This is a genomic window from Marinobacter sp. M1C, from assembly GCF_023314135.1.
Taxonomy (GTDB): Bacteria; Pseudomonadota; Gammaproteobacteria; order Pseudomonadales; family Oleiphilaceae; genus Marinobacter.
Map to the genome: position 1 here is coordinate 3,967,449 of NZ_CP092289.1, position 115,343 is coordinate 4,082,791.

Consider the following 115,343-nt stretch of genomic DNA (forward strand, 5'->3'; position numbering starts at 1 on the left):
TAGACAGGTGCCAGATTTTCTGGCTCTGCTCCTGCAGCGCGCTCAGCAGGCCAGGGTGCGAATGGCCCAGGCAGTTAACCGCAATACCACCTTGCAGGTCGATGAATTCGCGACCTTCCTGATCCCATATTCGCGACCCTTTTCCGCGCACCGGCACAATCGTTCCGGGGGCGTAATTAGGCACCATAACGTCGTCAAACAGCTCGCGGGATACAGGGTCTTTGTTCATGGGTTCTCTCAGTTATAGTCTCGATTGCGCTCTCAACATTTTCCGCAATTAATCAACGCATAAGTTAGCACGAATATACGGTTGAAATAATACTACGCCGGTTACGGCATCAGCACATCAGGCTGCGCTAAAGCCGGCAGCGGTTCTATACGGAATTGCCCGCTGTCTTTACCCAACAGAGCTTTGGCCAGAAGTTTGTAGGAATCCAGATCAAAATTGACCGCCTGACCGCCCAACGACAGCGAGTCCAGCTCATGGTCATCGTGAACCGTAGCAACATGCACCCAGTTGTACACCACCAGCACGTCGGTTTTATGGCTGGTTTCGTTGCGTTCGATAATCGCCACCGGCCCTTTCCAGGGCCAGGTTTGCAGGCGCAGGCTGTGAAACGCAATTTGCATGCGCAAATTATAACGCAGAGGGTCCTCAAAGCCTTCGCAGGCACCCTGGCAGCGGCCAAGTGCACGCTGGAAACAAGGGCCACTGTGCTCGGGCTCCAGGCCTAACAGGCGACTGCACAGTTCGTTTTTCGCCGCAATGCCTGCCAACGCCCGTTCGGCGTCACGCTTGCTGCGAAACAAGCCGTAATAGTTACCTAACCGGCCAGGGTCTACTTCCCGTATCAGCCGCGCCTGCAGATAGCCTTGGGCGTTTGTGGTCAGCTCTATGCTCACCAGATTCTTGGCCGCCCGCGAGCGTCGGTTGAACAGCGGCTTTAGACCTTTGATCTGTTTCAACTCCAGCAACAACGCCCCCAGCTCGCCGGCGGTTTCGGTCCAGTCAACACGGCGCAAGCTTTCGGAAATTCGCACGCCGCGGGTGGAATTGTGGTCGCCGGAAAAGTGCGAAGCCACTCGCTGCGCGATGTTGGTGCTTTTACCCACGTACAAGAGCGCATCGTTCTCGCCGTAAAACCGATAAACACCCGGCCCGCGAGGCAGTTCCTGCAAGGTGTCTAAAGGCAGGTGAGAGGGAATGCTCGGCCGCTGCAGCAACTCGCCTATGGCGGTTTCCAACGTGTCTTTGCCTTGCTGCGCCAAAGCATGTTCAAAAAATTGGAGCATGGCGGCAACGTCTCCCATTGCCCTGTGGCGCTGCACCTGTTGCAACCCATGACGCTCAATTAGCGCGTCCATATTATGGCGTTGAAACTCCGGGTATAGCCGGCGTGACAGTTTCACCGTACACAGTACTTTAGCCAAAAACATTCGCCCCAGCCGGCGAAATTCGCCTTTCACGAAACCGTAATCAAAGCGCGCGTTATGGGCCACAAACACTACGCCGTCCAGACGTTGTTCCAGCTCGTCCGCAATATCCGCAAACAGAGGGGCATTCGCCACCATAGCATTGGAAATGCCGGTCAACTGTTCAATGAACGGTGAGATGCGGGTTTGCGGATTCACCAGGGTTTGCCACTGGTCCACACATTCACCGGCTCGCCAGAACTGGATACCGATTTCGGTAATACGATCAGTTGCCGCACTACCGCCGGTGGTTTCAAGATCCAGGAAGGCGAACGTGGTGGTTTTCAGGTGTTGAATAGCTTGAGACATTTTACAACTTTAATCCCTAACGCCGCAGCGTGCTAATCAGAGTTCGGACGCCCTTATCCAATACAAGAAACACTCCCCGATCAAAGGTTAAATTTCTTTATTTTACGGTATAGCGTCGCTCGCGTTATGGCTAACTCGCGGGCAGCAGTGCTAACGTTGCCTCCGTGCTTTTTGAGAGCCTCAATCACAGCCTCGCGTTCTGCATCCGCTAACACACCCATTTTTGCAGCGGGCCCTTGTACAGACGGTTGACCGACTTTGATATCGTCGGGTAAATGAACAACTTCAATAACACCCTTAGCCCCGTTTCTGGGGCCAATCTTCGTCTCGTAGGTATCAACCAGCAGATCGATAGCAGCAGGGTCAATAATGTCTTTTTCGATCAGGATCGATTCCAACGCCTTTACCCGCAGCTCTGTATCCGGCAGTGGATCGTAATGGTGATCATGTGGCCTCTTCTATAACTCCCTGTTTTCATTTATCTATTCAAGCTGATGCAAAAGCATCAGCAACCTGATAAATTGTTTTCTCGTCCCAGTGCTTGCCAACCAGCATCGCACCAATGGGCAAACCGTCACTCATCCCACAAGGAATGGACATACTCGGGTGACCCGTCGCGTTGAACGGAGCGGTATTGCCGATCATCTCGAACGCGCGCTGCAAGTATAGACCCAATGGCGCATCCGCAGGCGGAATTGGCGTAGCCTTCATCGGTGTCGTGGGCAGTAGCAACACATCAAATTCGGCCAGTGCCACATCATAAGCAGCGGTCAGACGGCGCAGTATGTTTTGCGACTTGGCATAGTAACGCCCGCGATGTTCGCGAATACCGTATTCACCCACAAACATCGAAATCTTCAGCGAATCTGACAATTCATCCGCCCGGTCACGCCAATTGGCATGCGCATCCAACAGGCTAATGGCATATTGCCCCTTCCAGTTCATGCCCATGCCGTTGCCGTGCATCATCTGCCATTGCAGGCCTTCCAATGCAATCGGCGTCCAAAGGGCGGGACCCATCAGGTGCATCGGCACAGAAATCTCGGACACTTCAGCGCCCAAGCCTTTCAGCTTGGCGCCCATATCGCGCACGGATTTATCGACATCCGCCTCGCTGTTGGCATGGCCAAAACCTTCCTTGAGAATTCCGACCTTTAACCCCTTAACGCCTTTACCCAGCGCCTCAGTATAGTTCGACGTTTTCACGCTGTACTGACGTGGGTCCAAACCGTCTTCACCGGCCAACACTTCAAGGAACAGCGCATTGTCGGCGACGTTTTGGGTGATGGGGCCAAGGTGGTCGATTGTCGCCTCAATCGGCATCGCACCAGTGTAGGGAACTAAGCCATGCGTCGGTTTCATCCCATAAGTGCCACTGAACGATGACGGCATGCGAACCGATCCGCCTTGGTCGCCACCAATCGCCATGTCAACCTCGTTCAACGCGGTGACAACTGCGCTGCCTGATGATGAACCTCCCGAGCTGAAGCCCATTTTATGCGGATTGTGAACCGGACCGGTTGCATTGGTGTGTGAACCGCCTGACAAGCAGAAAAATTCGCAATGGGTTTTACCGGCGATGGTGCCACCCGCGTCCAGAACGCGCGTGATCACTGTCGCGTCAAAGTCGGGCATAAACCCTTCAAGTGTGGACGACCCGTTCATCATCGGCACGCCAGCTACGCAAATATTGTCTTTCACCGCGATGGTTTTACCAGCCAGCTTGCCTGTTGCGGCACCTTTGATCTCTGTCTTTACATACCACGCGTTGTGCGGGTTATCCTCGGGCGTGGGGCGATAGCCGGGCGTTCTGGGATATTTCACTTCGGGTATTTCGTCAGGCAGGCTTTCGATCAGGTCATAGGCTTGGAAATTTGGCTCCATCGCCTCCAGAAACTCTCCGACCCGTTCGGCTGACATGTTCATGCCAAGGTCTGATACGATTTCCTGAAGTTGCTTCAACGTCGGACGTTTGATTGTCATTTGCTGCCTGTCTCCCGAACAGATGCATCGTTTGGAGAATCCAACACATGATGCAATTTTGAGTCTTACTAAAGGCACTGCGCAACTTTAGCTTGAAACCTATATCGAATAAGATACTCAAAAGGTCATTTATTTTATTTTCCTATTCAAGTGAATTTTTTTTAACTATTCAGCTGGTTTAATTTAAAATGTTCTGATCATTATCTGCTGCCACCTCCATGAACAGTGGCACACGTCCCTCGAACAGGTGCATCAAGGCTTCGGAGGCACACAGGCTCTGCTTACGCGCCGTCGACAGATAGCTGCGCACGCGGCAGAAGATCTCGGCCCCTTCAACGGAGCGGAAGCGACCCGATATTTTTTGCTGCACTTTGAACATGCGGATGTCCCGCTCACCTTGATTGTTGGTAAACGGTACCTCTGGACTGTCGAGGAAGCGCAGCACATTCGCTTCGTAGGCGATCAGCCGCTCCAGCAGGTTGCGGGCCCGCGTGCGTTTGAGCCGCCCGCGCTTGCTCTGGCGTTGGCTTTCATCCAGTGGCGGACACGCTTTTTCCGCTTTCGCCAGACCGTGTGCCGGTACGCCTTGCGCCACCGCTGCGCCTTGTCCGGTGGCAGGCAGCCGTCGGCGTCAACGACGCTGTCGGCCATGGCGCACAGCAGGGTTTGCATCCGTTGCGCCCAGGCCTGCTTATCCTGCTCCCAGGCGCGCTGGAGCTCTCGCAGGTGGTGCGCATTACAGAGGGCATGCAAGCATGAATAGCGGTAGTACGGCTTCCAGTGATCGCGACAGAGCACACCGTTGAAGCGAGGCAGGATGCCGATCGCATCCATCGCCTGCTGGCCTCGCTGCGCATGGCGCGCCAGCCAGGTCAAGCGGTCATTCGACGCGCCATGCAGCCAGTGACGTTTGCCGCCGATGTTGATGCCTGTTTCATCGGCGCCTCGGCCATACGGTCCTTGACCCACGGATCGAATCCGGCGGCCTTGTTGAAAGCGTCCTGATTGAAGTTGAACATCGAATCTGCACTCAGCGGGATGCCGGCCTGGTCTTCGAAGTACTCGCGGATGTGCCCATAGGGCAGGAGCTGGTATTGCGACAGATAGACCGCGTGGGCCTTCAACCGCGGGCCGTACTGAACCGAGCGTTCAACGCCGACCGGAAAGGGCGCCACGATACGTTGCCCCCGGGCGTTTTCCAGGATCTCGGCCTGGTACTTCGTGACAAAACGGCTGGTATCCAGGTCAATGACATGACGTTTCTCGCAGCCCACGACCCGTAACCGGCTGCCTTTGGGTAAGGTGCGCCAGTCCAGCTTAACCCTCTGGATTGCATCCGGATCCGCCACCGGTTGCAGCGTCTTGCTAATGCGGCCGGACTGCCCTCCCGGCTTGCGCCCGCTTTTAGTCCGGTTCTGTCTGGGGCGGTTCGGATCCTGGGACGGCGGCGTGCTGCTGTTGGCACTGTTGATGTTGAGCCGCCCGCTCAGTATCTGGATCAGCACCACCAGCAACTCGATGGCCGGCTGCAGTGAAGGCGAGACTGTTGTGTCCTCATGGAGTTGCTGTCTGACGTTCGCCAGCGTGGCGTCGACATCGATGTTGCTGATCTTCATGAGCCTGAGTACCGTCGAGTGATGGGCTATCATCGCACGACTTTTTTAGGCCGAATTTTTCCTCCTGAGCGCGGATCTGAGCGACTTTTTCAAGGCCACTGCGCTTGGGGATGAGCGACAGCACAAGACTGCACTGAGAGGATGGTGGAGGTTCTGCGCGCGACTTTATGGCCTCGCGCTGAGTGCGGCCAAAGTTCTCGAAATTGGAGCCAAAACCCTGTCAAGAACTTTTTGAGAAAAATCGAGGTGAATAGTTACAAATAAATAAGAGGTGAGCCCCAGGCTACAAGGCTGAGGGCTCACTATTTAATGGCACCTAACAAAGACAAGAGCGATGAAAAACTCTAAATCTCAACGTCTCTTTTTAAGAGGTCTATTGGCGTTACCGGTCACAATGACGGCACATGGCCAATCCTCAGCCGATATTGTCGTCACGGCACCGGTTATGGAGCGTGAACTCTACAAAACCCCGGCTGCCATATCGGTCGTCAGGCGAGAGTCCATTCAGCAGGGGCAACCCAGATCGAAATTGAACGAAACTCTGAGCCAGGTTCCCGGCGTTTTTCTGCAGAATCAGGAGAACTTTGCCCAGGGCGAGCGCATCGCTATACGCGGCTTTGGAGCGAGGGCACCTTTCGGGGTGCGCGGCGTTACGGTCATGGTTGACGGCATTCCTTACACGCTGCCAGATGGTCAGGCGCAACTGGACGCGATTGACCTGGACAGCGCCGAACGCATAGAAGTCATTCGGGGCTCCGCCTCGGTTCTTTACGGTAACGCGGCGGGCGGGGTCATCAGCGTAACCACGTCAGATGGGCATCGTAAGCCCGATAAAACATCCGTTCGCACCACTGGCGGAAGCGATAACTTTGGCAAGGTGGTCATAAGCAACAACCAGAACAGCGGGCCCTGGTCGCACAGCGTAAGCGCGTCGGCGCTTAACTATGAAGGCTACCGCGACCACGCTAGGGTAGAGAAGTACCTTCTTAACACCAAATTACGCCGGGAGCTCGATAAAGACCGCTCACTAACGGCCATCATAAATCTGTTGGAGAACCCCCGTTCCGAGGACCCGGGCGCCCTAACCGCTGATCAGGTTGAGGCGGACCGGTCTCAGGCAGGACGCTTTACCGAGCAATACGACACCGGGCAAACCGTTGATCAGCAAGTGCTTGGCCTGCAGTATCAGGATCTTTCCGCCGGCCCCGGTGAATTGCGCGCCAAAACCTTTTACATCCGTAGAAACTTTGAGCAACAACTCCCCTACCCCGGCGATAGCCGTATCGACTATAACCGTGACTATTTCGGGGCCAGTGCCGATTATCGTCAGTCTTTCGCGCTTGCGGGGCTGCCATTTCGTTATGTCGCCGGGCTGGAAGCTCGCAGGCAAAAAGATGAACGCATCCGGCGAGAAATGAGTTTTAGCGGTAATTTGCAAGGGCTAACCGCCGAAGAGCTGCAAACGGCAACCACGCTCGGCGCTTTTGTTCGAAGCGACCTGGACCTTACAGACCAACTGACCTTATCCATTGGTGGTCGTTTCGACAGGATTCGCCTTAAGGTCGATGATGATTTTGCCGCAGATGGAAACCAGAGCGGGAATCGCACCTTCCGTGAATGGAGCGGTTCTACAGGCCTGAGCTATCGATATCTGCCCTCACATCAGGCATACGCCAACATCAGTACCGCCTTCGAAACGCCCACCTTTTCGGAGTTTGCGAACCCATCTGGAGTAGGCGGACTCAATCCGGAAACCGATCCTCAAAAATCTCTTAATCATGAGCTTGGTTTGCGCGGTGACCTGAGTAACGGCATCGATTATGACCTCACCCTGTTTTGGGTTGATGTTCGGGATGAATTGATTCCCTATGAATTAACCGGCCCTGATGATCGAACCTTCTACCGCAACGCCGGAGATACCACCCGCAAAGGTTTCGAGGCTGCCGCCGGTTGGCTTTTCTCACCGAGCTGGCGCGCAGAAACCGCACTCACTTTGGCCAGCTACACGTTTGAGAACTACCGTTCAGAGGGCAATAATTACGACGACAATCGATTACCGGGCCTGCCCGAAAAAGTCTGGTCTAACCGGTTAAAATGGGAAGGATTGGGCGGCACTTTTGTCACATTGGAAGCTCGTTATATCGGCGATATGGTCGCTGACAGCGCCAATGAGGTAAAAATTGATGACTACTGGTTGGCTAATCTGCGTGGCGGAAACACCTTGTACGCCGACAGAAACCTTCTTTTGAAAGGCTTCGCCGGCGTTCGCAATCTGGGTGGCAAGGATTACTTCGCAAACGTGCGCATTAATGCCAGCAATGGTCGTTATTTTGAGCCCGCCGCAGGGCGTGTCTGGTACCTGGGACTTGAGACGGTCTTTTAAAGCTCGAACTCTTTCTCACCGATCTTTCAAGTTGTGCGCACCCACTCTCAGCTGAGGCCGGTTTTCATCAATTTCAGTCAGCGGTGCGCATTCTTTGATGGTTTCAAGACAGCGCTCAGTTAACGCCTGATACTCGCGGGTGCCGCTTTGCTTCCAGCCCACTTCTTTATCACTCAACTGTCGCAGCACTTTGGCCGGCGACCCTACAATCAATGAGGCTGGCTCACACTCGAAACCGGCTTTTACAAAAGCGCAGGCACCTACAATCGAGCGCGCTGCAATAACGGCCTCGTCCATTATAACGCTGTTCATACCCACCATTGCGTCTTCTTCAATGGTGCAGCCGTGCAATATTGCGCCGTGTCCCACGTGGCCATTGCGGCGAACAATCGCGTCCCGGCCCGGAAACGCGTGAACAACGCAGCTGTCCTGCAGGTTCGAGCCTGCCTCCATAACAATACGACCGAAGTCGCCACGTAAAGATGCACCGGGGCCAACGTAACAACTGGCACCCACATGCACGTCGCCTATCAGCACCGCTGTTGGATGAACGTATGCGGATGGATGCACTACTGGCGTAACCCCGTCAATTTGGTAACACGGCATAAGATCCCCCTAACTGGACACTAACGTTTATTTCACGAGTTCTAGGCGCTCAAGGTTAAACACAAGATACACATAAAAATCAGAAATCTGCGGACACTACGACACCGAAAAACCGAACGTGATACAAAAATTCATTATTTTGACCCTTGACCGGTATCAATTAAAACCTATACTCTTTCGTTAAAACAAACAAGGCAAAACACCGCTGTAAAGAACCGCCCGACAGCTGCGGGCTCAGGTTCTGGAAAATTAAAAATAATGAAATACCGAGACTATAATGATGCCGCAGATACTGCTATCAGAAGGGCCAACTAACGGCGTTCGCCTTCTAACGCTTAATCGTCCCGAAGCTCTCAATGCACTCAATACCGCACTGCTCGAGGCGCTGAGCGAACAACTCGATATTGCAGAAACCGACCCTGAAACCAAAGCCGTCGTTATTACCGGGAGCGAGCGCGCGTTTGCCGCCGGTGCCGATATCAACGAGATGGCCTCCCGCGATGTTGTTGGAATGCTGGAAGACCCCCGTGTCCAGCACTGGGCGCGCATCGACCGCTTTGTTAAACCGCTGATTATCGCCGTGAACGGTTTTTGCCTGGGCGGCGGCTGTGAGCTCGCCATGCGGGGCGACATTCTTATTGCCGGCACCAACGCCCAGTTTGGTCAACCTGAAATCAACCTCGGCATTATGCCCGGCGCCGGCGGCACCCAGCGGCTGGTGCGAGCGGTGGGGCAATCATTGGCGATGCAGATGGTTCTCACCGGTGAAGCTATCGGTGCTCAAAGAGCCCTAGCAGCCGGTTTGATCACCGAAATCTGCCAACCAGAGCTTACCGTGGAGCGCGCCATGGCGATCGCCACCACTATTGCATCCAAAGGCCCTATTGCGGTGCAGCTGGCTCGCGAGTCAGTGCGCCGCGCTGGGGACATGAACCTTGCTGACGGCCTGCGATTTGAGCGTCACGCGTTTACCATTCTGGCTGCCACGGACGACCGCCGAGAAGGTTTGGATGCGTTCCGCAACAAGCGAAAACCCGAATTCCACGGACGCTGATCCCTCCTAGACAACGACCAACTGCCCGATGACAGACGGGTACCAAAACTGAAAAAAGGACTATTTCATGACCGAGCAGAGCGTGCTTCTCGATATTGACCAGGGGATTGCCAAAGTTACCCTGAACCGCCCAGACAGCCTTAATAGCTTCAACGTTGAAATGCACAAACAGATGCGCGCCGCGCTCAAGCGTATTCGCAACGATGCCTCTGTGCGGGTAATGCTGTTGACCGGTAACGGCCGGGGTTTCTGCGCCGGCCAAGACCTGTCTGACCGCGCCGTCAAGCCGGGCGCGCAAACGCCGGACTTGGGTATCTCCATCGAACAGCACTACAACCCGTTACTGCAAGCCCTACGGGACCTGCCGATGCCGGTTATCTGTGCCGTTAATGGCGTAGCGGCGGGCGCAGGCGCAAATATCGCGCTGGCCTGCGACATCACACTTGCGGCTCGTTCCGCCAACTTTGTTCAGGCCTTTTGCAAAATAGGACTTATTCCCGACTGCGGCGGTACCTGGACCCTGCCGCGCGCGGTCGGAATGGCTCGTGCAAAAGGCCTGGCCTTACTGGGCGACAAATTGAGTGCCGAAAAGGCGGAACAGTGGGGCATGATCTGGCAGTGCGTAGAAGACGACGCCCTGCAGGATGAAGCCATGAAGCTGGCCCGTCATTTCGCCACTCAGCCCACCAAAGGCCTGGCAATGATCAAGCGTGCCCTGCACGCAAGCGCCAATAATACGTTTGAAGAACAGGCACTGGTCGAGCGTGATCTGCAGCGCCTGGCTGGCCGCAGCGATAACTACCGTGAAGGTGTTTCAGCCTTCATGGAAAAACGCACACCCAAATTCACAGGTAAATAAACCATGCAGCCACTCGCCATAGACACCCCTGTTGCCGTTATCGGCGCCGGTGCCATGGGCTCCGGTATTGCTCAGGTCGCCGCGCAAGCGGGTCATCAAGTGTTTTTACTTGACCAGCGCGAAGGGGCCGCCGAAGCAGGCCGTCAGAGCATCGTTAAGCAACTGCAGCGTCGGGTAGATAACGGAAAGATGGAGCAGTCCGCGCTGGACGCCCTCATCAACCGCATTACGCCGGTTAACGAGCTCGACGATCTTTCCAGCGCCGGCCTCGTCATCGAAGCCATCATTGAAGACCTGGATATCAAGCGCAGCTTACTGACCAGCCTTGAGCTCGTCTGCGGCGACGACACCATTCTGGCCACCAATACGTCGTCCATCTCGGTAACGGCACTGGGCGCAAAAATGAAGCACCCCTCGCGCCTGGTGGGCATGCACTTTTTTAATCCGGCGCCTTTGATGGCACTGGTGGAAGTGGTCAAAGGCCTGGCCACCAGCGATGACGTTGCCCAACGCGTTTACGCTACGGCGGCCCAATGGGGCAAGAAACCCGTAACCGCAACCTCTACCCCCGGCTTTATTGTGAACAGAGTCGCACGGCCGTTTTACGCAGAAAGCCTGCGACTGCTGCAAGAACAGACAACAGACAGCGCCACCCTGGACGCCATCATGCGCGAGGCCGGCGGTTTTCGGATGGGCGCGTTCGAGCTGACAGACCTGATCGGGCACGACGTAAATTACGCAGTGACCTCCTCGGTGTTCAACTCCTATTATCAGGACACCCGCTTTTTACCTTCGCTGGTACAGAAAGATCTGGTTGACGCCGGCCGTTTAGGCCGCAAGACCGGCCAGGGCTTTTACAACTACGCCGAGAGCGCGCAAAAACCCCTGCCCGCCACCGCCGAAAAAGCCAACTCCGCTGCCGATACCTTGGTTGTCGAAGGCGACCCCGGCCCGCTGGCACCGTTGGTAAAACGGCTGGCTGCCAGCGGCTTGAACATCATCGAACGCGATGGTCCCGGCCGCCTGCGATTTGGCGATGCCGTGCTGGCATTGACCGATGGCCGTATGGCCACCGAACGAGCGGCGAACGAAGCCTGCAATAATCTGGTACTGCTCGACCTGGCGTTTGATTACGCCAACACCACTCGCCTTGCCATCGCGGTTGCTGCGCAGGCGTCTGAGCAAGCCAGAACCGATGCCTGCGCCCTGTTGCAAAAGGCCAGCTTGGCAGTCAGCCAGATTGCCGACCGGCCAGGCCTGGTTGTTATGCGCACCGTTGCTACTCTGACAAATGAGGCCGCAGATGCGGCTCTGCACGGAGTGGCGTCTATTGGCGATATAGACCTTGCCATGAAAGCCGGCCTGAACTACCCGGAAGGTCCTTTGCGCTGGAGTGACAACCTTGGGTTCAGCCTGGTGCATACCGTACTGACACACATCCAGCAGAGCTACGGCGAAGAGCGCTACCGGCCTGCCTTGCTGCTGCGGCAAAATCGTTTCGCCGAAAAGGGGTTCTATGCATGAGCAACCAACCGAACACACAAACCCCGCAGCAGCTGGCACAAAACTGTGCTGACGCCATGTACCAGCGGGACGAAGCCAGTCGCAATCTGGGTATGGAAATCACCCAGGTTTCCCCCGGCAAAGCCACCGTTACAATGCCCGTGAGCAGCATCATGATTCAGGGCCACGGCTCCTGCCATGGCGGCTACCTGTTCACTCTGGCGGACTCGGCCTTTGCGTTTGCCTGCAACAGCTACAATAAAGCGACCGTGGCGTCTGGCTGCTCTATCGATTACATGCTCGGCGCCCGCGAGGGTGACCTTTTGACCGCCAGCGCGGTTGAGCAATCACGCGGCAATCGTACCGGCGTGTACGACATAACCATCACCAATCAGGACGGCCATGTGGTGGCCCTGTTTCGCGGCAAGTCCTACCAGGTGCGCGGCGAAGTCATCCAGTCGGAGAATAATCAATGAGCTATAACAAACCCCTGCAAGACGCCTACATTGTTGACGCTGTTCGCACACCGGTGGGCCGCTACGGTGGTGCTCTGTCTGCCGTGCGCGCCGACGACCTGGGCGCCATACCCATCAAAGCTCTGAAAGACCGCTATCCGAACCTGGATTGGGCCGCCATAGACGACGTGCTTTATGGCTGCGCCAACCAGGCCGGTGAAGACAACCGCGATGTGGCGCGCATGGCGCTGCTGCTGGCAGGTTTGCCGGTAGACGTACCGGGCACCACCATTAACCGCCTGTGCGGATCAGGCATGGATGCTATCGGCAGTGCCGCCCGCGCCCTGCGCACTGGCGAAGCCCAGCTGATGCTGGCTGGCGGGGTGGAATCCATGTCGCGCGCACCGTTTGTGATGGGCAAAGCCGACTCTGCATTCAGCCGTGCAGCCGAAATATTCGATACCACCATCGGCTGGCGCTTTGTGAATCCTCTGTTGAAAAAACAGTACGGCGTTGACTCAATGCCAGAAACCGCCGAGAACGTGGCCGCCGACTTCAAGATTTCACGGGCAGACCAGGATGCCTTCGCTCTGCGCAGCCAGCAGCGCACCGCTGCGGCTCAAAAAGCAGGGCGTTTTAGTTGTGAAATCGTGCCGGTCAGCATTCCCCGCCGCAAGCAAGACCCACTGGTGGTGGATACCGATGAACACCCGCGCGCAACCACGTTGGAAAAACTCGCCAGCCTGGCCACGCCGTTCCGCGAAGGCGGCAGCGTGACGGCCGGTAACGCCTCTGGCGTAAACGATGGCGCCTGCGCCTTGCTGCTCGCCAGCGGCAATGCCCTGAAGAAATACAATCTAAAACCCCGCGCCCGCGTTATAGCTATGGCCACCGCCGGCGTTGAGCCGCGCATTATGGGCATGGGACCGGCGCCCGCCACCCGCAAGGTGCTGAAAATCGCAGGCCTGGAATTGGCCGATATAGACGTGATTGAGCTGAACGAAGCCTTTGCCGCCCAGGCTCTCGCAGTACTGCGCGATTTAGGACTGCCAGACGACGCCGAACACGTTAACCCTAACGGCGGCGCCATTGCCCTGGGCCACCCGCTGGGTATGAGCGGCGCACGCCTTGTTACCACCGCGATGAATGAGCTGGAACTCCGCCACCGGCAGGGCCAGAAAGCCCGCTACGCTCTGTGCACTATGTGCATCGGTGTGGGCCAGGGCATTGCCATCGTTATTGAACGCGTAGACCACGCCGACTGATGTATTCGACGCGCAAACGCGCGTGCCGGGCACAAAAACTGAAGCTAATCCGGTAGCAAACCGGGGCAACAAGAACAACGCAGGAAAAGATGATGGACCTACCCATGCAAAAAGTCGGAAAACTGGACCGGATGGAAACCGCCAGCGTGGACGAACTTCGCCACGAACAGCTGCAGCGTCTGCGATGGAGCGTCTGGCACGCTTACACTAACGTGCCTCATTACCGCAATGCGTTTGACGCCATTGGCCTGAAGCCGATGGACATCAACCGTTTGGAAGACATCGTCAGGATTCCGTTCACCGGAAAAGAAGACCTGCGGAATAACTATCCGTTCAAGATGTTTGCTGTGCCCATGAAAAAAGTCGTCCGGGTACATGCATCCAGCGGCACCACCGGCAAACCGACCGTTGTGGGCTACACCCAAAGCGACATTGAAACCTGGGCCGACATAGTGGCACGCTCCATTCGCGCCGGTGGCGGCCATGCCGGCGACAAAATCCATATTGCCTACGGCTACGGCCTGTTCACAGGCGGCCTTGGCGCCCACTACGGCGCCGAGCGCCTGGGCTGCACGGTTATTCCCATGTCGGGCGGGCAAACCGAGAAACAAGTTCAGCTGATCAAAGACTTTGAACCTGACATCATCATGGTCACGCCTTCTTATATGCTGAACATTGCCGACGAAATTGACCGCCAGGGCATTGACCCCAAAAAGCTGCCATTGCGATTGGGCATTTTCGGTGCCGAACCCTGGACTAACGAAATGCGCACAGAGCTGGAGGACCGCCTGGGCATTCAAGCGTTGGATATCTACGGCCTGTCTGAAGTGATGGGGCCAGGCGTGGGTATGGAATGCCTGGAAACCAAAGACGGCCCCACCATTTGGGAAGACCACTTCTACCCGGAAATTGTTAACCCGGAAACCGGCGACGTGTTGCCAGACGGCGAATACGGCGAACTGGTATTCACCTCGCTCACCAAAGTGGCCATGCCGGTACTGCGCTACCGCACCCGCGATCTTACCCGCTTGTTACCTGGCACGGCGCGCCCCATGCGCCGCATCGATAAAATCACCGGCCGCAGCGACGACATGCTGATTATTCGCGGGGTTAACGTATTCCCCAGCCAGATTGAAGAGCAGGTATTGAAATGCCGCGCTCTGTCGCCTCATTACGAAATCGAGGTGTACAAAAAAGGCAACCTGGACTGCGTGGATGTTCGGGTAGAACTGAAAGTTGGCGCAGAAGGCGAGAACGTCAAAGAACACACAGCCAAAGAACTGGCGCATCACATCAAATCGTATATTGGTATCAGCACCAAGATAGACGTGCAGGATGCAGGAAGCATCAACCGCTCGGAAGGCAAAGCAAAACGCGTATTCGACCGGCGCAAAGACTGACACGGACGTTTCAGCGATGCATCGCACTCGTCATTTAAATTTTATTGTTTAAATAATGATCTAAAAGTCACAACGTATCGTCTGACACTTTAGCTAACAGATTCAGATACTTAGAACCTTAACGCCCTAACATGATACAGAATAATCTAGCTTGAAATTTATCCAGTATCATATAGTATAAATGCATAGCCCGTGATTCGTCGCGGAGCATTGCTGTCCAACTACAACAGACCAACAAGACAGATTCGGAGAGAGTTATGTACGCACAGCTCGTTGACACCGGTACCAAGCGCCTCAAAACCCGTGAAGAGATGTCCCCCGAAGAGCGGGACTTTCAGGACAAAATAGACGCCGAAACCAAAATCGAAGCCAAAAACTGGATGCCAGACGGCTACCGGAAAACCCTGATTCGCCAGATTTCCCAGCACGCCCACTCAGAAATTGTCGGCATGCTACCGGAAGGCAACTGGGTTACCCGCGCGCCCACGCTAAAGCGCAAGCTTCAATTGATGGCCAAAATTCAGGACGAAGCAGGCCACGGCCTGTACCTTTACAGCGCCATGGAAACCCTGGGTGCTGATCGCGATGAAGAAATTCAGAAGCTGCACGATGGCAAAGCCAAGTACTCGAGCATATTCAACTACCCAACCCTGAACTGGGCCGATATGGGCGCCGTGGGTTGGCTTGTAGATGGCGCAGCCATCGTTAACCAGGTGGTTCTGCAGCGCACATCCTACGGCCCCTATTCCCGTGCGATGGTGCGAGTCTGTAAAGAAGAGAGCTTCCACCAGCGTCAGGGCTTCCAGATTCTGCTGGACATGATGCGTGAAGGCACTCCGGCCCAGAAAGACATGGTGCAGGATTCCATCAATCGCCTGTGGTGGCCGGCGTTGATGATGTTTGGCCCGCACGACGACGAATCCCCCAACTCGCAGCAGTCCATGGTTTGGAAAATCAAGCGCAAGAGTAACGACGAACTGCGCCAGATGTTTATTGACCAAACCATTCCACAGCTGGAATTCCTCGGCTGCACCGCACCCGATCCAGACCTTAAGTGGAACGAAGAATCCGGTCACTACGACTTCGGCACCATTGACTGGAAAGAATTCTACGACGTGCTCAAAGGCGATGGCCCGTGTAACCGTGAACGCATTTCTACTCGCCGCAAAGCGATAGACGAAGGCGCCTGGGTACGCGAATCCGCCGTGGCCTACGCCGCAAAACAAAAACAACGCGCCGCCGCTTAAATAGGCGCGCGAATAGGAGAGCACTTATGTCTGAATGGCGCCTTTACGAAGTTTTCGTGCGCAGCAAGCATGGCCTTAACCACAAACATGTGGGCAGCGTGCACGCTGCTGACAATGAAATGGCCATGGAAAACGCCCGTGACCTGTACACCCGTCGCAGCGAAGGCGTGAGCATCTGGGTGGTTCCTTCTGACACCATCACGGCCTCTGCTTCAGACGAGAAAGAAGTCCTGTTCGATCCGGCAGAAGACAAAGTGTATCGGCACGCGTCTTTCTACAAACTGCCAGACGAAGTCGGGCACATGTGAGGAGCGACCCATGACTGAACAAAAAGCTCTACAGGATTACCTGCTCCGCCTGGCGGATTCCGACATGATTCTAAGCCAGCGCCTTTGCGAACTGTGTGGCAAAGCGCCGGCCATAGAAGAAGAAATGGCCATAATGAACGTCGGGCTAGACCTGGTCGGCCAGGCGCGCAACTGGTACGAATACGCCGCCGAACTGATTGACGACGGCCGTGATGCAGACAAGTTGTGCTTCCTGCGGGACGCTCTGGACTATCGCAACCTGCTATTGGTCGAGCAGCCGAATGAAGACTACGCAGTCACTATGGCGCGCCAGTTTTTCTTCGACGTATGGCACTACTTCACTCTGAAAAGTCTGGTAAATGCCAGCGATGAGCGCATTGCCAACATCGCCGCGAAGGCCGTCAAAGAAGCCACCTATCACTTGCGCCGCTCGTCAGAGTGGGTCAAACGCATGGGCGACGGTACCGAAGAAAGCCACCGCCGCATTCAGGAAGCGTTTGATCTGCTGTGGCGCTTCACCGGCGAACTGGTAACGCCGGACGATACCGATCATGCCATGTTTAAGGCCGGCATTGGCCCGGATCCAGAGAAACTGAAGCAAGACTGGTTCGGCATGGTGCGTGAGGTGGCGGCCCAAGCCACCCTGAAAACCGGTGCGGAAGACGCCTGGATGTACATGGGCGGTAAAAGCGGCGTTCACACCGAACACCTGGGAATCATCCTGGCCGAGATGCAGTTTCTGCCTCGCGCCTACCCGGATGCGACTACTTGGTAAGTCTGTTTATGAAAGGGAGCTCATCCGGTGAATGAACGTGAACCATCGTCTGTAGACCTACTGATTGCCAGCGACCGGGTGCCGGCCAACGCCCACCCCGAACTGCTGACGGAAGACGCAATCTGGGCGCTGCTGGATAACGTCAAAGATCCGGAAGTGCCTGCCGTCAGCGTGTTAGAGCTAGGCATCGTGCGGAGGCTGAGTTGGGACGGCAAACATCTGAGTATTGATGTCACGCCCACCTACTCAGGTTGCCCCGCCACCGAGCTGATTGAAGAACTGATTGCCGAAGCCCTGCGCACCGTTGGCGTTCGCGACCCGAAAATTAATCGCGTGCTGACCCCGGCCTGGAGCACAGACTGGATAACCGACGTAGGCCGGGAAAAACTCCGGGTATATGGCATAGCACCGCCCCAGGGCAGTGCCAGCAAAATGAGCCTGCTGGGCGCCGATGAAATCATCACCTGCCCGTTTTGTGACAGTAAGCACACCGAACGAGTCAGCGAATTCGGTTCTACTGCCTGCAAGGCACTTTACCGCTGCCGCGACTGCCTTGAACCCTTCGACTATTTCAAATGCATATAGAGCCGATACGCCATGAATAAATTCTACTCACTGGCCCTCAAAGAGGTCAGGCCGGAAACAAGAAACGCCGTATCCCTGTGCTTTGATCTGCCCACCGATGTGGCAGAAAAATTCAAGTACAAGCAGGGCCAGCACCTGGTGGTGCGTACCACAGTTGACGGCGAAGAAGTGCGCCGCACCTACTCCATTTGTTCCAGTGTGAATGATCAAGAACTGCGTATTGCCATCAAACGTGTACCCGGTGGCGTATTTTCCAGTTTTGCTAACGACCTGCTAAAGCCCGGATCTGTTCTGGACGTTATGCCGCCCCAGGGCCATTTCTCCGTTGAGCTGGATCCGGAACGTGACGGGAATTACCTGGCGGTTGCAGCCGGCAGTGGCATTACGCCCATCCTGTCCATCATAAAGACCACCCTGGAAACCGAGCCCAAGAGTCAGTTCACTCTGTTTTACGGTAACAAGGGCACCAGCAGCACCATGTTCCGCGACCTGCTGCAAGATCTTAAAAACGAATACATGACCCGCTTCAATCTGGTGTACATTTTCACCCGCGAAGAACAGGACATAGACCTGTACAACGGTCGCATTGACTCAGACAAGTGCGACCGATTGTTTGACCACTGGATTGACGCCAAGAACCTGACCGCTGCTTTCCTCTGCGGCCCCCAGATGATGACCGAAACCGTGCGCGATTCACTGACGCGTCATGGCATGAACAAATCGAACGTTCATTTTGAACTCTTTACGCCTGTTGGTGGCGTGCCCAAGGCACGCAAAGATCGTGCGGAAACCAAAGTCGACCTGCAAGCCGTCAGCGTGGTTACGGTAAAAGCGGACGGTCGTTCCCTGACCTTTAATCTGGTGCGTGACACCAAGAGCATTCTGGAGGCAGGCAACGCCGAAGGCGCCGACTTGCCCTACTCCTGCAAAGCGGGCGTGTGCTCCACGTGCCGAGCCAAGGTCATCGAAGGCGAAGTCGAGATGGATCAGAACTTCGCTCTGGAAGACTACGAAGTGGCGGCAGGCTATGTGTTGTCCTGCCAGTGCTACCCCGTCAGCGACAAGGTCGTTCTTGACTACGACGAAATGTGATTTTGGAGTTTTACTAAATGTCAGTTCTTAAAAGCTTTATTGCCGGTGAATGGATTGGCGAGCGGCGGGCCAAAGCCCTGCCCAGCGCCATCAACGGCGAGATTGTGGCGCACACGCATGGCGACACTCTAGACTTCAAAAAAGCCGCCGAATACGGCCGCAAAGTCGGTGGCAAAAACTTGCTGGCCATGGATTTTCAAGAGCGCGCACTGGCGCTTAAAACCATGGCGATGTATCTGCAGGAGCACAAGAAAGAACTGTACGCGCTGTCTATGCACACCGGTTCCAGCAAAGCGGATAACGGCATCGACATCGACGGCGGCTTCGGCACCATGTTTTCCTACGCCAGTATGGGCCGCCGCGAACTGCCGTCTGGCAATGTGGTACACGAAGGCCCGGTAACGCAGTTGGGCAAGAACAACCACTTTGCCGGCACCCATATTCTGGTGCCACGTGGGGGTGTTGCGCTGCACATCGACGCTTACAACTTCCCGGTGTGGGGCATGCTGGAAAAGTTTGCGCCAACCTTTCTGGCGGGCATGCCCTCCATTGTTAAACCGGCCACCTCCACCTGCTACGTCACCGAACTGGCCGTGCGCCTGATGCACGCATCCGGTGCTTTGCCTGAGGGCAGTCTGCAGCTCATTATTGGCAGCACCGGCGACCTGTTCGAGCATCTGCAAGAGCAGGACGTCGTCTCTTTTACTGGCTCAGCAAAAACCGCGCGCATGCTGCGTAACCACCCAAATATTGTCCAGCGCTCGATACCGTTCAACGCCGAGGCTGACTCGCTGAACAGCGCGGTTCTAGCCCCGGACGTTACCCCGGAACACGAAGAATTCGATCTGTTTGTGCGTGAAATCAGCCGTGAAATGACCGCTAAAGCCGGTCAAAAGTGCACCGCGATCCGCCGGGTTATGGTTCCACAAAACCAAGTGCAAGCCGTGTGCGACAAACTTAAAGAACGGCTGTCGAAGATTACCGTTGGCGACCCTTCCGTTGAAGGCGTACGCATGGGTGCTTTGGCGTCTATTGACCAACTGGAAGACGTGAAAGCCAACATCCAGGAACTGCTAAAAACCAGCGAACTGGTGATGGGCGGAGACGGCAGTTTCAAGCCCACCGGCGAGGGCACAGACAAAGGCGCGTTCATAGAACCGCATCTGCTGCTGTGCCGTAACCCGGAAAACGGTTGTGGTGCTCACGACATCGAAGCCTTCGGCCCGGTTGTCACCATTATTCCTTACCACACCCTGGACGACATGGTGGAACTGGTTGCCAAAGGCCGCGGCTCACTGGTGACCACCGTCACCACCCGTGATCCTGCGATCATTGCCAAACTGGCACCAGCGCTGGCTGCCTATCACGGTCGCCTGCACCTGCTGGATGCGGAAGCGGCAAAAGAGTCCACCGGTCACGGCTCTCCCCTGCCCATGCTGAAACATGGCGGCCCGGGCCGAGCGGGTGGTGGTGAAGAACTCGGTGGCATTCGCGCGGTACATCACTACCTGCAGCGCACGGCTATTCAAGGCTCGCCTACCATGCTGGCTGCTGTCACCGGCGAATACGTTCGCGGCGCCAAACTGATTGAAAACGACGTGCATCCGTTCCGCCGTCATTTCGAAGACCTGCAGATTTGTGAATCGCTGCTAACACACCGCCGTACCGTCACCGAAGCAGATCTGGTGAACTTTGGCTGTTTGTCCGGCGACCATTTCTATATGCACTTCGATGAAATCGCCGCCCGCGAAAGCCAGTTCGGCAAGCGCATTGCACACGGCTATTTTGTGCTATCTGCTGCCGCAGGCCTGTTCGTGTATCCAGGCGAAGGCCCGGTATTGGCGAACTACGGTCTCGACACCCTGCGCTTTATCGAACCGGTAGCACCGGGCGATACCATTCGCGCCCGCCTGACCTGCAAACGCAAGATTGATCAGGGCCGCACGTCACCCGATGGCCATCCGCAAGGCGTGGTGGTGTGGGATGTTCAGGTCACCAATCAGGAAAACGTACTGGTTGCGAGCTACGATATTCTGACTTTAGTGGCCAAAAACAGCGCCAAAAAGCCGGAGTAAGTATCCGGCCATAAAAAAACCGCCAGCGGCGTTCGGTTCTGGCGGTTTCTTTGTATCTGGCGTTCCGCCAAATTCGACGCTTATGATGGCCCTCAGGCAACGCCCAGCGGCACAATAAGAACCGGACGCTTGGAGTGGGTCAGTGTTTTAGTCGCGGTAGACCCCATCAGCGCTTGCCCTACCGAGCTGTGCTTGCGGGCTCCCATAACGATCACATCAACGTTCATCTCATCGCCAACTTCAAGGATTTTACGCCAGGGCGTACCTTCCTCGATGCGCGCCTGAATGTTTTTCAGACTTAACACTTCGTGCTCTTCCAGCTCTTCCGCGCAGAAGCGCTCAATACGCGCGCGGATCTTATGGCTCAACGCCTCAACACCCTTGTGCAGCATGTCGTCGAGTTCTTCTTTCTCCATCATGTTACTCAGCACACTGCGCGCCGTTCCCGACAGCGACTCGATCACATACAGATAGGTGATCTCAGCCTCGGGGTAGTGGCCACACAAACTGACCGCTGCACGGAATGCCGGGCGCGATCCCTTATCAAGATCTGAAACGTATAAAATCTTTTTAACATCGTAAAACATTTGTGTTTTCCTCTACCCACTGGGGACAGGTAAAGCTGAACCGCCTAGCGGTACAGCAGCTCGGGCAAAAATAGTGCAATTTGGGCAATAAAAACAATCATCATCAAACGCACAATATCGGCGCACCAGAATGGCGTAACGCCTTTGAAGATAGTGCCCGTTTTGACATCTTTCAATACTGCGCTGAGCACAAAAACGTTCATACCCACGGGCGGCGTGATCAGACTGATCTCAGTCACGACAACGACAACTATGCCGAACCACACCAGATCGAAGCCCATACTCGCCACAAGCGGATAGAATACCGGCACTGTCAACAGGATCATCGACAGGCTTTCAAACACCATCCCAAGCACAATGTAGATACCCAAAATTGCCAAAATCACGACAATCGGGGCCACATCCAGCGCAGTCACGAACTCCAGCAACATGCCCGGCAGCCCGGCCCGGTTAATAAAGTCCGAGAAAATCAGCGCCCCGATCACCACGGCAAACAGCATCGCAGAAGTACGCGCTGTATCCGCCAGTGTTTCGAAGAGTGTCGACAAAGTGAGGCTGCGCCGGGCGAGGGCAATCAGAAAAGCGCCACCGGCACCGATGCCCGCCGCTTCCGTCGGCGTGAAGACACCCAGATAGATACCGCCCATGACGACGGTGAACAACAGCAATACACCCCAAACTCCTTTCAGCGCGCGCAAACGTTCCGGCCATTCGGCTTTCTCACCCGCGGGGCCAGCGCTGGGATCACGCCAAACCACATAACGGACCGCGCCCATATACATTAGAATGCCGAGGATGCCCGGAATAAAACCGGCGGCGAACAGTTCACGGATAGAGGACTCGGTCAGCAGACCGTAAATGATCAGAATCACGCTCGGCGGAATCAGGATGCCCAGAGTGCCGCCAGCAGCGATAGAGGCGGTGGCCAAAGAGTCGGCATAACCGTATTTGCGCATCGGTGGCATGGCCACCTTGCCCATGGTCGCAGAGGTTGCCAGACTGGAGCCACAGATCGCCGAGAAACCACCACAGGCTACTACCGTTGCCATTGACAATCCGCCCTTGCGATGACCAAGAAAGGCATTGGAAACATGGTAAAGCTCCTGGGCCAGGCCCGAACGGGTCACCAGGTTACCCATCAGCACGAACAACGGAATTACCGACAGGCCATAATTCTGGACCGTATCGATCACCCGGTTCGACGCCATCGACAGGGCGCCCCGCCAGCGGAAATCCATGAAGTTGTTCAGGTCCAGCCCCATCAGAAAGGCGAAACCAAAGAAACCGACCAGACCCATGGCAAAGGCTATCGGCACCCTCAGAACCAAGATCATGAAAAGGAGAACTGCAAAGCCGGTCAGCACGACGGTCATAGAATTTTCCGTACCTGATTGGTTTATTTGTGAGGATTGGACAGCATGCGATAAACGCCGAGCGTTATCATTCCGGCGGCGGTCAGCCAACTCATAATGGCGATGTACTCGGAAATATAACCACTGGGCATGCCGAGAAATTCCGTCACAACACCACGCCGGATCGATCTCTCGCCAAGCTCAAAGATCCGTACCCCAAGGAAATACATCGAAGAGGAAATAATCACGGCCGAAACCAGTCCGAGAACCTTTAACACCGTTTGCCCCAGCACATTATCGAGCAGATCCACCACGATATGCCCACCCCGATAAGTGATAACCGGCATCGCCGTGAATACCATCAGGGCAAGGCCGAGTCGGATGAGCTCAGTGGCCCCGGGAACGGGGCTGTTGAAGAGATAGCGACCGGCCACGTCCAGGCAGGTAGTCAACATAAGCAGGAAGAGAACTGACGCTGCTACAACCTCCAGAAGGAAGACCAGCCACTTGGCTGGTCCCTTCTCGCTGTAATGCCTGTTAACCCATGTAGCGAGAGTAGCGAGAGACATGTGGTTACTCCTGGTGCTCACGCTCATACTCTCGAGCAACGGTCCGCAGCTCTTTGAGCGCCTGTTGGGCATTCGGAGCACGATCAGACACGTTCTGGATCCACTGTTCGTCCATGCCCTGAATCAGCTTCTGGAAGTCCTGCGCCATCTGATCCCCTTCCTTAACCCGGATGATGTTGACGCCGGCTTCCTGCGCGGCCTTCAGGCCCTCGTCATCAATACTATCCCAAGCGCGTCCGGCCAGGGCGGAGAGTTTTTCACCCGATACGCTCATGATCGCATCGCGATCCTTGGGGTCCAGCTTTTCTAGGAAGTATGGATCGATGAACATGGAAAAACTACCGAGATACATGCCTCCAGGGAGCATGGTGACGTTGGGCGCCACTTCTTTGAGACGCAGGGTCTTCTGCTCACCCATGGGGAGGAAGGCACCATCAATCATTCCCTGCTGCATCATTTGATAGACTTCTGGGGCTGGCGCTGAAACCGGGGTCACGTCCATTCGCTTGCCAAGATCGGTCTGGACGCCACCACCAATACGAATCTTCTTGCCCTTTATCTGATCGAAGGAGGTGATTGGATCAATGGAATGGATATGGCCCGGACCATGGGTAAACATGCCAATGAGGGTCAGGCCTACAAACTCGCCGGAGTCCATGAAGTACTTGTTATACACCCGCCAGAGTGCCACGGAAGCCGCCTCGGCTCCTACACCCAGGCCCGGCAATTCCACAATCTGGGGCAACTCGAAACGGCCCGGAACGTAACCGTGGTAACTGAATCCGGCGTTGACGACACCGTCCTCTACCAGCTGGAACATGGTTTTCGGGTGGCCCAAATCGTGTTCGATTTCAACCTTAACCCGTCCTTCCGTTGCCTCTTCGACCCATTTGGCCCAAGTCGGCCAGACCACGGCATTCTGTGGGTTGGTCGGCGGCAGCCAGGTCCCGACGTGCAACGTCGTGGCGGCGAAAGCGCTGCCGGATATCGCCAGCCCCAATGAAAGGATGGCGGCTTTGGTAAAGAGTTTTGTTTTTGTCATAACGGCCTATCTCCTGATAGTTTTGTAATTATTACTTGCTCGGCCGCGGCCCGGGAAGACCCGCAAACCTTCCTGGCGCTGCCACTACAGGTCTTGCAGCGCCCAACCGTACACACTCCCGTCAGTTATTTGAGAACAGGGCATGAATGTTGTTTTTGTTGAACTTCAACACCGGATCTAGCTCCGTCATCTCGAAAGAGATTTGTACATAACCTTCATCAGTGATCGGTTGCATCCAGTCACACAGAATCTTGAATACCTGCTTAGCGACTTCCTGTTTAAGAGTCATATCGCGACCGTGTCCGATCTTAAGGTTCAGATTCAGGAACGCGAAATTATCACGACCATCAGCCACCCGAAAATCGTTGCAGCGGATTGCACGGCTGCGCACACCGCCAAGCGGGAAAGCACCGGTTGACACCACATATTCATGCAATCCTCTGAATAACGGCTGAAAATCCAGACGGTCATGCAGGTTACCCGAGTATTCAACTATAAAATGCGGCATCGTCAGCACTCTCCTGAGCGATTGATTTGAGTCCTTGCCCCGGAACAATCCGGCGAATATGGGCAAGGTGTTAATAGCGAGAAATATACTTAACATGTTAAGTGTTGTCAATACGTATAGCCATTGCAACACTTTCCTGTGCAATGCCCACACACGATCGTAACTCTAGTTCAGATGTCTGCTCTTGACTTACTTAATATGTTAACTAAAATGGATCTTATTCAATCTGCGCCAACCGATATGGCCGCGCACGATTCCACGCACAGCCAGTGAACCGCAACGGACTATCAAAGGTGCCATCAAGCATGTTGACAAATGAGCAGATCAAGATTGCCGCCGATCGCTTGTACGAAGCAGAAGTGAATCGCAGGCAGATCCCGGCGCTGACCCTGGAGTATCCCGAAATGGACATGGCAGACGCCTACTCCGTGCAGAAAGCCTGGGTAGACCGCAAAATAGAAGATGGCCGCAAAGTGATCGGTTATAAAATTGGTTTGACGTCGCGTGCAATGCAGGTGTCGTCCAACATTGACCAACCCGATTACGGTGTGCTGCTCGATGACATGCTGTTCGAAGACGGTGCCACCTTAAAAGCGTCCGATTTTCTTGATCCCCGCATCGAAGTAGAACTAGCGTTTGTAATGAAAAAGCCATTGTTCGGTGCAAATGTCACCATCTTTGATGTTATCAACGCGACCGACTATGTCATTCCTTCGCTGGAACTGATCGCCGCGCGCTGCCTGCGTACCGATCCAAAGACAGGCTACACTCGCAAGGTGTACGACACCATTTCCGACAACGCAGCTAATGCCGGTATCGTCATGGGTGGCCGACCAGTCAAACCGATGGATATCGACCTGCGCTGGGCCGGCTGCATGCTGTATCTGAACGGTCAAATTGAGGAGACTGGTCTGGCCGGTGGCGTGCTGGGCAACCCGTTAAAAGGGATAACCTGGGTCTGCAAGCGTTTTGCTCCACACAATATTGGTCTTGAGCCAGGCCAGGTGATCCTGTCTGGCTCTTTCATCCGCCCGGTTCCGGTCAAAGCGGGCGATACCGTCCACGCTGACTTCGGTTCGCTGGGTGGCGTAACCCTGAACTTCGAATAAGCCCAAGCGTACAGGAGACTATCATGGAGCTGCCAAAAAACCGCTTCAAGCAGGGATTGGCCACCGGCAACACCCAGTACGGCCTCTGGCTTGGCCTGCCGGATAACAGCGCCGCTGAAATTGCCGCCCTGGCCGGTTTCGACTGGCTGTTGATCGACGGTGAACACGCCCCGTTTGACCTGCGTACCATCATGTCTCACCTGCAGGCAATTGCCCCTTACGACACCGCACCCATTGTGCGCTGCGTCGAGGGCAACACCGCCCTGCTCAAGCAGCTGCTGGATATTGGTGTGCAAACCTTGCTGGTGCCCATGGTCGAGACCGCCGAACAGGCAGCCCAACTGGTACAAGCCGTGCGTTACCCGCCGCAAGGCATCCGCGGTCTGGGCACCTCATTAGCCCGCGCCGCGCGCTGGAATCAGGTATCGGATTATCTGACAAAAGCCAATAGCGAGATCTGCCTGATTGTTCAGGTAGAGACCGTCAGCGCGATGGAAAATCTGGACGCCATACTGCAAGTGGACGGCGTAGACGGCGTATTTATCGGCCCGTCCGATTTGTCTGCGTCTATGGGCTACGTTGGCGACGCGGGCAACCCGGTGGTAGTCAAAACGATCAACGCCGGCCTGAACAAGATTCGCGACGCCGGTAAATATGCCGGCCTGCTCTGCCTCGATCCGTCGCTGGCGGAGAGCTATGTGCAACAGGGTGCTCACTTCGTTGGTGTCGGCGTAGACACCATGATTCTGGCTAATGAAACCCGCAAGCTGGCGCAGCGCTTCAAACACGGCGCCCCGGTTGAAGATGAAAAACCTCAGGCCGGTTACTGATCGCCTGCCATCAACACGAGAAGGTTAACAATGACTGCGAAGACTTTAGTTAATAGCAAGCTGGTCTGCGTCGCACTGAACGACAAAGCTCAGCTGGCTGCTCTGGAAGGGGCATTCAACGAAGCCCCTTATAATAAGCCGCCGACTCAGCCGGTGCTTTATTACAAGCCCCATAACACCTGGAGCACCGAAGGTGCCGTGGTTGAGTGGGCAAAAGATTTTGACGGCAACGACGTTGCTGAAATGGCCGTAGGTGCCAGCCTGGGCGTAGTGATTAGCAAAGAAACCTGCCGTGTGTCTGCAACAGAAGCACTGGATTACGTTGGCGGTTACACCATCGTCGCTGACTACTCCCTGCCGGAGCAGAACTACTACCGCCCCGATATCAAAGGCAAGTGCCTCGACACGTCCGCACCGGTTGGCCCTGACGTTGTTGCCACCGGCAAAGTTGCCAACCCGGATGCCCTGACGGTAACTGTCAGCGTCAACGGCGAGCGCAAGAGCACTTTTGACATGGTCAACATGGAGCGCAGCGTTGCCGGGCTTATCAGCATTATCTCGCGCATTATGACTCTGCAGGCCGGCGAAATCATCGCCGTCGGATTCGCCGGTGATCGTGTTGCGGTCAATAAAGGCGACAAAGTTGAAGCAAGCATCGAGGGTGTCGGCACCCTGAACAATACATTGGGAGGGGCCTGAGCCATGAGACACGCACGCATTATTTTGGACGGTCGTGAACTAGACATCAGCATCGATGCAAACGACAAGATCACCACCACCGGAGGTGAAGCACTGGACGTGGCACTGAATTCCGACAAATTCACCTGGCTGCCGCCGGTAAAGCAGCCGGGCACTATCTTTGCACTTGGCCTGAACTACGCCGACCACGCTACGGAACTGGCGTTTGAACCACCAAAAGAACCGCTGGTATTCATCAAGCACGCCAACACACTGACCGGTCACAAGCAGATCAGCTACCGCCCAGACGGCATTGATTACCAGCACTACGAGTGTGAACTGGTTGCGGTGATCGGCAAAACCGGCAAGAACATCAAGCGTGAAGACGCTCTGGACTACGTGGCCGGCTACACGGTGTGTAATGACTTCGCCATCCGCGACTATCTGGAAAACTACTATCGCCCGAATTTACGCGTGAAGAGCCGCGATTCGTTGCTGCCGATGGGCCCCTGGATTGTCGATACCGCCGACGTCCCTGACGCCAACAATCTGCGCCTGTTAACCGAAGTGAATGGCAGGATCACGCAGGACGGCTCGACCAAAGATATGATCTTTGACATACCGTTTCTAATCGAATATCTCAGCAAGATCATGACCTTAAATCCGGGCGATATGATTGCAACCGGCACACCCCACGGTGTAGCTGACATGCAGCCGGGCGACACCGTGGCTTGCAGCATTGAGAACATCTGCTCACTCGAAACGAAGATCGTTTCCGAGCAGGAATATTACGGCGACAATTACTAAGAGCTTCAGGAGAAGACTATGAGCGATACACTGGCAACCAACCTGGAGCGCGCGCAGCAGTATCTGGAGCGCTTCAAAAATACCACCACCGGGCACTACATCAACGGTGAATTTACTCTGGGTAACGGCGGTCGTGAATACGATAACCTTACTCCTACCGACAACAGCAGCATTGGCAAGATAATGGCAGGCTCCGTGGCCGACATGGATGCAGCCTGTGAAGCGGCTGAAAACGCCTTTGAAGCGTGGACCAACTTACCCGGTGCCGAACGTAAAAGGATGCTGCACGAATTTGCTGACCGCCTCGTTGAGCGCGCTGACGAAATCGCACTGGTCGAATCTATGGACTGCGGTCAGGCGATCCGCTTTATGAAGCAGGCCGCCCTGCGTGGCGCGGCTAACTTCCGCTTCTTCGCCGACAAGGCCACCGAAGCGCAGAACGGACTGGCTCTGCATCAGGATGAGCACACCAACTTCACCATCCGCAGAGCCATTGGCCCGGTTGGCATCATTACTCCGTGGAACACGCCGTTCATGTTGTCCACCTGGAAAATCGCTCCGGCACTGGCGGCAGGCTGTACGGTGGTGCACAAACCAGCAGAACTGACCCCGTTGAGCGCTTATATTCTGGCCGAGATCGCAAATGAAGTCCTGCCTAAAGGCGTGTGGAATATGGTCAACGGCTTCGGTGAAGACGCCGGCAAACGTCTCACCGAACATCCGGCCATCAAAGCGGTCGCTCTGGTAGGCGAAACCGCTACCGGATCGCACATTATGCGTCAGGGTGCAGAAACCCTGAAACGCATGCACTTTGAGTTGGGCGGAAAGAATCCGGTTATCGTTTTTGACGACGCTGATTTTGAACGTGCACTGGATGCCGTTGTGTTCATGATTTACAGCCTGAATGGGCAGCGCTGCACATCATCAAGTCGCCTCATAATTCAAAGCGGCATTCGTGACAAGTTCGTCGCCGCGCTGGAACAACGCGTGCGTAATCTGCGCGTGGGCCATTCGCTGGATCCGGAAACCGAAGTGGGACCATTAGTGGCCACCGAACACTTCAACAAGGTTCTGAGCTACTTCGACATTGCCAAACAAGACGGCGCCAGGATCGCCGTCGGTGGCCGGCGCGTTACCGAAGCAACGCCAGAACTGAACCCGAAAGGGAACTACGTTGAGCCAACCCTGTTTACCGGTGCCAGCAATCAGATGCGCATCGCCCAGGAAGAAATCTTTGGCCCGGTACTGACGACCATTACCTTCGACACCGAAGAAGAGGCTGTTAAGATTGCCAATGACACCCAGTACGGCCTGTCTGGCTACATCTGGACGGAAAATACCGGCCGCGCCATGCGCATGGCCAGGCACGTTCAGGCCGGCATGTTATGGGTGAATTCTGAAAATAACCGTAATTTGCCGTCTCCGTTCGGCGGTATCAAGATGTCCGGCATAGGCCGTGACGGCGGTGATTGGAGCTTCGATTTCTACATGGAAACCAAGAACATCTGCATCGCGCATGGTACTCACCGTGTTCCGACTCTTGGCAAACGCTAAGCGTTGCTGCTACAGGCCATGCCAGCACCTTTTGGTGCTGGCATGGCCGCCTGCCCTGTCTGTTACAATCGTGCTATGAGCGCCTCCAATCACAGCGAATGGATTCCCAACATAGTCCTGGGGCAGGATTACGACCGACGCTATATCGACGCGCCCATTCACTACGATGCTCTGGAAAATCTGGCAGTTTTTTTTGGTCGTGATATGCCTGTGCACCGTCACGCCCAATACCTTCAGATTCATTACATTGACCGCGGCGAGATCAGCTTCCATATTGATGACAAGGTCTACCATGTTCCTGGCCCCAGCCTGATTTTGACGCCGCCTTCTGTACCCCACTCTTTTCTGACCAGATCCGATGCCTGCGGCCACGTCTTAACCATTCACCAGTCCATTGTGTGGCAGCTCCTGAAAGATGGCCTGCAGCAAGAGATGGACACAGAGTTGAATCACGGCATCTGCATTGTGCAAGCCGATCTGGAACTTGAGCAACGGGCGCAGTGGCCACCGATTACTCAGACCTTTAACAATCTAAAGATCGAGTGGTTGCGGAAGCACCCAGCCCAACGACTAGCCCTGCACGCACTGGTACGCCTGCTCTTAATTCAGATTAGCCGTCTGTCTAAAAAGGAGGCAGAGAGTACAACTGTCAACAACGATGACCTGCAGATTTTTCGTCGCTTCTCCGATTTGATCGAAGAGCACTACCGCCAACACTGGCACCTGCCGGAATACACCTGCCGGCTAGGTATCTCTGAGAGCCGGTTGCACCAGATATGCCAGCACGTATCCAATCGCTCGCCGAAGAAACTGATCCACGACCGTATTATTCAGGAAACCAAACGGCTGCTAATCTTCAGCACCCTTTCCAGTAACGATATCTGTTACCAGCTTGGTTTCTCTGACCCGGCCTACTTTTCTCGCTTTTTCAAACGCCACACAAACTCCACTGCACAGCGCTACCGCCGCCAACAGCAATAGGCGCGGCACGTCCGGTTGCTGCTAACAAGCCTGATCAGTATAATTTCGCTCGCTTCGCAGAACGGACTACAGCGACCGACACGAACACCAAAAAGTGAACCATTGATGCGTAAATATGATGACTCCTTACCTCTGAAGTTGCTCAAGGCGCGTGAAGTAACTATGAGCTTCTTCCGACCGCTGCTGCAATCGATTCCGCTTACTGAGCAGCAATGGCGTGTCATTCGCGCACTGGTCGAGCATGGTGAACTGGAATCAAAGCAGCTCGCTGAATTGTGCTGCATCCTCAGCCCTAGCCTGACCGGCATTATCAGCCGACTCGAACAGCAGGACTATATTTATCGTCGCCGCTCACCAGAGGACCAGCGCCGCGTGCTGATTAGTCTGACCGACAAGGCCAGGCAAATGTTTGACAGTGTTAGTCCGGCACTGGAAGCCCGTTACGCAAAAGTCACCGAGCAGTTCTCCCAGAAGAATATGCGGCAGCTGGCAGATCTGCTAGATCAGCTCTGCCAAATAAAACCCTGACTCCCTCTGATAATCCGATCTATCGTTAGGAGGCAACTGCTCTGGCAGCCGTTGACTTTAATTAATATGTTAACTACTATTAGTTAATATATTAACTTAATTTTGAGCTCGGCTGTTAATCAGAACGGATGACATATTTTACAAACATTCTACGCCGTTCTGAGCGCAGACAAGACGCAAAACGATAATCCAACATTCAAGTAGGCGGAGACCCATCTCATGCTGCAAACATCCTACCCCTACTATTTGGCTAACGAAGCCTTGACACCGAACCAGGATCTGGTGGTGTATGACAAGTTCACTGGTGAAGTTGCAACCCGTGTCGCCATAGCAGATGCCGAAGCGATCGACCGGGCAATCGCAGCGGCTGACGCCGCAGCTGAGCCGATGCGCAAGCTCCCAGCCTACAAGCGCCAAGCGATCCTGAACCACTGTGTCAGGCGATTCGAAGAGCGTGCCGAAGAGCTTGCAGTTGCGCTTTGCGTTGAAGCCGGCAAGCCTATCAAGGATTCACGCGGTGAAGTCACGCGCCTGATCGACACTTTCCGTATTGCGGCCGAAGAATCTGTCCGCATCGGCGGTGAAGTTATTCCCATGGACATCAACCCCCGTGCCGAGGGTTACACCGGTATGTGGAAGCGCGTGCCAATCGGTGTCTGTTCTTTTATTTCACCGTTCAATTTCCCGCTGAACTTGGCCGCACACAAAGTTGCACCAGCCATCGCAGCAGGCTGTCCTTTCATTCTGAAACCGGCAAGCCTGACCCCAATTGGTGCAATCATTATCGGTGAAGTACTGGCTGAAACAGATCTGCCCAAGGGAGCATTCTCCATCTTGCCTTGCCATCGCGACGGCGCCGATCTGTTCACAACCGATGAGCGCTTGAAACTCCTGAGCTTCACCGGCTCTCCCGATGTGGGTTGGAAATTGAAGGCCAAAGCCGGCAAGAAGCCTGTGGTCCTGGAGTTGGGCGGCAACGCTGCCTGCGTTATAGATGAAGGTACGGATATCGACGATGCCGTCTCGCGCATCGTGTTCGGCGCGTACTACCAGTCAGGTCAGAGCTGCATTAGCGTGCAACGTATTATGGTGCACGAGAAGCACTACGATGAAGTGCGCGAAAAGCTTACCGTTGCGGTAAAAGCTCTGATACACGGCGACCCGAAAAACGAAAGCACTTTCATCGGCCCAATGATCTCCGAAAAAGAAGCAACCCGACTGCATGACTGGGTACTCGAAGCCAAAGAATCTGGCGCCAGTGTTCTGGCGGGCGGCGACCGTAACGGCGCCATGTTGCAGGCAACATTGATGGAGAACGTGGGTTCAAGGCAAAACCTGAACACCCGGGAAGCCTTCGGCCCAGTCGCCATTTTGTCCAGGTTCAGCGACTTCGACGCCGCGTTAAAGGAAGTGAACAATTCTGACTTTGGTCTTCAGGCCGGTATCTTTACCCGTGATATTTATAAAATCCAGAAGGCGTGGGACGAATTGGAAGTTGGCGGTGTGGTAATTGGCGACGTTCCGTCCTGGCGCGTAGACCACATGCCATACGGCGGCGTGAAAGACAGCGGTCTGGGTCGTGAAGGCATTCGCTACGCGATTGAAGACATGACTGAACTGCGCCTTTTGGTTATCCGCAACCCCAACTAAACGCTATCCGGTTTAACTTTAATGCCCCAACAAGGCTCCAGGGCTACACCGATTGCATGACCGGGCCGAAACACGTTGAAAGCAACACCGTCAATTGCTCTGCTGGCACTGATTGCTATGGCCAGCCCGCTGGCCCTGAACGCTTTCGTGCCAGCAATGCCAGATGCAGCGGCTGCGCTGAATGTGGATGTCGCCACTATTCAACTGACTTTTACCTTCTATCTTCTGACACTGGCCATCGGCCAATTAGTTGCCGGGCCGTTGGCAGACTATTTCGGTCGCCGGCCTGTGCTGCTGACCGGCCTTGGCCTGCACACAGTTGGCAGCCTGTTTGCCGCATCGGCTGACGGCGTCGATATGCTGATTGCGGGTCGCGTTCTACAGGCGCTCGGTGGCAGCGCCTGCATGGCACTGGTTCGAGCCATTATTCTTGATGTGCATGGTCGGCAGGGCGCAGCTGGCCGGTTGGGTTATGTGGTCATGGCCATCGCCATTGCTCAGGCGATCGCACCTGCCATTGGCGGCTATTTAAACCTTTGGAGCGGATGGAACTCTATATTTTATCTATCTGTTTTCGCGGGTGCCCTGATCTGGCTGGTGGCTTTGCGTAAGTTGCCTGAAACCATCCATATCCGCAGTGACAGCCTTCGCCTTGGCAACATTCTTAAGCGGTATCGTACCGTACTAAACTCTAAGCAATATCTGGGGTATGTGCTGTCTACCACAGCAGTGGCCGCGGCTTTCTATTTGTTTGTTAGCAGCAGCCCTTACATTGTGACAGGGCAATTGGGAGGCAATTCGGCCCAATTCGGAAGCTGGTTTCTAATTGTATCTCTAGCCTTCGTGGTAGGAAGTTTTCTGTCAACGCGCCTGACACACTTGCTTAGCGTCGACCAGATGATACTCAGCGGCAACCTGCTTTCACTGCTCGGAGCGGCTTTGCTGGCAGGCGTTTCTGTTGTCAATCAACTCAGTTTTGCCGGCTTATTTCTGCCAATGGCGTTACTGATATTTGGTCGCGGCCTGAGCCAGCCCAACGCTCAGTCGGCAGCCATTAATAGCAGCGACAGCTCAGCCGGAACTGCATCAGGGTTGATGGGCTTTATTCAGCTGATAACCGGCGCCGCCATCGCCCAATTGGTGCCTGTTATGCTGGAATATAACATTACATTGATATTCGGTTGCATATTGTTAGCGCCTATCATTGCCCTTATGGCGCATTGCAGCGTCTGGCAACGAAGACACGACAAAAGAGGAAAACCAAATGATTAAGCTCCCACACCGGATGAAATACAGAAAAGTGCAACAATAAAGCAGAATTTTACATTTCTTGCACACACTTAACTGAGCACAATAGAAATGATGGTTCATATATCATCATTTCTATTGTGGTTTGAAAAAATTCAAAACCTGATTATGACCTGAGCCAGCACTACAAAGGCCATCATGTACGAACAAAAGAAGCGGATTCATATAATAAACGGCGCAAACCGGTATCGATATCGTCCAGCCGCGCTCAGACAACAATAAAGGAGAAGCAACGATGCAGTTTCACCATCATGGCTACGTATCCAGTGACCCGAGAATCGAAGAAGCTTCCGGTACAGGAATTAATCGCCCCGGGACGCTACCGGACGTTGTCGACGTTCTTATCGTCGGCGGCGGTCCTGCCGGCGTCATTACCGCCGCTCAGTTGGCGAAGTTCCCAGATATTACCACCCGACTGATCGAAAGACGCCCCGGGCGACTTGAAATCGGCCAAGCCGATGGCATCCAGGCACGCAGCGTGGAAACATTCCAGGCGTTTGGTTTTGCCGGAAGAATCACCGCAGAGGCCTACCGCATTTCCGAGATGGCCTTTTGGGCCCCAGACGCAGATAATCCCGCGAACATTACCCGCTCCTCGGTAGTGCTGGATGATGCCAACGGTGAAATCAGCGAGTTTCCCCATTTAATCGTCAACCAGGCCAGGGTTCTCGATTACTTCGCCGAATTCGCTAAAAACGCCCCCGCCCGACTAATCGCCGATCAGGGTCTTGAATTCATTGAGCTGACGATTCACAACGGCGACGACTATCCCGTCAAGGCAACACTACGCCATACCGCGGGCGATAAAGACGGCGAGGAATTTACGGTAAAAGCGAAATACGTTGTCGGTTGCGATGGCGCGCGCAGCCGCGTTCGTGAATCGATTGGCCGCAAGCATATAGGCGCGGCAGCGAATCATGCCTGGGGTGTTATGGATGTGCTGGTCGACACCGACTTCCCGGACATTCGCACCAAGTGCGCTATTCAGTCATCAGCCGGTGGCAGTATTTTGCTCATTCCTCGCGAAGGAGGTCACCTGGTTCGGCTGTATGTCGATCTCGGCGAAGTCGCTAAGGATGACAACCGTCAGGTACGCCAGACTACTCTGGAATCCACGATCGCCAAGGCAAACCAGATCCTGCATCCCTACACTGTAGATGTAAAGGATTGCGCCTGGCACACGGTCTACGAAGTTGGCCACCGGGTGACCGACAAATTCGATGACGTGCCGCCCGGCGAGGAAGGCTCGCGGGCTCCACGGGTCTTCATCACCGGTGACGCCTGCCACACACATAGTGCCAAAGCAGGTCAGGGGATGAACGTGTCCATGCAAGACGGTTGGAACATCGCCTGGAAGCTGGGCCATGTGCTTTCAGGCATTGCGCCCGAATCGCTGCTCGACACCTATTCAAGTGAACGCCAGGTTGTTGCGCAGAATCTGATTGATTTTGACCGCGAATGGTCGTCTTTGATGGCCAAGCCCGCCGAGGAGTTCGAAACCCCCCAAGAACTCGCGGATTTTTATCTCAGAACCGCAGAATTTCCAGCCGGCTTCATGACCGAGTATCAGGCGTCGATGATCACGGGCACTACAAAACAGCAGAGTCTGGCCACCGGCTTCCCAGTTGGCAAACGCTTTAAATCGGCCTTTGTAATGCGAGTTTGCGACGGTAATAAGGTTCATCTGGGACACCATGCGACGGCCGATGGACGCTGGCGGATCTACGCCTTCGCCGACAGTGCGCGCCCCGGTACAGATTCCCGCGTAGCTGCCTGGGCGGAGTGGATGCTTAACTCACCTGACTCGCCGGTGGTGAAATATACCCCCGAGGGTTCTGACCCTGACAGCCTGTTCGACATCAAGGTCATTTATCAACAGCCCTATGGTGAAGTCGAATTCGGCCCATCGGTGCCGGCCATTTTTGCTCCGAAAGTCGGCCCATTCCACCTGACCGACTATGAGAAAGTGTATGCCGTTGACCCAGCCGTCAACATTTTTGAAGAGCGCGGCATCGACAAAGAAGGGGCCGTGGTGGTGGTGCGACCCGACCATTATGTTTCACAAGTGCTTTCTCTTGCGGACATTGACGAACTTGCCACTTTCTTTGACGGAGCCCTAAGCCGCCGCGACCGATGATGCCCTCGCCTAACGATGGTAAGCATCAGCTGGGATAGGGATTCGAAACAGAAACAGAAACAATAAAAGAGGAAAACCTAATGGGTAAGCTCGCATTAGCAGCAAAAATTACGCACGTACCATCCATGTACTTGTCGGAACTGGACGGCCCGCGAAAGGGCTTTCGGCAGGCGGCCATTGACGGACATATCGAGATCGGCCGCCGCTGCCGCGAGCTGGGCGTTGATACCATTGTGGTATTCGATACCCACTGGCTGGTGAATGCTAACTACCACATTAACTGCGGCGCCCACTTCAAGGGCAACTACACCAGCGGGGAACTCCCCCATTTCATCTCCAACATGGAGTTTGAATACGACGGCAACCCGGAACTGGGCAAGCTGCTGGCGGCAGAATGTAATGCTCAGGGAGTTGAAACACTGGCCCATGACAAAACTACTCTCGACCCTGAGTACGGCACCCTGGTACCGATGCGCTACATGAACGAAGACCGTCATTTCAAAGTGATCGCGGTTTCTGCCATGTGTACCGTGCACTACCTGAATGACAGTGCGCGATTGGGTTGGGCGATGCGCAAGGCAATTGAAGAGCATTACGATGGCACGGTAGCCATTTTGGCCAGCGGCTCTCTGTCTCACCGCTTTGCCCAAAACGGTCAGGCACCCGAATTTGCAACCAAAACCTGGTCTCCGTTCCTGGAACGTCTGGATCACGATGTGGTGCGGATGTGGGAAAACGGCGAGTGGGAAGACTTCTGTGAGATGCTGCCCGAATACGCCGCAAAAGGTCACGGTGAAGGTTTTATGCACGACACCGCTATGTTGTTGGGCGCAATGGGCTGGTCCGAATACGACCAGAAAGCAGAAGTATTAACACCCTATTTTGGCAGTTCAGGTACCGGCCAGATCAACGCCGTATTCCCGATCTCCAAGGTCAGCGGCGACAAAGTTCCGTCGGCTCAGGCCTCGGTTACCAAATCTTTTGTACCGGGTTCAAGCCGCCTCTGAGGCTGAACTCCAGATTTTACGACGGCCTGCACCTGCAGGCCGTTTTTATTTGGGTCCGTTCAATACCCGACACCTAACCAGGAAGTTCACCAATGTCATCGGTAGCCAATCCTAAACGATTAATCGTACTGCTGGCCGCACTGGTCGCCTTCGGGCCGCTGTCGATCGACATGTATCTGCCCGGCCTGCCGCTGATAGCCCAAGACCTGCAGGCACCCGAATCTAGCATTCAGCTCACTATCAGCGTTTTTCTGGCCGGCTTGTTTGTCGGCACGCTGTTTTACGGACCGCTATCAGACAAATACGGCCGCCGCCGCCTGTTACTCGGTGGCATTATTTTGTACCTGACCGCCAGCATCGGCTGCTGCGGGACTGGCTGTTGCCTGTCAGTTTGGCCATGGCGCGCTCGCCAGCTCAGCAACCAGCGCCCTGCACGACGGTACGGCCTTACCAATGGCGTTAATTATCGGTCTTACCGGCTACGGTTCTCTGGCTGCACTGGCGCTAACGCGCCGGCCTGCAACCTGACTTGAGCAGTGCTGTAGAAAAGCTATCGATTAATTTATTTCGATAGTTTTTTTGATCTCGAAAAGCGAGACCTGAAAAATACAGAAAAATGCAATGATAAGAGAGAATATTACATTTCCTGCAAAAGCTTAACTCCGCATAATTGTTTATATCTTGCACAAATCAGTATCAAAACTGTATTTCAACGAACCACTCGATAACCAATCACGATACAAACGAATCAATTAACAAAAAGAGACTGTTCAAATGCATAACCAGAACCCGATGTTAGACAAACTCAAGGAGGTCCTTCCTGCGATCCGCGCCAACGCCTCTAAGGCCATTGAGCTACGCAAGATACCTCAGGAAAACGTTGAGATGCTGCACGGCATCGGCCTGAACCGCGCTTTTTTACCAAAAGCCTACGGTGGTCTGGAAATGTCTATGCCGGAATTCACCAGCTGCGTGGCAGCCCTGGCGGGTGCCTGCTGCTCCACTGCCTGGGGTTACAGCCTGTTGTGCACCCATAACCATCAGATGGCGATGTTCAGCAAGCACGCTCAAGACGAGTTCTGGGGCGAAAACCCCGACACCATAGCGTCTAGCTCCATTGCACCTTTCGGCAAACACGAAGAAACCGAAGGCGGCATCATTTTCAATGGTGATATGAAGTGGAGTTCCGGTGTTGATCACGCAGATTGGATCATCGTAGGTTTTATCCGGATCAACAGCGCCGATGGGAAAGACTACAGCTTTGCCATTATCCCCAAGAGTGACTTCACTATTATTGATGACTGGTACTCCGTCGGCATGCAGGGCAGCGGAACCAAAACCGCCAGAATAAAGAATGCGTTTGTACCCGAACACCGCATTCAGGCCGCTCTGGACATGATGGAAGGCCGCCATGTGGGTCGCTCTCTGTACCCGGACAGCAAGATTTACCAAACCCCCTACCGCCCCTATTTTGCCTGTGGCTTCGCCGCCATGAGCCTGGGCGTGGCCGAGCGCATGATCGAAGTATATAAAGAACTGACCCTGAACCGTGTCCGTGCCTACACCGGAGCAATAGTGAAAGAGTCGATTCCACCGATTCTGCGTATTGCCGAATCTTACCAGCAGGTATCGGCTGCACGCGCCTATCTGGAAAAAGTCTGGGACGAGCAAAAAGACTACGGCGAGCGTCACCAGTACCCGGATCGTTACACTCTGGCACACTGGCGTACCAATCAAGCCTACGCCATCAAAATGTGCGTGGAAGCCGTCAACCGCCTATGGGCCGTAATGGGCGCTTCTAACTGGTACCAGGATCGTGAAAGCCAGCGCCTGTGGCACGAGTCCAACATGACCGCTGCCCATGCCTACACCGATTACGACGTTTGCGCCCAAATCATCGGTCGAGAGGTTCTGGGCCTGGAGCCAGATCCCAGCCTGCTATGATTTTTCCTGACTAAGAAATGCCCCGAGGAGCAGGTCGAAAGACCTGCTCCTTCGCCGCCATACCTATAAGAATCTAACAATCCAGGTGCCCTTATGAACAATCAAACCGTTGAGTTCGACCCCAAGGCATTTCGCCGTGCGCTAGGAAACTTCGCCACCGGCATTACCGTAGTAACCGCCCAGACGCCGGATGGCGCTAAAACCGGCGTTACCGCCAACAGCTTCAACTCCGTTTCACTGGATCCCGCACTGGTTCTGTGGAGCATCGACAAGCGCTCTGGCAGCTGCGAGATTTTTGACAAGGCGAGTCACTTCGCCGTTAACGTTCTGGCCGCCGGTCAGATTGACGTCTCTAACCACTTCGCCCGCCCGAGTGACGACAAATTTTCCACTATTGATTTCACTGAAGGCTTCGGTGAGGCGCCAATACTTAACGATACGGCAGCCTGCTTTCAATGTGAATCCTATAAAACCGTTGACGGTGGTGACCACTGGATTCTGATTGGCAAAGTTGTTGCCTTTGAGGACGCTGGCCGTGCGCCGCTGGTTTATCATCAGGGCAGCTATTCCGTAGTCATGCCACACACCCGCTTCCCCGCCACCAAACACGGTGAGCCGGCGGCTATTGGACGCCTGAAATCACGCCTCAACGACAATCTGTATTATCTGATGGTTCAGGCTTCGCGTGCCTACCAGGCTGACTATACACCGCTTCAGCTGTCCACTGGGTTGCGTACCAGCGAAGCACGCATGTTAATGGTACTGCAAGAAACGCCGCAGCTCTGCCGCAAGGAACTGTCGCAGGAAGTTAACATGCCAGATGTTGAAATCGACAACTCGGCGGAAATCCTGCAGCGTAAGGGTCTGGTGAGTTTCTCGGAAGACTGCTACAACATTACAGCTTTGGGTGAGGAGCAAGCCGAAGCGCTCTGGGCTTTGTCACGTCAAGAACAGGAGAAACAGTTCGGCGAGTTCAGCAAAGACGAGATTGCCACCTTCAGGAAGATTCTGAGCAGCCTGGCCCGCCGCTAAACACAACAAAAAAGGCTCCCCGAGGGGAGCCAATAGCAACATCACTGCTGATCAGATTGCCAATAACGATTGGGCTACTTACGAGCGTGAATCACTTGCAGTTGTGTGTATTCCAGCAATCCTTCCAAGCCAAACTCGATACCAACACCCGACATTTTACTGCCACCGAAAGGGGCGTTTGGCAGCACTTCAGAGTGGTTGTTGATCCATACAGTACCGCACTGCAACTGCCGGGCAACCGTGTTTGCCAAATCAAGATCCGAACCCCAAACAGAGCCGCCCAAACCGAACTTGCTGTCGTTGGCCATTGCAACAGCTTGCTCGGCATTGGAATAAGAGATGACGGGCAAAACGGGCCCAAACTGTTCTTCATCAACCAGTCGCGTGCCATTCGAAACACCTGCCACGATGGTGGGCGGATAAAAGTAACCCTTGCCTGAGCTCGCTTGACCACCAGAAACAACCCGGCCGCCGTTCTTAACGGCGTCTTCAACCAGCTCCGTTACCAGCCGGTACTGGTTGGCGTTTTGTATCGGGCCAAAGGTGGTTGCTGGCTCTAGGCCATTGCCCACTACTTGGCTGGCAGCAATATCGGCCAGCTTCTGGCAGGCTTCCTCGTATTGGCTTTCGTGCACGTACAGCCGCTTAAGGGCCGCGCAGGTTTGTCCCATGTTAATGAATGCGGTGTTGAAAATGCCCTCTGCAATTGACCCGATATCAGCACCCGGCAGAACAATAGCGGCATCATTACCGCCAAGTTCCAGGGTCAGGCGCTTCAGCGTATTCGAGGCATTGGCCATAATCTTCTGACCCGTTGGGGTAGACCCGGTAAATATAACCTTGTTGATATGGGCATGGCTGCTAATAGCATTACCAATTTCAGCCTCGCCCAGCACCACGTTTACTACCCCGGCAGGCAGTACCTCATTCATGATTTCGACGAGGCGCAGGGTATTCAACGGCGTTAAGCCAGAAGGCTTTGAAATAACCGTGTTACCAGTACGCAGTGCCGGAATAATGTGCCAGATGGCAATCATCAGCGGCCAGTTCCAAGGCGTGATGGATGCAACAACGCCTAATGGTTTGCGGTGCGCTGTAATGCGGCGAGCGTCACTGTCTTCAAAAACTTCTGCCGGTATCTCCAAATCAGCGTTGTAGCGCGACCAGGCAACCGCTGCGCCCACTTCCATTTGGGCAAAACCTAAAGGTTTACCCTGCTCCTGCACAATAATCTTGGCCAGCTCGTCCGCATTGGTTTCAATGCGGTCTGCAATTTGATGTATCAGACGGCTACGTTCCGCATCCGGCGTTTGGCTCCATGCCGGCAATGCTTTTTGAGCCGCGGCAACGGCTTTATCAAGTTGCTCAGTACTGGCCATAGTGCATTGGCAAATGGCTTCTTCAGTCGCTGGATTAATCACCGCGAAAGGCTCACCCGCGCCGGTGACAAGCTGACCATCAATAAGCATCTGGTTTTTAAAAGTCATGGGATACATCGCTCCAGTTTCCGACAGGAACCCGGCGGGTTCCTGTCGTTGAGGTCTATCAAAAGGCCCTATTAGAAGGGAACAATAGCGATTATCTGTGCGTAAACGTTCGTATCATCGTTGCCGAGCTGAGTACCACCGTTAGCGGCGCTGTTATCTGGCGAGTAGAAGCCAACCAGCGGGCTTAGAATAAGGTTGGGCGTAACAACCCACTCGGCGTAAATGTCGATTTCCTGGCCATCAAGTGCACCACTGCCCCCGGCTGTGTCGCTGAAGTCAAAGAACAGCGCACCAACGCTAACCATCTCGCTCGGCGAGGCTTTTATGGCAATGTGATGAACGTCGGCATCAGAGTTGAATGGTCCCGCATAATTAGCGGCTACTTCGCCCTGGAACCAGGTGCCATAGCCACGGTTGAAACCGAAAAATAGCGGATCAAAACCTTCCTCAAAAGTAGAATAGCGGTAGCTCGCGCTCGGTGACCAGGGCAAACCGGCAAAGGTCCAGCCCCCCTCAACATACCAGGCATCGGCACTCGCGCTATCGTCGCCCTGATCCTGAGTCACATACTCGCCCGACAGGAACAGATTTTCGACGCCGGCGTTACCCTGATAACGCAAACTCATCGTTTCCTGGCCATCTCGTGACGGCCTTGCTTCGGCATCTAGCCCTTTAATATAGCTAGCACCAAAAGTACCGGCAGCCATAACGTATTCGGTATTAAGGCCTGCCAGCTCCGTTTCGTTCTGGGCAACGTTGTCAGATTTGAGCCAGAACATATCGGCGCGTGCGCCATCACTGCCACCGATACGAACGATCGCCGTTCTATCGAAGGCCTTGCGTGCGGCCAGCCAGTAACTTCCACCGCGATTCAAGCTGCCATCAAAGGCTTTACCAAAGTTTAGAGCGTCGCCGTTAATCAGAAATCCATCGCCAATTGCAAAGTTCTGGCGACCAAACGAGATGTCCAGACCATCCTCGCCCAACATCGAAATCAAGCTGCCAGAACGCCAGCCTAGGTAGGCATCTTCCAGAGTGGATTTTGATTCCTCACCGGTGGTGAACCCTGCTGCATCGCCATCACCCCAAGTCGCAGAGCTGACCATGTTCACACCGCCGTATAAAGCCGCACTGCTAGCTCCCAATGTTTGGCTGCCAGACAAACCGTACTTAATGTAACCCTCACGCCAGTCGGAGCTACCTTCCGTTTTACCGCCAGTGGTACCGTAGTTTTCTCCGCTGGTGAATACACCGAAGGCCGCTTCAATATCAACGTTAAGCTCGGTGCCGTCTTTGCTGTAGAAATTGTAGGCAGAAGCAGAGCCGGATGCGGCAGCAATGGCTGAACCCAACAAAGCGGCGGTTAACGATAGTTTAAAGTTTTTTTTCATCTTTTTATTCCTTTTTATAGCAGTCGGTCATTGTTTTTAGCGTGCGTTCAAAAAGGTGCTCGTAAGGCGTTCGGTTATTCAGTTAAGCAGAGCGTTCTCTGGTTCGGACTACAGTGCTTTCTCCAAAGTGATTTATGGGAAGTATTTTTCTGTCATGAACTTAAATTGTAAAAACACGTCATTGAAAACTCTGTTTGCGCTGGCGCAATTGGCTCCAAACATAAATACCAATAGAGAGGGCAATCATCACCAGTAATGTCAGACTTATCGGTCGTTGCAGGAACACAGTTAAATCTCCTCCCGCCATGCTCAAAGCCTGCTGTGTTCGAGTAAGGAATAGCGGGCCTAAAACTAATCCCAGAACGATGGGCACGGCCGGAATCTGATTGCGTTTTAAGACGTAACCAAAAATGGCGAAGCCGAGGGCAATCAAGCAATCGGTAAACTGATAGCTCTGGCTGTAGCTGCCGATAAAGCCCAGCACCAAAATGAAGGCGCCAATAAACCGTCCGCGTACCCGCGTGAGGTTGACGATCCACTTGGTAGCAAAAGTAAGATAAGTAAAAACCACCACGTTCATCAGCAATAGTGAAATATACAAGCCAGAAATAAACTCGGGCCGCTCAGCGAACAGAGTGGGACCGGGGATGTAGTTGTGCACCATAAACACTGACAAAAGCATTGCCATCAAAGCATCAGCTGGAATCCCGAACGCCAATAAAGGAATCATCACTGACGCCGTTACAGCGTTGTTAGAGGTTTCGGATGCAATCAGCCCCTCCGGCGCGCCCTCACCAAATTTCTCCGGTGTTTTGGAAAATTTTTGCGCTAACGTGTACGAAAAAAACTGCGAGCCGAATTCACCCACGCCAGGCAGTAGGCCCATAAACACTCCCAGCGCGGCAGAGCGAATAACGGTAACCTTGTGTCTGAGCAAATCCGCCACACCAGAGAATAATCCACCCTCGGCCAACTTGACGATCTTGGCATCATTACCCCGTTGAGCCAGTAGAATGAAAGCCTGTGACATGGCGAACAAACCAATAACAGCTGGCACCAGCGGCATGCCAGAAAGCAACCAACTCTGCCCAAATGTATAAACCTGCGTGCTATAAGACAAATCCAGGCCGATAGTGCCAAGAAAAATGCCCAGCCCCAGCATCATTGCCGCTTCCACCACGTGCTTGCGATGCGCTAGCACAACAAAGATCATCCCCAATGCCGCCAGCATGGCGAACTCGGCTGAGCCGAACTTACGAGCAACCTGGGACAAGATCGGCGCCAGCATAATCAATGAAAAAACGCTGATTAGGCCGCCTACGAAAGACGAAGTGAAGGCAATCGACAGCGCTCTTCGGGCTTCGCCGCGTTCGGCCATGGGGTAGCCGTCATAAGTGGTTAGCACGGCAACCGGGGTGCCCGGTGTATTCATCAGAATGGCGGGTATGGCGCCGCCGTACCAAGCGCCACCATAAACACCCAGCAGCAGCGAAACGCCTGGCAACGGCTCCATAGAAAACGTGATTGGTAGAAGAATTGCCATCACACCGGCAGGCTCCAACCCCGGAATCGAGCCGATGGTAACGCCAATTAGAGCGCCAATGACGATTGCCATAATAACGTTTAAATTAGCGACTTCATTAAGGCCTAGCAGAATTGTATCCACGGTAGTCAAACCTCTTAGAAATAGCGGTTAGCGAAGTCAGCCAGGTCATCGGGCAAAAATGAATAGAGCCAGACGTCAGGTAACCAGACGGATACGCCAACACGAAAGATGAGAACCAAAGCAATCAAAGTGCCGATGGTTGCGAGTAACCAAGTGCGGTTTAGCAGTCGCGACAGCCACAAAAGAACGGTAACAAATATAAAAGTGGCCGGTACAAAACCGATGATAGACAGCGAATGGATGTAAGTATAAAACAGCACGGAGGAGATCAACGCCGTACGATATCTGTCCAGCACTGCTAGCAGCGTTTCTAGGGGGTTGCGCCGGAACATGGTGCTGCGCCCCTCGCTGCTGTTATGGCGAGTAAGCTGGATCACTCGATAAGCCGAGAACACAGCCATGGTGCCCAAACCCACCAATGCACCCATCATAGGCTGGGTATACCATCCCCTTCCGGTTTCAACCCAAGAGGCTTGGTACGGAATCAGAATCAGCAAAACCACCGACGTGATAAACATTACCCAATAAATATCGGGTTTAACAACGGTTTCGTTTGGCACGATAGAACTCTTTTGAGTTAATCAAAGTCAGTCGGAAAGACGAAACGAACGGGGGAACGGCTCTCAAAAAACAGCCGTTTCCTGTCCAGAATTATCTATTCATGAACTCAAGTAACCCTTTGGAGCTTTCGAAATCCTTGGCAACAAGTGCTTCTGCCTCTTCTCCACCGATCCAGTAAATGCCGGCACCAGTAGATTCAGCCAACTGACGAATGCGATCTGAGTCCAGCGCGGCTTGGGCTATGACTGCAATCTTGTTTTTAATTTCGTCAGAAGTGCCCTTTCTTACAAACAGGCCATTCCAGGTAGTCTGAGTAATACCGGTCTGCTCGGCCAGAGTGGCAACCTCCGGCGCGATCGTCAGACGATCTTTAGTCAGAGAAGTCAGCAGTTTTACTTCACCAGATTTCAGGCAAGAAAGGATTAACTGCGTGGTTGTATTGATGATGTCAGCGTCACCGGTCGCCAACGTAATACAGTTCGTTGCATCAAAAGCTGCATCGGAAGCGATACGAATACCCGCTTCTGAGGCGGCCTTAAAGGTAATGGCGGTCGGCAATGCCTGGTAGCCGAAGTGACCTAAAGAGATATCGTTATCCTGAGAGTATTTCGCCAGTTCCGCCATATTGTTGTAGGGGGCATCCGAATTGGCGGCAATCACAAACGGGTAATCCAGGAAAATACCAACCGGCTCAAATGTAGACTGATCATAGGGCGCATTACCCGAGTGAATATGAGTGGTCAAAATATCAGCAACAAAAGAGCCGATAGTCTGTCCATTCGGCCGCGCTTTTGCGACATCCAGTGCACCAACGATACCGCCGCCACCAGGCTTGTTGATCACGGAAGCTGGAGTGCCTGTCTCTTCCAACATTTTCTCGGCGATGACACGGGTGATAATATCTTCCAGATCACCGGGAGGCCAAGGCACAACAAATTTGACGGGACGCTCAGGGTATTCAGCCATTGCCGGGCTGCTAACAAGCAGTGGGGAGATAGCCAATGTCGCGACAGCCAAAAATTTTGTTATATTTTTCATGATGTTCCTCATTTTTTTTAGATTGCTCATAGCCGTCTGATCAACTCCGCAGAGGGACAATCAGCACAGGTATTTCTGTTTGCTGGATTACTTTTTGAGTTGTAGATCCAAGGAATAGGCGGGACGCGACTGAACCACCGCGGTCACCCATAACGATCATGTCAGCCTGCTGCTTTTGGGCGACTTTCACGATCACCTGGTCGGGTTGTCCTATAGCCACTTCAATTTGCGGTGCTTGCCCCAGATGAGTGCCCTCGGGAATTTCGCTTTCAAGAAAGGCGGAGATTCTCTGTTCAATCTTGCTACGGTATTGATCCATCATCTGCCTGGTATGATTCAGCTGGACCTTCGACAGCAAATAATCACGCACCATTTCATCGGTATCCGTGCCCATCGGCTCGATAGCGTGCAAGAAAATGATGCGGGCGTTATGCTTCACCGCTTCCTCTAAGGCCATACGAAACGCCGGACGGCTGCCCTCAGTGATATCCGATGCATAAACAATGGTCTTCACAGTTGGCAGCATGGTCGCTCAATCCTCTTTACGATCTCAGTTTTGCTGATTTAAAAACTTGGACGATTTCAGAAATACCGTTACAGTCGATCAAATCGATAAGGAGCAGGGTCGATAACAGGCTCCACGCCAGACAGCAGATCCGCTGCAAGTTGCCCTGCAGCCGGGCCTGTACCAAAACCATGGCCGGAAAAGCCGGTTGCGACCATCAGACCAGGAATAGTTTTTATGTGATCAATTACAGGGTTAGAGTCCGGTGTTACATCGATCACGCCAGCCCAGGCTTCCTCTATTTTCGCCTCGTCAAACGCCGGCCAAGCCGCTTTCAAGTTGTTTAAAGCATCCTGGTTCAGCACCATATTTGGCGCAGGATTATTGGTGCGGACGAGCTCAAACGGAGTTTGGCTATCGGGTTTCCAGCGACGCTTCAGTTTTAGATCTTTAAAGAAGGCCTGGCCGAAATTCATATTCAGAAAACTCCGCTGATTACGTAGCTGATCCATGTAGCGCCAGCCAATCAGCAGATGATCCAGCGTCAAAGGAGCGTCAAGCTTGCCGCGCTGGGTAATGATAAAACCACCGTCCTGATGCTTGCGGAACGAAAAATCCGGGCCACCCACGGCGATGTTCGTGGGACCTTCCATTGGCTGTGTTCTCAACACAGAACAAATCAGCGGCAGCGTTGGCAGGCTTACACCGGCATTGCCAAGAAAGCGTCGTGACCAGGCGCCACCTGCCAGAAGAACCTGCTCGCAACGTATTTCGCCTTTCTCGGTGACGACACCTGAAACACTGCCCGCCGACATTGATAGCGAGCGCACCGCGCAGTTCTGTCGCACAACCGCGCCGAGCTTGATTGCGGCTTCAGCAATTGCGCTGGCGGCAATCGCCGGTTCAGCGTAACCATCGGAGGGCGTATGAATACCGCCTACCCATGGCCCTTTTCCGCCGGGAACAAGCCGGTCGATGTCAGACGGCGCCAACAATTCCGAACCTAGCGACAAGTGCTCGACGGACTTGTGCCAGGCCTCATGCATAGCCATCTGCTCCGGCGTACGGGCAAGAAACGTAATGCCAGCCTGACGATAACCAACTTCACGGCCGATTCGCTCTGACATTGCAGCCCAAAGGCGATCGGCGGCTTGTGCCAGGGGTATATCGTCAGGATGACGGCTGGTTTTACGAATCCAGCCCAGATTACGGGAAGACTGCTCGCCAGCAATCTGGCCTTTTTCCAACAGCACGACGGATATGTTGCGTTCCGCCAACGCCAAAGCCGCAGATACACCCACTATGCCGCCGCCAATGATTACCACACTGGTTGAAGACGGCAGTTCGTCGGCGGTGGTGACGGGATTCAGTGTTCTGGTCATTGCTATTGTCCTGTTGCTGGCGAAACGAAGCGGCTGCCTGACGGCCGCTCCCAAACGGCTATTATTGGGCGATAGTGATCGTTTCGACCTCTGCCTTTGATGCGCCGCGATAGGCCGTTACTTCGAGTTCTACCTTATAAATATTAGAACCCAACGGTGGACAAGTTACGGTGGAAGCCGGGTCAACACCGCGGAATTTTGTACCGATAAATTCCATAACCTTATGTGTATCCGCGGGGTTCTGAATAAACACACGAGACATAACAACATCTGCAAGTGAGGCGCCAACGGCAGCCAAAGCGCGTTCGATGTTCTGAAAAACCTGCTCGGCTTGCTCGATCACATCCTCCGAAATCTCCTGAGAGTCTGGATTACGACCAGCAGTGTTGGATACATGGATAATATTATCTATAGCGACAACTCGCGAATAACTGGCAATTTCTTCAAACTTGGAACCTGTTTTAACTTTTATAATCTTAGTCATGATTGCGACTCTAAACATGGGAGGGTGATTTAATCGGTAAGCGATCGTGACGTTTACTCTTGTTAAATCTTTATTGCTGATCAGCGAAGTACTGGCGTTTCCCAAAGGTTAAGCTTCACGCCTATCCCCTTTTCGATTGCATTGCGATAAATCTTGGTAGCCCAAGCGACATCTTCTACTGGCATACCACCCACAGACATGATGATGATTTCGTCGTCGTTCTGACGTGCGGGTGAATCACCGGCGACAATTGCACCCAAGTCTTCCAGCTCATCCTTCTGCATCAGACCTTCTTCAATCATGTCCATAAAACGCATACCCACCAACGGAATACAGTTGTGGGAAGGCTTTGGCACTTCTTCATACCAAGTTTCATAAAGGCCAACGCTATCCATAACCTTACGTACACCCGCGCTGCTCATCCCGTCATCCAGACTGCAGCTCGCCGGCATCGCCAAATAGGTCCCAGGCTGAACCCACTCGCGTTTGACGATGGGGTATGTTGACGGATCACCCACTTCACCTGAGTTGCAGTAAGTGACTATGTCGGATCCACGCACAACCTCTTCATTGGTTCCAACAATCTGGATGTCGCTTATATGTGGGTACTCGGCCCTGACCCATTCCAGAAAACTTTCCAGACTTCGTTTGCCGCGCCCCTTTACTTTAATAGTGTCAATATCCGGGCAGGCTGCCATGAACGATGCAACCGAAGTCTTACCCATAACACCCGGGCCCAACAGTCCGATCACTTTCGAATTCTTGCGGGCGAGATAACGGGCGCCAACACCCGGAATGGCCCCGGTGCGATAAGCAGATAGAAGATTGGCGGACATATAGGCCAAAGGTGCACCGGTGTCGATGTCACTTAAAATAAACATCAAAATAGAGCGTGGCAGGCCTTTCTCGCGGTTGGCAATATTGGACCCATACCACTTCACGCCGCAGGTCTGGAAGTCGCCACCCAAATACGCGGGCATAGCCATTAAACGCCGGTCAGCCGTTGGTTTGGGCATAGTCGAGAAAACAGATTCCTCCGGAAATGTGATCATGGCACCATGTGAATCACTGTTAGGCCCGGCCATTCGGTAATCGCCCTGATGCAGAAGAATGAACATTTCTTCCATGGTATCCACGCATGCAGACATGTCTGTCACGCCTGCTGAAATCATGTCCGGCTCGGAAAGGTAAATAAAATCAATTCTTGTACTTGTAGGCATAGCATCACCAGTAGAAATAGTTTTCTGCTCCCACAACGAGAGCTTGCCAGCATCTTTTTTCGCAAAACTAGGCGTTCCGTGAGTTTTCCCACGTCCGGTTTCGGATGCTATCCGGAACGCAACAGAGGTGTATTGAACTTTTGCGACACAAATGCGGGAAAGTGCGTATACTAAAACTTGATACGAATGTCGAAAGTTGCGCAGCGAAGTCAATGCTGGAAAGAGGCCGCTGTTTGCTTCGCGCGCGAGGTACGATGTATGGCAGATGCTGGGAAAGAGATACAGAAACCGTCAAGCTGAACCGTATTTTGAGTATTTAATCACTTATTCACTAAGCCATGCTTCAGATCACTAAGCCTTTTTTACATATAAAAATAATATTGATTAAACTATTAGAGACAGCGCAATGTTAAATGTTTCGAATGGTAAAAACTCTAAAGCTTTATTTTGTAAAAAGCTTACACACATTCAACTGGAACAGCCCTGGTTTGTGCTAAGTGCAGAAAATCACTACGATTTTATAATTTCCGAAGACCATGCAATATCACATTTCTATACGTTTGAAGCCGACCTTTCAGACAGCGCTACGTTTGCAATACCGGATGGCGCTATCGATATTCTTTTTGACTGCGATCAAACCAATCCAAGTGCTAAAATATGCGGGTCCACTCTTCAAGCAAGCAGCGCTCACCTAAAGCACAAGCATCGCTACTTTGGCGTAAGATTTGCGGCAGGAGTTTTGCCTGGTTTTCTTACTCTCGCTGCCGCAGAACTGGTAAACCAAGAGTTAAATCTGCTTGAACTATCTCCCGAAAACGAGTCGCTATTTTTTAGAATTGCAAATAACACTAAATTTTTAAGTCAAGTTTCCTTATTTAAACAGATTCTTAATATAAAGCCGCATCGCAAACCATCGATAATAACTAGAAATTTGATTCGTGAAATACATGAAACACAGGGAAATCTTCGTATAAAAAACCTTGAAGAGCACGCTGGTTATACTAGCCGCACTCTCCAGCGACAATTTCAAAATGATATGGGAATGTCCCCTAAGGCTTTTAGCCGTATTGTTCGATGCCAGATGGCCATCCATAAAATTAGTCGTCTGGAAGAGCTGGCTTTTTCGGAGCTGGCGTCTAACTTGGGTTTCAGTGATCAGTCGCACTTTCAACGCGAATTCAAGAAACTCGTATCAACCACACCTCTTAATTACCAACGCCGCATTAAACAAAGACCCTACATTGAAAGAATACGCCAAAATTTCTTACTGGATATTTTCGAATGAGTCTCTAAAGTCAGCAGTATCAGTAGCTTCATAAACCACCTAGAATTCGCCACCAACGGGCCCGCTCAGCAGCGCCCGCATCAGATTGATAAACAACGCTTCTTGAAGTCAGAAGGAGTTATTCCATAGTGGCTCTTGAATGCAGTCGAGAAATAACTGGGACTGCCAAAGCCATATTTGTACACAACTTCCGTCAGATTTAGCCGCCCGCTGTGCGCTCGTATATAATTGGCACACATTTCTAAACGCTGAGCTTTCACGTATTCCGAAAATGTAATCGAATTGTCCGAGAATGCCCGATATAGGCTGCGGACTGACGTGCCAATTGCGCTAGCAACCAGGGATGCGCTTAAACCCGGTTCCGCAATATTTTCTTTGACAAACTCGGAAGCGGCTCTGAACACCCTTTCGTAAGGGGCTGCGCTGCGAACACTCTTCAACACCGACGGTTTGATTAATGTCGCTAGCGAGTCGAGAATGGCTGCGCCTTCTTCCGAATCCAAATTTTCATGCAAAGACGCCTCTATGACCAGCTTGCTAGCAAAACGGGCGATATGAGAATCAGCAGCAATCTTCACACCCGGCTCGACCTTACTGAGGTTCAAAATCCGCTCAATAATTTGACGGGACAGAATGAGCGATATCTGTTGTGAGGGTTCTTGAAACGAGAAGCGAAAAGGCAGCGATGAATCTATCAGCACTATATCCCCCGAAACCAGTGACGAGCGATTTCCGATTTGCTCTACGGAAGAGCGCCCCTGGATCTGAAAAACACAAAAGAAGTCCGGAATCCCGCTTTTCTGTATCTCTTTAGACGTTCGATAAAGGTCCGCTCCTTGAATACTAACCTTCGACATGTCAAGAGATCCGCCTACTTTTTCGACAGATCCACTGAAATTTCCACCCAAAGGGCACGCCAAAAATGGACCACATATCTCATTGATATTGCTAATCCATTTGTCGAAATCATCAGTCCCGGCGGCGCATAGCGACACGGCTACAACCTCTCGTTTTATTATATTATTATCACCCGTAAAAATGGCTAAAATATGATCAAAAGTCAAGAGGATAGCCTGAATACACAACCTATTTAGCCTAATTTGATACACACGTACAAAATATAAAATAATGATGCGTATCACAACTAATTTACATCCGCGCGGCACCTAAGCACACCCCAAAAACGATCTACTTTATACATTGGCGCAGTTGCGCAACGTTCTGGCATCAGCGAGAAAGCAAAAGGCAGGGTTAATTGGTACAAGTACGTATCAAGGCTGCTCCAAACTCGGCAAAGGGGCAACAAACTAAACATCCGTGCGGAGCAAAGAAGTAACCTCCGGAGGCGAAAAAATGCAGACATATCGAAATATCGTAGATGGAACTCTTGTCGAATCTGCCAGCAGTTATGAAATCTTCAACCCTGCCAACGGCCAATCCTTGGGGCTAGCACCGGAAAGCAATGAGCAGGAAGTAGACAAGGCCGTTCAATCCGCTGTGCTTGCGCAAAAAAAATGGGCGCAACGCAGCGATCACGAGCGACGCGACATTACCCGGAAAATTGCTCAAATTCTTCAGGACAACTCGGAATATCTGGCTGAGCTTATTACCCGGGAGCAGGGAAAACCTCTGTCTGGCCCTGGCTCCAGGTTTGAAATGCAGGCCTGTGTCGGGTGGACTCAGGTTCCGGCAAGCTTGGAACTGCCCCCCGAAGTTGTATACGAGGATAACGAACGCAAAGACACACTGCATCGCGTTCCGCTGGGCGTTGTGGCAGCCATCGCCCCATGGAACTGGCCCTTAATGATTGCTATATGGCAGATCATTCCTGCCATAAGGATGGGCAGCGCAGTCGTTCTGAAGCCTTCCGAATACACGCCTATTGCAACACTGGAGATGGTGAGGCTGATCAACCAGGCCCTGCCGGCTGGCGTGCTCAACACGGTAACCGGGGATGGCAGTATTGGCAGCAAGCTGACCCGCCACCCTGACATTAACAAGATTATGTTCACCGGTAGCGAAGCGACAGGCCGCCGTATTATCGAAGCCTCCGCACGGAACTTGTCACCTATAACTCTGGAACTGGGCGGTAACGACGCAGCCGTCGTTATGCCGGGAACGAACATTAAAAAAATTGCCAACGATTTGTTCTGGGGGGCATTCCTGAACATGGGACAGACATGTGCCTGCATTAAGCGCCTTTACGTTCACGAAGATGACTACGAAACCGTTATGGCTGAGCTCAGCGCAATCGCCAGCCAGATAAAAATCGGTGATGGCATGGATGAGTCCGTACTGATGGGCCCCCTTCAAAACAAGATGCAGTTTGAAAAAGTGAAGGCACTCATAGCGGATGCCAAAACCGCCGGTTGCGACATCCGGGAGTTTGGCGACGTACCCAAACAAGGTTACTTCCTGCCTATTACGCTGGTTGGTGACATTAAAGACGGCCAAAGACTGGTTGACGAAGAACAGTTCGGCCCTGCCCTACCGATCATACGGTATCGCGAACTAGAAGATGCCATCGGGTCTGCAAACGGGCTTGAGGCAGGCCTTGGTGCCTCACTGTGGTCAGATAATCCGGCGGATGCGAGCGAGCTCGCAATTCAACTGGAAGCCGGGACGGTGTGGATCAACCAACATGGCGCAATCCACCCAATGGTTGCTTTTGGAGGCAACAAAGCATCGGGCTACGGCGTCGAGTTTGGTATTGAAGGACTCAAAGCGGTTACCCAGTGCCGGGTAGTAAGCATAAAGAAGTAAGAACAGGCTGCCTTAATCCAGGATTGGAGCGGACAGCAAATCAGGTGCGTGATCGGCGATAAAGCACGACGCCCCTTAAAACTAGAAAAATAACATCGAGGATTGTAATGATGCATCTACCTAAACAACTGGCAATAAGCTTGGTGGTAGCGTCCAGCCTGATTGCTGCAAGTGCAAACGCGCGTCTGCCCGATGAAACAGTCGGTAGCACAACTCTGTCGCTGCCTGACGATCACCGCAGCTATATGGTGGACTTCGAATTCAATAACATGGTTTCCACACGTGTCGTTGTGATCGACCCCGACACGCAGAAATATCTCGGGATGCTACCAACGGGGCACGCGGCTCCTGTTGCACTTTCCCGGGATCGAAAAACAATTTTTACCGCTGACTTCTTTTTTACTCGCTACGTGCGCGGGGAACGCACGGATGTATTAACCGCTTGGGATAGCCAAACGTTGTCGCCAAAGTGGGAGCTCGTCGTATCCAGCAAACGCGCGTTTACTCTCACCGAACGCTTTTCACTTGCGACCAGCGCTGACGACAAATTCGTCTACATATACAACTTTACGCCGTCTACATCGGTGACTGTCGTGGACACCACCAAACAAGAGATGGTTAACGAAATCGCGACTAACGGGTGCATTCTCAACTACCCGGTAGGTGACCGACGATTTGCGTCCCTGTGTGGCGACGGATCGCTCCAGATGATTACGCTGAACGACAATGGTGAGGAAGTAGATCGTACCAGAACCGTATTTTTTGACCCGAATGCAGTCAAGCTGGTTGAAAGGGCAACCGTTGTTGGTGAGATTTATTACTTCGTGACGACATCAGGTGAAGTTGTGCCAGTCGACCTATCCGGAGACGAGCCGAAGCCATTACCCCGCTGGTCACTGGTCACCCCGGAAGAACTGGCTGAAGGCTGGGCACCAGGCGGTTGGCAGCTGCTGGCAGCGGCACCGGCTCTAAATCGACTTTACGTTCTGATGCACCCAGACCACGAGGCTTATAAATGGGAAGACCCCAGCCAGATTATCTGGGAGTTTGATCTGAAAACCGGCGAGAAAATCGGAACCCTGGAATCGCCTAACCTCATCTGGAGCCTGAGCGCCACCTCCGATGACAAGCCTCTTCTGCTTGGTGCAAATATTGAAGGTGGGCTGGAGATATTTGATCTCTCAACAGGCGAACACAATGGAACAATGGCAGGCGTAACCAAAACGCCGACGTTGATACTGAACCACTGAGAGGTGACACGATGATAGATCCTGTTATCAGCACATCGGCTGCTTTGGCGCTGAGCGTCATATTCGCCAGTGCTGCCAATCATAAAATCAGGCACCCCAACTGGTTTCGCCGGCAGGTGCGCGAGTATGAATTAATTCCGGGATTCATGGTGCCAACAGCAGCGCTGGCGCTGCCGGTCACAGAGCTGGCGGTTGCCGCCGGCCTGTTATGGAGTACCAGCAGGCCTTACGCCGGCGTTCTGGCATTTTTGCTGATCAGTCTCTACGCCCTGGCTATCGCTATTAATCTGGCGCGAGGCCGCAAAGACATCGATTGCGGATGCTCCGGCCCCGCTATGCGTCAACCCCTACAACCAGCACTGCTCGTTCGCAATGGGCTACTGGCCGTCATTGCTTTGGGTGCGTTGTTACCCATGCTTGACCGGCCTCTGGGCCTGCTCGACAACTTTGTCATTATTGCAGCAGGCACCGTTTTGGTTCTGCTTTACACAACGACAGATCTCTGGATTGCCAACCGTTCGTTACTACTAACAGTGTCAGGAGAAAAATAAGATGCAAGCACTCGTCATTTCAAACATTCTGCTTTGGCTGCTTTTGATAGCCAGTTCTTTGGTGCTGCTTGGCCTTATCCGGCAAATCGGCATTTTGCACTCACGCATCGCACCGGCCGGCGCCCTTATGCTCGATAAGGGCGTTGAAGTTGGTCAACCTGCCCCACAAGTCACAGCAGCAGACCGTTTCGGACGCCCGATCAACATCGGCTATGCCGGTGAACGGTCGACTCTTCTATTTTTCCTGTCGCCCACCTGCCCCATCTGCAAGACACTGCTACCAGCAATAAAAGCCATCAGTCGATCGGCAAAAGACCTGGATGTTATTTACGTGAGCGATGGCGATGCCGCCGAACATGACAAGCTCATATCCCAGGCGGGTCTTGAAAAGTCCACCTATATCGTGAGCCCTGACGTTGGCATGACCTATCAGATTGGCAAGCTACCGTATGCGGTGCTGATTGATAAAGCTGGAACGCTCAAAGCCAAGGGTCTGGTCAACTCCAGAGAACATCTAGACAGCCTGTTCGAAACCGAATTGCTTGGCTCATCAACACTTCAGGATTACATAAAGGCCCAGTCTGAATCCCCAAGCATTCACACGCCATCCTGATTAGGAGAACAATAAAATGAAATTTCTTGATCGCTTTTTCGAACGCTCGTCACGCCACGTAGCCAATACAACCGGGCGGCGCCAGTTCATCGCAAAATTTGGATCTTTTGTGGCCTTGGGCGTGGCCGCGCCAGTTCTTCTGCCTATCGACAGAACAAGTAAAGCACTGGCTGCCGGACTGCCATCAGCCGGAGACCCGGGTGACCCCAACAGTTGCGATTACTGGCGCTATTGTTCTGTCGACGGCTTTCTATGCAGTTGCTGCGGCGGCTCGGCAACCAGCTGTCCGCCAGGAACGGAATCCTCCCAGGTCACCTGGGTGGGGACTTGCCGCAACCCCGCCGACGGAATCGATTACATCATTTCCTACAATGACTGTTGCGGCAAGCACAGCTGTGCACAGTGCGCGTGTACTCGCAATGACAGCGAAGAGCCCATGTACAGGCCTTTCAACAACAATGATATTAACTGGTGCCTTGGCACCAGCAGTAGCGTTTATAACTGCACAGTATCCGTTATTCGGGGCGTAGCGTCCTGAGGAGGATAACAATGCGCTCGATATTCTGTGTGTTGGCTTTAACCCTGATCGTCGCCTCCCCTTCGGGGACGGCACGGGTTATTCCCGACCCTGCCCAAAAACCCGCGCCCGGCAACGAGGCGCGCCAGACACCCCTGCACCTGGCTAATTATTCACCGTCGGTGAACTATCAGTTGCAGTGCCTGGGCTGCCACCTGACGAACGGCGAGGGCGCGCCTAGTCACGATATCCCTATGATGAAAGGCTTTGTCGGGAACTTCTTGAAAGTCGAGGGAGGCCGGGAATTCCTGATACAGGTTCCGGGCGCTTCGCTGTCGGCGCTTAGCAACCAACAGTTAGCAGAACTGCTCAACTGGATGTTAAGAGACGACGAAATAGCCGGAGGAAGTGCCCCTGAAAACTTCAAACCGTATACTGAACAGGAGGTCGAAACTAACCGGGGTGTGATGATCAAAGACCTGATTGGGCACAGGCAGAATCTGATCGAAAAGATAAGGAATCTGAACATAGAAATCCCCGCAAGCGTCATTCCGTAATTTGACATGTGCCCTTTCAACCCAACTCAAGGAGCAATCACGCCTTAAATTGGGTTGGAATGACCAGTTAGGACCTGATTAGTACAGAACACATCAGTTCTAGCTATTGTCCATCCGAAAACGTAAGCGTCTAAATTTTGTACTGAATTACAATAAAAAAGAGGAGAGGCATCTCCTTGTTTTTGCTATCATGAACAGTTAAACCATTGAATATCATGAGTTTGAACTGATTGCTGTGGGCCGCGCACTTTTGCAAGACCCCGAATGGTTCAACAAAGTGAAGGAAGAACGGCTTGGTGATGTGGACTATTTCGCCCGCAAATCCCTCACCAAACTTTACGGAGTCTGTCAGCTATACAACGAATCAATTACCTCGGCGTATTTCTCATAAATTTTGCTCCGACGTACTTTCATGGTGGCGGTCACCTCATCGTCATCGTGATCCAGCTCTTTGATCAATAAATGGAAACGCTTGATCTGCGCCACTTGCGGCAATCTGTCATTGCCTTTATTGACCTCTGCCTGAATCAGTTCCTGCACCTTTTCGTGTTCACTCAGAGTGCGAAACGTGGTGTAGGCAATCCGTTCCTGCTCCGCCCACTTTGCAGCTGTTTCAAAATCGACCTGGATCAGCGCCGAAACATACTTTCGGGCCTCGCCAACAACAATGCACTCTTTAATATAAGGGCTCGCCTTGATGGTATTTTCGATTTCCGTGGGCGATAGATTCTTGCCTCCTGCGGTAATCATGATGTCCTTAAGGCGATCGACTATTCTCAGCTGCCCTTGCTGCCACTCACCAACATCGCCGGTATGCAACCAGCCGTCCTTGAGAGTAGTTGCCGTCGCCTCTTCATCCTTGTAGTAGCCTTTGAAAACGGTGCCACCACGCATGATGATCTCGTTTCGCTCGCCAAGCGTTATTTCAAGCCCTGCGATTGCCGTTCCGACCGTACCGAGGCAAACATTGTCCAGGCGCTGAGCCGTCGCTACACCCGTGCTCTCGGTCTGGCCGAACACTTCAACCAGAGGCACACCCAGAGTGCGAAAGAACTGGAGAATACCCGTTGAGATAGGTGCCGCACCGGTCAGCGCAATGGTACAGCGGCGCAGCCCGATAAAATTCTGCAAGGCACGAAACACCAGCCAGTAATACATACTGTAGGTAAGTCGTTCCTTGACACTCCACTGCGCCTTTGGTTTGGTCGCTAAGGGCTCACAAGCGCTCATTGCGCGCTCGAAAAGCCCCAGTCGCAAACGCCCCGTCTCCTGCATCTTGATATAAATGGCGGAGTGGAGCTTTTCCCATATTCGCGGGACGCCCAAGAAAAACGTTGGAGCAAGCTCCCGGAGGTCTTCCTGAATCGTGCGCAGGCTTTCGCCAAAGCTCACTGCGCTGCCCGCATAAACGGGCGCAATATTGGTAAGCGCCTGCTCTGCCACATGGCACAGTGGCAGGTAAGACAGACTGGTACTGTCCTGATCCACCCCGAGTAACTCAATAAGCCCCCGCGCACCTGACTGCAGATTGCCCCAGCTGATCAGTGCCCCTTTGGGCCGGCCGGTAGAACCGGAGGTGTAAATCATTAGAGCGATATCATCCATCGTCTGGCTGTCGAGCAGTTCGTCAATCAGTTCGGGATGGTTTTTCTCGAACTCCCGCCCCAAGGTCTCAATTTCTTCAAACGCCGTCGGCGGCGACGCGTAGGCGCGCAATCCTTTGGGATCAATAACAATGTTGTGTTTGAGCTGTGGCAACTGAGGCCAGGCTTGTAGAACCTTGTCGGTCTGCTCTTGGTCTTCACACACCACAATTTCTGCGTCACTGTGTTCTAACACATAGGCGACTTCATTCCACGGGCTGGTGGGATACACGCCCACACAGATACCCTTTACCAGGCCAATACCCATCTGAGCGATAACCCACTCCGCCCGGTTTTCCGAAATAATGGCAACGTGGCCACCCTCGCAAAGACCCAGCGCACGCAGGCCCAAACCAAAGTGCCGGGCGTGCTGATAATAATCCTGCCAGGAATAAGCCTGCCAGATGCCGAAATCCTTCTGCCGAAGCGCCAACATGTGAGGGCGCTCTTTTGCGTGGGCACGTAGCATCTGCACAAGAGTCAGATCACGGATTTGCAATGTTGTCATGACAACCACCGCTTACGGCGCTTGTAATGCTTGATGTCCCGATAACTGCGAGCCTCTCCTTCTTTGCCGCCAACCCCTAGATAGAACTCTTTTACATCCTCGTTGGATGAGAGTTTATCCGCCGGGCCGTCAATCACGATTTTTCCGTTTTCCATGATGTAACCATAAGAAGCAATGGCCAGAGACACCGCGGCATTCTGCTCCACCAACAGTATGGATGTGCCCTGCTCGCGGTTTATCCGAGCGATAATGGTAAATATTTCCTCAACCAGTTGCGGGGCCAGGCCTAGGGACGGCTCATCCAGCATCATCAGCTCTGGTTGTGCAATCAGCGCACGGCCGAGTGCCAACATCTGTTGTTCGCCGCCAGAAAGGTAGCCCGCAAGCTGCTTACGGCGCTCCCGCAGGCGCGGAAAGTAGTCGTAAACCAGCTCGTAGGAGTCACTCAAAGACGTCTTGCGCCCACTAAGCGCATAGGTTGCCGCAACAAGATTTTCCTCAACGGTCAGATCTTCAAAGACACGGCGCCCTTCCATCACATGAAACAAACCGTCACGAACCAGCTTTTCCGGTGCTATGCCTTTTAACGCGCGGCCTTTAAAGCGAATTTCTCCGGCTGTCACTTCGCCGTCTTCAAGAGCCAAAAGTCCTGATACACTTTTCAGTGTTGTGGATTTGCCAGCGCCATTAGACCCCAGCAACGCCACAATGGCGCCACGGGGAACCCGAAGTGACAGGCCCCGCAGAACCTGCACCGACTTATTGTAAACCACTTCTATATTATCGATTTCCAGCAGGGCTTCCATATAGCGTCTCAGTCGAGATGAATCCAGTCAGATACCGGCTCATAACGAGCTTCTTTCGCGTTCACACGCCAGATACGACCCACCGGGAACGACATGTCTTGCACCGTAACCGGAACACCAATAATGCCGCCGGTATCCCAGTCTTTGATCGAAGCGAGAGACTCGGCCATGTTATCGGCGGTCAGTTCTTTATCCGCATCCAGTGTGCGCTTTATCACCTCAGTCCAGACCATGGCATTAAACCAGCCTTGCATATAACCGGTCGGCCGGTAACCGGCATTCGGATCACTCTTTTGAGCCTCGGCACGCAGCGCGTCGAGCATCGGCCCGCTTTCTGGGCTGTCATAGTAGTTGTAAGGCATAACACCCATATAACCATCGGCGTCTGCGCCCATCTTGTCGATGATGAGTTTGTCAGTAGACCAGAAGGTGCCTATAAACTGAGTGTCCAGACCCATCTGCCGCATCTGCACCATAAACTCGTTAATGGGCGACAACACATAACCGTGGAATATGACAAAATCCGGGCGGACGCGACGCAGCTTTAAAATCTCTGCAGAGACATCCACACTGCCCGGCTTGGTGACAATTTCCTCTACAACTTTGATGCCCATCGCGGCGGCTTTGGCTTTGCCGTTTTCAATAGGATCTTTGCCAAACTCGGTATCGCTGTAAACAAACGCAACGGTCGGTTTGTCGCCATCTTTGCCCTGAGTGGCAATGTACTCAAGAATAATACCGAGCATCTGGGTGTAATTAGGGCCGGGTATGAACTGATACGGGTATTGCTCATTGTCGGTCAACGCCGTCGCGAAAGACGCACCGCTCATCAGCGTGGTGCCTCTGCTGTTCAGTTCTGAGGCAATCGTTTTCATGAATCCGGTGCTGTCGCCGTAGTAAACCGGAACCGTGTTACTGCCAGAGATTTTCTTGAATGCAGCGACGGAACGGTCAACCTCATAACCAGTGTCCTCCATCACATACTTCACCGGATGGCCGTTGATCCCACCCTGACTGTTGATCCAGCTTGTATAGTCAGTCAGGCCAGCATGAATGTGCACGCCAGCAAACGCGAACACGCCAGACAAGGGTATGGAACCACCAAATACGATGGGCTCTTTATCCTGTGCCATTGCTGGCCCCGCTGCGACCAAGGCGGCAATGCTGCCGATACCTACGAGTCTGCGGCCTTCTTTCAGAATTCTTTTAAACATGTAACTTCTCCTTGCGGCTTCTTGTTGTTGTTAAATCCACTAGTTTTTGAAAGGCCATAAACTGAAAAAACGCCGAATGCGGTGCCAGATCTCCGCCAGTCCGTGAGGCTCGAAAATAAGGAAGCCGACAATCAGGGCACCGAAGATGATTTCTAGCATCGGCGACATGAATATCGGTGCATTTGGATAAAACGGTGTCAGGGCTGCGGTGAGGAGCTTGAGAACTTCCGGAATCAGCGTCATGAATGCGGCACCCAGAATGCCGCCCAGCAGATTGCCCATGCCGCCAACGATAACCGCTGCCAGATAGAAAATGGACATGGAAAGCGGGAAACTTTCCGGCGTAACGACCCGGAAGAAATAAGCAAACAGGCCACCGGCAACACCGGCATAAAATGAGCTGAGTGCGAAAGACATCAACTTGTAACGCAACAGGTTAATACCCAGAATTTCGGCCGAAATATCCCTGTCCCGGATCGCAATAAACGCCCGACCGATGCGGGTGCGGAACACGTTTTTGGCAGCAAATACCATCAGTACCGCAAGCGGCACAATAATGAAATACATTCCAAAATCGCTCTGAAAAGTTAGGCCGAATAAGTGCGCCGGTTCCAGACTTAAGCCGCCCATGCCACCGGTTACAGACTCCCAACTGGCGAAGATAAAATGCAAAAAAACACTGGCAGCCAGCGTAGCAATCGCCAGATAGAGCCCTTTCACTCTGAGCGAAGGAAGCCCCACCAGAATGCCGACGGCCGCCGCCAGCAGCCCGGCAAGCAAGAGCGTCACCGGGAATGGCAACGCGGTGTTGATAGATAACCAGGCCACGGTATAACCGCCCACGCCCATGAAGCCGGCCTGGCCGAGGGAAATCAGGCCGGTATAACCGGTCAGTATATTCAGTCCCGTGGTACTGATAACCGCAATACCGACCAGACAACCCAAATACAATAAATAGGCATCAGCCATAAACGGGAACGTCAGCAGCGCAAGCAGGAAAAGCCCGAACCAGATCTTCTGTGTGGAGCTGGTCAGGATGGCCTCATCGGCCTCATAGCTCTGTTTGGCATCACCGATACGCATCTTACACTCGCTCTATTTCGTGGGTGCCAAAAAGGCCATAAGGACGAAAAACCAAAATGACGGCCAGCACCGCGAACGTAGCCGGCATGCGATACTCCCCGCCCAAGTAGGCGCCGGCCACAGTTTCCAGCCAGCCAATAAACAGCCCCGCAATAAGCGCACCCACAATGCTGTCGAGACCCCCGACAATCACCACCACCAGTACGCTCAGGCCAATAGCACCAAACTGCGGGCTAAGCCCACCGGTTGCGGCCACCAATACGCCCGCAAGTGAGGCTGCAAGAGAGCCAAACACCCAGGCCAAATTGAATACCCGCCTCACATTAATGCCCATGGAATAGGCTGCGGCCTGATCTGACGCGGTGGCACGCAGCGCCACGCCGCCTCGGGAAAAACGGAAATACAACAAGTAAATGATGAGCAGCGCAGCACCGATAAGAAAACCGTACGCAATCTTTGGAGCCAAGTACATTTCACCAATAAACACCGGTTTACGAGGCAGAAAGCTTGGCAGAAGCTGCGGTTCTGCGCCCCACACGAGCTCTACCAGGCCCATCAGAATACTGGCCACACCGATAGTGACCATTACCACCGAAATGGGTGATTCTCCCAGCATCGGGCGGATCATCGTCTTTTCGATCACACCACCCAGAATACTGCCCCCAAGTACCGCCAGCGGCAGCGCAAGCCACGGCGACATTTCCATACCGCCAGCAAAGGCCAGAAACAGATAAGCGGCGACCATCATGATTTCGCCGATGGCGAAGTTGATCACTCGCGTGGCTTTATAAATGATCACAAAACCCAGCGCGATCAGAGCGTAGAGCCCGCCCATGGCAAGGCCTGCAAGGCTAATTTCTCCAAAAAAAAGCCAGTCCACTTAAGCCACCTCGCGTTCGGGGTTAAGTTTCTTGCGCAGGCTGTCCATATCACTGGTGCCTAAATACGCTTCGATCACCTCAGGGTCTGTCTGCACTTCCGCAGGCAAGCCTTCGGTAATAACCTGGCCAAAGTTGAGCACCGCAATGTGGTCGGAAATATCCATAACCATGCCCATATCATGCTCTACCATTAGCACTGTCACGCCCCACTCTTCACGGATATCGAGAATAAACCGGGCCATGTCTTCCTTTTCTTCCCGGTTCATCCCCGCTACCGGTTCATCCAGCATCAGCACTTTCGGTCGCATGGCCAGGGCGCGGGCCAGTTCCACGCGTTTTTGCAAACCGTAAGACAAGCTGGCTACAGGCTGCCGCCGTATATGATCAATCTCCAGAAAATCAATGATGTGGCGCTCCACTTCTTGGCGCACCACCATTTCCTCGCGACGTGCCGCACCGAAATACGCCAGTGAGCCCAGTAGGCCACTTTTCATATGCACATGGGCGCCAAGCTTGATGTTGTCGAGTACAGTCATGCCCCGGAACAGGGCTATATTCTGGAAGGTTCGTGCAAGACCCAAAGCGGCGCGGGCCGGTGGCTTCATTCCCGTGAGCACCTTACCCTGATAGCTGATGGTGCCTTGCTGAGGCTTGTAGAAACCGGAGATGCAGTTAAAAAGTGATGTTTTGCCTGCGCCGTTTGGGCCGATCACTGTGGTAATGGTATTTTCCGGCACCCGGAAGCTGACATCCTTAAGTGCCTTCACGCCACCGAACGAGAGCGAGAGATTATTAATTTCGAGGATATTGGACATTATTCCCAACAGGTCTGTAGATCATGATTGTTTTTATTTTAGTAAACGCCAGAGTACTTTACTGAACGAAAGTTAATGTAACCCAGTTGTATCGTAAAAACCAAGGCAGTGTGTTCTATAGTGATGCAAACACTCTCAGCGACGGAACTCACAACCATGACAGACAGCCCCCTAGTTTCCACATTTAATGAACAAACAGGCGTAGCCACGCTGACATTCAATCGCCCTGACGTTCTCAACGCCATCAACGTACCCATGGCCGAGGCATTTCTGGAGACGGCGAAGGCATTAAGTGGGCAACCGGGATTACGTTGCATTGTGCTGGTCGGTGCCGGAAGAGCATTTATGGCCGGTGGCGATGTCGCCAGCATGGTCGGCACCCCGCAACAGACCCAAGGCGTTATCAATGGATTGTTGTTGCCACTCAATAAAGCGATTCTCCTGCTACGAAGCATAGACGCGCCGATCATAGCCGGTGTAAAGGGCGTCGCCGCGGGTGCAGGCCTGAGTCTCGCACTCATGGCAGACGTCATTGTAGCGGAGGAAAACGCACGGTTTCTTATCGGTTACAACGGCATAGGTGCCGTGCCGGACTGTGGTTGCACCTGGTTTTTACCGCGCAAAATTGGCACGGCACGGGCCACAGAGATGATGCTCCTGAATCGCCAGCTCAATGCAACTGAAGCCAAGAACTGGGGCTTGTTGGCGGAAGTTGGCTCACCAGATGCCTTTGACGACCTACTGGCGACGACAGCAAAACATGTTGCAAGCGGCCCGACAAAGGCCTTCGGTGCCTTTCGACGGCTTGTTGATCAAGGCAGCGGAAGATCACTGGCCGAGCATCTTGAAGCTGAGCGCCAGGCATTCCTGAAAGCAGCGGAGACCGACGACTTCAAGGAAGGCGTCCGAGCTTTTACAAGCAAACGGCCGGCTAAGTTTACGGGTAACTAGCCGCTTACTTCATAAAGCGAAATCTTCTCTGAGCTTTCGTTTCAGCAACTTGCCAGCAGTGTTTTTTGGCAGCTGTTCCACAAAGTGGATATGCTTTGGCAATTTGAAGCTCGCCAGCCTGGTTCGTGCGTAGCTCATCAAAGCTTCTGCGTCTTGCGGATAACCTTCTTTGACCACCACTATGGCGCAGATGGCTTCAATCCACTTCTCATCCGGCACACCGATGACCGCAACCTCCGCAACAGATTCGTGCTGGTAGAGAGCTTCTTCTACGTCGCGACTGGCTACCAATACTCCGCCCGTGTTCACCACATCCTTGATGCGATCAACAATATAAATGTAGCCCTCATCGTCCTGATAGCCCAGATCACCGGAATGGAACCAGCCGTTTTTGAAGACTTCCGCCGTGGCTTCAGGTTTGCCCCAGTAACCCACCATCAGTTGCGGTGAGCGGTGAACCAGTTCTCCGTGTTCCCCGGGATTGCAGTCTTTACCGGTAACCGGGTCCACAATGCGCGTCATCACCGTTTGCATGGGGCGACCGGCAGAAGACGGTCGGTCTGCGTGTTCTTCTGGTAGCAACACCGTCGCCAGCGGTGCAATTTCACTTTGGCCATAACAGTTGTACAGGCCTGCACCAGGTAGTTTTTCGCCAAGCTCTTTTACTATCTGGCCAGGCATGATGGATGCGCCGTAGTAAAGCTTATCCATATGTTGCAGTTTGCCCGGGTTGAATTGGGGATGATGCAGCAGGGCAATCCACACGGTGGGCGGCGCAAAAAAGGCGTTCAGTTGATCGCTTGCCAGCAGCCCGAGAATTGCGTCCGGTGTCGGGGTGTTGATCATCCGGCTGTACCCGCCACTCAGCAGCATGGGCATGGTGAATACATGCATCTGCGCCGAGTGATAAAGCGGCAGCGCGGCGAGTGAGCGGTCGCTGGCCCGAATGTTCAGGTGGTATTGGCAGGCGGCATAATGCGTCATCAGTGAATGATGCGTATGCATGGCGCCTTTGGGGTCGGAGGTGGTGCCAGAGGTATAAAGAATCTGCACCAGGTCTGTATCACAAAGCTCCAAATCCGGTGCTGTGTCTTCGCCGGCCTCAAGCGCGAATGTCAGCGCGTCGTTGGTGTTACCGCCGTGCAGGCTGCCGTGAATGGCAACCTCGGTTGTCTCCCGGATCGCATCGACTTGTGATTGCAGATCCAGGTCGGCAAACAAGGCCCTGCAGCCAGACTGATTGAGCGCGTAGGTAAGTTCGTGGCCAATCAGCGCGTAGTTAAGTGGTACATGAATCAGCCCGGCTTTGGTGCAGGCAAGCCAGAGCAAAACGTAGGCATCCGAGTTTTTGCCATAGGTACCAACGCGGTCGCCTTTCTCAAGGCCGAGCCCGATCAGACGATGGGCCAGCCTGTTTGAGGCTGCGTGAATCTCTAAGAACGTCCAGGTGCGGTCGTCAAACGTCAGTGCCGTGCGGCTGCCATGTATGCTCGCAGAGCGGGCAAAGGCGTCTCCGATCGTGTTGCGCAGAGCCCGCTGGATACCCGCCGATACGGGGCAGGAAGCGGAGGTGCCAGAGTTGTTCATGCATCTACCTATTAGTTTAGTTGCGTAACCCTGTCGCAAAGACGTTTCGATCTTGCACAGGCGGTGGGGCGACCGGGGGCGTGCTGGCGATTACTCTGGATTATGTGCAGCAACGCAGGGCTTTTGGCCTAAGAGTAGCTGACTTTCGAAATATCCGGTTTAAACTTGCAGAAGCCCGTGCACGGCTGGAGATGGCGAAAGCGTATCTGAACCAGTGCACGACTAAATATCTTAAAGGCGAAATGGGGCCAACAGACGCCGCCATTCTGAAGCTGATGCTCACCGAAATGCAGTGCGATATAGCCAGCGACTGTCTACAACTGTTTGGCCGCTACGGTTATACCGTTGAGTATCCCGTATCGCGATTTTTTGTGGATGCGCGAGTACAAACAATCTACGCAGGAACGTCTGAAATCATGAAAGAAGTGATTGCCCGTTCTATGCTGGGCAAATAAATTATCCGCTTTGCGGATTTTTACAGATCGATAACCTGAGGAAACAAACGATGAAACTGACCGATGTAGTTATTCTCGACGGAGCACGCACAGCTATAGGCGGCTTCGGCGGAAGTTTAAGCTCGATGGGCCCGGCCGATCTGGGCACTTGTGTGGCAAAAGAGGCGATCAGCCGATCAGCTGTGCCCGCAGAAGACATCGACCATTCCGTTTTTGGTCATATTATTTCGACTGGCCCGGCAGATGCCTACGTAGCGCGCCATATCGGCCTTAATGCCGGTCTGCAGAAAGGTTCTGCGGCGTTCAATGTAAATCGTCTCTGTGGTTCCGGGATGCAGGCGGTTATCAGCGCCGCGCAGATGATTATTATGGGCGACAGCCAGATTGCATTGGCCGGTGGCGTCGAAAGCATGAGCCAGGGGGCTTATGTTCTTCCTAATGTCCGCAAGGGCTTGAGGATGGGCGACGGGAAAGTGGTCGATATGACACTGGGCATTCTCAGCGATCCGTTTGGTAGCGGTCACATGGGCCTGACGGCTGAGCGTATTGCCCAAAAGTATGGCCTCAGCCGTGAAGATCTGGATGTGTTTTCGGCGGAAAGTCATCGTCGTGCCAGCCATGCTATTGAGAGTGGCTACTTTAAAGAACAGATTGTGCCTGTGGCCGTAAAACAGGGTCGCAAGGAGTTCATTTTTAAGCAGGACGAGCATGTACGTGCAGATACGACTGTCGAAAGTCTTTCTGGCCTCAAACCTGCCTTTGCTAAAGATGGTATCGTTACGCCAGGCAATGCGTCTGGTCTTAACGACGGTGCGGCCGCCATGATATTGACGAGCGCAGCAGAAGCCGAAAAACGTGGACTTAAAGCGCGTGCACGCTTGGTGGGTTATGCCTTTGCTGGGGTGGATCCCGGTCTAATGGGCCTTGGCCCGATCCCGGCTGTGCGTCGGGTGCTGGAGCAGACCGGCCTTAGTGTGGCAGATCTGGATGTAATTGAATCCAATGAAGCGTTTGCCGCCCAGGCGCTTGCGGTCAGCAAAGAACTCGGTTTGCCGGCAGACAAGGTAAATCCGAACGGCGGTGCTGTTGCGCTGGGGCACCCGGTAGGTGCTACAGGCTCCATCCTCATCATCAAAACCCTAGCGGAGCTTGAACGCACGGGCGGTCGCTATGGCCTTATTACGATGTGTATCGGCGGCGGCCAGGGCATTGCGCTGATTGTTGAAAGCATCCGATGATGCTGGCAGTTTGATTTCTTTTTAACGCTGAACTGGATACAGTTTACGTTAACGTAAATATTTTTTGGTTCTGGTTCTGGTTCTGGTTCTGGTTCTGGGTCTGGTTCTGGTTCAGCCCACGAAACCCATGGTCTTTGCGGTATTGCGGTTAGCTGCGCTGGTATCGGCCCGGCGGCTTACAGCGCGCCCAAGACGCGTCATCACTTGAGGAAAACTATAATGAAAAAACTCGGTTTGAATACACTGGTACTTGGCATTTCCCTATCGCTGGCCGCTACGGCTTTTGCGTCAGAATTTACCAACATGGATCCGATTACTCTGCGCTTGGCTCACGTGGTCAACGAGCAAGATGGCTTTCATATTGCAGCCGTCAAATTTCAGGATCTGGTAGCAGAGCGAACCGAAGGTGTGGTGAACATCGAGCTCTACCCTAACGCTTCACTGGGCGACGAGCGCACCCTGCTGGAAGGTATGCAAATTGGCACCGTTGATATGGGCGTGATCACCAACGGCCCGGTCGCTAACTTTGTCGAAGAAATGGCGGTTTTTGAGCTGCCGTTTTTGTTTCCTTCACCGCAAGCCGCTTACGATGTCCTCGACGGCCCCATTGGTCAGGAACTGCTCGACAAGCTTTCCGAGGTCAACCTGAAAGGCCTGGCCTACGCCGAACGTGGCTTTCGTAATTTGACCAACAGCGAGCGCCCGGTCAACACACCAGAAGACATGAAAGGCCTGCGTATTCGCGTAATGGAAAATCCGGTGTATGTGGACACCTTCCGCGCATTGGGTGCCAACGCCATTCCGATGGCGTGGACGGAAGCCTTGACCGCCATGCAGCAAAACACCATTGATGGACAAGAAAATCCCGCCAATGTGATTCATTCCTTCAAGCTCTACGAAACCCAGGATTACATGACCCTCTCGCGACATACCTACGCCCCGGCCATCTTCGTGATGGGCATGCCTGCCTGGAATAAGCTTCCAGAAGCGGCACAAGCTGTGGTCGCCCAGGCAGCTCAGGAAGCCGCCGAACATGAGCGCCGGGTAAACGCCGAGATGGAATCCCGGCAACTGGCCGAGCTGCGCGAAGCCGGCATGCAGATTAACGACACCCCAGATATAAAGGCTTTTCAAGCCGCCGTGGTGCCGGTCTATGCAAAGTACGGTGAGAAGTTCGGTGATTACCTGCCACGTATTCTGGAGGCGCTCAAATAAGTGACGACCAAAACTCAATCGCTGTTAAAGCCGCTAAAGCGAATTGAGCGCGGGCTGGATGCAATCATCCAGCCCGTGGTGTTTGCGGGTATGGCAGCGCTGATTGGCGTGATTACCCTGCAGATTGTCTCCCGAGTGCTGTTCAGCGCGGTCGGCTGGACCGAAGAAGTCGCTCGCTTTCTGCTCGTGTGGATTACTTTTTTTGCAGGCACTCTGGCTTTTCAGCGCGGTCGGCACATTGCCGTAACATTTGCCGTGGACGCCCTGCCCGTGAGCCTTCGACAAGCCGCGCGCATTGCCGGCACCCTGGCGGTATTGGCCTTTACGGTGGCACTGGTGGTGATCGGCTATCGTTATATGCAAGTTCAGAGCTTTCAGAAATCGGCTTCCTTAAGGCTCTCGATGACCTATGTCTACTCCGTGATTCCGCTCTGCGCGGCCGTGATGAGTTGGTACGCTTTCGTCGATCTATTGGAGCTTTTAATAGACGGCGAGCGTCGTGAGGAGCCCGTTCCATGACGCTGCTACTGTTCGGGCTGTTCTTCGCGCTTATGCTACTGGGTGTACCTATTGCCCTGGCAATCGGTGCCAGCACCATGATCGCGCTCAGCCAGGCCGGGGTACCTTTAATGGTGGTCACCCAGCAGATGTTTCAGGGCATCAATTCCTTTGCCTTAGTGGCCATTCCCATGTTCATTCTGGCCGGCGACCTGATGGCTCAAGGCAAAGTGAGCGAGAGACTCGTCAACTTTGCCAACTCTCTGTTCGGCTTTCTAAGGGGGGGCTTATCGGTCGTGTCGGTGATGGCAGGGATGTTCTTCGCAGCAATTTCAGGCTCCGGGGCGGCGACCACAGCGGCGGTGGGAGCAAGTTTGGTGCCGGAGTTACGCAAAAAAGGTTATGACCCCGCGTCTGCTGCCAGCCTGATTGCCGCAAGCGGTACAATTGGAGTGGTCATTCCGCCGTCGGTGCCCATGATTATTTATGCAGTGATTGCCCAGCAATCGGTATCTGAGCTGTTCCTGAACGGCTTTTTGCCAGGGCTCGCCATGGGGCTTGGGCTGATGGCAATTGCCATTACCCAAGCCTACAAACGCCAGTATCCCAAGGGCACGCCGTTCTCACTGGCCACCATCTGGCGCACATTAAAAAGCGCGAGTTGGGGACTGATGACGCCCGTCATCATTCTGGGGGGCATATTTTCGGGAATTTTCACGCCCAGTGAAGCTGCGGTGGTGGCTGTCAACTACGCGCTGCTGGTCTCGCTGTTCATTTACCGTGACCTCAAGCTAAGCGATGTGTATCGCATTTTGATTCGCTCGGCGATTACCACCTCAGTGATCATGCTTGTAATCGCCACCTCGGCGGTGCTGAGCTGGACGCTATCCAGCTGGCAGGTGCCCGGCGCTATTGCTGAAGCGGTGCTGTCTATCTCTACCGATCCTTACGTGATCATGCTGTTAGTGGTGGGCATAATTCTACTGACCGGTGTATTTCTAGAAACCGCCAGCGCATTGATTATTCTAACGCCGGTTTTGCTGCCGCTGGTGATTCAACTGGGAATTGACCCGATTCATTTTGGCCTGATCATCGTGGTCGGGTTGGCGATCGGAATGATCACCCCACCGGTAGCGATCAACCTTTATGTGGCTTCCTCAATCACGCAGCTGCCTTTGGAGCGCATCACCCGGGCAATCATCCCTTACTTGTTGGGGTTGATCAGCGTGCTACTAATGGTCGTGTATATTCCTATTCTGGCCGGCTGGTCAGGGCCTTACATACCCAGATAAGCCTCGCGCACTTTCTCGTTGCTCAACAATTCCCGGCCAGAGCCTTCCACCACCACGCGGCCGGTTTCCAGTACGTAGCCACGGTCGGCCAGCGCCAGCGCTTGGGACGCGTTTTGCTCCACCAAAAAGATGGTCATGCCTTCGTTTTTGAGCTCTTTGATGATATTGAAAATTTCTTCAATAATCAGCGGTGCAAGCCCCATGCTGGGCTCGTCCAACAGCAACAATCTCGGCTTTGCCATCAGCGCCCGGCCCATGGCCAGCATCTGCTGCTGACCACCAGACAACTCACCCGCCAGGTTGCGACGTTTCTGGCGCAATATGGGGAACTTCTCGTACATGCGTTCGATGTCGTCTTCCACTTCGGGGCTGCGGCCACGGGTATAAGCGCCCAGCAGCAAGTTGTCCTCAACGCTCAGATCCTTGAACACCTGTCGGCCTTCGGGCACCTGCACAATGCCACTGGCAACCCGCTTATCGGTCGGCATCTTTAGCAAATCTTTGCCTTCAAAGGTAATGCTGCCCGCGTCTGTTGGTTGCAGCCCGGAGATGGTCATCAGCAGTGTGGACTTGCCAGCACCGTTGGCGCCCACCAGCGACACAATCTCGCCGCTGTTGATGCGGATATCAACGCCATGGAGTGCTTCAATCTGGCCGTAAGAAGTCTTCAGGCCCTTGATCGTGAGCATTTCTTCGGCAGCGTGCTGCGCAGTTCGGCGTGGCGCGTGACGCAGCCCAAGGCCACCCAGGCGCTCCGGTGTGTAGCTTACGATACGATGCCGCAGCTCACGGAACTCATCCCGTACCCGCTCGCCAAACAGCGGATCATTGGCCTGATCACGGGATTCGGTAATCAGGCGCCAGTCGTCTTCACTGAGGAGCTTGCGCGCCCGCGGGATAACCACGCCTTCCTCTTTTTTAATGTGCTTACGCAAAGCTTCGGTAAACCGTGCCAGCGCATGGCTAAATTCCTCACGGCCGTCGGGCCAGCGCTCCATGCACACCATCAACAAATGACGCAGCTCGTTGATTTTCTGATCACCAATCACGTAACCATGAGCGAGCTTGTCTAGCAGCGGCTTGGTTTCCGGTGACTTTTCTCCCAACAGCCGATACAGAACTATCTCAGCAGGGGAGCTGTGAACACGTCGGGCGAAGTGCTGAATGTAGTCGAAAATATTGTTGTACAGTGTTTCATCAGGCTGCTGTTCGTTGATGTTCATATCGTGCTGAAGCTGGTCCAACAAATCCAGTATGCGCCACAGGGCCTGGTGTTCCTGCACGATGGTACTAATGGCCTGCACACTAAAACTGTCTTCAGGCGCCGTGTTGGTCGGTGTTTGTGTCATTGTAATTATTCCTCGCTCCGTTTAACCGCCCAAGTAAGCTGCGATCACGTCCGGATTAGCACGAATCTGTTCCGGTGTGCCTTCCGCCAGCACACGCCCGTAATTAAGCACCAGTAAACGGTCGGAAATGTTCATTACCAACTTCATGTCGTGCTCTACCAGCATGACAGTAATGCCCTGTTCGGCAATTTTGCGGATTAACTCCTCCAGTGCCGTGGTTTCCACCGCGTTCAGGCCGGCTGCAGGCTCATCCAGAAGAATAATTTTCGGCTCTGCCGCTAACGCGCGGGCAATTTCCAGGCGCTTCAGGGCGCCATAAGACATTGCCGAAGCTTCGGCGTTGATGTACTCGCCACAACCGACAAACTCCATCAGTTCGGCGGATTTGGCGTGGGCGGCTTTTTCACCCCGGGTCAGCGCTGGTAAGCGGAAAAGCGTGGTTAACAGGTTGCTTTTCAGGGACAGGTGACGGCCCAGCATCACGTTTTCGATTGCCGTCATGTTCATGCAAATCTGCATTTGCTGAAAGGTGCGACACATACCCCTTTGTGCTAGCTGACTGGGTTCCAATTTTGCGGTGCTTTCGCCGTTCAGCTTTACGTCGCCCCCCGTGGGCGTGTAGAGACCGGTAATCAAATTAAACAGCGTGGTTTTGCCAGCGCCATTCGGCCCAATCACCGAATACACTTGCCCCGCGTCTACCGCAAAGCTCACACCTTCTACTGCGTGCACACCGCCAAACGCCTTGGACAGGTTATTCACTTCCACCAGAGCCGTCATGCGTTACCTCCGGCGGACTTTGCGCGTCGTTTTGCCAAGAAATTGGCCGCGGTTGGAAGCAGCCCTTTGGGCATGAAAATCATCGTCAGCATCAGAATCAGACCAAACAGCACCATCTCAAACTCTTGAAAATCGGCCAGCACTTGCGGCAGTAGCTCCAACACCACAGCGCCAATGATGACACCTATGGTCGACCCCATGCCGCCCAGCACCACCATCGTGATCAACAAAATGGAAAACTCAAAGCCTGCCACCGCGGGCGTTATAAAGCCCTGAAAATGCGCGTAAAGCGCTCCCATTACGCTGGCGTAAACCGCCGAAATAACAAACACCAGGCTCTTGTACTTCGTGGTGTTCACACCCACCACGCTGGCTGCCACCTCTGAGCCGTGTACCGAGCGCAAGGCGCGACCGATAGGCGAGTCAATCAGGTTCTGTGCCAGCCAGACGGCGACCAACAGCACCACGCCTGCAAAAAGGTACCAGGCCAGATCACCGCTGATATCCATGCCAAACAAGGAGTATTCGCCAAATGGGCTGAGCTCCCAGCCAAACACGTCAAAGGCAGGCACCGGCATACCATCCGGCCCGCCGGTCATCTCCCGCTCATTATTCAAAATGATGGCAATAATGAAGCCCACGGCGAGGGTCGCCATAGACAGATAATGGCCTTTTAGGCGCAAAATCGGGCGGCCGACCACCCAGGCAATAATGCCCACACCAATCGCGCCAACAATCAGCGCCGGTATGGCAGACCAGCCATAATGACTGGTCATGATCGCGCTGAAATAGGCACCCAGACCAAAAAAGCCGGCGTGACCCAGGCTGATCTGGCCGGCAAAGCCTACCAGCAGATTAAGCCCCACCACGGCACCGGCGATCAACGCGATTTGCGTGGCCAGGCTGTAGTGAAACGGGTTGGAAATAAACAAAGGCAAAGCAAAAACCACAACGGCCAAAAACACCAGGCCCTTCAAACGAAATTCGGAGAGTTTCGCCATCGTCACACCCGCTCCACAACTTTGGCGCCAAACAGGCCCCGGGGCATGAAGAACAACACCAGCAGAATCATTGAGAAGGCCACCGCATCTTTGTAATCAGACGACAGATAGCCCGCTGCCATGGCTTCAACCACCCCCAGCGCCAGGCCACCCACAACGGCGCCCACACCACTACCCAGGCCGCCAATAGCCGCAGCCACAAAGCCTTTCAAGCCAAGGATGATGCCAATATCGTAAGAAGTGAAGGTAATAGGAGCGACGACAATGCCGGCGATTGAACCCAACAAGGCAGACACCATGAACGCCAGCATCAACACCATCTGGGTACGAATACCCACCAAACGGGCGGCGTCTTTGTTCATAGAAGTGGCAAGAATGGCTTTGCCGGTCATTGTGCGGGTGAAGAAGTACACCAATACTGCCACTAGCACCGCCCCCACACCCAGCACCCATAGGCTCTGACTGTTCAGTACGGCGCCAAATATCTCAATCGGTTCATCGCTGCTGAAGTTAGGCATCACGTGGTACTTTTTGCCCCACACTAATTGAGCAAGACCACGGATAAAAATGGACGCGCCGATGGTAATAATGATTAGCGTGACAACGTTCGCATCTTTTGCCGGCGCAATCGCCAGGCGCTGCAGGGCAATACCCATAAGACCCGCAAGAACAACCGCCAACACGATGGCAAGCAACATGGGCACACCCATGGCCGTTAAGGACACGGTTGCCATACCGCCAATCATCAAAAATTCGCCCTGGGCGAAGTTGATCACATGGCTGGCGTTGTAAATAAGGGTAAAGCCCAAAGCGATCAGGGCGTAGGTCGCACCAATGGTGATACCGGTAAACAGGTACTGCAGAAATTCAGAGAACATAATCAGGTCCGCTCGCGCAGCGGCCGGCTGCCCCGAAAGGCGGATGCCAACCTATGATACGGATAAGAAAGGTTTAGTTGACCAACTTCCAACTGCCATTCTGGACTTCCAGAATGCGGAAGGAATCAGCTTTAAGACCGTTATGATCATCGGCAGACATATTGTAGGTGCCGGTTACGCCTACGTGGCCCTGAATATTTTCGAGGGCGTCGCGCACGGCTGCTTTATCTGTTGTGCCGGCTTTCTCGATGGCCTGCACCGCCAACATCAAGCCGTCATAAGCGTAGGCACCAAAAGTGGACACCTTAGCGTTCCAGCGAGCTTCGTATTCGCTTTTATACGCTTCTACAATCGGTTTCTGAGGGTCTGATTCCGGCAGAGAATCCGGCACCAGCAAAGGCGATGCGGGCAACCTCAAGCCTTCGGCGCTGTCGCCGGCAAGTTCGAGAAAACCGTCAGAAGCAACACCGTGGGACTGGTAAAATGGCAGATCAATGCTCAGCTGGGCATAGTTTCGGGTAACAATGGCCGGGCCCTGCCCAAAGCCAAAGTTCAAAATGGCCTGGATACCGTCGGTACCGCGAATATTGGTCAACTGCGCGGTCATGTCGGTGTCGGAACCGCCGTAGGTTTCGTCCGCCACCACGTCAATCGTGCCCATCTCCTTGGCCACCACAAGGGTTTGCTCGCGACCGGAACTGCCAAAGCCATCGGTGCCAGAGATCAGGCCAATTTTGGTCAAACCGCGGGACTTCATATCATCCAGAATACGTTCTGCAGCCATGCGGTCAGACTGCGGCGTTTTAAACACCCACTTTTTCACCGGCGTTGTAATAACAAGAGCGCCCGCCAGTGAGATGAAAGGGATTTGGGCCTGCTCGACCATTGGCACAGCCGCCATGGTGGCACCGGTTGTACTTCCACCCACAATAATATCCACACGGTCTGAACGAATCAGCCGGCTTGCGAAGTTGCGGGCTTTAGAGGCATTGCCAACGTCATCGTAGTAGATCAACTCAAGTTGGCGGCCAAGCACCCCGCCTTCTTTATTAATTTTCTCAACGTACATTTCCAGGGTTTTAAGCTCTGGGTCCCCCAGAAAGGACGCAGGGCCGGTTACTGACAAAAAAGATCCGATACGGATGGGATCAGCAGCCTGGACACTCATCGCCAGCAGTCCAGCCGCTGTGATGGCTAAAAATTTCTTGGTATAACGAGCCAGTGTTCCATTCATTGTTTTTTTTCTCCACAGAATAAGGTCGGAATCATTTTGTTTTCTATGCGTTTGATTTACCGACTATTACAACAAGTTCTCAAGACAGAGTTGGGCATTTTCGTATCACTTACCCCCACCTGAAAGCCTCCCTCATTAATGATATTTAGCAGCCATCTTGCTCAAAAATCAGTGCTTTCAACACACTGCCAACTTAATACGATACCAACAATATGTGTTATTTGAAAATATTGTATCATTACTTCGGTGTCAACTGCGGCGCTCGTACTGGCCGCTGTTTTATTGACCGCCACTGTCAGTTTAGATGAATGTTCACAAAGCGCTCGATGATGACCTGGCCCGCCGCCTTTACCTGATGACGCCGGCGAGATAAGGTTCGTTCCTTGCAATATTAAGCACTTTGATGGCGCCGAATGCTGCCGGAAAACCCTTTAAGAGAAGAACATGTCAGCAAAAAGTCAGCTTGCCAGTCTGATACAGGAATTTCAGCAACAACGCCCGGTCCGTGCAGGTTCTCTGATCATTACCATTTACGGCGATGTCATCCACCCGCGCGGCGGTAATGTGTGGTTAGGCAGCCTGATGAAGCTGGTCACACCTATGGGCATTAACGAACGTCTGGTCAGAACGTCGGTTTACCGGTTGGTGCAAGAAAGCTGGTTACAGACTGAAAAAGTGGGTCGCTGCAGTTATTACAGCATAACCGGGGACGGCCTCCGGCGTTTCCGGCAGGCGTTCGAGCAGGTTTACAGCATTGGTGATGACGACTGGAACGGTGGTTGGTGCCTGACACTGCTAAATCAGGTGGAACCTGACCTACGCTTAAAAGTGCGCGAGGAACTCAAATGGCTGGGCTTTGGCAATCTGTCACCCACCATCATGCAACACCCGCGCTTCAAGCCCGAGCAATTAACCCCGTTATTGCAAGATTGGGGCGCCTCCGATGACGCCATTGTGATGCAAACCCACCCGATAGAACCGCGGAATTCAAAAGCGCTGCGCAGGCAGGTTAAAGAAAGCTGGGATCTGGATGAACTGGGTTTGCGCTATAAACGCTTCCTGGAAAAATTTCGCCCACTGTGGAGGGAGCTCAGCCATAACGACAACCTCAACGCCGAGGACTGTCTGGCTGCGAGGCTTTTACTCATTCACGAATACCGAAAAATATTGCTGCGCGACCCTTTACTGCCTGACGAGCTACTGCCTAGTGACTGGGAAGGGCGCAGCGCCAAGCAACTGTGCCGAAACCTTTACATCGCAATTTACGCGCGCTCTGACGAATTCCTGGCCTGCAATCTGGAAAATGCATCGGGCCCCTTGTCTGTCACCGGGGCTGGGTTTTATCGCCGCTTTGGCGGGTTGGATGTGCACAACTGACGCCGTCTTCCCTTGCGTTAGGAGCCATAGGGTAAGCTTGAAATGCCACTTTCGAGTTAACGCGAATAGCCAACGAAAATAGACGATAGTCTAATAAACAAAAAATAGTTATTGAATTATGTACGCTTGGTAACTAAGTTAGTGCCCGAGTCTGACAACAATAAATAAATATGTGGAGTTAACAACAATGCAAAGTAACAAATTGAGAATGGCCATTCGTGCGACAGCTGCTGTGGCAGTTCTTGGTATGGCCGGTCCGGCAAGCGCCGTAAGTTTTGACGCAGGCGGCTGGGACACCAGCGTATACGGTTATGCCCGTCTTAACGCCAGTTACGATATCGATGAGGACGTCTCATCATCTACCCGCTCGTTTAACTATAATGCAATCAATGTCGGTGCTGCCGAAGATAACGAAGCAACCGGCTACTTCGGTGCAGACGCTTTTCAAAGCAGAATTGGTATCAAAACAACCAGCCCCGAAGGCGTAACAGTCAACATTGAGGGCGATTTCCGCGGCAACGGCGGTGGTTCAGTACGCCTTCGTCACGCCTATGGTTCATACAAAGGCATTCTGGCGGGTCAAACCTGGTCCAACTTTACCAGTTTCGTAGGCAACACCGGCACTCTAGACTTTGACTCCCTCCCAGGCGCTGCAGGCTACCAAAGCCGCACTGCGCAACTGCGTTACACAACCGGCCCCCTGTCGATCTCTGCCGAGCAGCCGCAGAATTCGATTCAAGGTGCTACAAAAAAAGATGGCATGCCTGCTCTGACTGCTCGTATTGAAGATTCAGCCGGCGGGCTGAACTACTCTGCGGCCGTTTTGGCACAGCAACTGGGCTATGACACTGGAACAACTGACGACAGCGCCTTTGGTTATGCAACATTTGTTGCGGCTAACATGGCTCTATCAGACATGGTCACTATTCAGGGCTCACTGAGCTACACCGACGGCGCTAGCAACTACCTGTATCGTGCAGGCGCGATGAGTGGTTACGTTGATACCAATGGCGATCTGGACACCATTTCCGGCTACGGCGGAACTATTGGTGCATCGTTGAACCTCGGCGGCGGCCGCAGCATCAACATTGGCTACGGCATGACCGAAGTGGATCTTGACGATGGCGTTGCGGCCGGCGTAATTGCAGCTACTGATGCTGATTCCATCTCTGCAGTTATGGCAAACTATAAATGGACGCCAGTTAAGAACGTGATGATGGGCGTTGAATACCAGTATGGTATGAAAGAAGCTCAAAATGGCGACGATGGCGACGCAAGCCGCCTGCTGTTTGCAGCTCAGTACAATTTCTAAAAAGATCACTGATCACTGACTAGAAAACCAGATGCCCCGCCCTGTGCGGGGTTTTCTGTTTCTGCCGATCACTAAATCCTAGCCTCGGCTAAACACCCCGTCACACCACTCTTTAGCTCCGCTCTCCGAAAATGCCAGATCGGTCGCCGCACCGCCGTTGAACTCCTGCCACTGAAGCAAAAATTTCCGTTTCACCACGGTTAGCACCGGTATCCCCGCTTCCAACAATTGCAGTAATTCGGCACGACAGCCCTTGCCGTCAATTTCCTGCTGCCCGAAGCGGTTCACAATAGCGAGCCTGGGCGGATTATTCAGTGCCCCGCGCAAAACTCCAGTTGCGTCCGCCAAGCCAGACGGATCCAGGCAGCAAGATTGGGATTCTTTGCCCAGATTCTGGGCTATGGCGTATTCGGTACCGGTTTCCAGATCTTGCACCGCCATGGGCTCGCGGCGAAGGCCCTGCTCGTTCAACGCCATGGCCAGACCCGCCACGCGAATGCCCCTACGGTTGTAATAATGCGCCAGACTGTGCAGCAGCGCGTCTACGGGCTGGCTGTCGTTATCATAGATAATTGCCGCCAGCTGAAGCTTTTGTGCCATTGGAACCGTCCTGAGGCGCTAACAGGTGTCTATACCAACAACACCTGTGTTGTGAAACACAAAAGGGGCGCAGATTGCTCTGCGCCCCAACGTATCACCAGTGTACTGGCTTGCACCGCCAAAGCGGTTGCTTTATGTCAGGGACCGGTGCTGCCAAGAACCCGACCCCCCTCACTCTCGCTTACAGCAACAGGGTACGAATATCACCCATCAGTCGCGCCAGCGCCGAGGTAAAGCGCGCTGCGTCTGCTCCGTTCACCGCACGGTGATCGTAAGACAACGACAACGGCAGCATTAGCCGCGGCTGGAAGGCTTTGCCGTCCCAGACCGGTTTCATCGCCGCTTTGGACACACCCAGTATTGCCACTTCCGGCGTATTCACAATCGGCGTAAAGGCCGTGCCGCCAATACCGCCAAGGCTGGTAATGGTGAAACAGGCGCCCTGCATTTCTGCCGGCTTCAGCTTCTTGTCGCGGGCTTTCTGCGCCAGTTCTGCGCTTTCTGCCGCCAGCTCCCACAGGCCTTTCTGGTCCACATTACGAATCACCGGAACCATCAAACCGTGAGGCGTATCCACCGCAATACCGATGTGGATGTACTTCTTGTGTACAACCTCTTTGCGGTCCATATCCAGGGCTACGTTGAACTGGGGCAGTTCCGCCAGAGCCGTGGCACAGGCTTTGAGCATGAACGGCAGTGGCGTCATTTTCACGCCTTTCTTCTCGCCCAATGCCTTCAGCGATTTACGGAAATCTTCCATATCGCTGATGTCAGCGTCTTCAAACTGGGTGACGTGTGGCACGTTCAGCCAGCTGCGGTGCATGTTCAGCGCCGTAACCGACATCATGCGCGACATACCTTCCCGCTCAACTTCACCAAACTGGCTGAAGTCTGGCAGTTTCACACCAGGAATGCCGCTGGTGCCGGCGCCGGGCACTACGGCGCCCTGCTGTGCCTGCTGCAGCTGAGCCTTCACGTAGCCGTGCACGTCGTCTTTAACAATACGGCTTTTCGGGCCGGAGCCTTTCACGCGGGCCAGGTCTGCACCCAGTTCGCGGGCCAGCTTGCGAACCGCAGGGCCAGCGTGCACTTTGCTGCCCGCGGCGGGCGCTTCATAGGTTACAGAACCGGCGTCTGCAGGCTTGGCTTTGTTATCACTAGCCGCAGCCGGCTGCTCGGGCGCGGCAGGCTGCTTCTTGCCAGCATCGCTGCTATCAGCCGGGGCTGAATCGTCGGCGTCGTCTGCGTCATCTGCGTCATCTGCGTCATCTGCGTCATCTTCAGTGATGGTCATTTCCAGCAGGTCGTCGCCTTCGGAAATTTTGTCACCTTCTTTGACCAGAATTTTGCCGATTTTGCCAGCGAAGGGCGACGGAATTTCCATCGTCGCTTTGTCGGATTCCACCGTTACCAGCGCGCCTTCTACATCAACCTCGTCGCCTTCAGACACGTTAATTTCGATGATCGGAATGTTGTCGAAACCATCCAAACCAGACACTTTCACGATTTCTGTGCGCGTGCCGCCGGATTTTTTCCGCGGCGTCGGCTTGCTGGCGCTGTCGTCAGACTTAGCCGGTGCGTCATCGCTCTGGGTTTTGGGCCCAGGCTCTGGCGCGCTGTTTTCATTTGAAGCGCCATCTGAAGTGTCATCACTCGCACCATCAGAACTGCCCGCGTCGTCTGAACTAAGAATACCGACAACGTCGCCTTCCTTAACCTTATCGCCCACTTTCACGGTGATCTTTACGACCTTACCCGCACTCGGTGACGGCAACTCGACCGATGCCTTGTCGGTTTCAACCGTCAGAATCGGATCTTCTTCAGCCACCGAGTCACCGGCGCTGACCAGTATTTCAATAACTTCAACTTCATCTGCCCCGCCTAAATCGGGAACCCTGATTTCTTGCTCGCTCATAGCGGTCTCCTTAGCGGTGCGCCGGGTTCGGTTTGTTGCGATCGATTCCGTACTTGCGCATGGCTTCAAGAACCTGCTCGTGCTTGATCTCGCCGTCTTTCGCCAAAGCAGACAGAGCCGCTACGGCAACGTGGTAACGATCAACCTCAAAGAAATCACGCAGTTTTTCACGAGTGTCGCTGCGGCCAAAGCCATCCGTACCCAGAGTCAGGAAGGTTTTGGGGATAAACGCCCGTAACTGTTCAGAGTGCAGCTTGATGTAGTCGGTAGACGACACAACCGGACCCGTCTGATTTTCCAGGCACTGAGTAACATAGGCTTTGCGGCCTTTGTCATCCGGGTGCATCAGGTTCCAGCGCTCTACGTGCTGGCCGTCGCGGGCCAGTTCGTTAAAGCTGGTCACACTCCACACATCAGAGCTGACGCCCCAATCGTCTTTCAACAGCTCGGCAGCGGCATTTACTTCGTTCAGGATAGCGCCGGAGCCCAGCAGTTGAACCCGCAACTTGGTTTTGGCTTTACCTTTTGCTTCCACCGAACTGAACTTGTACATCCCCTTGATGATGCCATCTGCACAACCTTCAGGCATCGCTGGTTGAACGTAGTTCTCGTTCTCCATGGTGATGTAGTAATAAACGTTCTTGTTCTCTTCGTACATTTCCTTCATGCCGTGGTGAATCACCACCGCCATTTCATAGGCATAAGCCGGATCGTAAGCTTTGCAGTTAGGTATGGTGTTGGCCAGGATATGGCTGTGACCGTCTTGGTGCTGCAAGCCCTCGCCGTTCAGCGTGGTACGCCCTGCTGTGCCGCCAATCAGGAAGCCGCGAGCCTGAATGTCGCCAGCGGCCCAAGCCAAGTCGCCAACGCGCTGGAAACCGAACATCGAATAAAACGCGTAAAACGGAATCAGCGGGAAGTTGTTGTTGCTGTAGGACGTAGCAGCCGCAATCCAGGCCGCCATAGCGCCGCCTTCGTTGATGCCTTCCTGCAGAATCTGACCTTTTTTGTCTTCACGGTAATACATGATCTGGTCGCGATCCTGCGGCACGTACTTCTGCCCTTCTGAGGTATAAATACCCAGCTGGCGGAACATGCCTTCCATACCAAAGGTACGGGCTTCATCGGGAACAATCGGTACAACCCGCTTGCCCACACGCTTGTCTTTTACCAACGCGCTCAGAATACGCACGAACGACATGGTGGTGGAGATTTCACGGCCGTTGGAACCGTCCAAAACTTGCTTGAAGATGTCCAGATCAGGAATCTGCAGCGGCTGACTGTCTTTACGACGCTTGGGATAGAAACCACCCAGGTCTTGCCGGCGCTTCTTCATGTAAACCAGCTCCGGGCTGTCTGGCGCCGGGCGGTAGTAGGGTACGTCTTCCAGCTCGTCGTCTTTCAGCGGAATCGCGAAACGGTCACGGAATGACTTCAGCGTTTCTATATCAAGTTTTTTCAACGAGTGAGCCGTGTTGGTGGCTTCGCCAGCGGCACCAAAGCCATAACCTTTGATGGTGTGAGCCAGAATAACAGTCGGCTTACCATTGGCTTGTGTCGCCGCTTTCTTATAAGCCGCATACACCTTGTACGGGTCGTGGCCGCCGCGATTAAGCTTTTGAATGTCGTCGTCGGTCCAGTTTTCAACCATCTTGGCCAGCTTCGGATACTTGCCGAAAAACTGCTTGCGGGTTGCCGCCGGGCCACCGTTGGTGAAACTCTGCAGTTCGCCGTCAACCACTTCGTCCATAGCGCGCTGCATGGTGCCGTCTTCATCTTGATCAAACAGCGGGTCCCACATGCGGCCCCAAACCACTTTGATCACGTTCCAGCCAGCACCGCGGAACGAGCCTTCCAGTTCCTGAATGATCTTGCCGTTACCACGTACCGGGCCATCCAGGCGCTGCAGGTTGCAGTTTATCACAAACACCAGATTGTCCAGGTTTTCACGGCTGGCTTTGGAAATACAGCCCAGAGTTTCGGGCTCGTCACATTCACCATCACCAATGAAACACCACACTTTGCGATTTTCCATTTCGACCAGCTCGCGGCTGTCGAGGTATTTCATGATGTGAGCCTGGTAAATGGCCTGAATCGGACCCAGGCCCATAGACACCGTGGGGAACTGCCAGTAATCAGGCATCAGCCACGGGTGCGGATAGGATGACAAACCGCCGCCGTCGACTTCTTCGCGATACTTGTCTAGCTGCGCTTCTTCAAACCGGCCTTCCAAAAAGGAACGGGCGTAAATGCCCGGCGAAGCGTGGCCCTGGAAATACACAAGGTCTGACTCGCGTTTTTCGTCGCCACCGTGAAAGAAATAGTTAAAGCCCACATCGTAAAGCGTGGCCGCAGACGAGAAGGTGGAAATATGACCACCCAGATCACCCGGGCGTTTGCCGGCACGCACAACCATCGCCATGGCGTTCCAACGGATCAGGGAACGAATACGGCGTTCCATGAACAGATCACCCGGCATGCGCGCTTCCTGAGCCAGCGGGATCGTATTACGGAATGGCGTGGTAATAGAATACGGCAGTTGGGTGCCGTCACGACTAGCACGCTCGGAAAGGCGTTCCAGAATGTACTTGGCTCGGTCTACACCCTCCTGCTCGATCAGTGATTCGAGCGCGTCAAGCCACTCAGTGGTTTCAATCGGATCGTCGTCCTGATACATCAAATCCTCCCGTAGGCGTCTATATAAATGCGGCCCAGGCGCCGTATATTACGGGCTGCGCTGCTGAGTCATTCAGTGGGGCTTGCGGCGTTGGGGCCGCAGCGCCGTTTAATTATTCATAAACAAGCATAGATCAGGTTTCACAATTTGCGTTTAACAGCTTGCAAACTGCTTCTGGAATTGAACGGTATTGTAGTTTTTTTACTACAATTTATCGAAATTTTTTGAATAACCCTCAAAAACTCTGGAAAAATGGGGATTATTTTCGATTCCTTACGGAATAATGACGCTTTTACACCCTCCAGACAAGCCGCACCCGACCAAGGTCGAACATCGCTAACTCTACGTGATTTCGTTTGTAAACTTAAACCTTCTACGTTTCACTTTGAATAATATGCAAAAAACGGGCTTACCGTGAGGTAAACCCGTTTTTTAATTTAAGACCAAATTGCTGTTTAATGCATCAATTTGTACCCCTAGTGCATCAAGGTATACAGTTTCCGCCGGTAGGTGCGCACATCAGCATTGTTGTTGCCCAGCTTTTCAAACAGCTCCACCAGCGTTGTCTTGGCCACTTCATTTTTATACTTGCTGTCTACCTGCATCAGACGAATCAGCAGTTCCATGGCCTCGGCGTTGTTTTCTTTTAACACGTTATGCAGCGCCAGCATGTGCAGCGCGTTGGGGTCTTTCGGGTCTTGCTCCAGAGCCATTTCCAGGTCGGTCTGGGGCGGCAGCTCTGCGGACTGTTTCAAAAATTTGATGCGAGCCGCCAGCTGTTTGGCCTGGTGCTGCAATTTTTCTTCCGGAGGCAGGCTGCTGTAAATCTGTTCGGCGGTGTCCAGATCACCCATTTCGGCTTTGATCTGGGCCAGATCAATCAGCACTTTCAGGTTTTCCGGATCGTTCTGGTTCATATCGCCCAAAATGGCCAGGGCGCCATCCAGATTGCCTTCTTCCCAAAGCGCGTGAGCTTTTTCGTAAGGGTCCTCGGCGGGCGCTTCCACATACTTGTCCAGCACTTTGCGGATCTCGCTTTCCGCTAACGCGCCATTAAAACCGTCTACCGCCTGGCCATCTTTCACCAAAATAACGGTCGGCAGACTTTTCACACCCAAGCTCGCGGTAAGTTGTTCTTGCTGGTCGGCATTCACTTTGGCCAGTAAAAAGGCGCCCTTATACTCATCGGCCAACTTTTCCAGCAGTGGCATCAGCTGTTTACAAGGCGCGCACCATTCCGCCCATACGTCTACCAGAACGGGTGTTGTGGAAGAGGCTTCCATCACCTGCTGCTGGAAATTTTCCATTGTGGCTTCGAAACTATAGGGGGAGCTGCTCATCGGGACACCTGAATCTGTCGCTGTTTATAGATACAGCTAAGATGGGGAGCCCGGCGGCGAAATTCAAGAGGAACAGGCCAAAGGGGTTAACAAGCGGCCTTGAAAATCAGAGTTTTGGCAGCAAGTAAATAGCAAACGTTCGACACCGAATACACGACGCCGAACACACCCAGTACCGGGAAGCCAAGTAGCATGACAGACGACAACAGCAATGAATCTCTGGAACAGCTCGAAGAAGATATAACCGAGTACATAGGCAAAGACGAAGACAGCAAAGGCCTGGCACTGTCTGAACAGACGCTGCCCAAGCGCCTGTATTTGCTGCCGGTGTCTAATCGGCCGTTTTTCCCCGCCCAGGTACAGCCCGTCATGGTCAATCAAAACCCCTGGCACGAAACCTTGAAAAAGGTGAGGGAAACCGATCACGGCATGCTTGGCATTTGCTACGTTGACAACGAAGCCGGCGAAAAGGGCGTGCCTGATAGCAAAGAGCTGGCCACCATGGGCTGCGCCGTACGCGTGCACCACGCCCAGCAAAAAGACGGCAAGGTTCAGTTTATTGCCCAGGGCTTACAGCGCTTTCGCATTGTGCGATGGCTGCGCCGCCGCCCACCCTACCTGGTTGAAGTGGAATACCCGCAAGAACCTGCTGAAGATCTGGACGAAACCAAGGCCTATACCATGGCCGTTATCAGCGCTATTAAAGAGCTGCTGCGCACCAACCCGCTGTATGGCGAGGAGGTGAAACAGTACCTGACGCGCTTCGGCCCGGAAGACAGCTCCCCGCTGACCGACTTTGGCGCCTCAATGACCAGCGAACCCGGCGCGAAGCTGCAAGAAGTGCTGGATACCGTGCCGCTGCTGCAGCGAATGGAAAAAGTGCTGCTACTGATGCGCAAAGAGTTGGAAGTGGCCAAATTGCAATCGGAAATCAGTGCGGAAGTGAATCAGAAAGTGCAAAAGCACCAACGTGAGTTCTTTCTGAAAGAGCAGCTGAAAGTGATTCAGCGCGAACTGGGCATGTCGAAAGACGACAAAACCGCCGACGCCGAACGTTTCGAAGCGCGCATGGCGGAACTCGACCCGCCCGAAGCGGTGCGCGAACGCTTTGATGAAGAACTGCAAAAACTGCGAATCTTGGAACAGGGCTCGCCAGAATACGGCGTTACTCGCAATTATCTGGACTGGATAACCCAGGTGCCCTGGGGCCAACACTCGCAGGATCATTTCGACCTAGCCGAGGCGCGGCACATTCTGGACAAAGACCACGACGGCCTGGGCGATGTAAAAGACCGCATTATCGAGTTTTTGGCAGAGGGCAGCTTCAAAAAAGAAGTCAGCGGCACCATCCTGCTGTTGGTGGGTCCGCCGGGCGTGGGCAAAACGTCCATCGGCCACTCGGTGGCAGACGCGCTGGGGCGCAAGTTCTATCGCTTTAGCGTAGGCGGCATGCGTGATGAAGCCGAAATAAAAGGCCATCGCCGCACCTACATTGGCGCCATGCCCGGCAAATTCGTGCAGGCGCTGAAAGACACAAAAGTGGCCAACCCGGTCATTATGCTGGATGAAATAGACAAGATTGGCGCGTCTTACCAGGGCGACCCGGCCTCTGCCTTGCTGGAAACTCTAGACCCGGAGCAGAACCGCGAGTTTCTGGACCACTATCTGGATGTGCGCATGGACTTATCAAAAGTGCTGTTCATCTGCACCGCCAACCAGCTGGATACCATCCCGCGGCCGCTGCTTGACCGCATGGACGTGATTCGCCTGTCTGGCTACATTGCGGAAGAAAAGCTGGCGATCGCCAAGCACCACCTGTTACCGAAACTGCTGAAACGCGCCGGACTGCTTAAAAAGCAGATGAACATTTCTGACGCCGCCATAAAACAGGTAATTGAGGGTTATGCCCGTGAAGCCGGGGTGCGTGGTCTGGAAAAGATGCTGCACAAAATTATCCGCAAGGGCATCGTAAAACTGCTGGAAAATCCCGGTTTACCCATTCGCGTTGGCATTGCCGACGTACAGGAATACCTGGGGCAGCCTATATTCCGCAAAGAAAAATCGATGAAGGGCATCGGCGTCGTCACTGGTTTAGCCTGGACCGCCATGGGCGGCGCTACGCTCAGCATTGAGGCATCGCGCATTCACAACAGCCAGCGCGGTTTCAAACTGACCGGGCAACTGGGGGATGTGATGCGCGAATCCGCCGAGATTGCTTACAGCTTTGTGGCGTCTAACTTGAAACGCTACAAAGGCGACCCGGTGTTCTTCGACAAATCTCTGGTCCACCTGCACGTGCCGGAAGGCGCGACGCCGAAAGACGGCCCAAGCGCAGGCGTCACTATGGCCACGGCGCTGCTGTCGATTGCCCGCCGTGAAGCGCCGCAGCAGAACATCGCCATGACCGGTGAACTGACGCTGACCGGGCAGGTACTGCCAGTCGGGGGAATACGGGAAAAAGTGATTGCCGCGCGGCGGCAGAAAATCAACCAATTGATTCTGCCAGAGGCCAACCGAGGCGATTACGACGAGCTACCGGGCTACTTGAAAGAAGGCATTGCGGTCAGTTTTGCGAAACACTACAGCGACGTGTTTCAGGTTTGCTTTGGCCAACAACCAAAAAAAGGCGCGGTTATGCACTGACGCGCCGCCCGCTGCTATTTATCCCGACCTGCCTCCTTATCATGCAGACTTACTTGGAGGTTTCCTTCCAACCATCTTCACGCAGTACCGGGCCTACATCCAGGACCGGTGATGCGTCTATGTGGTCTGCGTCCATCATATTAGCCACTCGCTGCAACGAGGCCAGAATCATGGTTTGCTCCCACTCCGCCAAGGCCTGATATTTTTTGATGAAGTCTTCTTGCAACGGGTTGGGCGCTCGGGCCAGAATTTCGCCGCCGGCTTCTGTCAGATGGGCGTGTACTTTGCGCTTATCCTGAGTACTGCGCACCCGGTACACCAATTTGCGCAATTCCAGCCGGTCTAAAATAGTGGTTACTGTGGCCTGGCTAAGGCTGATTTTATCAGCGATGGTGCCAATAGTGACTTGGCCCAAATCCCGTATGGTCCGCATAATCAACAGCTGCGGCGCGGTCAGACCGGCGCTCTTGCTCAATCGTTTTGAGTGCAGATCTGTTGCGCGGATTACCCGGCGTAATGCTACTAATACTTCGTCATAATTGGTCAACGCGCCGCTCCCGTCATGCTTATACCACTAACATTTAGAGTTGTTTATATCACGATCCACTGCAAAAGCCATCAGCTTTTATATAGCCTGGCAGCGATCAAATAGAAGACAAACGACGATTTTCACGGCAAGATGGCAACCTAGAATGGCCTGCGCTTGACAACAACCAAGCGTGGGTGTTTTGTTAATGCCTGAGTATCACAATAATAACCTGAATACAGGAAACCAATAATGCAAAACAACGTTAAAAAACTCGTAACAGCTATCGCCGCATCCGTTGCCCTGCTGGGCGCAGGCGGCGCCGTAGCAGAGATTAAAGTAGGCATTGCCGGCCCCATGACAGGACCGGTTGCGCAGTACGGCGACATGCAATTTTCTGGCGCGCGGATGGCCATCGAGCGTATTAATGCTGCTGGCGGCGTTATGGGTGAAAACCTGGTAGCGGTTGAATACGACGACGTATGCGACCCCAAGCAAGCCGTGACCGTTGCCAACGCTCTGGTCAACGACGGCGTGAAATACGTGGTAGGCCATCTGTGTTCCAGCTCTACCCAGCCGGCGTCTGATATCTACGAAGACGAAGGTATTCTGATGATCACCCCGGCCTCCACCAGCCCGGACATCACCACTCGCGGCTATGAGCTGGTATTCCGCACCATCGGCCTGGACAGCATGCAGGGCCCGGTCGCCGGAAACTATTTGGCCAGCCTGAAGCCCAAGAAAGTCGCGGTTATCCACGACAAACAGCAATACGGTGAAGGCATTGCCACCGCCGTGCGCGATACCCTGAAAGACGCTGGCGTTGAAATAGCCATGTTTGAAGGCATTACCGCAGGCGATAAAGACTTTTCATCGCTGGTGACCAAACTCAAGCAGGCTCAGGTCGATTACGTGTACTACGGCGGCTATCACCCCGAACTGGGTCTGATTCTGCGCCAAGCTCGTCAAGCAGACCTCGACGCTATATTTATGGGTCCTGAAGGCGTTGGCAACAAAGACATCAACACCATTGCCGGCGAAGCCGCTGAAGGCCTTCTGGTTACCCTGCCTCCGGCCTTCGATGAAAAAGAAGAGAACAAAGATCTGGTTGCCGCGTTTGCGGATAAAGACCAAGACCCCTCCGGTCCATTTGTACTGACTTCCTACGCAGCGGTTCAGCTGGTAGCTGAAGGCATCGAAAAAGCAGGTTCCAAAGACCCGTTTGAAGTGGCCGCCGCACTGCGCGCCAACAGCTTCGAAACGCCCATTGGCACCGTTCAATACGACAAAGCCGGCGACCTGAAGTCGTTCGAATTTGTGGTTTATGAATGGCACTCAGACGGCAGCAAGACTCCGGTCAGTAACTAACGCGGGCCCCCAACCCGCCACTGTCGTGCGGGCGCAAGCCCGGCGGCAGCCCTGAAAGAGACGACACCCCGCAGTCTGCCGACGTCTGCGGGGTGTCTTTCCAAGCTTCTGATCTAAACGTTAATTGCGCGGCGCCATTGCCTGCTGCGCGCTTCTCTGCCCGTCAGAAGTCGATTTCCGGAGATGGCACCCTATGCAAGACCTTCTATACTTCTCTCAGCAGCTTATTAACGGGCTGACAATAGGCAGCGCCTATGCCCTGATTGCCATTGGCTACACCATGGTTTACGGCATTATCGGAATGATCAACTTCGCCCACGGCGAAATTTATATGATTGGCGCCTACACCGCGCTCATTGCCATCACCGGTTTGACGACCCTGGGCATTGCCTGGTTACCGCTGGTGCTGGTTGTGGCTCTGGTTTGCGCCATCCTTGTATCCAGTTCTATGGGCTGGGCAGTGGAACGAGTGGCCTATCGGCCTGTGCGCGGCCGGCACCGCCTGATCCCGCTGATTTCCGCCATTGGTATGTCCATCTTTTTGCAAAATTACATGCACCTGGCCCAAGGTTCCCGCAACGTCGGTTTTCCCTTACTGATCGAAGGCGGTTTCAATTTTGGTTCGGACGGCGCCTTCCAGATGTCGCTGTCGTACATGCAGATCACCATCTTCGTGACCACCCTGATCTGTATGACCGTGCTATCGACGTTTATATCGCGCTCACGCACCGGTCGCGCTTGCCGTGCCGTATCCCAGGATCTGGGCATGGCCAACCTGCTGGGCATAGACACCAACCGCATCATATCCGCCACCTTTATCATTGGCGCCGCATTGGCGGCGGTTGCCGGCCTGCTGCTGGGCATGTACTACGGCTCGGTTGATCCGTTGTTTGGGTTTATCGCTGGCTTAAAGGCGTTTACCGCCGCGGTACTGGGCGGTATTGGCAGCATTCCGGGTGCGATGCTGGGCGGGCTTATTCTAGGCATCGCTGAAAGCATGACGTCAGGCTATTTGAGTGGTGAATACAAAGACGTCATCTCGTTCAGCTTGCTGATCCTGATTTTACTGTTCAAACCGACCGGCTTATTGGGCAAACCGGAGGTTGAAAAAATCTGATGGCGACTTCCAATGTTCGGCACGCACTCTTTTGTGCCATCGTAACCATTGTTATCTCTTACCCCATTTTGGGGCTGAATCTGGAAGCCGAAGGGATCAATATTGTCCTGACTGGCACCGACGCCACCACCATCGTCGCCATTGCGTGTGCGGCCCTGATAGTGTTTTTGTTTCAGCTTTTCCGCGACAGCGTGATGGGCAAACTGGGCGCCGTGAGCGACCTGAACCCGCTGACCGGCCGCAAGCCCATGGAGCAAGATAAACGGGCAAAGCTTGAAAGCTGGATACTGACAGGGCTGGTCGTTGTGGCGCTGTTCTGGCCATTTTTCTCATCCCGCGGCGCGGTTGATCTGGCCACGCTGGTACTCATTTACGTAATACTGGCGCTGGGCCTGAACGTGGTGGTGGGTCTGGCTGGCCTATTAGACCTGGGCTACGTGGCTTTTTACGCTGTAGGCGCCTACACCTTTGCCTTATTGTCGCAGTATTACGGCATCTCTTTCTGGATGGCGCTGCCGCTGGGCGCTTTACTGGCAGGGTTATTCGGCCTGCTTCTGGGTTTTCCGGTGCTGAGATTAAGGGGCGATTACCTGGCCATTGTGACTCTGGGTTTTGGCGAAATTATCCGCATACTTCTGAACAACTGGACCAACGTGACCGGCGGGCCTAACGGCATTGGCGGCATTCCCGACCCTACCCTGTTCGGAATGGAATTTGGCCGGAGTGTTAAAGAAGAAGGTAATACCTCGTTTCACGAAACCTTCGGCATCGCCTACAGCGGCGAACACAAGGTCATATTCCTGTACTTGATTGCCCTGGTACTGGCCATTATCACCGCGCTGATTATCCGCCGGTTGATGAAAATGCCGGTAGGCCGCGCTTGGGAAGCTCTGCGTGAAGATGAAATTGCCGCACGTTCTCTGGGCCTCAGCCGCACCGCGGTAAAGCTGTCGGCGTTTACCATCGGCGCCTTCTTTGCGGGTTTTGCCGGCACCATATTTGCCTCGAAACAGGGTTTTATAAGCCCGGAATCTTTCGTGTTTCTGGAATCAGCCATTATTCTGGCCATTGTGGTGCTGGGCGGTATGGGCTCGCAAATTGGCGTAATACTCGCAGCCATTGCCGTCACCATACTGCCCGAGCTGGCACGGGAGTTTTCTGAATACCGCATGCTGATCTTTGGTGCCGCCATGGTGCTGATGATGATTTGGCGACCCCAGGGATTGGTGCCTATGCGCCGTCTTCACATCACCCTAAAAACGCAGGAGTAACAGGCAATGCTTGAAATACAAAACCTGGCCATGCGTTTTGGCGGTCTACTGGCGGTAGACGGCGTAAGTCTGAATGTTCAGGAACGGGAAATTCACTCTATTATTGGCCCCAACGGTGCCGGTAAAACCACCGTGTTCAACTGCATGAGCGGGTTTTATAAACCCAGCGGCGGCAAGATCATCTTTCGAGGGAAGGAGATTCAAGGCAAGCCGGATTATAAAATCTCGCGCATGGGTATGGTGCGCACGTTTCAGCACGTGCGGCTGTTTACTCAAATGTCGGTGGTGGAAAACCTGTTGGTGGCACAGCACCGGCACTTGAACACCAACCTGCTGGCCGGTCTTGTAAAAACGCCGAACTATCGTGAGCGTGAGCGCAAATCTCTGGATCGCGCCGCCTACTGGTTAGAGCGCATAGGCATGCTAGACCAGGCAAACGTCGATGCCGGAAACCTGTCTTACGGCCAGCAGCGGCGCCTGGAAATAGCACGCTGCATGGTCACCATGCCGCAGCTGTTGATGCTGGACGAGCCCGCAGCCGGCTTGAACCCGGCGGAAACCCTGGAGCTGAACCGGCTGATTGTCAGCTTGAAAGAAGACTACAGCGTGTCGGTGGTGCTGATTGAGCACGACATGAACCTGGTAATGGATATTTCCGACCGGATTACGGTGATTAACCAGGGCCGCCCACTTGCCAGCGGAACACCGCAGGAAGTGCGTGCAAACGAAGACGTTATCAAAGCCTACCTGGGCGAGGCCTGAGGACCAGCCATGTTGATACTGGAAGATATACACACCCACTATGGCAAAATTGAAGCCCTGCACGGCGTATCGGTTGAAATAAATGAGGGCGAAATTGTCACGCTGATCGGCGCCAACGGCGCCGGCAAAACCACACTGCTGATGACCGTATGCGGTAGCCCCCAAGCCAGTGCTGGCCGGGTTGTGCTTGACGGCCGCGACATCACCAAAGAGCCAACCTCGCAAATCATGCGTTCCGGCATTGCCATAGTGCCCGAAGGCCGGCGCATTTTCTCCGGGCTAACGGTGAAAGAAAATCTGCACATGGGTGGTTTTTTCAACACCAAATCAGAAATTCGCAAAAGCCAGGAGCACGTTTACGAACTGTTCCCGCGCCTGAAAGAACGCGAAAGCCAGCGCGCCGGCACCATGTCTGGCGGCGAGCAGCAAATGCTGGCCATTGGCCGCGCGCTGATGAGCAAACCGCGACTGATCATTCTGGACGAGCCGTCCCTGGGCCTGGCACCGCTTATTATCAAACAGATTTTCGAGATTATCGGCAAACTGCGCGATGATGGCATGACGGTATTTCTGGTAGAACAGAACGCCCACCAGGCGCTGAATTTGGCCGACCGGGGTTACGTGTTGGAAACCGGGCGCATTCGCCTGCATGACACGGGGGCAAACCTGCTGGTGAATCCGCAAGTGCGGGAGGCGTATCTGGGCGGGTGAATATGGGAACTGTGCAGTAAGTAACCATAAAGCCAGACTTTTTCCGTTATTACAGTGGGCGTGACGGAAAATTTGACTATACTCCGGTAAGCGATGCTGGGCTACGTTCGGTAAGATCAGCCCCATCGCAGCGACTACAGCTATACCAAAAACCAAGGAGTGAATAATGAAAAAACTGATCGCAGGTGCAATTCTTCTGGGTGTTTCGTCTATGGCCTTTGCACAACCGGGCTGTGGCGTTGGCGCCATGATCTGGAAAGGACAGGCCGGTATTGCGCCGCACGTACTAGCGGCAACCACCAATGCATCGTTCGGTAACCAGACCTTTGGTATGACCACGGGCACCCTGGGTTGCTCAACCAATGCTTCTGTTCAATCCATGGCGATGTACATGGACAGCAACATCGACAAAGTAGCTCGTGACATGTCACGCGGCAACGGCGAAAACCTGGACACCCTGGCGGTTCTACTGGGCGTAGAGCAGGCTGACCGTGACAACTTCCGCAGCGTGCTGCAGGACAATTTCGCGACCATCTTCCCGAATGCAGACACCACCTCTGACCAGGCCGTTAGCGCTATTGTTGCCTTGCTGCAGCAAGATGCCGGCCTGAGCAAGTACGTCGCTGCCTGATATTTCCGGGTTCCTCGGAAATACTGTAATTTCGGTGCGCCAGCGATGGCGCACTTTTTTTCTAGACACCACGGACTCTGACACCTGCCATGGGCCAAACTTTTCGTTCTGGTGCAGCCGCAGCCTTATTCGCGTTGCTACCAATGCCGGCCCTGGCTGAGACAGTCAGCGTACCTGCCGGCCTACATCTGTCGCCAGGCTGGCTAACACTGGGCCATTACCACCAGCCAAACCTGAGCAGCGGTTTCAAAAGCCAGGCCGACGACGATGCATTTTTTCTCAGTGCCGACGGCAAGCTCTCCCCAAAGGCTGAATTAGCGGCCACACTTGCGGCCATTCAACAGCCGGGCGGCGGAGACCTGCACGCGCGCTGCCGATTTCCAGCCCGATCAACCTGGCTGCAACAAGAGCTGAATCTGAATTTGCCTGCGGTTGATTGCCCCGCGTATCAGCAATGGCAGGATGAGCTAAACACAGAAACCGTTACCCTAGTGTTTGCGGCGTCCTATCTGAACAGCCCGTCGTCTATGTTCGGCCATACGTTTCTGCGCCTGGACCCACCTCAGGATGACAACGACACTAACCTGCTACTGGCCAACACCATTTCCTACGCCGCCGATGCCGCCGCCCACGACGGTGAGCTGATGTTTGCCTATCGCGGTATTTTTGGTGGCTACCCGGGCATTACCACGGTTCGGCCCTACTACGAAAAAATCCGTCTATACTCGGATATTGAACACCGGGATTTATGGGAATATCAGTTAAACCTGAAGCAAAGCGAGGTCAACAGAATGACCGCCCACGCCTGGGAGATTCAGGACAAAAACTTCGACTATTACTTTTTTGACGAAAACTGCGCCTACCGACTGCTGGCGCTGATTGATGTGGCACGGCCAGGCACTGACTTGCTGGATGAGGTAAATACCCACGCCATTCCAACAGATACCGTGCGCTGGGTAATCGAAAAGAACCTGGTAGCCAATGTGGAATACCGGCCCTCGGCCGCAACCGCGGTCAGCTATTCGCTGGAATCTCTTGGCTCCCAGCAGCAGCTCATTGCCTCTGCCCTGGCCAACGGTTACCTGCAACCGGACAGCGCGGAACTGATGGCACTCAACGAGGCCGACCGGGCCGCCGTGCTGGATGCAAGTTACGATTACGTACGCTACCAGAGCGAAGCCGATGGCTGGCCCCGTGACTTCGCCGCCCCGCTATCACATGCTCTTTTGCGAGAACGCAGTAAACTGATTGCAGACCAGCCCGGGCAGCCGCCGAGGCCGTTGGTGCGAGACGATCAAGGCCATGACACTTTCCGTTTGAGCCTAGGCGCCGGTCGCGCAGAGTACGCGTCAAGCGGCCGCAACTTCTCCCTATTGAGCTTTCGCCCCGCATACCATGATTTCTTGGATCCTCCCGAAGGCTACCGGAGCGGGGCTCAACTGCAGTTTCTGCGATTTGACGCTCGCTATTACACCGATAACAACGAGTTGCAGCTCGAGCAGTTTACCGCCATTGATGTGCGCTCGCTGAGCCCCCGCAATCGCTTTTTCTCGCCGCTGTCGTGGCAGGTCAGCTTTGGCGGTCGGCGCACGGATACAGGGCGTGGAAGAGTTCTGGCACCCTATCTGGACGGCGGCGCCGGCGGCAGCTGGCGTATCGCTAACAACACGCAGGCGTTTGCTCTGGCAACGGCGGATCTGGAAATTGATGACGATTTAGGGCGCGGCTACGATGCAGCACCCGGCGCTGATCTGGGACTTCTGCACCAGACACCCCGCTTCAGCCTGTTGGCCGGCGTGAAAACCAAATCCTGGATTGTCAGCAGCAAGCATAGGCAGGACCAGCTCTACGGCAAAGCAAGCTGGCATCTTGGCCGCGAATTCAGCGTGTTCGCCGAATTCAACCGTGAAGACCACTTCGACAGGATGCAAAACACATGGCAAGCCGGTTTACACGCTTACTTTTGAGTAAAAAAGAATATAGGGCCTACGTAAAGAGCGCAAAAAACATATTTAAAAAAAAGGCTTACTTAACAAAAGAAGACGGATCTTGGGAAAGTGTAAAGCAGACATTGAATATCAGAAAAGCTTGGAGTTCCTTATTAAAATTGAGGGAAGCCAATGCCGCGTGCAGTCGCTTTATGCAGTTTTTCTCATTTGACATCGCCACGACGGTTGAACTGGAGCGTGAAGCCTATAAAATACGCCACCAGGTCTACTGCGAGGAACTGGGGTGGGAAGCTCTGCGCGAATCTGGCGAAGAGACAGACGAATTTGATAATCACGCCGCCTATTGCCTGGTCAGACATAGGTCGACCAATGTGTTTGCGGGCACGGTACGTATTGTTAATAGTACAGAAGAAAATAAAGAAGCATTACCCATTGAGAAGTACTGCCTCGACACAATTACAGACCTTGCCTATTCACCCACCAACTTCCCCAGAGAGCATATCTGTGAGTTTTCAAGATTGGCCGTGCCGTCTTCATTCCGTCGGCGTCAAACTGACAAATTTCCAGGCGCCGCCACGGGCAGCATCAACGTGATGCAATATTCTAAAAATGAATTACGCTGCTTCTCATTCATTGCCATTGGCTTGTATTTTTCTGCCGCTTCATTGGCTATGAAACTGGGAAAAAAACACGCCTACGTAATGATGGAACCGCGGCTAGCCAGAAACATGGGTTTTGTGGGCATTAAATTCAGACAAATAGGTCCTGTCGTTGATTATCATGGCCGGCGAGCGCCCTATTATATCAATGCCGAACTTTTGCATGCGCATTTGGCTAGAGGCTTCAAAATGATGCTTAAAAACATCAAGCACTCTATTGACCAATAGTAGAGACATTGATTTCAATGTGGAGGAATTCTTTTGACACAAGACTTGCACTCACTATTAACTGCCAATGGTTTTGATAATTTCGAACTCTGTGAAGTATTTAACCAGCTTCAGGCCAACACGCTTTACAACAAAGGTACTGAATCGATCTCCAGAAATCTCTACGGTGCGATAAAGGTACAAAAAATTGAAGTAGTAAGCAATTTATTTAAATTAGCAAACAAGCTTGCAACATGCGAACAGAAAAAGATTGTTTTTTACCCCATATCGACCGGCAATAACTGGGGGTATGGCACCTCCCTGCCCAATTCACCCAGCGAAAATTCGGTCATCCTCGATTTGTCGCTAATGAATAACATTGAAATAGTCAATGAGTACTTGGGCTTGGTCAGGATTGAGCCCGGCGTCACTCAAGGCCAGCTCAGTGACTATTTCGAGAAACATAATCTTCCGTTCATGGTACCGGTTACTGGAGCAGGTGCGTCCTGCTCGATTCTGGCAAACGCTCTGGAGCGGGGTTATGGAATAACACCCCATCAGGACCATTTTGCAGCGCTTACCGATCTCAAAGCTGTATTGCCAAACGGGCAGCATTATCAATCACCACTGAGCCAGCTATCGTCTGAAGCGGGCCAAGCCGATCTGGTGAATCAGACTTATAAATGGAATGTTGGCCCCTACCTTGATGGCCTTTTTACACAATCAGGGCTCGGCGTTGTCTATCAAGCCACCATTCGCTTAAAACGAATTCCCGCTGGATTTGATTCATTTTATATTGACTATAAAAATGACGAAGACGTTAGAGTTGCAATAGAATTTATCAAAAGTACACTGGAAAGATTTGAAGGCATTGTTGGCTCGATAAATCTAATGGATCGACTTCGCATTATTTCAATGCTGAAACCAAATCCAAATAAAGACACAGGTAATGTATTAAGCAGCGAACAGATAGAGACAATCACAAAGAAGGAAATGGTGGCTGCCTGGACCATAGTGGGTTCAATATACGGTGAGCCCGGTGTTGTTAAACAAGTCAAAAATCTGATTATAAAGGCTGCCAAGCCCCACGCCCATCACATAATATTTTCGGGTGATGTAAAAATTAAGATCGCAAAATCAGTGTTTGAGAAAATGCCCGCGTGGTTTCTACCAGCGATTCAGGACAAGTTAAAGTCGCTCGCGGCCAGCATTGAGATTATGCGCGGAAAGCCCAATGAAATCGCTAAACCTCTATGCTATTGGCGAACCACTGTGCCTGAACAACAGTCAATTATTAAGGATCCGGCAAAAGACAAATGCGGACTGTTATGGTACGCGCCCCTGATCCCCATGTCCCCGGATAGTGTTAGCAGGTATACCCAACATGTGCGTACAGTCTGCAGGAAACATAACATAGACCCTTTAATCACGTTCACAAATTTACGCCATGATCTGATAGATAGCACCATTCCAATTTTATTTAATCAGTTTTCTAATCTGTCTGTTAGCAATGCTCACGCGTGTTTAGACGAGCTGGTAACGGAGGGAATTACCTTGGGCTACATTCCTTATCGGTTAAATATTGATCAGCAACTGAGGTGGTTTGATGGCCACCTGCAGTCCGATCAAATAATGCAAAGGATATACAAAGCTTTTGATGAAAATGGCATTAGCCAGATTGGCCGTTATGGGAAATAGTATGCGGACGCTGGGTAGTCTGGTGATCGGCACCCTTGCGTTAAGCGGTTGCAGTAGCCTCTTCTTTTTCCCCGACCAGACCACTTATATAACACCGGATCGGCTGAATCTAGAATACAGCGATGCGTTTATCAATACTGCAGACGGCGAAGTGTTGCACGGCTGGTGGTTGCCAGCCGCAACCGAACAGCAGAACGAAGGCGACATAGCATCGGAAAACAACGCGAAAGGCACTGTTTACTACCTGCACGGCAACGCCCAGAACATCAGCAGCCACATCATGAACGTAGCTTGGCTTCCGGCCGAAGGCTATAACGTCTTTGCCCTGGACTACCGCGGCTATGGCCGCTCAACCGGCACGCCGGATATTAAAGGTGCCCTGCACGATGTAGAAAGCGGAATGCGCTGGCTAGTCCAGCAACCACAAACCCAAGGCAAACCCATCTTCCTGCTAGGCCAAAGCCTGGGCGGTGCGCTGGCCATTCCCCTGGCGGCAGAGTGGCAGCAACGCAACGAACAACCACCGTTAAACGGAGTAATCCTCGACGGCACCTTCGCTGGCTTTCGCGCCATCGCCCGCGACAAACTCGCCAGCTTCTGGCTCACCTGGCCGCTGCAGGCGCCTCTGAGTTGGACCATCCCCAACGATTACGAAGGGACCGACTATATCGGCCATATTAGCCCTACTCCGCTACTGATGATTCACAGCGTGCGCGACGGCATAATCCCCTTTGCCAACGGTGAAAGTTTGTATCAGGTAGCGAAGCAGCCCAAGCAGTTTCTCCAAACCGATACACCGCACACGGCGACCTTTGCGCTTCCGGAATATCAACAAAGCCTGATTGATTTTCTGGACAGAACCTCAAAACTCTAAGCGGCAAGTGGACCGGGGCCGTTCAAAACACGCTCAAGCCCACTTGCCGCAAACACCAAAGCTGTAATGTAAAAAACCGCCAATCCAAGGGAAAGGCGGTTTTTATTTGGTTTGGTGGAAGACAGAGCTACGCCTGTCCCCACACCATCAAACTATCAGGCAGAAAGGTCAGTCGGCTTTTCGCCTTCTTTCACTTCCTTCATAGACAGCTTAACGCGGCCACGGTTGTCTACATCCAGCACTTTAACCAGAACTTCCTGGCCTTCTTTCAGCTCGTCAGTCACGTTTTCAATGCGACGGTCAGAAATCTGAGAGATGTGCACTAGGCCATCTTTGCCCGGCAGAATGTTTACAAACGCGCCGAAGTCGACGATGCGCTCAACCCGACCCTGGTAAATAGCACCCACTTCGATTTCAGCGGTAATTTCCATGACCCGCTTAACCGCAGCCTGTGCCGCTTCCATGTTGTCGGCGTAGATTTTCACGTTGCCGTCGTCGTCCAAATCAATAGACGCACCAGTTTCCTCACAGATAGAGCGGATGGTAGAACCGCCCTTACCGATCACGTCACGGATTTTCTCCGGGTTGATCTTGATGGTGGTAATGCTAGGCGCACGTGATGACAGCTCGGTACGCGAAGCCGCAATCACCTTATTCATCTCGCCAAGGATATGCTGGCGAGCGCCGTAGGCTTGCTCCAGGGCCAGTTCCATGATTTCGTCAGTGATGCCGTTGATCTTGATGTCCATCTGCAGCGCGGTGATACCTTCTTTGGTACCGGCTACTTTGAAGTCCATGTCACCAAGGTGATCTTCGTCGCCCAGGATGTCCGTCAGGATCGCGAACTTGTCACCTTCTTTGACCAGACCCATGGCAATACCGGCCACGGCAGACTTGATAGGCACACCTGCGTCCATCAGTGCCAGACTGGAGCCACACACCGATGCCATAGAGCTGGAACCGTTGGATTCGGTGATTTCAGACACCGCACGAATAGTGTACGGAAACTCTTCAACGGTTGGCATTACGGCCAGAAGACCGCGCTTGGCCAGGCGTCCGTGACCAATTTCACGACGGCCGGGGCCCATCATACGACCAGCTTCGCCAACGGAGTACGGAGGGAAGTTGTAATGGAACAGGAACGGGTCTTTGCTTTCGCCTTCCAGCGCGTCAATAATCTGCATGTCGCGCGACGTGCCCAGCGTGGTGGTCACGATGGCTTGGGTTTCGCCACGGGTGAACAGCGCAGAGCCGTGAGCACCCGGCAGAATACCCACTTCGATTTTGATCGGGCGCACGGTCTTAGTGTCACGTCCGTCAATACGCGGCTTGCCGTCAATAACTTGCTGGCGAACAACGTGCTTTTCGGTCTTACCGAAACACTTTTTGACGTCTTCAGCGGAGTGCTTGCCTTCTTCGTCACCGGCCAGTTTTGCAACGGCGGCGGCTTTGATCTCGCCCAGGCGCGCGTAACGGTCCATTTTATCGCGGATGCTGTAGGCCTCTGCGATAGCGTCAGCGAAGTCAGCCTTGATCGCGCCCATCAGTTCGGCGTTTACGGTTTCAGCCTGCCATTCCCAGCGAGGCTTGCCAATTTCAGCGGCAAATTCTTTAATGGCGCTAACGGCAGTCTGCATTTCCTGGTGGGCAAACAGCACGGCGCCCAGCATTTGGTCTTCCGTTAGGCTTTTAGCTTGGGATTCCACCATCAGCACGGCGTCTTCGGTACCGGCAACAATCATGTCCAGCAGCGAGGTTGAACGCTCTTCGTGAGTCGGGTTCAGGAAGTAGCCACGCTCGTTGGTAAAGCCAACGCGGGAAGCACCAATGGGACCTTCAAATGGAATGCCAGAAATAGCCAGCGCCGCAGAAGCCGCCAGCATGGCAGCAATGTCAGGATCCTGCGTTTTGTTGGCTGACATAACGGTCAGCACAACCTGAACTTCGTTCATGAAACCATTGGGAAACAGCGGACGAATCGGACGGTCGATCAGGCGTGACGTCAGCGTCTCTTTTTCTGTAGGACGCGCTTCACGCTTAAAGAATCCACCGGGAATTTTACCCACAGAGTAGGTTTTTTCGGTGTAGTTAACGGTCAGTGGAAAAAAGCCCTGACCAGGCTTGGCTTCTTTAGCACCTACAACGGTGCCCAGCACAGAAATATCGTCGATGGTTACGAGTACGGCACCGGTGGCCTGACGAGCAATACGGCCAGTTTCCAAAGTAACGGTTTTGCCACCAAGTTCGAACGTTTTAGTTACGGGTTTAGGTTCCACAAAAAACTCCTGAATATCTTTCCGATTGATTCAGTTACTCACCCATGTGGGTAACTGCTGTTCTGCGCTACACAAAAAAACACAACCGGCGGTAGCGCTCTTGCAAGCACCACCGCCGGTTGGTCAGCAAGGGCAAATAACCATGCCCCAGCTCTCAGGCCGTCGAAACAGATTAGCGACGCAGAGCCAAACGCTTGATCAGCTCAAGGTAACGATCAGCATTCTTGCCTTTCAGGTAATCCAGCAGCTTACGACGCTGGTTTACCATACGGATCAGACCGCGGCGTGAATGGTGGTCTTGCTTGTTGATCTTGAAGTGACCCTGCAGCTTGTTGATGTTAGCGCTAAGCAGTGCCACCTGAACTTCAGGAGAACCGGTATCGCTTTCAGCCTGCTGGTAATCTTTAACAATCTGAGCTTTCTCGTTGGCAGAAAGTGCCATAAACCACCTCAATATATTGCGATGCTTAAGAATACAGCCGAACCGCGCATCTCTACAGCTTGGCTAAACGGCTCGCCTAGAGGCGGCCGTCGGTTTTAACCAGACGCTTGGGCACCAGCTGGGTGCCTTCACTGTCCGGGAATGCTTCTGCCAGCCCAACAAAGTCTTGATTGCCGTAAACGCGCACATAACCCTGTTCAAGCTGTTCTTCTATTCTAACTGCTTGGCCATTCAATATCGACACCAGCACCGGTCCACTCAGGCGGTGTTCAGGAAACATGCTGAGTGCCGCGTCTGGCGCTACCAGCAAGCCGTCCAAACTTTCATCACGCTCGCGCATGGCTTCCATACCCGGTACGTCGTGGGCATCGGCCAATGTGAAGCCTGCGGCCAGGGTACGGCGCAGTGCAATCACATGGGCGCCACAACCGATGGCTTCACCGATATCTTCCACCAGTGAACGGATATAGGTGCCTTTTGTGCACTTAACCGCAATGTCCATTTCGTTATCGCGGATAGCCAACAGTTCCAGACTGTAAATGGTGACCGGGCGCGCTGGGCGCTCAATTTCGATGCCTTGACGAGCGTACTCGTACAACGGGCGGCCCTGGTGTTTGAGCGCCGAATACATCGAAGGCACCTGCTGGATATCGCCGCGAAAGCGGTCCAACAGGGGCTCTAAAATGTCAGCGTTCAGGCCTTCCGGCACGGGTCGGGTTTCTACCACAGAGCCTTCGCTATCACCGGTTTCGGTGCGTTCGCCCAAGCGGGCGGTCGCAATGTAGGCTTTGTCGCTGTCTAGCATGGTCTGCGAAAACTTGGTGGCCTCGCCGAAGCACAGCGGTAATACACCGGTGGCCAGCGGATCTAAGGCTCCGGTGTGGCCGGCTTTGGCCGCCCCATATAACCGTTTAACCTGCTGCAAAATGCCATTGGAGGTTAAACCCAGAGGCTTGTCGATCACCAAAATGCCATTAACGTCGCGGCCTTTGTGGCGGCGGCTCAAACGTTGGACTCCGGATTGTTTTGGCCATCAACAAGATCACCAACAGGACCATCGGCAGCACTGTTGTCAGCGCTGCCGCTGTCATCACTAACCGCGGGCTGATCACCCACGGCTTTGCGAATCAGGCCATCCAGGCGGCGGCTGTAACCCTGCAGTTCATCAAAGTGAAAGCGCAGAAGAGGCACCACACGCAGCTTCATCGCACGGCCAACCTGGCCGCGCAGAAACCCGGATGCCTTGTTCAGTACCGTCAGAGATTCTTTCACCTCTGGCGACTCTGCGCCAAGCTCTTCAGTAGTCAGCAAGGACACGTAAATGTCGGCGTAACCCAGATCACGGCTTACCTTAACTGCATTGACCGTGATCATGCCCACCCGCGGGTCTTTAATCTCCCGCTGGATGAGCTGGGCCAGTTCACGCTGCATCTGATCGCCAATGCGATCAATACGACTGAATTCTCTAGCCATTGGACCCCCTAGCCATTAGGCCCCCGTGGATTCAAGCTTGCGCTCAACCCGAATACGATCGAATACTTCGATTTGGTCGCCCACTTTCACGTCGTAGCCTTTCACGCCAATACCGCATTCCATACCGTTACGTACTTCTGGCACGTCGTCTTTGAAGCGGCGCAGGGATTCCAGCTCGCCTTCAAAGATCACTACGTTGTCACGCAGTACGCGAATCGGTTTGTTACGGTACACGTTGCCTTCAGTCACCATACAACCGGCCACCTGGCCAAACTTCGGCGAACGGAACACGTCGCGTACGTCGGCAATGCCGATGATGTCTTCGCGGAATTCCGGTGCCAGCATGCCAGTCAGAGCCGCTTTCACGTCGTCCAACAGGTTGTAGATAATGCTGTAGTAGCGTAAATCCAGGCCTTCCTGTTCAACCAGGCGCTTGGCGGCGTTATCGGCGCGCACGTTAAAGCCAAAGATCACGGCACTGGTGGCCACGGCCAAGCTGATGTCGGTTTCGGCTATTCCGCCCACACCCGAAGATACAATCTTCACCTGTACTTCTTCGTTGCCCAGATCCTGTAGCGAACGGGTAATGGCTTCCAGCGAACCACGAACGTCGGTTTTCAATACCACGTTCAGGGTCTTCACCTGCTCTTTGCCCATATTCTCGAACAGGTTTTCCAGTTTGGCTGCCTGCTGACGCTGTAAACGCTGCTCGCGTTCACGAACGTGGCGGAACTCAGCCAGCTCTTTGGCCTTGCGCTCATCGGCTACAACGAAGAATTCGTCGCCAGCGTTGGGCGTGCCATTCAAGCCCAGAACCTCTACCGGAATAGAAGGACCCGCGTCTTTAACCTGCTTGCCAGCTTCGTCGGTCATTGCGCGCACTTTCCCGAAGAAAGAACCTGCAACAACCATATCGCCTTGGCGCAAAGTACCGTTCTGAACCAGTACGGTAGCCACTGAACCGCGGCCACGCTCAAGGCTGGATTCAACCACAACGCCTTGGGCGGGTGCAGACGGAGACGCCTGCAGCTCAAGAATTTCAGCTTGCAGCAATACCGCTTCCAGCAGATTGTCTACGCCGTCACCGGTCTTGGAAGAAATAGGCACGAACTGTACGTCGCCGCCCCACTCTTCCGGAATCACGTTAATGGCAGACAACTCGTTTTTGACGCGATCCAAATCGGCATCTTCTTTGTCCATCTTGGTAATAGCTACCACGATGGGCACACCGGCCGCACGAGCGTGTTCAACCGCTTCTTTGGTCTGCGGCATAACGCCGTCGTCAGACGCCACCACCAAAATCACGATGTCGGTACACTGGGCACCACGAGCACGCATGGCGGTAAACGCCGCGTGGCCCGGGGTATCCAGAAAGGAAACCATGCCGTGGTCGGTTTTTACGTGGTACGCACCAATGTGCTGGGTAATACCACCCGTCTCGCCAGACGCAACCTTGGTGCGGCGGATGTAATCCAGTAGCGAGGTTTTACCATGGTCAACGTGACCCATTACGCTCACAACCGGTGCGCGTTTAACTTGTTCCTGACCTTCTTGGCTGCTGAACTCGCTCAGCACGGCCTCTTCGAAGGCGTCGTCACTGATTGCTTTGGCGGTATGGCCCAGCTCCGTCACCACCAGGATGGCAGTTTCCTGCTCCAAGGGCTGATTAATAGTGGCCATTATGCCCATACCCATCAGGGTTTTGATCACGTCAACGGATTTCACAGACATAAGATGAGCAAGATCGCCCACGGTGATCAGTTCGGGAACTTCTACTTCTTTGACCATAGGTTTGGTCGGCCTCTCGAAGGCGTGTTGCTTCTCTTTAGGTTTCTTTTTCGAACGCAGCGGCTTGCGAAGCTTGGTGTCTTCCTCGTCCGAAGTAACCCGCGGCGAATCCTGAGCGCGGCCACGAGGGCCACGATGCCCGGCCGATTTCTTCTTCGGCTTGCCGTCGTCGTTATCATCGCTACGTTCGCGAACGTTTTCTTTCTTTTTCTTCGGCTTGCGGTCCTTAGCATCGCCTTCAGGCGGAGGTATCGGCATGTCTGCCGGCGCTATTACAGCCGGCTTTTCTGCCTTCTCTGCCACTGGCTCAGCCGCAACCGGCTCTGCTTTGACTGTTTCAGAGTTGGTGTCTTCAACCTTGGCTTCGATCACAGTTTCCGTCGCTGTAACCGGTGTTTCAGCCGCTGTGGTTGCTTCAACTGAAGTGACCGGCGCTTCCACCACTGTTTCTTCCGCTTCGTCTGACTGCGTTTCCGCGCGTTTGATGTACGTGCGGCGCTTGCGAACCTCAACATTCACGGATTTAGCCTTGCCGGCTTTCAACGTGGTGGTTGTTTTGCGCTTCAAGGTGATTTTCTGAGGCTCGGCCTCACTGTCACCGTGGTTCTTGCGCAGATACGTCAGCAGCTGCTGTTTCTCGTCGCCGGAAACTGCGTCGTTCTCAGAACGCGCTTTCAAGCCTGCTTCCACAATCTGCTTCAGTAAACGATCCACGGGAGCGCCTACATCTTCGGCCAGTTGTTTTACCGTTACTTCCGCCATACTGGTCCTCCTCCCGAATTAGGCCTGGTCTTCAAACCAGGGGGCACGTGCTGTCATAATTAACTGACCTGCACGCTCTTCATTCATGCCTTCAATTTCAAGCAAGTCATCAACCGACTGCTCCGCCAGATCTTCCATGGTGCGTATGCCCATGCCTGCGAGCTTGAACGCCAAGCCGCGGTCTATGCCTTCCATTGCCAGCAAATCTTCAGCCGGCTCAGCACCATCCAACGCTTCTTCGTTGGCCAGAGCCTGATTCAATAATGCGTCTTTGGCACGCTTGCGCAGTTCGGTGACGGTTTCTTCGTCGAATCCCTCAATCGCCAGCATTTCCTCCATCGGAATGTAAGCCACTTCTTCAATTGAGCTAAAACCTTCATCAATCAGCACGCCGGCGAATTCTTCATCGATATCCAGATGCTTGGTAAAGTGCTCCAACAGGCGGCCCTGCTCTTGTTCCTGGCGCTCGCCAGCTTCCTCTTCGGTCATTACGTTCAGAGTCCAGCCGGTTAGTTCGGTGGCCAAGCGCACGTTCTGACCGTTACGGCCAATGGCCTGAGCCAGATTGTCCGCTGCAACCGCTACATCCATCGTGTGACGGTCTTCGTCCATCACAATAGAGGCCACTTCGGCCGGCGCCATAGCGTTAATAACCAGTTGCGCGGGGTTGTCGTCCCACAGCACTATGTCAACACGCTCGCCATTCAACTCGTTAGATACGGCCTGAACCCGAGAACCACGCATCCCTACACAAGCGCCTACCGGATCAATACGGCGATCGTTGGTTTTTACCGCAATTTTTGCGCGCGAGCCGGGATCACGGGCAGCGCCACGGATCTCGATCAGCTCTTCAGCAATTTCGGGCACTTCAATACGGAACAGCTCAATCAACATCTTCGAGTCAGAGCGGCTCAGAATCAGCTGCGGGCCGCGGTGGTCGGTGCGGATTTCCAGCAGCAAAGAGCGAACCCGGTCGCCCATGCGGAAAGTTTCCCGTGCAATCAGGTGTTCGCGGGGCAGCAACGCTTCAGCGTTATTTCCCAGGTCAACAATCACGTTGTCGCGGGTCACTTTCTTCACGGTGCCGGAAACCAACTCACCAACGCGACCGCGATAGCTGTCTACAATCTTGGCACGCTCGGCTTCACGCACTTTTTGGAAGATGATCTGTTTGGCCGCCTGAGCGCCAATGCGGCCGAAAGCGACCGAGTCGATCTGTTCTTCGTGCATGTCGCCAGGCTGCAGGTCAGGGCTGATGTCTTCAGCTTCCTGAAAGGTCAGCTCGGTGCCTAGCGCCGGAACGGCGTCGTTATCGACCACCAACCAGCGGCGAAAGGTATCGTATTCACCAGTACGGCGATCAATCGAAACCCGGATATCGGCATCTTCGTCTTCGAAGCGTTTTTTGGCGGCGGTGGCCAGCGCCAATTCGATGGCTTCAAAAATCACGTCTTTCTCGACACCTTTTTCGTTCGAGACGGATTCGACCACCAGCAAGATCTCTTTACTCATTGAATTACCCTGCCTTCAAAATATTCTGTGCGTCCATTTAATGTATTCGCATGCATCACTCAAATAAAAGGTCACTCGAATAGAGTGTTGCTCAAAGAGTGCGTCACTCGAATACCGGAACGATGTTCGCCTTGTCGATACTGTCGAATGGCAACAGATATTCGTGGTCATCAACCACCACAATCACATCGTCGCCTTCAATACCGTTCAGCAAACCCTGAAACTTGCGCCGACCTTCAAACGCCATACGCAAACGGATTTGCACTTTGTGCCCGACGAACGCCTGATACTGAGCCAATTCGAACAGCGGACGATCCATTCCAGGCGATGATACTTCCAGCGTGTATTCGCTCTGTATGGGGTCTTCCACATCCATGACACTGCTGACCTGGCGACTGACTTTTTCGCAATCTTCAATGCCGATGCCTTTTTCGACATCATCAATAAAAAGCCGCAACAATGATTCGTGGCCGCGCGCGCGGAATTCAATACCCCAGTATTCATAGCCGAGGCCTTCAACCACCGGCCGCAGAATGTCTTCCAACTGTTTAATCTTGGCTGACAAGTTACGCCATCTCCGTATTCAGAATTTGCTGACTACAAAAACAAAAAAAGGGCTGTGTATCAGCCCTTTTTATGCACCAGGACCTGATGCGCCAGGCCCCTTTGTCAAACGGCCCACGATATAAAGGCTGTTTGTTGCGAGAACTCGCAAAAAGCACGATTAAACAGCGCCTAATGCTAGCAGACACTTTGCCTGCCGGACGCCAGCCAAACTTCGACTGCACCCAATCTGCGGCGGAGTATAGAGCCGCAGACCTCACTGGTCAAGGACTGACCAAAAAAATGGCCTAGAAAACCAGGCCATTTTTTCACTGCATATGGTGCCCAAGGCCGGACTCGAACCGGCACAGCTTTCGCTACCACCCCCTCAAGATGGCGTGTCTACCAGTTCCACCACTTGGGCAATTCGGTTACTCCAGGCCAGGCAGATCGCTCTGCCCGCCGCCGGTTTCGCTGGCAGGATCTACAGCGGAAGGCTGGGATTCCTGAACCATCGGAATACCAGCTTGACCCGCTACTTCAGCGCGCTGCTTGGCGAAAATCGCCAACGTAAAACTTGTTACAAAAAACGCGATGGCCAAAAAGGTCGTGAAGCGGGTCAAAAAGCTACCACTGCCCTGGCTGCCAAACACGGTCTGCGACGCTCCGCCACCAAAGGCTGCACCGGCGTCAGCGCCCTTGCCCTGCTGGATCAGCACCAGACCCACCAGAGCCACGGCAATAACCACGTGCAGGACAACGATCAAAGTTTCCATCAAATCCATAAAGACGCTCGCAAACCTTTAACAATGGGTATCTGTCGGCAGCGCCTGGCAGATACTGACAAAATCTGTTGTACTCAAAGACGCACCGCCGATCAATCCGCCGTCTATATCCGGCTCAGCGAAAAGTGCGGCTGCATTATCCGCTTTTACGCTGCCGCCGTAAAGCAAAGAAATGGATTCGGCTGGAGCACCCATATTTGCCAGTACGCCACGAATGGCCTTATGCATGGCTTGGGCGTCTTCGCCGGTGGCGGTCTTGCCAGTGCCTATGGCCCAAACAGGCTCATAAGCAACCACAATCTGCCCCCATTGCTCTGGTGTCACTTTGCTCAAACCGTCACGCACCTGGGTGGCAACGACTGTTTCGGCCTGCCCGGCTTCGCGCTGTTCCAGAGTCTCCCCCACGCACACGATGGCGTTCAAGCCTGCATTCAGCAGCTGCTCGGTTTTTACCGCCACCTGCGCATCAGTTTCGCCAAACAGCTGACGTCGCTCGGAGTGGCCCACCAAACCATAACGACAACCGACATCGGCTGCCATAGGTGCGGAGAGCTCGCCGGTGTAGGCGCCCTTTGCCTTCTCACTGACATTTTGCACGCCCACTGCAATTGCGTTGTTAGCAGCCTGAATCACCGCGGAAACATAGAGCGCGGGCGGGAAAACAACCGCCTCAATACCCAATTCGCGCACCTGCTGTGCAACCGGGCCAACCAACTCGTTGACCAGGCTTTGGGACCCGTTCATTTTCCAATTTCCGGCTACAATGCGACGACGCATAACACACCTTTATTCATTCGCAAGCGGCGGGGTGAGTCCGCCGAAAAGAGATGCGAACTATACCCCACACCCCAAGGCCAAACAACTGCTTGCCGCTGACTCTGATCAGGAAATCGAGCTTTCCACCACCTTCGCTAGTTGCCGGGCAATGCGCTCAATCACCTCGGCATCCTGACCTTCTGTCATGACTCGAATTAGTGGCTCGGTGCCAGATGCCCGCAACAACACCCGGCCGTCGCTGCCGAGCTCGGCTTCGGCGCGACTTACAGCGGCCACAATATCTTCGCGCTCAAGTGGGTTGAAGCGCTTGGTCACTCGCACATTGATCATGGTCTGCGGCAGCTTGCACATACCCCGGCGAATTTCAGCCAGGGTTTTACCTGATTTCCAGATAGCGAGCATCACCTGAAGCGCCGACACAATGCCGTCGCCGGTGCTGGTACAGTCACGAATTACCATGTGACCAGAACCTTCGCCACCCAGGAACCAGCCCTTAGCCAACAGCCGCTCCATCACGTAGCGGTCACCCACGTTGACGCGTTCGAACTCAATCCCCAGCTCCTTCAACGCCAACTCAACGCCAAGATTGGTCATCAGGGTACCCACCACACCGCCTTTCAGGCGGCCTTCGGCATGGCGCTGTGAGGCAATCACATACAACAGCTCATCGCCGTCTACTTCGGACCCGTCACGGTCGACCATAAGCACGCGGTCACCGTCGCCATCAAAGGCTATCCCCAGATCGGCTTTTCTGTCTAGAACCGCCTGACTCAGACCTGCAAGGTAGGTTGAGCCCACATTGAGGTTAATATTAAGACCATCGGGTGCTGCGCCAATCACCGATACGTTCGCTCCCAACTCACGAAACACTTTTGGCGCAACGTGATAGGTAGCTCCGTGAGCGCAGTCCAAAACAATGCTCATGCCTTCCAGAGTAAATTCATTGGGCACGGTACTTTTACAAAATTCTATGTAGCGGCCGGGGGCGTCATCAATGCGCGACGCTTTGCCGAGTTCTGCCGAATCACACACCGTCAGCGGTTGTTCCAGCCAGTGCTCGATTTCGGCTTCCAAGGCGTCATCCAGCTTGGTGCCGTCTGCCGAGAAGAATTTGATACCGTTGTCGTAATGAGGATTGTGCGAAGCACTGATCACAATACCGGCCGAAGCGCGGAATGTGCGCGTAAGGTAGGCGATAGCCGGTGTTGGCATAGGGCCCAGCAGCTTTACGTCTACCCCTGCTGCAGCCAGGCCGGCTTCGAGCGCAGATTCAAACATGTAGCCTGACAGCCGGGTGTCTTTGCCGATCATTACGCTGTTACGCTGACCCTCGCGTTTAAACGCCTGGCCTGCAGCCCACCCCAAACGCAACATGAACTCAGGAGTAATAGGGCCCTCACCGACGTGGCCACGAATTCCATCGGTACCAAAATACTGCCTGCCTGACATCACACCGCTCCTTTGATCGCCGCCGCCATTTTAACGACATCTATCGTTTCCCGAACGTCATGCACACGCACAACACTCGCGCCTTTCATGGCACATATTGTCGCGGTAGCAAGGCTTGCCGGCAACCTTTCTTCCACATTGCGACCAGTAATAGCGCCCAACATAGATTTGCGCGACAGCCCCAACAAAAGAGGATACCCCAAAACAGTAAATTGCTCTGCCCGCGCAAGCAGCTGCAAATTATGCTCCAGGCTTTTGCCAAAACCGAAACCCAAATCCAGCATGATTCTTGAAGAATCAATGCCGGCGCCCTGTGCCGCGAGTATTCGCTGTGTCAGAAACAAAATGACCTGTGCGCACACATCCTGATACTGCGGGTTATTCTGCATGGTATCCGGCTCGCCCTGGCTGTGCATCAGGCACACCGGCAAACCGGTGTTTGCGGCAGCCTGTAAGGCGCCTTCGCGGGTTAGCGCTCGCACGTCATTAATCAGCCCGGCACCCAAGGCCGCAGTTTGAGTCATCACCTGCGGCGAACTGGTGTCTACGGAAATCACCACGTCCAGTTCGCCGGCAATGGCCTCTACCACCGGGCACACCCGGTCCAGCTCTTGTTGCAGACTGACAGGCTTGGCACCAGGACGGGTAGACTCGCCGCCCACATCAATAAAACGGGCGCCGTCTTTAACCATTTGGCGGGCATGGGCCAGAGCCTGCTGCGGGCGATCAAACCGACCACCGTCGGAAAACGAATCAGGCGTTACATTCAGCACGCCCATTACGTGACACTGAGCCATGTCCAGCGTGCGCCCGGCAAAATTCATCTTCATTCCAACCTCGGCGAATAATTTGGGGGCCTTACAATGAAAAACGCCGCCCCAAAGCGGGCGGCGTTTTCTACTTCTTCCTAACTAGCGCGTGACAGATCTCTCAGTGCTCTCCGGCCGGGCGGCCAACGCCACCTGGAGAATCGTCGCCGGCTTTGCCATTAACGTTGCCTTCAGTCGAAGGACCTTCTTTGTCTATTGAAGTAGCCTCGCCACCCGAAGAACCACCCCGATCGTCCCAGCCTTTTGGCGTACGGGCAACACGGCCTTCCATGATATCGTCGATCTGGAGCCGATCAATAGTCTCGTACTTCATAAGAGCTTCGGCCATCAAGTCCAGCTTACCGCGATTCTCGACCAATACGTTGCGGGCGGTCTCGTAACAGGTATCAATGATATTACGCACTTCTTCATCGATACGCTGCGCGGTTTCCGGCGAGTACACTGTTTGTTGTTGCCCAGCGGTACGACCCAGGAACGGTTCATCATTCTCACTACCGTACTGCAGCGGGCCCAACTTTTCCGACAGACCCCAGCGGGTCACCATGTTGCGAGCCAGACTGGTCGCCCGCTCAATGTCATTAGAGGCACCGGTGGTGACACCGTCTGCACCCAATGTGAGCTCTTCAGCGATGCGGCCACCAAACAAACTGCTGATCTGGCCATGAAGGAAGCGTTTGGAATGGCTGTACCTGTCTTCTTCCGGCAAGAACATAGTTACACCCAAAGCACGGCCGCGAGGTATAATACTCACTTTGTACACGGGATCGTGCTCTGGCATCAGGCGCCCAACAATGGCGTGGCCAGACTCGTGATACGCGGTGTTCAGTTTCTCTTTTTCGTTCATCACCATGGACTTGCGTTCCGCGCCCATCATGATTTTGTCCTTCGCCAATTCGAGCTCTTCCATAGAGACAAGGCGCTGGTTGCGACGGGCTGCAAAGAGCGCAGCCTCGTTCACCAGGTTAGCCAAATCCGCACCGGAGAAACCTGGGGTGCCACGAGCGATGACGGCAGGATTGATATCGTCATCCAACGGCACTTTTTTCATGTGAACTTTCAAAATCTGCTCGCGACCCAGAATGTCTGGCAAGCTCACCATTACCTGGCGGTCAAAACGGCCGGGGCGCAGCAATGCAGGGTCCAGAACGTCCGGGCGGTTGGTGGCGGCAATGACGATAACGCCTTCGTTGCCTTCAAAACCGTCCATTTCCACCAGCAGCTGATTCAGCGTTTGCTCGCGCTCGTCGTGCCCGCCGCCCATGCCGGCGCCACGGTGGCGACCAACCGCATCAATCTCGTCAATAAAGATGATGCACGGGCTTTGCTTCTTGGCCTGCTCAAACATGTCGCGTACACGGGATGCCCCCACGCCGACGAACATTTCGACAAAATCTGAACCGGAGATCGAGAAGAACGGGACTTTCGCTTCCCCGGCGATGGCTTTTGCCAACAGGGTTTTACCCGTACCCGGAGGGCCGATCATTAGAACGCCGCGGGGGATACGACCACCCAGGCGCTGAAACCGGCTAGGATCGCGCAGGAAATCCACCAGTTCTTTTACATCTTCTTTGGCTTCGTCTACGCCTGCCACATCCGCAAAAGTATTCTTGATCTGATCTTCGCTCATCAGGCGAGCTTTGCTCTTGCCAAACGACATAGGACCGCCTTTACCGCCAGCACCACCTTGCATCTGCCGCATAAAGAATACGAACAGCGCAATAATGATGAGGATCGGGAATGCGGCGACCAGCAATTGGGTC

Annotated in this window: 101 protein-coding genes, 1 tRNA gene and 3 pseudogenes (2 of these 105 cut by a window edge); 53 read left to right on the forward strand and 52 right to left on the reverse strand. The window is 53.7% G+C overall.

Annotated elements, in window-relative coordinates; translation table 11 throughout:
* The 5 genes and pseudogenes from MIH19_RS18705 to MIH19_RS18725 all read right to left on the reverse strand — a co-directional run.
* Nucleotides 1–229, reverse strand: partial view of an aspartate aminotransferase family protein gene (locus MIH19_RS18705; protein WP_249006294.1) — the start only. 986 nt of this gene lie to the left of the window's left edge; the window shows 229 of its 1,215 coding nt (coding positions 1–229); it begins with the start codon at nucleotides 227–229; the stop codon falls past the left edge of the window.
* Nucleotides 230–330: 101 nt separating this feature from the next.
* Nucleotides 331–1,782: an exonuclease domain-containing protein gene (locus tag MIH19_RS18710; protein ID WP_249006295.1), complete on the reverse strand. Its 1,452-nt coding sequence runs from the start codon at nucleotides 1,780–1,782 to the stop codon at nucleotides 331–333.
* A gap of 80 nt (nucleotides 1,783–1,862) precedes the next feature.
* Nucleotides 1,863–2,180 carry a helix-turn-helix domain-containing protein gene (locus tag MIH19_RS18715; RefSeq protein ID WP_249006296.1) on the reverse strand — a complete coding sequence of 106 codons (318 nt, stop codon included), beginning with the start codon at nucleotides 2,178–2,180 and terminating at the stop codon, nucleotides 1,863–1,865.
* An 88-nt stretch (nucleotides 2,181–2,268) separates the two neighbouring features.
* Entirely contained in the window at nucleotides 2,269–3,765 is a 1,497-nt protein-coding gene (locus tag MIH19_RS18720) for an amidase (protein WP_249006297.1), read from the reverse strand.
* Between the two features lie 178 nt (nucleotides 3,766–3,943).
* Nucleotides 3,944–5,381, reverse strand: a pseudogene (locus MIH19_RS18725) (IS66 family transposase).
* 334 nt (nucleotides 5,382–5,715) lie between these two features.
* Between MIH19_RS18725 and MIH19_RS18730 the strand changes: the two are divergent.
* Nucleotides 5,716–7,764: a TonB-dependent receptor gene (locus MIH19_RS18730; protein WP_249006298.1), complete on the forward strand. Its 2,049-nt coding sequence runs from the start codon at nucleotides 5,716–5,718 to the stop codon at nucleotides 7,762–7,764.
* Nucleotides 7,765–7,779: 15 nt separating this feature from the next.
* On the opposite strand, the gene MIH19_RS18735 is transcribed toward MIH19_RS18730, so the two are convergent.
* A complete protein-coding gene (locus MIH19_RS18735; protein ID WP_249006299.1) occupies nucleotides 7,780–8,370 on the reverse strand; it encodes a phenylacetic acid degradation protein PaaY in 591 nt (196 codons plus the stop codon).
* Nucleotides 8,371–8,650: 280 nt separating this feature from the next.
* Here MIH19_RS18735 and paaF point away from each other — a divergent pair, with 280 nt between their 5' ends.
* From paaF to paaZ, 12 genes are all read left to right on the forward strand, one after another.
* Nucleotides 8,651–9,424 (forward strand): 2,3-dehydroadipyl-CoA hydratase PaaF, encoded by a 774-nt coding sequence (gene paaF, locus MIH19_RS18740; protein WP_249009053.1) that lies wholly within the window; start codon nucleotides 8,651–8,653, stop codon nucleotides 9,422–9,424.
* A 67-nt stretch (nucleotides 9,425–9,491) separates the two neighbouring features.
* The gene (gene paaG / locus MIH19_RS18745) at nucleotides 9,492–10,283 is read left to right on the forward strand and encodes a 2-(1,2-epoxy-1,2-dihydrophenyl)acetyl-CoA isomerase PaaG (protein ID WP_249006300.1); all 792 of its coding nucleotides are present in this window, start codon (nucleotides 9,492–9,494) and stop codon (nucleotides 10,281–10,283) included.
* A gap of 3 nt (nucleotides 10,284–10,286) precedes the next feature.
* On the forward strand, nucleotides 10,287–11,807 hold the full coding sequence (paaH, locus tag MIH19_RS18750; RefSeq protein WP_249006301.1) for a 3-hydroxyacyl-CoA dehydrogenase PaaH: 1,521 nt from the start codon (nucleotides 10,287–10,289) through the stop codon (nucleotides 11,805–11,807).
* Nucleotides 11,804–12,262 carry a hydroxyphenylacetyl-CoA thioesterase PaaI gene (gene paaI / locus MIH19_RS18755; protein WP_249006302.1) on the forward strand — a complete coding sequence of 153 codons (459 nt, stop codon included), beginning with the start codon at nucleotides 11,804–11,806 and terminating at the stop codon, nucleotides 12,260–12,262. Before paaH ends, paaI begins: the two co-directional genes overlap by 4 nt.
* Nucleotides 12,259–13,506 (forward strand): 3-oxoadipyl-CoA thiolase, encoded by a 1,248-nt coding sequence (gene pcaF, locus MIH19_RS18760; RefSeq protein WP_283164070.1) that lies wholly within the window; start codon nucleotides 12,259–12,261, stop codon nucleotides 13,504–13,506. The genes paaI and pcaF overlap by 4 nt, the downstream gene beginning before the upstream one ends.
* Nucleotides 13,507–13,598: 92 nt before the next feature.
* A complete protein-coding gene (paaK, locus tag MIH19_RS18765) occupies nucleotides 13,599–14,906 on the forward strand; it encodes a phenylacetate--CoA ligase PaaK (RefSeq protein WP_249009055.1) in 1,308 nt (435 codons plus the stop codon).
* A gap of 257 nt (nucleotides 14,907–15,163) precedes the next feature.
* The gene (gene paaA / locus MIH19_RS18770; RefSeq protein WP_249006303.1) at nucleotides 15,164–16,153 is read left to right on the forward strand and encodes a 1,2-phenylacetyl-CoA epoxidase subunit PaaA; all 990 of its coding nucleotides are present in this window, start codon (nucleotides 15,164–15,166) and stop codon (nucleotides 16,151–16,153) included.
* 26 nt (nucleotides 16,154–16,179) lie between these two features.
* Nucleotides 16,180–16,461, forward strand: a complete 282-nt coding sequence (gene paaB, locus MIH19_RS18775; RefSeq protein ID WP_014872580.1) for a 1,2-phenylacetyl-CoA epoxidase subunit PaaB — start codon at nucleotides 16,180–16,182, stop codon at nucleotides 16,459–16,461.
* Between the two features lie 10 nt (nucleotides 16,462–16,471).
* Nucleotides 16,472–17,236 carry a 1,2-phenylacetyl-CoA epoxidase subunit PaaC gene (gene paaC / locus MIH19_RS18780; RefSeq protein ID WP_249006304.1) on the forward strand — a complete coding sequence of 255 codons (765 nt, stop codon included), beginning with the start codon at nucleotides 16,472–16,474 and terminating at the stop codon, nucleotides 17,234–17,236.
* 63 nt (nucleotides 17,237–17,299) lie between these two features.
* The gene (gene paaD, locus MIH19_RS18785) at nucleotides 17,300–17,821 is read left to right on the forward strand and encodes a 1,2-phenylacetyl-CoA epoxidase subunit PaaD (RefSeq protein WP_283164121.1); all 522 of its coding nucleotides are present in this window, start codon (nucleotides 17,300–17,302) and stop codon (nucleotides 17,819–17,821) included.
* A gap of 12 nt (nucleotides 17,822–17,833) precedes the next feature.
* Nucleotides 17,834–18,913 carry a 1,2-phenylacetyl-CoA epoxidase subunit PaaE gene (gene paaE, locus MIH19_RS18790; protein ID WP_249006305.1) on the forward strand — a complete coding sequence of 360 codons (1,080 nt, stop codon included), beginning with the start codon at nucleotides 17,834–17,836 and terminating at the stop codon, nucleotides 18,911–18,913.
* 17 nt (nucleotides 18,914–18,930) lie between these two features.
* Entirely contained in the window at nucleotides 18,931–20,988 is a 2,058-nt protein-coding gene (gene paaZ, locus MIH19_RS18795) for a phenylacetic acid degradation bifunctional protein PaaZ (protein ID WP_249006306.1), read from the forward strand.
* Between the two features lie 92 nt (nucleotides 20,989–21,080).
* On the opposite strand, the gene MIH19_RS18800 is transcribed toward paaZ, so the two are convergent.
* The 5 genes from MIH19_RS18800 to MIH19_RS18820 form a co-directional block, all read right to left on the reverse strand.
* Nucleotides 21,081–21,575, reverse strand: a complete 495-nt coding sequence (locus tag MIH19_RS18800) for a universal stress protein (RefSeq protein WP_249006307.1) — start codon at nucleotides 21,573–21,575, stop codon at nucleotides 21,081–21,083.
* Between the two features lie 44 nt (nucleotides 21,576–21,619).
* Nucleotides 21,620–22,948: a TRAP transporter large permease gene (locus tag MIH19_RS18805; protein ID WP_249006308.1), complete on the reverse strand. Its 1,329-nt coding sequence runs from the start codon at nucleotides 22,946–22,948 to the stop codon at nucleotides 21,620–21,622.
* Nucleotides 22,949–22,971: 23 nt separating this feature from the next.
* Nucleotides 22,972–23,496: a TRAP transporter small permease gene (locus MIH19_RS18810; RefSeq protein WP_249006309.1), complete on the reverse strand. Its 525-nt coding sequence runs from the start codon at nucleotides 23,494–23,496 to the stop codon at nucleotides 22,972–22,974.
* Between the two features lie 4 nt (nucleotides 23,497–23,500).
* The gene (locus tag MIH19_RS18815; RefSeq protein ID WP_249006310.1) at nucleotides 23,501–24,538 is read right to left on the reverse strand and encodes a TRAP transporter substrate-binding protein; all 1,038 of its coding nucleotides are present in this window, start codon (nucleotides 24,536–24,538) and stop codon (nucleotides 23,501–23,503) included.
* 121 nt (nucleotides 24,539–24,659) lie between these two features.
* Complete coding sequence (locus MIH19_RS18820) at nucleotides 24,660–25,157, reverse strand: 5-carboxymethyl-2-hydroxymuconate Delta-isomerase (RefSeq protein WP_249006311.1); 498 nt, start codon at nucleotides 25,155–25,157, stop codon at nucleotides 24,660–24,662.
* 194 nt (nucleotides 25,158–25,351) lie between these two features.
* Between MIH19_RS18820 and hpaH the strand changes: the two genes are divergently transcribed.
* The 14 genes and pseudogenes from hpaH to MIH19_RS18890 all read left to right on the forward strand — a co-directional run bounded on the left by hpaH (nucleotide 25,352) and on the right by MIH19_RS18890 (nucleotide 40,611).
* Nucleotides 25,352–26,155: a 2-oxo-hept-4-ene-1,7-dioate hydratase gene (gene hpaH / locus MIH19_RS18825; protein WP_249006312.1), complete on the forward strand. Its 804-nt coding sequence runs from the start codon at nucleotides 25,352–25,354 to the stop codon at nucleotides 26,153–26,155.
* Between the two features lie 23 nt (nucleotides 26,156–26,178).
* Complete coding sequence (hpaI, locus tag MIH19_RS18830) at nucleotides 26,179–26,985, forward strand: 4-hydroxy-2-oxoheptanedioate aldolase (RefSeq protein WP_249006313.1); 807 nt, start codon at nucleotides 26,179–26,181, stop codon at nucleotides 26,983–26,985.
* Between the two features lie 30 nt (nucleotides 26,986–27,015).
* Entirely contained in the window at nucleotides 27,016–27,684 is a 669-nt protein-coding gene (locus MIH19_RS18835) for a fumarylacetoacetate hydrolase family protein (protein WP_249006314.1), read from the forward strand.
* Nucleotides 27,685–27,687: 3 nt separating this feature from the next.
* Nucleotides 27,688–28,470 (forward strand): fumarylacetoacetate hydrolase family protein, encoded by a 783-nt coding sequence (locus tag MIH19_RS18840; protein WP_249006315.1) that lies wholly within the window; start codon nucleotides 27,688–27,690, stop codon nucleotides 28,468–28,470.
* 18 nt (nucleotides 28,471–28,488) lie between these two features.
* Entirely contained in the window at nucleotides 28,489–30,024 is a 1,536-nt protein-coding gene (gene hpaE / locus MIH19_RS18845) for a 5-carboxymethyl-2-hydroxymuconate semialdehyde dehydrogenase (RefSeq protein ID WP_249006316.1), read from the forward strand.
* Nucleotides 30,025–30,042: 18 nt separating this feature from the next.
* Nucleotides 30,043–31,005 (forward strand): 4-hydroxyphenylacetate catabolism regulatory protein HpaA, encoded by a 963-nt coding sequence (gene hpaA / locus MIH19_RS18850; RefSeq protein ID WP_249006317.1) that lies wholly within the window; start codon nucleotides 30,043–30,045, stop codon nucleotides 31,003–31,005.
* Nucleotides 31,006–31,110: 105 nt separating this feature from the next.
* On the forward strand, nucleotides 31,111–31,533 hold the full coding sequence (hpaR, locus tag MIH19_RS18855; RefSeq protein ID WP_249006318.1) for a homoprotocatechuate degradation operon regulator HpaR: 423 nt from the start codon (nucleotides 31,111–31,113) through the stop codon (nucleotides 31,531–31,533).
* Between the two features lie 219 nt (nucleotides 31,534–31,752).
* Nucleotides 31,753–33,183, forward strand: a complete 1,431-nt coding sequence (locus MIH19_RS18860; RefSeq protein ID WP_249006319.1) for an aldehyde dehydrogenase family protein — start codon at nucleotides 31,753–31,755, stop codon at nucleotides 33,181–33,183.
* Between the two features lie 75 nt (nucleotides 33,184–33,258).
* Complete coding sequence (locus MIH19_RS18865; protein WP_249006320.1) at nucleotides 33,259–34,455, forward strand: multidrug effflux MFS transporter; 1,197 nt, start codon at nucleotides 33,259–33,261, stop codon at nucleotides 34,453–34,455.
* A gap of 271 nt (nucleotides 34,456–34,726) precedes the next feature.
* Entirely contained in the window at nucleotides 34,727–36,628 is a 1,902-nt protein-coding gene (locus tag MIH19_RS18870; protein WP_249006321.1) for an FAD-binding monooxygenase, read from the forward strand.
* A gap of 80 nt (nucleotides 36,629–36,708) precedes the next feature.
* Entirely contained in the window at nucleotides 36,709–37,635 is a 927-nt protein-coding gene (gene hpaD / locus MIH19_RS18875; RefSeq protein ID WP_249006322.1) for a 3,4-dihydroxyphenylacetate 2,3-dioxygenase, read from the forward strand.
* Nucleotides 37,636–37,727: 92 nt separating this feature from the next.
* A pseudogene (locus MIH19_RS18880) lies at nucleotides 37,728–38,000 on the forward strand (MFS transporter); the annotation flags it as partial.
* Between the two features lie 409 nt (nucleotides 38,001–38,409).
* The gene (locus tag MIH19_RS18885) at nucleotides 38,410–39,579 is read left to right on the forward strand and encodes a p-hydroxyphenylacetate 3-hydroxylase oxygenase component (protein ID WP_249006323.1); all 1,170 of its coding nucleotides are present in this window, start codon (nucleotides 38,410–38,412) and stop codon (nucleotides 39,577–39,579) included.
* 93 nt (nucleotides 39,580–39,672) lie between these two features.
* On the forward strand, nucleotides 39,673–40,611 hold the full coding sequence (locus MIH19_RS18890; protein WP_249006324.1) for a p-hydroxyphenylacetate 3-hydroxylase reductase component: 939 nt from the start codon (nucleotides 39,673–39,675) through the stop codon (nucleotides 40,609–40,611).
* A 74-nt stretch (nucleotides 40,612–40,685) separates the two neighbouring features.
* On the opposite strand, the gene MIH19_RS18895 is transcribed toward MIH19_RS18890, so the two are convergent.
* The 9 genes from MIH19_RS18895 to MIH19_RS18935 form a co-directional block, all read right to left on the reverse strand.
* Nucleotides 40,686–42,098 (reverse strand): aldehyde dehydrogenase family protein, encoded by a 1,413-nt coding sequence (locus MIH19_RS18895; protein WP_249006325.1) that lies wholly within the window; start codon nucleotides 42,096–42,098, stop codon nucleotides 40,686–40,688.
* Nucleotides 42,099–42,169: 71 nt separating this feature from the next.
* Nucleotides 42,170–43,489 (reverse strand): alginate export family protein, encoded by a 1,320-nt coding sequence (locus MIH19_RS18900; RefSeq protein ID WP_249006326.1) that lies wholly within the window; start codon nucleotides 43,487–43,489, stop codon nucleotides 42,170–42,172.
* A gap of 178 nt (nucleotides 43,490–43,667) precedes the next feature.
* Nucleotides 43,668–45,155 (reverse strand): tripartite tricarboxylate transporter permease, encoded by a 1,488-nt coding sequence (locus MIH19_RS18905; protein WP_249006327.1) that lies wholly within the window; start codon nucleotides 45,153–45,155, stop codon nucleotides 43,668–43,670.
* A 14-nt stretch (nucleotides 45,156–45,169) separates the two neighbouring features.
* Nucleotides 45,170–45,715 (reverse strand): hypothetical protein, encoded by a 546-nt coding sequence (locus MIH19_RS18910; protein WP_249006328.1) that lies wholly within the window; start codon nucleotides 45,713–45,715, stop codon nucleotides 45,170–45,172.
* Nucleotides 45,716–45,806: 91 nt separating this feature from the next.
* On the reverse strand, nucleotides 45,807–46,754 hold the full coding sequence (locus MIH19_RS18915; protein ID WP_249006329.1) for a tripartite tricarboxylate transporter substrate binding protein: 948 nt from the start codon (nucleotides 46,752–46,754) through the stop codon (nucleotides 45,807–45,809).
* A 40-nt stretch (nucleotides 46,755–46,794) separates the two neighbouring features.
* The gene (locus MIH19_RS18920; protein ID WP_249006330.1) at nucleotides 46,795–47,280 is read right to left on the reverse strand and encodes a universal stress protein; all 486 of its coding nucleotides are present in this window, start codon (nucleotides 47,278–47,280) and stop codon (nucleotides 46,795–46,797) included.
* A gap of 68 nt (nucleotides 47,281–47,348) precedes the next feature.
* Complete coding sequence (locus MIH19_RS18925) at nucleotides 47,349–48,641, reverse strand: FAD-binding oxidoreductase (RefSeq protein ID WP_249006331.1); 1,293 nt, start codon at nucleotides 48,639–48,641, stop codon at nucleotides 47,349–47,351.
* 61 nt (nucleotides 48,642–48,702) lie between these two features.
* On the reverse strand, nucleotides 48,703–49,125 hold the full coding sequence (locus tag MIH19_RS18930) for a RidA family protein (protein WP_249006332.1): 423 nt from the start codon (nucleotides 49,123–49,125) through the stop codon (nucleotides 48,703–48,705).
* 80 nt (nucleotides 49,126–49,205) lie between these two features.
* The gene (locus MIH19_RS18935) at nucleotides 49,206–50,345 is read right to left on the reverse strand and encodes a tyramine oxidase subunit B (protein ID WP_249006333.1); all 1,140 of its coding nucleotides are present in this window, start codon (nucleotides 50,343–50,345) and stop codon (nucleotides 49,206–49,208) included.
* Nucleotides 50,346–50,751: 406 nt separating this feature from the next.
* Here MIH19_RS18935 and MIH19_RS18940 point away from each other — a divergent pair, with 406 nt between their 5' ends.
* Nucleotides 50,752–51,630, forward strand: a complete 879-nt coding sequence (locus tag MIH19_RS18940) for a helix-turn-helix domain-containing protein (RefSeq protein ID WP_249006334.1) — start codon at nucleotides 50,752–50,754, stop codon at nucleotides 51,628–51,630.
* 80 nt (nucleotides 51,631–51,710) lie between these two features.
* Here the strand turns inward: MIH19_RS18940 and feaR are convergent, their stop codons facing one another.
* Nucleotides 51,711–52,694: a transcriptional regulator FeaR gene (feaR, locus tag MIH19_RS18945; RefSeq protein WP_249006335.1), complete on the reverse strand. Its 984-nt coding sequence runs from the start codon at nucleotides 52,692–52,694 to the stop codon at nucleotides 51,711–51,713.
* A gap of 289 nt (nucleotides 52,695–52,983) precedes the next feature.
* On the opposite strand from feaR, the gene MIH19_RS18950 reads away from it, so the two are divergent.
* The 6 genes from MIH19_RS18950 to MIH19_RS18975 all read left to right on the forward strand — a co-directional run bounded on the left by MIH19_RS18950 (nucleotide 52,984) and on the right by MIH19_RS18975 (nucleotide 57,881).
* A complete protein-coding gene (locus tag MIH19_RS18950; protein WP_249006336.1) occupies nucleotides 52,984–54,393 on the forward strand; it encodes an aldehyde dehydrogenase family protein in 1,410 nt (469 codons plus the stop codon).
* Between the two features lie 110 nt (nucleotides 54,394–54,503).
* Nucleotides 54,504–55,643, forward strand: coding sequence for an amine dehydrogenase large subunit (locus tag MIH19_RS18955; RefSeq protein WP_249009057.1), 1,140 nt, complete (start codon nucleotides 54,504–54,506; stop codon nucleotides 55,641–55,643).
* Nucleotides 55,644–55,654: 11 nt separating this feature from the next.
* Nucleotides 55,655–56,194, forward strand: coding sequence for a MauE/DoxX family redox-associated membrane protein (locus MIH19_RS18960; RefSeq protein ID WP_249006337.1), 540 nt, complete (start codon nucleotides 55,655–55,657; stop codon nucleotides 56,192–56,194).
* Between the two features lies 1 nt (nucleotide 56,195).
* On the forward strand, nucleotides 56,196–56,807 hold the full coding sequence (mauD, locus tag MIH19_RS18965) for a methylamine dehydrogenase accessory protein MauD (protein ID WP_249006338.1): 612 nt from the start codon (nucleotides 56,196–56,198) through the stop codon (nucleotides 56,805–56,807).
* A gap of 16 nt (nucleotides 56,808–56,823) precedes the next feature.
* A complete protein-coding gene (locus tag MIH19_RS18970) occupies nucleotides 56,824–57,345 on the forward strand; it encodes a methylamine dehydrogenase light chain (RefSeq protein ID WP_249006339.1) in 522 nt (173 codons plus the stop codon).
* Nucleotides 57,346–57,356: 11 nt separating this feature from the next.
* On the forward strand, nucleotides 57,357–57,881 hold the full coding sequence (locus MIH19_RS18975; protein ID WP_249006340.1) for a cytochrome C: 525 nt from the start codon (nucleotides 57,357–57,359) through the stop codon (nucleotides 57,879–57,881).
* A 348-nt stretch (nucleotides 57,882–58,229) separates the two neighbouring features.
* Here the strand turns inward: MIH19_RS18975 and MIH19_RS18980 are convergent, their stop codons facing one another.
* Genes MIH19_RS18980 through MIH19_RS19005 form a run of 6 tightly spaced genes read right to left on the reverse strand, consistent with a single transcriptional unit; the run spans nucleotide 58,230 to nucleotide 64,831 of the window.
* Complete coding sequence (locus tag MIH19_RS18980; RefSeq protein WP_249006341.1) at nucleotides 58,230–60,032, reverse strand: AMP-binding protein; 1,803 nt, start codon at nucleotides 60,030–60,032, stop codon at nucleotides 58,230–58,232.
* On the reverse strand, nucleotides 60,029–60,838 hold the full coding sequence (locus tag MIH19_RS18985) for an ABC transporter ATP-binding protein (RefSeq protein WP_249006342.1): 810 nt from the start codon (nucleotides 60,836–60,838) through the stop codon (nucleotides 60,029–60,031). The genes MIH19_RS18980 and MIH19_RS18985 overlap by 4 nt, the downstream gene beginning before the upstream one ends.
* A gap of 8 nt (nucleotides 60,839–60,846) precedes the next feature.
* A complete protein-coding gene (locus MIH19_RS18990) occupies nucleotides 60,847–62,052 on the reverse strand; it encodes an ABC transporter substrate-binding protein (RefSeq protein WP_249006343.1) in 1,206 nt (401 codons plus the stop codon).
* 39 nt (nucleotides 62,053–62,091) lie between these two features.
* A complete protein-coding gene (locus MIH19_RS18995; RefSeq protein ID WP_249006344.1) occupies nucleotides 62,092–63,135 on the reverse strand; it encodes a branched-chain amino acid ABC transporter permease in 1,044 nt (347 codons plus the stop codon).
* A 1-nt stretch (nucleotide 63,136) separates the two neighbouring features.
* The gene (locus tag MIH19_RS19000) at nucleotides 63,137–64,015 is read right to left on the reverse strand and encodes a branched-chain amino acid ABC transporter permease (protein WP_249006345.1); all 879 of its coding nucleotides are present in this window, start codon (nucleotides 64,013–64,015) and stop codon (nucleotides 63,137–63,139) included.
* Complete coding sequence (locus MIH19_RS19005; RefSeq protein WP_249006346.1) at nucleotides 64,016–64,831, reverse strand: ABC transporter ATP-binding protein; 816 nt, start codon at nucleotides 64,829–64,831, stop codon at nucleotides 64,016–64,018.
* A gap of 156 nt (nucleotides 64,832–64,987) precedes the next feature.
* Here MIH19_RS19005 and MIH19_RS19010 point away from each other — a divergent pair, with 156 nt between their 5' ends.
* A complete protein-coding gene (locus MIH19_RS19010; RefSeq protein ID WP_249006347.1) occupies nucleotides 64,988–65,782 on the forward strand; it encodes an enoyl-CoA hydratase-related protein in 795 nt (264 codons plus the stop codon).
* A gap of 9 nt (nucleotides 65,783–65,791) precedes the next feature.
* On the opposite strand, the gene MIH19_RS19015 is transcribed toward MIH19_RS19010, so the two are convergent.
* A complete protein-coding gene (locus MIH19_RS19015; RefSeq protein ID WP_249006348.1) occupies nucleotides 65,792–67,369 on the reverse strand; it encodes a fatty acyl-CoA synthetase in 1,578 nt (525 codons plus the stop codon).
* 80 nt (nucleotides 67,370–67,449) lie between these two features.
* On the opposite strand from MIH19_RS19015, the gene MIH19_RS19020 reads away from it, so the two are divergent.
* The 5 genes from MIH19_RS19020 to MIH19_RS19040 all read left to right on the forward strand — a co-directional run bounded on the left by MIH19_RS19020 (nucleotide 67,450) and on the right by MIH19_RS19040 (nucleotide 72,067).
* Nucleotides 67,450–67,824 (forward strand): acyl-CoA dehydrogenase family protein, encoded by a 375-nt coding sequence (locus tag MIH19_RS19020; protein ID WP_249006349.1) that lies wholly within the window; start codon nucleotides 67,450–67,452, stop codon nucleotides 67,822–67,824.
* A 50-nt stretch (nucleotides 67,825–67,874) separates the two neighbouring features.
* Nucleotides 67,875–69,062, forward strand: a complete 1,188-nt coding sequence (gene bktB / locus MIH19_RS19025; RefSeq protein ID WP_249006350.1) for a beta-ketothiolase BktB — start codon at nucleotides 67,875–67,877, stop codon at nucleotides 69,060–69,062.
* 219 nt (nucleotides 69,063–69,281) lie between these two features.
* Nucleotides 69,282–70,277, forward strand: a complete 996-nt coding sequence (locus MIH19_RS19030; RefSeq protein ID WP_249006351.1) for a TRAP transporter substrate-binding protein — start codon at nucleotides 69,282–69,284, stop codon at nucleotides 70,275–70,277.
* Nucleotides 70,278–70,796 (forward strand): TRAP transporter small permease, encoded by a 519-nt coding sequence (locus MIH19_RS19035; protein WP_249006352.1) that lies wholly within the window; start codon nucleotides 70,278–70,280, stop codon nucleotides 70,794–70,796.
* Nucleotides 70,793–72,067 (forward strand): TRAP transporter large permease, encoded by a 1,275-nt coding sequence (locus MIH19_RS19040; protein WP_249006353.1) that lies wholly within the window; start codon nucleotides 70,793–70,795, stop codon nucleotides 72,065–72,067. Before MIH19_RS19035 ends, MIH19_RS19040 begins: the two co-directional genes overlap by 4 nt.
* Here the strand turns inward: MIH19_RS19040 and MIH19_RS19045 are convergent.
* The 6 genes and pseudogenes from MIH19_RS19045 to MIH19_RS19070 all read right to left on the reverse strand — a co-directional run bounded on the left by MIH19_RS19045 (nucleotide 72,052) and on the right by MIH19_RS19070 (nucleotide 77,309).
* A complete protein-coding gene (locus MIH19_RS19045; RefSeq protein ID WP_249009058.1) occupies nucleotides 72,052–72,756 on the reverse strand; it encodes an ABC transporter ATP-binding protein in 705 nt (234 codons plus the stop codon). The genes MIH19_RS19040 and MIH19_RS19045 overlap by 16 nt on opposite strands.
* A gap of 258 nt (nucleotides 72,757–73,014) precedes the next feature.
* Nucleotides 73,015–73,416: pseudogene (locus tag MIH19_RS19050) on the reverse strand (ABC transporter); the annotation flags it as partial.
* 21 nt (nucleotides 73,417–73,437) lie between these two features.
* Nucleotides 73,438–74,196 carry an ABC transporter ATP-binding protein gene (locus MIH19_RS19055; RefSeq protein WP_249006354.1) on the reverse strand — a complete coding sequence of 253 codons (759 nt, stop codon included), beginning with the start codon at nucleotides 74,194–74,196 and terminating at the stop codon, nucleotides 73,438–73,440.
* Nucleotides 74,193–75,197, reverse strand: coding sequence for a branched-chain amino acid ABC transporter permease (locus MIH19_RS19060; RefSeq protein ID WP_249006355.1), 1,005 nt, complete (start codon nucleotides 75,195–75,197; stop codon nucleotides 74,193–74,195). Before MIH19_RS19060 ends, MIH19_RS19055 begins: the two co-directional genes overlap by 4 nt.
* A 2-nt stretch (nucleotides 75,198–75,199) precedes the next feature.
* Complete coding sequence (locus MIH19_RS19065) at nucleotides 75,200–76,075, reverse strand: branched-chain amino acid ABC transporter permease (protein ID WP_249006356.1); 876 nt, start codon at nucleotides 76,073–76,075, stop codon at nucleotides 75,200–75,202.
* Between the two features lie 73 nt (nucleotides 76,076–76,148).
* Nucleotides 76,149–77,309, reverse strand: a complete 1,161-nt coding sequence (locus tag MIH19_RS19070) for an ABC transporter substrate-binding protein (protein ID WP_249006357.1) — start codon at nucleotides 77,307–77,309, stop codon at nucleotides 76,149–76,151.
* A 444-nt stretch (nucleotides 77,310–77,753) separates the two neighbouring features.
* Here MIH19_RS19070 and paaX point away from each other — a divergent pair, with 444 nt between their 5' ends.
* Nucleotides 77,754–78,686: a phenylacetic acid degradation operon negative regulatory protein PaaX gene (paaX, locus tag MIH19_RS19075; RefSeq protein ID WP_249006358.1), complete on the forward strand. Its 933-nt coding sequence runs from the start codon at nucleotides 77,754–77,756 to the stop codon at nucleotides 78,684–78,686.
* Nucleotides 78,687–78,873: 187 nt separating this feature from the next.
* Nucleotides 78,874–79,998: a DcaP family trimeric outer membrane transporter gene (locus MIH19_RS19080; RefSeq protein WP_249006359.1), complete on the forward strand. Its 1,125-nt coding sequence runs from the start codon at nucleotides 78,874–78,876 to the stop codon at nucleotides 79,996–79,998.
* Nucleotides 79,999–80,076: 78 nt separating this feature from the next.
* Here the strand turns inward: MIH19_RS19080 and MIH19_RS19085 are convergent, their stop codons facing one another.
* The 4 genes from MIH19_RS19085 to MIH19_RS19100 all read right to left on the reverse strand — a co-directional run bounded on the left by MIH19_RS19085 (nucleotide 80,077) and on the right by MIH19_RS19100 (nucleotide 86,530).
* On the reverse strand, nucleotides 80,077–80,598 hold the full coding sequence (locus MIH19_RS19085; RefSeq protein ID WP_249006360.1) for a DUF2478 domain-containing protein: 522 nt from the start codon (nucleotides 80,596–80,598) through the stop codon (nucleotides 80,077–80,079).
* Between the two features lie 181 nt (nucleotides 80,599–80,779).
* Nucleotides 80,780–82,513, reverse strand: coding sequence for a dihydrolipoyllysine-residue acetyltransferase (gene aceF, locus MIH19_RS19090; RefSeq protein WP_249006361.1), 1,734 nt, complete (start codon nucleotides 82,511–82,513; stop codon nucleotides 80,780–80,782).
* A gap of 10 nt (nucleotides 82,514–82,523) precedes the next feature.
* A complete protein-coding gene (gene aceE / locus MIH19_RS19095) occupies nucleotides 82,524–85,190 on the reverse strand; it encodes a pyruvate dehydrogenase (acetyl-transferring), homodimeric type (RefSeq protein WP_249006362.1) in 2,667 nt (888 codons plus the stop codon).
* Between the two features lie 476 nt (nucleotides 85,191–85,666).
* Entirely contained in the window at nucleotides 85,667–86,530 is an 864-nt protein-coding gene (locus tag MIH19_RS19100; RefSeq protein WP_249006363.1) for a co-chaperone YbbN, read from the reverse strand.
* A gap of 192 nt (nucleotides 86,531–86,722) precedes the next feature.
* Between MIH19_RS19100 and lon the strand changes: the two genes are divergently transcribed.
* The gene (gene lon, locus MIH19_RS19105; RefSeq protein ID WP_249006364.1) at nucleotides 86,723–89,173 is read left to right on the forward strand and encodes an endopeptidase La; all 2,451 of its coding nucleotides are present in this window, start codon (nucleotides 86,723–86,725) and stop codon (nucleotides 89,171–89,173) included.
* A 49-nt stretch (nucleotides 89,174–89,222) separates the two neighbouring features.
* Here the strand turns inward: lon and MIH19_RS19110 are convergent, their stop codons facing one another.
* Nucleotides 89,223–89,720 (reverse strand): MarR family transcriptional regulator, encoded by a 498-nt coding sequence (locus tag MIH19_RS19110; protein WP_007352601.1) that lies wholly within the window; start codon nucleotides 89,718–89,720, stop codon nucleotides 89,223–89,225.
* Nucleotides 89,721–89,951: 231 nt separating this feature from the next.
* Here MIH19_RS19110 and MIH19_RS19115 point away from each other — a divergent pair, with 231 nt between their 5' ends.
* From MIH19_RS19115 to MIH19_RS19160, 10 genes are all read left to right on the forward strand, one after another.
* A complete protein-coding gene (locus MIH19_RS19115; RefSeq protein WP_249006365.1) occupies nucleotides 89,952–91,067 on the forward strand; it encodes a branched-chain amino acid ABC transporter substrate-binding protein in 1,116 nt (371 codons plus the stop codon).
* A 193-nt stretch (nucleotides 91,068–91,260) separates the two neighbouring features.
* Entirely contained in the window at nucleotides 91,261–92,184 is a 924-nt protein-coding gene (gene livH, locus MIH19_RS19120) for a high-affinity branched-chain amino acid ABC transporter permease LivH (protein ID WP_249006366.1), read from the forward strand.
* Nucleotides 92,184–93,455, forward strand: a complete 1,272-nt coding sequence (gene livM, locus MIH19_RS19125; RefSeq protein ID WP_249006367.1) for a high-affinity branched-chain amino acid ABC transporter permease LivM — start codon at nucleotides 92,184–92,186, stop codon at nucleotides 93,453–93,455. The genes livH and livM overlap by 1 nt, the downstream gene beginning before the upstream one ends.
* 6 nt (nucleotides 93,456–93,461) lie before the next feature.
* Nucleotides 93,462–94,217 carry a high-affinity branched-chain amino acid ABC transporter ATP-binding protein LivG gene (gene livG, locus MIH19_RS19130; RefSeq protein WP_249006368.1) on the forward strand — a complete coding sequence of 252 codons (756 nt, stop codon included), beginning with the start codon at nucleotides 93,462–93,464 and terminating at the stop codon, nucleotides 94,215–94,217.
* Between the two features lie 9 nt (nucleotides 94,218–94,226).
* Nucleotides 94,227–94,928, forward strand: coding sequence for an ABC transporter ATP-binding protein (locus tag MIH19_RS19135; RefSeq protein ID WP_249006369.1), 702 nt, complete (start codon nucleotides 94,227–94,229; stop codon nucleotides 94,926–94,928).
* Nucleotides 94,929–95,094: 166 nt separating this feature from the next.
* Nucleotides 95,095–95,559 (forward strand): DUF3015 domain-containing protein, encoded by a 465-nt coding sequence (locus tag MIH19_RS19140; protein ID WP_249006370.1) that lies wholly within the window; start codon nucleotides 95,095–95,097, stop codon nucleotides 95,557–95,559.
* An 89-nt stretch (nucleotides 95,560–95,648) separates the two neighbouring features.
* Nucleotides 95,649–97,526: a DUF4105 domain-containing protein gene (locus tag MIH19_RS19145; RefSeq protein ID WP_249006371.1), complete on the forward strand. Its 1,878-nt coding sequence runs from the start codon at nucleotides 95,649–95,651 to the stop codon at nucleotides 97,524–97,526.
* Entirely contained in the window at nucleotides 97,496–98,395 is a 900-nt protein-coding gene (locus MIH19_RS19150; RefSeq protein ID WP_249006372.1) for a PEP-CTERM/exosortase system-associated acyltransferase, read from the forward strand. Before MIH19_RS19145 ends, MIH19_RS19150 begins: the two co-directional genes overlap by 31 nt.
* Nucleotides 98,396–98,428: 33 nt before the next feature.
* Complete coding sequence (locus MIH19_RS19155; protein ID WP_249006373.1) at nucleotides 98,429–100,072, forward strand: FAD-binding protein; 1,644 nt, start codon at nucleotides 98,429–98,431, stop codon at nucleotides 100,070–100,072.
* A 1-nt stretch (nucleotide 100,073) separates the two neighbouring features.
* The gene (locus MIH19_RS19160; protein WP_249006374.1) at nucleotides 100,074–100,946 is read left to right on the forward strand and encodes an alpha/beta hydrolase; all 873 of its coding nucleotides are present in this window, start codon (nucleotides 100,074–100,076) and stop codon (nucleotides 100,944–100,946) included.
* 155 nt (nucleotides 100,947–101,101) lie between these two features.
* Here the strand turns inward: MIH19_RS19160 and pnp are convergent, their stop codons facing one another.
* The 13 genes from pnp to ftsH all read right to left on the reverse strand — a co-directional run.
* Nucleotides 101,102–103,222 carry a polyribonucleotide nucleotidyltransferase gene (pnp, locus tag MIH19_RS19165; protein ID WP_249006375.1) on the reverse strand — a complete coding sequence of 707 codons (2,121 nt, stop codon included), beginning with the start codon at nucleotides 103,220–103,222 and terminating at the stop codon, nucleotides 101,102–101,104.
* Between the two features lie 172 nt (nucleotides 103,223–103,394).
* Nucleotides 103,395–103,664, reverse strand: a complete 270-nt coding sequence (gene rpsO, locus MIH19_RS19170; RefSeq protein ID WP_007348601.1) for a 30S ribosomal protein S15 — start codon at nucleotides 103,662–103,664, stop codon at nucleotides 103,395–103,397.
* Nucleotides 103,665–103,740: 76 nt separating this feature from the next.
* Nucleotides 103,741–104,670 (reverse strand): tRNA pseudouridine(55) synthase TruB, encoded by a 930-nt coding sequence (truB, locus tag MIH19_RS19175; RefSeq protein WP_249006376.1) that lies wholly within the window; start codon nucleotides 104,668–104,670, stop codon nucleotides 103,741–103,743.
* The gene (rbfA, locus tag MIH19_RS19180; protein ID WP_249006377.1) at nucleotides 104,667–105,137 is read right to left on the reverse strand and encodes a 30S ribosome-binding factor RbfA; all 471 of its coding nucleotides are present in this window, start codon (nucleotides 105,135–105,137) and stop codon (nucleotides 104,667–104,669) included. Before rbfA ends, truB begins: the two co-directional genes overlap by 4 nt.
* Before the next feature lie 15 nt (nucleotides 105,138–105,152).
* A complete protein-coding gene (infB, locus tag MIH19_RS19185; protein WP_249006378.1) occupies nucleotides 105,153–107,687 on the reverse strand; it encodes a translation initiation factor IF-2 in 2,535 nt (844 codons plus the stop codon).
* 18 nt (nucleotides 107,688–107,705) lie between these two features.
* A complete protein-coding gene (gene nusA, locus MIH19_RS19190; RefSeq protein WP_249006379.1) occupies nucleotides 107,706–109,199 on the reverse strand; it encodes a transcription termination factor NusA in 1,494 nt (497 codons plus the stop codon).
* Nucleotides 109,200–109,302: 103 nt separating this feature from the next.
* A complete protein-coding gene (gene rimP / locus MIH19_RS19195) occupies nucleotides 109,303–109,764 on the reverse strand; it encodes a ribosome maturation factor RimP (RefSeq protein WP_249006380.1) in 462 nt (153 codons plus the stop codon).
* 317 nt (nucleotides 109,765–110,081) lie between these two features.
* Nucleotides 110,082–110,166 (reverse strand) — tRNA-Leu (locus MIH19_RS19200).
* Between the two features lie 7 nt (nucleotides 110,167–110,173).
* Nucleotides 110,174–110,527 (reverse strand): preprotein translocase subunit SecG, encoded by a 354-nt coding sequence (gene secG / locus MIH19_RS19205; protein WP_249006381.1) that lies wholly within the window; start codon nucleotides 110,525–110,527, stop codon nucleotides 110,174–110,176.
* Nucleotides 110,528–110,545: 18 nt separating this feature from the next.
* The gene (tpiA, locus tag MIH19_RS19210; protein WP_249006382.1) at nucleotides 110,546–111,304 is read right to left on the reverse strand and encodes a triose-phosphate isomerase; all 759 of its coding nucleotides are present in this window, start codon (nucleotides 111,302–111,304) and stop codon (nucleotides 110,546–110,548) included.
* Between the two features lie 105 nt (nucleotides 111,305–111,409).
* On the reverse strand, nucleotides 111,410–112,753 hold the full coding sequence (gene glmM / locus MIH19_RS19215) for a phosphoglucosamine mutase (protein WP_249006383.1): 1,344 nt from the start codon (nucleotides 112,751–112,753) through the stop codon (nucleotides 111,410–111,412).
* The gene (gene folP / locus MIH19_RS19220; RefSeq protein WP_249006384.1) at nucleotides 112,753–113,583 is read right to left on the reverse strand and encodes a dihydropteroate synthase; all 831 of its coding nucleotides are present in this window, start codon (nucleotides 113,581–113,583) and stop codon (nucleotides 112,753–112,755) included. Before folP ends, glmM begins: the two co-directional genes overlap by 1 nt.
* A gap of 100 nt (nucleotides 113,584–113,683) precedes the next feature.
* A protein-coding gene (gene ftsH, locus MIH19_RS19225) for an ATP-dependent zinc metalloprotease FtsH (RefSeq protein WP_249009059.1) crosses the window boundary here: on the reverse strand, nucleotides 113,684–115,343 show its 3' portion. The gene runs 296 nt beyond the window's last position; the window shows 1,660 of its 1,956 coding nt (coding positions 297–1,956); its start codon lies beyond the right edge, outside the window — the gene reads right to left on this strand; its stop codon occupies nucleotides 113,684–113,686.

Bases quoted from the DNA above. Each gene is read 5' to 3' on its own strand.
- glmM (WP_249006383.1), bottom strand. From the start codon at position 112,753: ATGTCAGGCAGGCAGTATTTTGGTACCGATGGAATTCGTGGCCACGTC.
- mauD (WP_249006338.1), top strand. From the start codon at position 56,196: ATGCAAGCACTCGTCATTTCAAACATTCTGCTTTGGCTGCTTTTGATA.
- aceF (WP_249006361.1), bottom strand. From the start codon at position 82,513: ATGAGCGAGCAAGAAATCAGGGTTCCCGATTTAGGCGGGGCAGATGAA.
- hpaI (WP_249006313.1), top strand. From the start codon at position 26,179: ATGGAGCTGCCAAAAAACCGCTTCAAGCAGGGATTGGCCACCGGCAAC.
- livG (WP_249006368.1), top strand. From the start codon at position 93,462: ATGCTTGAAATACAAAACCTGGCCATGCGTTTTGGCGGTCTACTGGCG.
- MIH19_RS19080 (WP_249006359.1), top strand. From the start codon at position 78,874: ATGCAAAGTAACAAATTGAGAATGGCCATTCGTGCGACAGCTGCTGTG.
- MIH19_RS18940 (WP_249006334.1), top strand. From the start codon at position 50,752: ATGTTAAATGTTTCGAATGGTAAAAACTCTAAAGCTTTATTTTGTAAA.
- MIH19_RS18975 (WP_249006340.1), top strand. From the start codon at position 57,357: ATGCGCTCGATATTCTGTGTGTTGGCTTTAACCCTGATCGTCGCCTCC.
- MIH19_RS18920 (WP_249006330.1), bottom strand. From the start codon at position 47,280: ATGCTGCCAACTGTGAAGACCATTGTTTATGCATCGGATATCACTGAG.
- MIH19_RS19040 (WP_249006353.1), top strand. From the start codon at position 70,793: ATGACGCTGCTACTGTTCGGGCTGTTCTTCGCGCTTATGCTACTGGGT.
- MIH19_RS18860 (WP_249006319.1), top strand. From the start codon at position 31,753: ATGCTGCAAACATCCTACCCCTACTATTTGGCTAACGAAGCCTTGACA.
- nusA (WP_249006379.1), bottom strand. From the start codon at position 109,199: ATGAGTAAAGAGATCTTGCTGGTGGTCGAATCCGTCTCGAACGAAAAA.
- MIH19_RS18930 (WP_249006332.1), bottom strand. From the start codon at position 49,125: ATGACTAAGATTATAAAAGTTAAAACAGGTTCCAAGTTTGAAGAAATT.
- MIH19_RS18840 (WP_249006315.1), top strand. From the start codon at position 27,688: ATGAGACACGCACGCATTATTTTGGACGGTCGTGAACTAGACATCAGC.
- MIH19_RS19045 (WP_249009058.1), bottom strand. From the start codon at position 72,756: ATGCTCACGATCAAGGGCCTGAAGACTTCTTACGGCCAGATTGAAGCA.
- MIH19_RS18980 (WP_249006341.1), bottom strand. From the start codon at position 60,032: ATGACAACATTGCAAATCCGTGATCTGACTCTTGTGCAGATGCTACGT.
- MIH19_RS19145 (WP_249006371.1), top strand. From the start codon at position 95,649: ATGGGCCAAACTTTTCGTTCTGGTGCAGCCGCAGCCTTATTCGCGTTG.
- paaH (WP_249006301.1), top strand. From the start codon at position 10,287: ATGCAGCCACTCGCCATAGACACCCCTGTTGCCGTTATCGGCGCCGGT.
- MIH19_RS18885 (WP_249006323.1), top strand. From the start codon at position 38,410: ATGCATAACCAGAACCCGATGTTAGACAAACTCAAGGAGGTCCTTCCT.
- MIH19_RS18955 (WP_249009057.1), top strand. From the start codon at position 54,504: ATGCATCTACCTAAACAACTGGCAATAAGCTTGGTGGTAGCGTCCAGC.
- rpsO (WP_007348601.1), bottom strand. From the start codon at position 103,664: ATGGCACTTTCTGCCAACGAGAAAGCTCAGATTGTTAAAGATTACCAG.
- MIH19_RS19115 (WP_249006365.1), top strand. From the start codon at position 89,952: ATGCAAAACAACGTTAAAAAACTCGTAACAGCTATCGCCGCATCCGTT.
- folP (WP_249006384.1), bottom strand. From the start codon at position 113,583: ATGAAGATGAATTTTGCCGGGCGCACGCTGGACATGGCTCAGTGTCAC.
- paaX (WP_249006358.1), top strand. From the start codon at position 77,754: ATGTCAGCAAAAAGTCAGCTTGCCAGTCTGATACAGGAATTTCAGCAA.
- tpiA (WP_249006382.1), bottom strand. From the start codon at position 111,304: ATGCGTCGTCGCATTGTAGCCGGAAATTGGAAAATGAACGGGTCCCAA.
- MIH19_RS18995 (WP_249006344.1), bottom strand. From the start codon at position 63,135: ATGCGTATCGGTGATGCCAAACAGAGCTATGAGGCCGATGAGGCCATC.
- MIH19_RS19135 (WP_249006369.1), top strand. From the start codon at position 94,227: ATGTTGATACTGGAAGATATACACACCCACTATGGCAAAATTGAAGCC.
- MIH19_RS18970 (WP_249006339.1), top strand. From the start codon at position 56,824: ATGAAATTTCTTGATCGCTTTTTCGAACGCTCGTCACGCCACGTAGCC.
- MIH19_RS19160 (WP_249006374.1), top strand. From the start codon at position 100,074: ATGCGGACGCTGGGTAGTCTGGTGATCGGCACCCTTGCGTTAAGCGGT.
- paaF (WP_249009053.1), top strand. From the start codon at position 8,651: ATGCCGCAGATACTGCTATCAGAAGGGCCAACTAACGGCGTTCGCCTT.
- MIH19_RS18815 (WP_249006310.1), bottom strand. From the start codon at position 24,538: ATGACAAAAACAAAACTCTTTACCAAAGCCGCCATCCTTTCATTGGGG.
- MIH19_RS19055 (WP_249006354.1), bottom strand. From the start codon at position 74,196: ATGACGGCTCTGGTGGAAGTGAATAACCTGTCCAAGGCGTTTGGCGGT.
- livM (WP_249006367.1), top strand. From the start codon at position 92,184: ATGGCGACTTCCAATGTTCGGCACGCACTCTTTTGTGCCATCGTAACC.
- bktB (WP_249006350.1), top strand. From the start codon at position 67,875: ATGAAACTGACCGATGTAGTTATTCTCGACGGAGCACGCACAGCTATA.
- MIH19_RS19010 (WP_249006347.1), top strand. From the start codon at position 64,988: ATGACAGACAGCCCCCTAGTTTCCACATTTAATGAACAAACAGGCGTA.
- MIH19_RS18720 (WP_249006297.1), bottom strand. From the start codon at position 3,765: ATGACAATCAAACGTCCGACGTTGAAGCAACTTCAGGAAATCGTATCA.
- paaE (WP_249006305.1), top strand. From the start codon at position 17,834: ATGAATAAATTCTACTCACTGGCCCTCAAAGAGGTCAGGCCGGAAACA.
- MIH19_RS18735 (WP_249006299.1), bottom strand. From the start codon at position 8,370: ATGCCGTGTTACCAAATTGACGGGGTTACGCCAGTAGTGCATCCATCC.
- paaI (WP_249006302.1), top strand. From the start codon at position 11,804: ATGAGCAACCAACCGAACACACAAACCCCGCAGCAGCTGGCACAAAAC.
- MIH19_RS18935 (WP_249006333.1), bottom strand. From the start codon at position 50,345: ATGCCTACAAGTACAAGAATTGATTTTATTTACCTTTCCGAGCCGGAC.
- MIH19_RS19065 (WP_249006356.1), bottom strand. From the start codon at position 76,075: ATGTTCTCTGAATTTCTGCAGTACCTGTTTACCGGTATCACCATTGGT.
- infB (WP_249006378.1), bottom strand. From the start codon at position 107,687: ATGGCGGAAGTAACGGTAAAACAACTGGCCGAAGATGTAGGCGCTCCC.
- MIH19_RS18960 (WP_249006337.1), top strand. From the start codon at position 55,655: ATGATAGATCCTGTTATCAGCACATCGGCTGCTTTGGCGCTGAGCGTC.
- paaB (WP_014872580.1), top strand. From the start codon at position 16,180: ATGTCTGAATGGCGCCTTTACGAAGTTTTCGTGCGCAGCAAGCATGGC.
- MIH19_RS19030 (WP_249006351.1), top strand. From the start codon at position 69,282: ATGAAAAAACTCGGTTTGAATACACTGGTACTTGGCATTTCCCTATCG.
- MIH19_RS18835 (WP_249006314.1), top strand. From the start codon at position 27,016: ATGACTGCGAAGACTTTAGTTAATAGCAAGCTGGTCTGCGTCGCACTG.
- paaK (WP_249009055.1), top strand. From the start codon at position 13,599: ATGGACCTACCCATGCAAAAAGTCGGAAAACTGGACCGGATGGAAACC.
- lon (WP_249006364.1), top strand. From the start codon at position 86,723: ATGACAGACGACAACAGCAATGAATCTCTGGAACAGCTCGAAGAAGAT.
- paaZ (WP_249006306.1), top strand. From the start codon at position 18,931: ATGTCAGTTCTTAAAAGCTTTATTGCCGGTGAATGGATTGGCGAGCGG.
- MIH19_RS19015 (WP_249006348.1), bottom strand. From the start codon at position 67,369: ATGAACAACTCTGGCACCTCCGCTTCCTGCCCCGTATCGGCGGGTATC.
- MIH19_RS18730 (WP_249006298.1), top strand. From the start codon at position 5,716: ATGAAAAACTCTAAATCTCAACGTCTCTTTTTAAGAGGTCTATTGGCG.
- MIH19_RS19005 (WP_249006346.1), bottom strand. From the start codon at position 64,831: ATGTCCAATATCCTCGAAATTAATAATCTCTCGCTCTCGTTCGGTGGC.
- MIH19_RS18915 (WP_249006329.1), bottom strand. From the start codon at position 46,754: ATGAAAAATATAACAAAATTTTTGGCTGTCGCGACATTGGCTATCTCC.
- MIH19_RS19150 (WP_249006372.1), top strand. From the start codon at position 97,496: ATGGCAAGCCGGTTTACACGCTTACTTTTGAGTAAAAAAGAATATAGG.
- livH (WP_249006366.1), top strand. From the start codon at position 91,261: ATGCAAGACCTTCTATACTTCTCTCAGCAGCTTATTAACGGGCTGACA.
- rbfA (WP_249006377.1), bottom strand. From the start codon at position 105,137: ATGGCTAGAGAATTCAGTCGTATTGATCGCATTGGCGATCAGATGCAG.
- MIH19_RS18870 (WP_249006321.1), top strand. From the start codon at position 34,727: ATGCAGTTTCACCATCATGGCTACGTATCCAGTGACCCGAGAATCGAA.
- MIH19_RS18900 (WP_249006326.1), bottom strand. From the start codon at position 43,489: ATGAAAAAAAACTTTAAACTATCGTTAACCGCCGCTTTGTTGGGTTCA.
- MIH19_RS18890 (WP_249006324.1), top strand. From the start codon at position 39,673: ATGAACAATCAAACCGTTGAGTTCGACCCCAAGGCATTTCGCCGTGCG.
- hpaH (WP_249006312.1), top strand. From the start codon at position 25,352: ATGTTGACAAATGAGCAGATCAAGATTGCCGCCGATCGCTTGTACGAA.
- MIH19_RS18925 (WP_249006331.1), bottom strand. From the start codon at position 48,641: ATGACCAGAACACTGAATCCCGTCACCACCGCCGACGAACTGCCGTCT.
- MIH19_RS18950 (WP_249006336.1), top strand. From the start codon at position 52,984: ATGCAGACATATCGAAATATCGTAGATGGAACTCTTGTCGAATCTGCC.
- pcaF (WP_283164070.1), top strand. From the start codon at position 12,259: ATGAGCTATAACAAACCCCTGCAAGACGCCTACATTGTTGACGCTGTT.
- MIH19_RS18985 (WP_249006342.1), bottom strand. From the start codon at position 60,838: ATGGAAGCCCTGCTGGAAATCGATAATATAGAAGTGGTTTACAATAAG.
- paaC (WP_249006304.1), top strand. From the start codon at position 16,472: ATGACTGAACAAAAAGCTCTACAGGATTACCTGCTCCGCCTGGCGGAT.
- MIH19_RS18710 (WP_249006295.1), bottom strand. From the start codon at position 1,782: ATGTCTCAAGCTATTCAACACCTGAAAACCACCACGTTCGCCTTCCTG.
- MIH19_RS18895 (WP_249006325.1), bottom strand. From the start codon at position 42,098: ATGACTTTTAAAAACCAGATGCTTATTGATGGTCAGCTTGTCACCGGC.
- hpaR (WP_249006318.1), top strand. From the start codon at position 31,111: ATGCGTAAATATGATGACTCCTTACCTCTGAAGTTGCTCAAGGCGCGT.
- hpaD (WP_249006322.1), top strand. From the start codon at position 36,709: ATGGGTAAGCTCGCATTAGCAGCAAAAATTACGCACGTACCATCCATG.
- paaA (WP_249006303.1), top strand. From the start codon at position 15,164: ATGTACGCACAGCTCGTTGACACCGGTACCAAGCGCCTCAAAACCCGT.
- MIH19_RS19140 (WP_249006370.1), top strand. From the start codon at position 95,095: ATGAAAAAACTGATCGCAGGTGCAATTCTTCTGGGTGTTTCGTCTATG.
- hpaE (WP_249006316.1), top strand. From the start codon at position 28,489: ATGAGCGATACACTGGCAACCAACCTGGAGCGCGCGCAGCAGTATCTG.
- MIH19_RS18810 (WP_249006309.1), bottom strand. From the start codon at position 23,496: ATGTCTCTCGCTACTCTCGCTACATGGGTTAACAGGCATTACAGCGAG.
- paaG (WP_249006300.1), top strand. From the start codon at position 9,492: ATGACCGAGCAGAGCGTGCTTCTCGATATTGACCAGGGGATTGCCAAA.
- MIH19_RS19060 (WP_249006355.1), bottom strand. From the start codon at position 75,197: ATGGCGAAACTCTCCGAATTTCGTTTGAAGGGCCTGGTGTTTTTGGCC.
- MIH19_RS19070 (WP_249006357.1), bottom strand. From the start codon at position 77,309: ATGAATGGAACACTGGCTCGTTATACCAAGAAATTTTTAGCCATCACA.
- secG (WP_249006381.1), bottom strand. From the start codon at position 110,527: ATGGATTTGATGGAAACTTTGATCGTTGTCCTGCACGTGGTTATTGCC.
- MIH19_RS18990 (WP_249006343.1), bottom strand. From the start codon at position 62,052: ATGTTTAAAAGAATTCTGAAAGAAGGCCGCAGACTCGTAGGTATCGGC.
- MIH19_RS18805 (WP_249006308.1), bottom strand. From the start codon at position 22,948: ATGACCGTCGTGCTGACCGGCTTTGCAGTTCTCCTTTTCATGATCTTG.
- MIH19_RS19085 (WP_249006360.1), bottom strand. From the start codon at position 80,598: ATGGCACAAAAGCTTCAGCTGGCGGCAATTATCTATGATAACGACAGC.
- MIH19_RS18800 (WP_249006307.1), bottom strand. From the start codon at position 21,575: ATGTTTTACGATGTTAAAAAGATTTTATACGTTTCAGATCTTGATAAG.
- MIH19_RS19100 (WP_249006363.1), bottom strand. From the start codon at position 86,530: ATGAGCAGCTCCCCCTATAGTTTCGAAGCCACAATGGAAAATTTCCAG.
- hpaA (WP_249006317.1), top strand. From the start codon at position 30,043: ATGCCAGCACCTTTTGGTGCTGGCATGGCCGCCTGCCCTGTCTGTTAC.
- aceE (WP_249006362.1), bottom strand. From the start codon at position 85,190: ATGTATCAGGACGACGATCCGATTGAAACCACTGAGTGGCTTGACGCG.